This is a genomic window from Scandinavium sp. NPDC088450 (genome assembly GCF_044900545.1).
Lineage (GTDB): Bacteria > Pseudomonadota > Gammaproteobacteria > Enterobacterales > Enterobacteriaceae > Scandinavium.
The window spans coordinates 1-115,343 of record NZ_JBJDNI010000014.1; the positions used below are offsets into that span (position 1 = coordinate 1).

A 115,343-nucleotide genomic window follows, 5' to 3' on the forward strand; every position below is an offset into this window, starting at 1 on the left:
GGCACAAGTGGCGTACGGCGTCCTGAAATCAGGACGCCCGTTCGATGCCACGTTGCACACAGAAAATGCTTGCGTGGCATAACAGTATCTACAAAACGCGCGATTCCTGCATTCTGGGGTAGGCCGGGTTAGCGAAGCGCCACCCGGCAATAAAACCTACTTCGCCAGTTGCGCCATCTTCCACACCGCAGCCACATTGCGAGCGGTGAGCTTCAGATTTTCATGCGCACCTTCCAGCGCCTGCGGCAGGGTCACAATCCCCGGTAGAATCGCGAACGCAGCATCAAGCCCGTGTTCGTACACCACCTGATGATCGTCTTTTAATCCACCCGCCAGCGCAATCACAGGCTTGTTGTGACGCTTCGCTACGGTTGCCACGCCAATCGGCGTTTTACCGCAGATACTCTGGCTGTCGAGCCGCCCTTCTCCGGTTACCACCAGCGTGGCATCTTTAACGTGCTCATCCAGCTTCAGCGCTTCCACCACGATCTCCACGCCGGGTTTGAGCTGCGCATTGAGCAACCCAACCAGTGCCGCGCCCATTCCTCCGGCTGCGCCTGCGCCCGCCACTTCTCGCACGTCTCGCCCGGTGGTTTTCGCCATCAGCTGGCCCCAGTTGTTGAGGATAGCGTCGAGTTGCCTGACCATCTCTGGTGTCGCCCCTTTCTGCGGGCCGAAAACGGCTGACGCGCCATTTGGGCCGCACAGTGGATTGTTCACATCACAAGCCACCGTGAGCGAAACCTCCGCCAGCCGTGGATGCAGGCCGCTTAACTCAATATGAGCAAGCTTTTCTAATGCGCCACCACTGTGAGCAAGCGCGTGACCTTCAGCATCAACCAACGCCGCACCCAGCGCCTGCATCATGCCTGCGCCACCGTCATTGGTTGCGCTGCCGCCGATCCCCAAAATGATGCGCTCGACGCCAGATTCCAGCGCCGCGACAATCAATTCTCCGGTGCCGAAACTGGTCGTATTCAGCGGGTTACGCAGTTCAGGGGCGACATAATGCAACCCGGACGCGGCAGCCATCTCAATGATTGCCGTTTGTCCATCACCCATCAGGCCCCAGCGAGCACTTACTTTCTCGCCCAGCGGCCCTGTCACCTCGGTAAACTGATAACGGCCTTCGGTCGCTTCGACCATTGATTCCACGGTACCTTCGCCGCCATCGGCCATCGGCACGGTGACATAGTCCGCATCCGGATAAATCTGTCGAAACCCAGCTTCAATGGCGCGAGCAACATTCAGGGCCGAGAGGCTTTCTTTGAAAGAATCAGGTGCAATTACAATTTTCATCATCGTTATCCTGCGAATCCGAACACGCCAAACATCAGTGTAGACATGACGGCAATGGTCAAACCGACCAGCGTCTCATAAGGCATCAGCTTCAGACGCTCACGGATCTGCATGTTGACGCTGCCGCCTGTGGCGTGGAAGAAGCTGCCGTGTGGTAAGTGATCGAGCACGGTTGCGCCCGCGTGGATCATCGCTGCGCCCGCTAACGCTGAAACGCCGAGTTCAACCAGGGTTGGCGCGAAGACGCTGGATGCCACTGCGGTGCCCGCAGTTGTTGAGGCGGTCGCCATCGACATGATGGCACCCGAAACCGGTGCCAGCACCCAGGCAGGCAAGCCGGAAGCCGTCAGGCCGTGGATCAGCACATCTTTCAGTTCGGAGTTGGCAATAATGCCAGCCAGCGTTCCTGTCCCCAAAAGCATGATGGCAACAGGTGCCATACGCGTCAGGCCAGCCACCATGTACTGGTTAGCGTGGCGTGCGCGGCCCATCAGCATCAGACCGATCAGGCCGCCGACAGGGAGAGCAATCAGAGGGTCAATGTTGATACCGGCAATCGGACGCAGAGAAAGCAGCACAATGGCGACCAGCGGGGCGCTGACCGACACCAGAAAACCCGGTTGATCGGCATGCGCGCCCTGAACCACAACTTCTTCCTGCGTCACCATGGTGCCTTTGCGGCTCAGTTTTTTCGCAAGGAAATAAGCCATCGCCAGGCCAAACAGCCCCGGGATCACGCCCGCCATCATGATTGAGGTCAGCGGCACGTGGAAAGCATCAGCCGCCGCAATCGCATTCGGATTAGGCGACATCACGTTCCCCGCCTTACCGCCACCAATCATCGCCAGCAAGATCGCCGTTTTCGACAACCCGGCACGGTGAGCAATCGAAAGCGCAATCGGTGCCACGGTGATCACCGCTACGTCGACAAACACCCCCACCGCAGTCAGGCAAAGTGTGGCAATCGCCAGCGCCAACAAAGCGCGAGTTTCACCGACTTTTTTAACCACCGTTCCCGCGATCGTATTCGCGGCCCCGGACTCAATCAGCACGCCTGCCAGCACACCCGCAGCCAGAATACGCAGTACGGCATTGGTTATCCCTTGTGCGCCCGTCACCATCAGCTTCACGGTTTCAACCACATCCGCGCCGCCAACCAGCCCGCCAATTAATGCCCCTGCCATCATGCCGTAGGCAGGAGAAACCTTTCTTAAAATCAGTAAGATGGCCACCACCAATGCGGCGATAGCTCCCAGAGTAGAGATGGACGTCATTTTTTAGCGCCTCCTTTGTAAGGTACCGGCGCAGTATGAGGAAAGGCGTGCAGAATGGAGTTAGTGCTTTTAACGAAGTTTTGCTAATTGAGTGGGGGTTAAATTGTGGGAACCTACAATTTCGGTTTGCAGCTGCATGCCAATGAACAACCAAAGAATACTCTTTAAGTCATTGATTTTAATTTGCAGGATCTCTTCGCAGCGCTGAAGACGATAGCGAAGAGTATTGACGTGGATATGCAGGTGCTTCGCGGTTTGAGTAAGCTCACAGTTCTGCTCAAACCATGCACGCAAGGTGGTTTGCAACACGCCTTTGCTGTCATTTTCCAACAGCTTCGCCCACAACCGCGACAACTCCTGCGCCTGCCAGCTCTCGGAAATTTCCCCCAGCAACGCAGGTAAAGCGTAGTCATGATAGAAGACATACTGATTTTTGAACTTCTGCCTTTTCACCATCGCCTGCGTCGCCTTCGCCGTTTGCCAGGAACGGTGCCAGCCTCTCGCGCCAGGGAAATGGCCACCGACCACGATGCGGCTGAATCCTGAAGTACTTGCCCAGGATTTAAACGTCTGCAGCTCGCGCATTTCCTGCTGCAAATCCCAGTTTTCCCCTTTCAGGGCAATCGGCTTGATGATGATAAGTTCGTTGAAATCGCTGAAGGTCACCAGATGGTCGCGCGCGCTGTTTTCGAAATAATCCAGCAGGTTGCGCAGCGCTTCGCGGTCGGGCTGACGTAGCTCGATAATCGCCACGACGCGCGGTAATTCGGGGTCAACGCCCAGATAAGAAACCATATCGTGCAGCGCATCTGCGGGCGGTTCCCGCATGATGAGCTGGTTGATGAGATCTTCGCGGTAGCGTTTATCCCACTGCTTTTGCTCAATCAGCGCCATGTGCTCGATGACCAGCTCTGAGGCCATTTTCACCAGCTCGGCATAAGCCCGAACCTCTTCCGGCTCGCCGGTAATGCCCAGCACGCCAAGCAGTTGCCCGTGAAAGGAAATGGGCAGGTTGATGCCCGGTTTTACGCCCTTCAGCCGGTTTGCCGTAGCGGTATCAATTTCGACCACACGGTTATCTTTCAGCGCCAGAATCGCCCCTTCATGGCGCTGCTGCAGACGAGAAGGTTCGCCAGAGGCGATGATAATTCCCTCTTCGTTCATCACGTTGACCGACCACGGGATGATTTTCATCGCCCGCTGGACAATCTGCCGGGCGGTGGCTTCCTTCAGGTACTGCTTTTTCACGCTTCCTCTACCGCCGGGCTGTCCGGCCAGGCGTGAACCACAGCCTTAATGAGCGTTGCCAGCGGAATGGCAAAGAACACGCCCCAGAATCCCCACAGGCCGCCGAAGATAACCACCGACAGGATAATCACCAACGGATGCAGGTTCACCGCTTCCGAGAACAGCACCGGCACCAGCAGGTTGCCATCCAGCCCCTGAATAATCAGGTACACCGCAAACAGGCTCCAGAACTCAGTGCCGAGGCCAAACTGGAACAACGCCACAAAGACCATTGGAATGGTCACCACGAAGGCACCGATATAAGGGATCAGCACCGACAGCCCCACCAGCACGGCGAGCAACAGGGAATAGTTCAGACCGAACAGCAGGAAGCCAATCCAGGTGGCGACCCCCACCACAATCATCTCCAGCACTTTACCGCGGATGTAGTTAGTGATTTGCTGGTTCATTTCTTTCCAGACCTGGCCTGCCAGACCCCGGTTACGCGGCAACACGCGGCGCACAGCGTTCAGCATCTGCTCTTTGTCTTTCACCAGGAAGAACACCATCAGCGGGACTAAGACCAGATAGACCGCGAGAGTCAGCAGCCCGACCAGCGAGGCGAGAGAATATTTCACCACTGAATCGCCCAGGGTCAGCATTCGACTGCGCATGTTTTCAGCCATCGCATCAATAATGCCCGCATCCATTAAAGCAGGATAACGACGCGGCAATGTGGCGGCAAAATCAGAGAGTTTATTGAGCATGCCTGGCATGTCGCGAATCAGATTGATCCCCTGTTGCCACGCCACTGGCATTACCACAAACGCCATCAGCAGCAAAATGCCGACGAAGACGACAAGCACAATCGACGTGGCCCAGCGCCGGGAGCAGCCAATGCGCTCAAGGCGAACCGTTGGCCACTCAAGCAGATAAGCGAGCACAATTGCCACCAGCAACGGGGCGAGCAGGCCGCTAAAGAAGAAGAGGATGCCGAACCCGGCAAGCAGAATGACCAGCAGTGCAATCGCCTCCGGGTCGCTGAAGCGACGACGATACCACTGCATTAACATTTCGAGCATAAAACACCGTATCCCTGAATAGTGGGCAAAAGGCCCTCGGGAAGTGTATCGAAATGTCACAAAAAAGACTCCGTTTTTTGTCCCTCAGCGCACCAGACACTAAAAGTGATATAAGGGCGTTTTCAAGCGAACAACTGGGCGCTACACTGCGTGAGCCGCCGACATGGAACGTTATGCCTCGTTGTCGGTCAAACTCGCATACCCTACACACAGGACCGAGCTATGTTCAGGCAGTTAAAGAAAACGCTGGTTGCGACACTTATCGCGTCGTTGACGCTGAGCCAGGCTTTGCCCGCTTTTGCGGATACCGCAGACTCGCTGCCAGATATGGGCACCACTGCCGGAAGCACGCTCTCTATCGGGCAGGAACTGCAGATGGGCGATTTCTATGTTCGCCAACTGCGCGGCAGTGCGCCACTGGTCAACGATCCGCTGTTGGTCCAGTACATTAACGGTCTGGGGATGCGCCTTGTCGCGCACGCCAACTCCGTGCGCACACCGTTTCACTTCTTTTTAATCAACAACGATGAGCTCAACGCCTTCGCCTTCTTCGGCGGCAACGTGGTGCTGCACTCTGCGCTGTTCCGTTATGCCGACACCGAAAGCCAGCTGGCTTCGGTTATGGCGCACGAAATCTCCCACGTGACTCAACGCCACCTGGCGCGTGCGATGGAAGATCAGAAGCGTAATGCGCCGCTGACGTGGGTGGGTGCCCTCGGTTCCATTCTACTGGCGATGGCGAGCCCACAAGCCGGTATGGCCGCGCTCACCGGTACGCTGGCAGGTACGCAACAAGGGCTTATCAGCTTTACGCGTCAGAACGAAGAAGAAGCTGACCGCATCGGGATTCAGGTTTTGCAGCGTTCCGGCTTTGATCCTCAAGCCATGCCGCAGTTTATGGATAAGCTGTTGGATCAGTCGCGCTACTCTTCGCGTCCGCCAGAAATGCTGCTGACACACCCCTTACCGGAAAGCCGTCTGGCCGATGCGCGTAACCGTGCAAACCAGATGCGTCCGGTGGTTGTGCAATCCTCTGAAGATTTCTACATGGCCAAAGCGCGTATTCTGGGCATGTACAACAATGGTCAGAATCAGCTTGGTACTGACCTGCTGGACAGCTGGTCGAAAGGCAACATCCGTGAACAGCACGCCGCACAGTACGGTCGCGCGCTGCTGGCGATGCAGAAAGATAATTTTGCCGAAGCCACTAAACAGCTTCAGCCGCTGCTCACCGCCAATCCGCAAAACGCCTGGTATCTCGATCTGGCAACCGACATTTCACTGGGGCAGAAAAAGAACGACGAAGCCGTTAACCGTCTGAAAGGTGCCGCAGAATTACGAACCAATCCGGTGTTGCAGCTCAACCTGGCTAACGCCCTGCTTGAGTCAGGTAAACCCGCGGAAGCCGCAACGCTGCTGAACCGCTATACGTTTACCTATAAAGATGACACCAACGGCTGGGATTTGCTGGCTCAGGCCGAAGGGCAACTGGGCAACCGGGATCAGGAATTAGCCGCCCGTGCTGAAAATATGGCGCTGGTTGGCCGACTCGATCAGGCCATTTCTCTGCTCAGTAGCGCCAGTTCACAGGTGAAACTCGGCAGCCTGCAACAGGCCCGCTATGACGCGCGAATCGACCAGTTCCGCCAGTTGCAGGAAACCTTTAAACCGTATACCAAGATGTAAGGATACCCGATGAGTAATGCCGTCACGATTTATCACAACCCACGCTGTTCCAAGAGCCGCGAAACGTTAGCGCTGCTGAAGGAGAAAGGCGTTGAGCCGGAAGTCGTGCTTTATCTGGACACGCCGCCGGATGCAGCAACCGTGAAAAATCTGCTGAAGATGCTCGGCATGAAAAGCGCTCGTGAACTGATGCGCCAGAAAGAAGAGGTGTACAAAGAGCTGAATCTGGCCGACAGCGCCCTGAGCGAAGCCGACCTGATCAAAGCGATGATCGCCAATCCTAAACTGATTGAACGCCCAATCGTCATTAAAAACGGCCAGGCACGCATCGGCCGCCCGCCAGAGTCCGTGCTGGATATCCTCTAATCCTGATGCCGCAGCGCTTCCAGAAAAGCCTGCGGCGTTAGCTCCCCAAGTTTCTTTTGCGCCTTTCCCGTATTCCACAACTCGCACAAACGCTGAACCAACGCATCCGGTTCGCTTGCTGCCGGAATCAAGGTATTCAAAGATTCGCTGAATGTAATGGTGGATAATTCGCCAGCAGGAATGTCACGCCGAACTAGCCCAGAGCGTTCTGCCTGCAGCCATTTTACCTTTTCAGTCTCAATACATTGAATAGCAGCCGGACAGCGTTCCAGTACTTCACTCAGCCAGTTTTGCACCAACGCCAGAGAGATCCCCGAATACACCCGCGCCTGACACCAGCCGCTGACCGGCTCACGCGCCCAAAGCAAATGGTGATCGCCGCCGTCATCCATCGTCATCGACAGCAGTCGGTAATGCACGGTTAAGGTATTCGGCTGCGCACCTGCCTTCAGGGCTTTCTTGCCCTGCACGGCCGCTTTCTGCCGCTGATGCGCCGGAGCCAAATAACGGTTCAGCGTGGCACGAGAGACAGGAATCCCCAGCCCCTCGTTCACCATGATCAGTAATTCATCAAGCGGTGCATTCAGGGTGTCACGCAGGGCGTTAATCAACATCACCTGTTCTGATCTCATCGCTTTGTGTACCACGTGAGGCGTGGTATGCCGATCATCTATCTGCTGCCGATTGCGCCAGCGCCGGACTGTGGTGACGGAAATGCCCAACTCTTTCGCCAGTTCCCGGTCGCTTTTATCGGACTGTTGCAGGTAACGACGCACTCGCGGCGTGGTGGTCGCGTTAGCATGCAGCTTAATTTCCATCGTCTGTCCCCAGGGTGAATTCAGAACTAATCATGTGAGACTTATGTTACTCACGCACTGGCAATGTGACCGGATTCACCTTTCACCTCTGCGCTTTCACTGATAATCCGCAGTCATAACACACAACCGTCCAGCCAGTCTCGTGCGGAGCTCACAATGAACAATGTTCTGGGATTTTTAGAAGCGAAATTGATGCCTCTGGCCGCCAAAGCCGCCCAGCAGCGTCACCTGGGTGCCATTCGCGGTGCCTATGTCTCTTTCATGCCGTTTATTATTGTCGGTTCGATCCTGCTGGTGATTTCATCGTTCCCGAATCAGGGCTACCAGCAGTTCATGTCTCACACCTTTGGTGACAGCTGGAGCAGCATCGTTGAGATCCCTTTCAATGCGGTGTTCTCGACCATGTCGCTGTTTGTCAGCTTCCTTGTGGCTTATCGCCTGGCGGAACACTACAAAGAAGACCGCATCTCCTGCGGCATTCTGGCGCTGGTGAGTTTCCTGATCCTGACCCCGTTTATCAAAGTGGCGGAAAACGGCGGGATCACCGTGATGCCGGTCGAGTGGATTGGCAGTAAAGGCTTGTTCGTGGCGATGATTGGTTCGCTGCTGTGGACTGAGCTGTTCTGCTGGCTGAAGCGCAAAAAACTGGTCATCAAAATGCCCGATGGCGTGCCGCCTGCGGTACAGGAATCTTTTGCTGCATTGATTCCGGCACTGGTGGTGATGATTCTGGTGCTGGTTATCCGCATCGGCTTTGAAAACACCCATTACAACACCATCCACCAGTTCATTTATGAAGTGGTCGCCACGCCGGTGCGTCATTATGGCACCTCCTATTTTGGCGCGCTGATGACGGTATTCAGCATCACCATTCTGTGGTCTGTCGGCATTAACTCCGGCTCGATGATCAACGGCATCATTCGCCCGCTGTGGATGGAAAACCAGACCGACAACATCGCCGCCATTCAGGCCGGAGTAACGCCTCCGCACATCATTACCGAGCAGTTCTTCGACATGATCTGGATGGGCGGCGCGGGTGCGACACTGTCGCTGGTTATCGCGATGCTGATTTTCGCCCGCAGTAAGAACATGCGTGAAGTGGCGCGGCTTGGTGCCGGGGCCTCCATCTTCAATATCAACGAACCGGTGCTGTTTGGCCTGCCGGTGATCATGAACCCGATAATGCTTATTCCTTTCAATCTCGTGCCGCTGGTGCTGGTCACCGTGCAGTATGTGGCGATGAAAATCGGGGCTGTCGCGGTCACCACCGGCGTGTTTATTCCGTGGACGCTGCCGCCGGTGCTGAGCGGGTTTATCGTCACCGGCCATCTGTCCGGCAGTGTGATGCAAATCATCAACCTGCTGATTGGCGCGATGCTGTACCTACCATTTATGCGCATTGTCGATAAGCAGTACCGTGCCGCAGAAGTCGTTACCGAAAGTGAAGCCAGCGTACTGGCAAAACAGGAGTCATAAAGATGTGGGGAATTATTGCAACCTGGCGTATGGCGCTGGAAGGGGTCACTGAATCCGCGTCTGCGCTTGCCGCAGGGAATGCTGCGTCGGCCGCCGTGGTCGATGCCGTTGCTGCCGTAGAAGATTTTCCGTATTACAAATCCGTCGGCTTTGGCGGCCTGCCCACTGAAAACGGCGAAGTAGAGCTGGATGCTGCGTTTATGGATGGCGACACGCTGGCCTTTGGCGCGGTGGGCAACCTTATTGATATCGCTAATCCGGTGCGTGTGGCGCATGCGCTCAGCCGTCAGCGCTATAACTCTTTACTGGTCGGCCAGGGCGCACGCGAATGGGCGCTGGAGCAAGGGTTCAGCCATAAAGAGATGTTGACCGAGCGCGCCATGCAGCACTATCGCAAACGCTGCCGGGAAACACTCGACAAAGGGCTCAGCCCGTACGACGGCCACGACACCGTCGGCATTATCGGCCTCGATAAACAAGGCTCGATGAGCGTTGCGACCTCCACCAGCGGCCTGTTCATGAAGAAACGCGGGCGCATCGGCGATTCACCGATTATGGGTTCCGGCTTTTATTGCGACAGCGAAATCGGGGCCGCCACCGCAACCGGCGTGGGTGAAGACCTGATGAAAGGCTGCACCAGCTACGAAATCGTACGCCGCATGGCGGGCGGCATGACGCCACAGCAAGCGGCAGATTCCGTGGTCTTCGAACTGGAAGATAAGCTGATGTCACGCTTTGGCCGTGCGGGCGATTTGTCGGTGGTGTGCATGAATCGCCAGGGCGAATTTGGTGCCTCGACCAACATTAAAACGTTCTCCTTTGTGGTCGCCACGGAAAAACAGCCGTTAACTGTTTTCCGCGCTGAACGCCATAAAGAAAAAACTCACTACCAGCCGGTGGACGAGGAATGGATGCAGGCTTACGCCGAACGTATTCGCGCCCCGATTGAGGAGTAACCCATGGAATATCGTTTAATCACACGCTCTGCAGAGGTGACGCCGCGTAGTCATTTGATTAGCCACGCGGGCAGCCCGCTGTTGACGGAATTTGATATCCCGGCGCTGGCAGACATGATTGCGCATGCGAACGCGGGTCACGTTGCGGATAGCCGTTTTGCCTGCGCGCCCTTTGCCAGAATCACACTGATTCCAGACTCAGCGTGGCAGGATGCACTGACTGACAGCTTGCTGACGCATCTGCGTCCACTGTTTAAATCGCCCGCCAGTGAAGAAGTGATCCTTGATTGCACTTCGTTGACGGAGGATAGCATTCGGGATCCTGCCCTGCGCTGGTTCTTCAATCTCGATCATAACCTCGACGACCTGGGGCTGCGGAAACGCGATTCACAGCAGCTGCGGGTTAAAAAGCTCAGCGGGTTCTGCCTGCCAGGGCAACAATCAGTGATGAGCGAGGCATTTCGTCAGCAGCATGCCATCGCGAAGGGAATGCTTGCCGCTCGTCGTCTGGCGGACATTCCTTCAGAAACCTGCACGCCACAGTTTGTGGTGGAAGAAGCACAGCGCCTGTGTGCTCACTACCCGGCACTGAGCTGCGAAGTCCTGGACGAAAAGGCCATTGTCGAACAAGGGCTTGGGCTACTGCACGCAGTCGGCAAAGGTGCTTCTCGCCCCCCTCGCCTGCTCGCCATTCACTACAATGGCGCGGAAACTGGCCCCGTTCGCAGCTATGTTGGCAAAGGCATTACCTTTGACACCGGCGGCCTGTGGCTAAAAGAAGGCGCAGGCATGTACACCATGAAATACGACATGTGCGGCGCGGCGAATGTGCTGGGGTTGATGCTGAGCATTGCAGAGCTGAAGCTGCCCGTTCGCGTCATGGGCGTGCTGGCACTGGCAGAAAACGCCATCGGCCCGGACGCGATGCAGCCTGGCAGTGTGGCCCGCGCCTGTAATGGCCTGACGGTAGAAATCAACAATACCGATGCAGAAGGCCGACTGGTACTGGCGGACGCCATCGCCTGGGCCAGCCAACGCCACCCGCAGACCCAATACATTATCGACATGGCGACGCTCACGGGTGCTGTTGTAAAAGCACTGGGCTATGAGCTGAGCGGGCTGATGACACAAGATGAAGCGCTACGCTGTGCGTTAACGCAGGCAGGAGAAAAGAGTGGAGATGAAGTGTGGTCGCTGCCGCTGGATAAACGGCTGAAAAAGCAGACCGAAAGCACGATCGCGGATCTCTGTAATACGCCGACCAATAACGCCGCGATCAGCGCTTCAGCCGCCTGGCTGCTGCACCACTTCTGTCCGCCAGACATTCCGTGGGCACACCTGGATGTCAGCGGGACAGCGTTGTGGCGTGAAGGCGGCAGAAGTGTGGCTTCAGGGAGACCGATTCCTTTGCTGATGCAGCATTTGCTGGATGATCTTCAGTAACTGAGATAACCCCTCTCCCCGGCCCTCTCCCGCGGGGAGAGGGAGAAGAACAAAGCCCGCAAATAACAGTCCCCTCTCCCCGCAAGAGAGGGAGAAGAACAAAGACCGCACATAACAGTCCTCTCTCCCCACAAGCGAGGGAGAAGAACAAAGCCCACAAATAACAGTCCCCTCTTCCCGCAAGAGAGGGAGAAGAACAAAGCCCGCACATAACAGTCCCCTCTCCCTGTGGGAGAGGGTTAGGGAGAGGGGCCAGCGCTAGAGCTTAAGGATCTCTTTCACAAAAGGAATGGTCAGCTTGCGCTGTGCAGTAATGGAAGCCCGATCTAACTGATCCAGCGTCATAAAGAGGGTTCGCGTTTCGCGGTCGAGACGCTTCATCAGGAAGCGGCAGACGTCTTCCGGCATCTCAAAACCACGCATTTTGGCCCGCAGCTGTAATGCCTGCAGTTTGTCTTCGTCAGACAGCGGTTGCAGCTTGTAGATTTGCCCCCAGTCAAGGCGCGAAGCCAGATCCGGCAAGCCCAAATTCAACTGACGTGGTGGACGATCGCCGGTTATCAGCAGACGCGTTTTACCGGATTCCAGAATGCGATTGTAGAGATTGAAAATCGCCATTTCCCACGGTTCGTCACCCGCCACACATTCGATATTGTCGATACACACCAGCGCCAGATGTTCCATGCCATCAAGCACTTCCGGCACAAACCAGGTGCGTTTATCTAACGGCACATACCCGACCGCATCGCCACGCTGTGAGAGTTCTGCACAGGCTGCGTGCAGCAAATGGCTGCGGCCCGCGCCTTCACGCGACCAGACATAAACGTATCCGCTGTGATCCTGGCGTAGCATGGTTTGCACGGCAGCAAGTAAAGAGGCGTTATCACCCGGCCAGAAACTCGCGAAGGTTTCGTCATCGGGCAAATAGAGTGGCAGAGAGAGCTGAGCCGGAGCGTTCAGAGTGACCTCAACATGGGACTGCAAAAAATCGCCATGAGTGTAACACAAAAGGCGTGAGGGAGAGAACCGGGCGGATCGCCCGGCGCAGATCGGTAGCGGCCCTATCCTTATCTCAATACAAAAAATAGCGCCATATAAAAAACCAGGAAAATCAATTTATTGATTTTCGGCCGCTTACCACAAAGAAGGAAAAACCACGCTTTTTCCTTCTTTGTCCCCAATAATTACCGGGCGGATCGTCCGCCCGGTTAAAGGATCAATGTGACGGTGTGTCGCTGTCTGCGGCATCCAGCACCACTTCTTCCGGACGCAGGACGCTGATCAGTTTGAAGATCAGGCTCAGGGCAATGCCGACGATCGTCGCCAGCGCCATGCCTTTCAGTTCAGCCGCTCCGATGTGCACCTTCGCACCGCTCACACCGATGATCAGAATGACCGACGTCAGGATCAGGTTTTGCGCTTTGCTGTAGTCCACTTTGGACTCGATCAGTACGCGAATACCGGAAGCGCCGATCACGCCGTACAGCAGCAGGGAAACACCGCCCATGACAGGAACCGGGATGATTTGAATCGCTGCCGCCAGTTTACCGACACAGGAAAGCAGGATCGCAATGATGGCCGCGCCGCCGATAACCCAGGTGCTGTACACGCGAGTAATCGCCATCACGCCAATGTTTTCGCCGTAAGTGGTGTTTGGCGTGGAACCAAAGAATCCGGAAATCACAGTCGACAAACCATTAGCGAACATCGAACGGTGCAAACCAGGGTCTTTAATTAAGTCTTTTTTGACGATGTTCGCAGTCACGACGAGGTGACCTACGTGTTCTGCGATAACCACCAGTGCCGCAGGCAGAATAGTGAAGATGGCAAACCACTCAAAACGCGGGGTGTAGAAGGTTGGCAGCGCGAACCAGTGCGCCTGTGAAATCGCGGTGGTGTCGACCATGCCGAGGGCAAACGACAAGCCGTAACCCACCAGCACGCCAATCAGAATCGGGATAATCGCCATAAAGCCGCGGAACAGCACGGAACCGAAAACGGTCACGCCTAAAGTCACCATCGACACGAGAATAACTTTGCTGTCGACGCTCTGCCCATCAGCAGGCAACAGACCCGCCATGTTAGCTGCCACGCCCGCCAGCTCCAGACCGATAACCGCGACAATCGCGCCCATCGCTGCAGGCGGGAACATCACATCCAGCCAGCCGGTACCGGCTTTCTTCACGATAAACGACACCAGGCAGAACAGGACGCCGCACATGATGAAGCCACCGAGCGCCACTTCATAGCCCAGCGGCAGAAGCAGCAGCACCGGGGAGATAAACGCAAAGCTGGAGCCGAGATACGCCGGAATTTTGCCTTTGCATATGAACAGATACAGCAACGTGCCAATGCCGTTAAACAGCAGGACCGTTGCCGGGTTAATATGAAAAAGCACAGGCACCAGCACGGTTGCGCCAAACATGGCGAACAGATGCTGCAAACTAAGCGGGATGGTCTGCAAAAGCGGTGGTCTTTCACTTACCCCGATAGCACGGCGCGTCATAGGTCTTTCCTCTTATTATGGGTTTATGGGTGTTGTGTTTTAGTCAAAAAAAAGCCGACTCTCAAAGTCGGCTCTTTTTAATGAATCACTTATTTAGTACCAAAAATCTTATCGCCAGCATCGCCGAGGCCCGGAATGATGTATCCGTGCTCGTTGAGGCCCTGATCAATGGATGCGGTGTAGAGTTCGACATCCGGGTGCGCTTTTTCCAGCGCGGCGATACCTTCCGGAGCAGCAACCAGAACCAGCACCTTAATGCTGGAGCAGCCCGCGTTTTTCAGCAGGTCGATGGTGGCAATCATAGAGCCACCGGTTGCCAGCATTGGGTCAACCACCAGCGCCATACGCTCGTCGATGTTAGACACCAGTTTCTGGAAATACGGCACTGGCTCAAGCGTTTCTTCATTACGGTAGATACCCACCACAGAAATACGCGCGCTCGGTACGTGCTCAAGCACGCCTTCCATCATGCCCAGACCCGCACGCAGGATTGGCACAACGGTGATTTTCTTGCCCTTAATCTGCTCAACCTGCACCGGGCCATTCCAGCCTTCGATGGTGACAGTTTCCGTTTCCAGGTCGGAAGTGGCTTCATAAGTCAGTAAGCTGCCGACTTCTGAGGCGAGTTCACGGAAGCGTTTGGTACTGATATCGTGCTCGCGCATCAGGCCCAGCTTGTGTTTGACGAGTGGGTGTTTCACTTCCACAATCTTCATTCTCTTTCTCCTCTGAGGGGCAGCCACAAAAAAAATCGCGGGATTATACCGCTTTTTCTTCGAAGCGCCATACCTGTTAGATCAAGCCCGGCGATTAACACAATGTTACTTATTATAAAATAAGGACAAAAATAAACCCCGCTGGAGGTAAAAAAGCAAAAATCCTCTATTAAGAGGATTTTTTAGTGTTTGCCCCCCTCGCCCTGTGGGAGAGGGGCCGGGGGAGAGGGCATCAGGCAGCTCAGGTCGGCTCAGGCGAAACCGGAACCCAATTACAGCGACTCGCCGTTGCTACCGATTACCTTCTTATACCAGTCGAAAGATTTCTTGCGACTACGCTCAAGTGTGCCGTTGCCTTCGTTATCTTTATCGACATAGATAAAGCCGTAGCGTTTTTTCATCTCGCCGGTTCCGGCAGACACCAGATCGATGCAGCCCCAAGGGGTGTAGCCCATCAGATCTACGCCATCTTCCACCACCGCTTTTTTCATTTCCGCGATGTGGGCAGAGAGATAGTCAATACGGTACTGGTCGTTAACGCTGCCGTCGGCTTCGCGTACGTCGATGGCACCAAACCCGTTCTCCACAATAAACAGCGGCAGCTGGTAGTGATCCCAGAACCAGTTCAGGGAATAGCGCAGCCCCACCGGATCAATCTGCCAGCCCCAGTCGGATTTTTTCACATACGGGTTCGAGACCAGCGCTTTGGTTTCGTCGTAATCCAGCTGCGGGTTGTCTTCGGTCGCTTTGGTGGCAAACGACATGTAATAGCTGAAACCGATGTAATCCACGCAGCCTTGTTTCAGTGCCGCTTTGTCTTCTTCGGTGATATCAAACTGGAAGCCACGACGCTGGAAGTAGTTCAGCAGATGCTGCGGGTATTTGCCGCGCACGTGCACATCGGTGAACCAGTAACGTTTATGCATGGCGTTCATCGCCATCATCATGTCGTCCGGCGCACAGGTCAGCGGGTAAATTGGGCACATGGCAATCATGCAACCGACCTGCAGCGATGGGTTAATCTCGCGGGCGATTTTCACCGCCAGGGCGCTGGCGACCAGCTCGTAGTGCGCCGCCTGATACATGATCGGCTCACGATCTTCACCCGGCTCATATTTAATGCCAGAGTTGGTGAACGGCGCGAAATCTTCGTGGTAGTTCGCCTGATTGTTGATCTCGTTGAAGGTCATCCAGTACTTCACTTTGTGCTGATAGCGTTCGAACGCCACTTTCGCGAAGCGCACAAAGAAGTCGATAGTTTTACGGTTACGCCAGCCGCCGTATTCCTTCACCAGATAATAAGGCATCTCAAAGTGAGACAGCGTGATAACCGGTTCGATACCGTATTTCAGGCACTCATCAAACAGGTCATCGTAAAATTTCAGGCCCGCTTCATTCGGCTCCAGCTCGTCGCCTTTCGGGAACAGACGCGTCCACGCAAGAGAAGTACGGAAGCACTTGAAGCCCATTTCGGCGAACAGCTTGATGTCATCTTTATAGCGATGATAGAAATCAATCGCTTCGTGGTTCGGGTAGTTTTTCCCTGGCAGCACGCCGTCGGTAATTTCACGCGGTACGCCGTGCGCGCCAGCGGTCATCACATCGGCCACGCTTGGGCCTTTACCGCCCTCTTTCCAGCCGCCTTCTAATTGATGCGCCGCAACGGCTCCGCCCCACAGAAAATCGTGTTTAAATCCGGACATAACAACTCCCTCTTTAACGTTCAGACTGCTGATTAAAATGGTAAACCGCGCCGAGTAAACCGGCGTCGTTGCCGTGGCTGACGGTATCGATGTAGTCATCAATGCCAAACCACGCGAGATGCTGTTTCAGTTGTGCCAAAAACCCTGGGCGCTCTGTAATGCCGCCGCCAAGCAAAATGGTTTGCGGATCGAACAGATTCACCAGGTTATACAGACCCGCGCCAATGCCATTGAAGAAATCCTCCACCAGCCGCTGGCAGGTCGCATCACCTGCGTCATAAGCATCGAAAATCTCTTCGCCGCTGACGTCATCCAGCGGTTTGCCCGTGTGTTGGCTATAACGACGACGCAGTACGCGCAGCGTGCAGGTGGCATTCATGGTGTAGTGGGTGGGGTGGCGTGTTCCGGGGCGTTCGGTGAACATGTAGCCAAATTCGCCGCCGCGAAACCTCGCGCCGCGCACCAGCTGGTTATTGCAGAAAATTGCCCCGCCGATGCCGGTGCCGATAGTCAGCACCAGAAAGTCGCTCATCTCGGAGGCTTTGCCGCGCCAGCGCTCTGCTAGCAGCACGCAGTTGGCGTCGTTTTCAATGGCTACCGGAAGAGAAGTGCGTTCTTCAAGCCAGGCTTTGATGGCAAAGTTATCGAACTTGCGGATGGCCCCGCCCATTTCGATAAAGCCGGTATGAGGATTCACATAGCCAGGCGCGCTGATGGCAATGCCTTCGCATTCAGGATGGGATGTTATCCAGCTCATGATGTGTTGCAGAATTTGATCGCCGTCGCTGTCGGTGATCGTCGCTTTTTCCTTGGCGAGGATCTCGCCTTGCTGGGTGACTATCCCCATTTTCAACGCCGTTCCACCTATATCAAATGCGGCAATGTGCATTTGTTCCACTCCTCCTGAGGGCCATTTCAGAAACCGGTTTCAGTGGGATATTGTGTGCTCTGGCACGAACCTGCAAGCATTAAACTGTACCCGGTTTCATTTTCGTGAACAGGGTCAAATTTGCCTGTCGAAGCGGCTGAAACGTGCAAAAACTCGCCAATAAAAGATATCCACCGCCCAGGCTCGCAAACGTTTGCTTAGGCTGTTAGAATGGCGCCGATTTTATTTGCTAACGCCATCGCGTGGAGACTTTGCAGTGACCGACAAAACCTCTCTCAGCTATAAAGATGCCGGTGTTGATATCGACGCAGGTAATGCTCTGGTTGACCGAATCAAAGGTGTGGTGAAGAAAACCCGCCGCCCGGAAGTGATGGGTGGCCTGGGTGGCTTCGGCGCACTGTGCGCGCTGCCGCAAAAATATCGTGAGCCGGTGCTGGTTTCCGGTACCGATGGCGTTGGCACCAAACTGCGTCTGGCGATGGATCTGAAACGTCACGACACCATCGGCATCGACCTGGTGGCGATGTGTGTCAACGATCTGGTGGTTCAGGGCGCTGAGCCTCTGTTCTTCCTCGATTACTACGCCACGGGCAAGCTGGACGTTGACACGGCTTCCAGCGTGATCACCGGGATCGCCGAAGGTTGCCTGCAATCGGGCTGCGCACTGGTCGGTGGCGAAACGGCTGAAATGCCAGGGATGTATCACGGCGAAGATTACGACGTGGCAGGTTTCTGCGTGGGCGTGGTTGAGAAGTCCGAAATCATTGACGGCAGCAAAGTGGCAGACGGCGATGTGCTGATTGCGCTGGGCTCCAGTGGTCCGCACTCCAACGGCTACTCGCTGGTACGCAAAATCATTGAAGTGAGCGGCTGCAATCCGGAAACCGAAGAGCTGGACGGCAAGTCACTGGCCGACCATCTGCTGGCGCCGACTCGCATTTATGTGAAAAACATTCTTGAGCTTATCGCCAACGTTGACGTTCACGCGATTGCGCACCTGACCGGCGGCGGCTTCTGGGAAAATATCCCGCGCGTACTGCCGGACAACACTCAGGCCGTTATCGACGAAGCCTCCTGGCAGTGGCCGTCTGTGTTCAACTGGCTGCAAAAAGCCGGCAACGTCAGCCAGCATGAAATGTACCGCACCTTTAACTGCGGCGTGGGCATGGTCATCGCCCTGCCAGCGTCTGAAGCTGACAAAGCCGTGGCGCTGATGACGGAGAAAGGTGAAAACGCGTGGAAAATCGGGTATATCAAAGCATCCGATTCTGAACAGCGTGTGGTCATCGAGTAATGAAAAATATTGTGGTGCTGATTTCTGGCAACGGAAGCAATTTGCAGGCGATTATCGATGCCTGCAAGCAGAAGAAAATCAACGGCACCCTGCGGGCAGTGTTCAGCAATAAGGCCGATGCGTTCGGCCTTGAACGCGCGCGTGAAGCTGAGATCCCGGCACACGCGCTGGCTGCCAGCCAGTTTCCGAGCCGTGAAGCGTTTGATCGTGAACTGATGCAAGAGATCGACGCTTACGCGCCGGATGTCGTAGTACTGGCGGGCTATATGCGCATCCTGAGCCCTGAGTTCGTGGCGCATTATCAGGGGCGTTTGCTGAATATCCACCCTTCCCTGCTGCCAAAATATCCAGGCCTCAATACGCATCGCCAGGTGCTGGACAACGGCGATGAAGAGCATGGCACTTCTGTGCATTTCGTCACCGATGAACTGGACGGCGGGCCGGTGATTTTACAAGCCAAAGTCCCGGTGTTTGAAGGCGATTCTGAAGAAGAAATCACCGATCGCGTTCAGCATCAGGAACACGCCATTTACCCTTTAGTGGTGAGCTGGTTTGTCGATGGGCGTCTGGAAATGAAAGGCAATACCGCCTGGCTGGATGGCGTTCAGTTGCCTGAGCAGGGTTACGCTTCCGAAGAATGATCCGATTGTCGGGTGGCGCTACGCTTACCCGACCTACCAAACCGTAGGCATGTGCAAGCGCAGCGCCGCCAGGCATTTGAACGCCTCAACGCCTTAATATCCCCCAGAAAAAATTAACTGTCATACTTTGCTGGCACAATTGGACATATCAGGGCAAAGCTCGCCATAATGTGAAGGCTGTCCGCGTCAATCAACCGGAGTGTAAGTAGTAATGGGTCAGGATAAGCTTTACATCGAAAAAGAACTCAGTTGGTTATCTTTTAACGAGCGTGTTCTCCAGGAAGCGGCGGATAAAAGCAACCCGTTGATAGAGCGCATGCGGTTTTTGGGCATTTATTCGAATAACCTCGATGAGTTCTACAAGGTGCGTTTTGCTGAACTGAAACGCCGCATCATCATTAACGAAGAACAAGGCATTACCGCCCATTCCCGGCATTTGCTCGGTAAAATTCAGGCCCGCGTGCTGAAAGCCGACCAGGAATTCGACAGCCTCTATAACGAGCTGCTGCTTGAAATGGCGCGTAACCAAATCTTCCTGATTAATGAACGCCAGCTTTCAGTGAATCAGCAAAGCTGGTTACGTCACTACTTCAAACACTACCTGCGCCAGCACATCACCCCTATTCTGATTAACCGCGAAACCGATCTGGTGTCGTTCCTGAAGGATGATTACACCTATCTGGCGGTGGAAATTATTCGCGGCGATGAAATTAGCTACGCGCTGCTCGAAATCCCGTCTGATAAGGTTCCGCGTTTCGTCAATCTGCCGCCGGAAACCCCGCGCCGCCGCAAGCCGATGATCCTGCTGGACAACATTCTGCGCTATTGCCTGGACGACATCTTCAAAGGCTTCTTTGATTACGACGCGCTGAATGCCTACTCGATGAAAATGACCCGTGACGCCGAATATGACCTGGTGCACGAGATGGAATCGAGCCTGATGGAGCTGATGTCCTCCAGCCTGAAACAGCGTCTGACGGCAGAACCGGTGCGCTTTGTGTACCAGCGTGATATGCCAGATGCGATGGTCGAGATGCTGCGCAAGAAATTCGCCATCACCCGTTATGATTCCATCGTGCCGGGCGGTCGGTATCACAACTTTAAAGATTTCATTGGCTTCCCAAACGTTGGCAAAGCCAATCTGGTCAACAAGCCACTGCCGCGTTTGCGCCATATCTGGTTTGATAAATTCCGCAACGGCTTTGACGCCATTCGCGAACGCGACGTGCTGCTCTACTATCCGTATCACACCTTTGAGCACGTGCTGGAACTGCTGCGTCAGGCGTCATTCGACCCGAGCGTACTGGCCATCAAAATCAATATTTACCGCGTGGCGAAAGACTCACGCATTATTGATTCGATGATCCACGCCGCGCACAACGGCAAGAAAGTGACGGTGGTCGTGGAATTGCAGGCTCGCTTCGATGAAGAAGCCAACATCCATTGGGCGAAACGCCTGACGGAAGCGGGTGTGCACGTGATCTTCTCTGCGCCAGGCCTGAAAATTCACGCCAAGCTGTTCCTGATCTCCCGTAAAGAAGGCGACAATGTGGTGCGTTACGCCCATATCGGCACCGGGAACTTCAACGAAAAAACAGCCCGAATTTATACCGACTACTCGCTGCTGACCGCCGATGCACGCATCACCAACGAAGTGCGTCGGGTGTTTAACTTCATTGAAAACCCGTATCGCCCGGTCAACTTCGACTATCTGATGGTGTCGCCGCAAAACTCCCGTCGTCTACTGTACGACATGATCGACAAAGAAATTGCAAATGCACAAAACGGTCAGCCATCCGGTATTACACTTAAGCTGAACAACCTGGTGGATAAAGGGTTGGTCGACCGACTGTATGCGGCGTCCAGTTCTGGCGTTCCGGTGAATCTGCTGGTCCGCGGCATGTGTTCGCTTATCCCACAGCTGGAAGGGATCAGCGATAATATTAACGTGATCAGCATCGTTGACCGTTACCTTGAGCACGACCGGATCTATATTTTTGAAGACGGTGGGAATAAAAAAGTGTGGCTCTCCTCAGCCGACTGGATGACGCGAAACATCGATTACCGTATCGAAGTCGCCACGCCGCTGCTGGACCCACGCCTGAAACAACACGTTCTGGATATTATCGACATTCTGTTTAGCGATACGGTGAAAGCCCGATTTATCGACAAAGAACTGAGTAATCGTTACGTGCCCCGCGGCAATCGCCGCAAAGTTCGGTCACAGCTGGCGATTTACGACTATATCAAATCATTCGAGCAACCCGATTAATCTATGCCCATCAAAACCAAAACAACAAGACCGCAGGAGATTGCTGCGGTCGACCTGGGATCGAACAGTTTTCACATGGTCATCGCGCGCGTGGTGGATGGCGCGTTGCAAATCATTGGCCGTCTGAAACAGCGCGTCCATCTGGCCGATGGCCTGGATGCCAACAACATGCTGAGTGAAGAGGCGATGGAGCGCGGGCTGAATTGCCTGTCGCTGTTTGCCGAACGCCTGCAAGGGTTTTCGCCTGCCAACGTGGTTATCGTCGGTACCCATACGCTGCGTCAGGCACTGAATGCGCCGGAGTTTCTCAAGCGGGCGGAAAAAGTCATCCCCTACCCGATTGAAATTATTTCCGGCAATGAAGAAGCACGCCTGATTTTTATGGGTGTGGAACACACGCAGCCGGAAAAAGGCCGCAAGCTGGTTATCGATATTGGCGGCGGCTCGACTGAACTGGTTATCGGTGAAGACTTTACGCCACAGTTGGTAGAAAGCCGTCGAATGGGCTGCGTCAGCTTCGCGCAGATGTTCTTCCCAGGTGGCGTTATCAGCAAAGAGAACTTCCAGCGTGCGCGTCTGGCCGCTGTGCAAAAACTGGAAACCCTGTCCTGGCAATATCGTATTCAGGGCTGGAACGTGGCGATGGGCGCGTCGGGTACCATTAAAGCCGTCCATGAAGTGCTGGTCGAAATGGGCGAGAAAGACGGGCTCATCACGCCGGAGCGCCTGGAAAAAGTGGTGGAAGAAGCGCTGAAATGTAAAAACTTCTCGTCGCTAAGCCTGCCGGGTTTATCGGAAGACCGTCAGGCCGTCTTTATGCCGGGCCTTGCCATCCTTTGCGGGGTGTTCGATTCACTGGCAATTAAGGAACTGCGCCTTTCAGATGGGGCGTTGCGTGAAGGCGTGCTGTATGAAATGGAAGGCCGCTTCCGCCATGACGATATTCGCAGCCGTACCGCAGAAAGTCTTGCCAGTCAGTATCACATTGACCGTGAGCAGGCTCGCCGCGTGCTGGACACCACCAATCACATTTATGAGCAGTGGCTGGAGCAGAATCCTAAACAGGCACATCCGCAGCTTGCGGCGCTGTTAAAGTGGTCTGCGATGCTGCATGAAGTGGGGTTGAACATTAATCACAGCGGGATGCATCGTCATTCGGCCTACATCCTGCAAAACAGTGATTTGCCCGGTTTTAATCAGGAACAACAAACCCTGATTGCCACGCTGGTTCGCTACCATCGCAAAGGGGTAAAGCTCGACGATTTGCCGCGCTTTACGCTGTTTAAGAAGAAGCAGTTCCTGCCGATGATCCAACTGCTGCGCCTCGGCGTGCTGTTGAATAATCAGCGCCAGGCAACCACCACACCGCCGACGTTAAAACTCACGACGGAAGCCAATCACTGGACGCTCTGCTTCCCGCACGACTGGTTTACCCAGAACGCGCTGGTGCTGCTCGATTTGGAAAAAGAGCAGCAATACTGGCAGGGCGTGACTGGCTGGATGCTGAAAATTACGGAAGAAGAATCACCAGATATCGCGGCCTGACGCCGGTTTATCTTTCTGTTCGGCAACCAGATTCGCTAACGGTTCTGGTTTGCCGATACAGAAGCCCTGCAGGTAATCAATCCCCAGTCCTAACGCCGCTTCCCGAATCTCTTCCGTTTCAACATACTCCGCGACAACCTGCATGTTCTTCATTCTTGCCAGATGGCAAATCGAAGAGACAATCTGGTAATCGAGGCTGCTTGAAAGCAGGTTCATGATAAAGCTGCCGTCAATTTTGAGGATATCCGCGCTCACTTTTTTCAGGCGCGCATAGCTGGCATACCCCGTACCAAAATCGTCGATGGCAATTCTGCAGCCCAGCGCCCGTAGCTGTTCCATGTTCTGACTGGCTTGCTCAGGATGGCTCAGTGACTGGCTCTCAGTTATTTCAAAAATAACCTGCCAGCCCTGGATATTGTACCGTTTGAGGTGTTCCTCCACGGTTTTGGGGAACCGCGAGCCACAGGCCGATGAAGGCGAGATGTTAATCGACAATCTTAAGCCCGGCAGGGCATTGCGATGCTGGTCCATAAAGCGCAACGTATTGTCGAGCACCCATAAATCAATTCGCGATGAAAGACCGAACTCATGCGCGACGGGCAGGAAGTCGTCCGGCGCGATAAGCTGGCCGTCTTCGCCTTCCAGGCGCAACAGAACCTCATGATAGCTATCGCCACGAATCCCAACGATGGGCTGCGCCATCAGCTGGAATTTACCGTGTTCCAGCGCCAGCTGCAGATGATTCATCATCATTACTTTGTCTCTAAGACGCTGCTGCAGATGCATGGCATTTCGGTGCTGCAAACTTTCCGGCGAACCGGTGACTAACGATAAATTAGCAATCGTACTGAGTTCGCCAAGCAACATCGGCAACTGCATTACCGGGCTGCGAACGTGGCAGTAACTGACTCCGACGTTCGGTTGCAGCGGCATTCCGTCCCAGACAAAGCGGAATTTTTTGATGCGTTCATCGATCGCCTGAATACGTGACTCATGCCCTTCGGTATTCAGACGGATAACCAAATCATGCCCGGAAAGCTGGTACACACTTTCACCCGGCAGCAGTTCAGGCTCCAGCCATTTACCCAGATTTTGTTTGTACTGAATGCGCACCATCATGCCGTAGTGGCGACCCAGCACTTCAAGTTCAGGAACGCGTAAGAAGCACAGCACCGACCATGGCGTGGCAGCCAGTTTGCGGCTCAGCGCCCACAGATTCGGCATCTGCACGACAGGATCGATATACGCCATGCGCCTTACCCGGGCGTGGATATTGCGTTGCTGCGTGGCCAGCATTGCCATGTAAACCACAATAAACGAGAACACCAGATAGCTGGAGGAGGTGATCGCCAGCTGATTGCTGTAGCTCGGGTAAATCGGCATGTAGCGATAATAGAAGTGAATGCTCACAATCAGAACTATCGTCCAGACCAGGGACATCAACCGGTAGCCAAAACGCATTGAGCCCCACAGCATGACCGGCAGCAGCAGCGACAGCGTGTAGTTAGTCGTAAAAATCGACGCGGCATTGGCGTTGGGGATCAGCAACAGGCCCATGATGATCATCAGCAGCACCGACCACACCACCATTTCGGTCATCGTAACTTTACGGTCGATTTGCAAACGAAGCTGCGAGACAAAAGCGCGAAGATGCTTTGGATTGCGAATGATGCGGATAATCAAATAACACATCGGCACGCCGGTCAGGCAACCCACCAGCATTGACTGGTAGTTGATCAAACTGTGCAGGGTTAAAGGCCCGGTACTCGCCGTGGAGATCCTTGCGGGTAATATCCCAAAGAAAACGGAGAAGAGCAGGATGAGCTGAAAAATGCTTGCCGGAAAAAACACCTGCCAAAACAGCCGCTGCAACATCAGACGATCGGTGCCGTAGGAAATGTGGTTGCGCCGTGGAGCGAACACGCGATAGCCGCCCCAGCTCAGGATAATGGGGATTAAGAAATGACAGATGATGCCGAGTTTTTCAGGCGCGCTCATACCGTGGCCGATGATCAGCCAAATGCCTAACACAATCCCAGGGAGCGCTTCCCAGCCAAAAAACAGCATAAAGCTGAGCAGCAGGGCTAATGGCAGGTAATAAAGCGCGACAATGCCGCCGTCAATGCGGGTGAAGGTGTTCGCGCAGCGGGCAAGAGGCAACAGAAGCGTGGGCAGAAACAGGGGAAGCCCCCACCACTTATCCCGATTCTTTTTATAATATTCAGTTAACTGCATATTTGCTCAACAGAAACCCCAACTCCTGATGGGCAGATTCAGACAGGCATCCCACCTGACATAAGTTCACCGCGATGACTTTACTGCGCGGAGCTGGACAGGGGATTGTAATGAGCATTGGGGCTTAATATTTGACTTAGATCAATAAAACCGGTTTCAGTTTTGATTAAAGAGATTCAAGTTTGGCCTTCTGCGGTGATGAAGCCACCGACAGTCAATTTGAACATATTTTATTCAATTGTTAATTGACCCTGCCGTCCTGCTGTGCCTTAATGGGCTCATCGCCCGATATCAGGTATGCTAAAAGGACCCCTTAAGTGAGCCAGGCTACGCCAATGCGCAAACGAAACCAGTTCAACACTCGTATGACGCGGATTATTATTCTTATCAGCTTCCTCTTTTTCGCAGGCCGCTTTATCTACTCGTCTATCGGCGCGTGGTACCATCACCAGGACAAACAAGCCGCACAACAATCCAGCCAGGTGACTGAAACACCCGTTCGCGACGAGCAAGACTGACCACAATTGGGTACAGATAGCCTCCTGACGGCCATGTAGCCGTAGCAAGATCATTCCGAAAACACTTTCCTGTCTTCCTGTATTGGCCGCAGCATTTGCATCCTTTGGAAAAACCAAGCACGATAAAGATGCCTACTTAACGACCAGCCATACAGGGAGATGTATGAAAAAAGTGCTCAATACTTTTCTGCCGCTGTACACCACTACCCTGTTGATGCTGCTCGGCTCAGGCCTGCTGACGACCTATATCTCTTTACGTCTTGCGCATGAAGAAGTCAGCGGTACCTTAATCGGGGCTATCACCGCAGCGAACTATCTGGGTTTAGTCATCGGCGGAAAAGTCGGCCACAACCTCATTGCCCGCGTCGGGCATATTCGCGCTTATGTGGCCTGTGCAGGGATCATCACCGCCTCGGTGGTCGGGCACGGACTCAGCGAGTTTATCCCTCTATGGATTTTTCTGCGATTAATCATCGGCCTGTGCATGATGTGTCAGTACATGGTGCTGGAAAGCTGGCTTAACGACCAGGCTGAGTCATCACAGCGCGGTGCCATTTTCGGCCTTTATATGGTCGCGACTTATTTAGGTCTGTGCGGAGGCCAGGTCATCCTGATCATGGCCGCCGGTATGGGTCCAGCCATGCTGCTGATTGTGGCTCTGTGCTTCGCGTTATGTCTCGTCCCCATTGCACTCACTACCCGAACCACCGCACACCCGATGTCCCCTGCCCCGATGGAACTCGGCTACTTCTTCAAAGCCATTCCTAAGCTGCTGGCCGCCACGCTGGTGATGGGAATGGCAGCAGGCTCTTTCTATGGCCTTGCTCCGGTGTTTGCCATTTCGCAGGGCTTGAGCACGCAGCAAATCGGGCTGTTCATGGGAGTCACGATTTTCGCCGGGATGGTGTCTCAGTTCCCATTGAGCTGGTTATCCGACAGATATGACCGCCAACACCTGCTGTTTTATACCGCCCTGCTGTTTGCCGCCGCTTCACTGCCGCTTTCGCTGTTTCCGCATCTGGGCTATTACTGGGTGCTGGGCATGGCTTTTCTTTCCAGCATGGCGATGTTCTCCCTTTATCCGTTGGGCGTGGCCATTGCCAACGATCGCGTCGCCCCAGAACGTCGAGTGTCGCTGACAGCCTGTCTGCTGATGGCCTTCGGTGTGGGCGCATGTATCGGGCCCCTGATCACCGGCGCAATCATGCAGCCGTTTGGCGGGAATGTGCTGTATCTGTGCTTTACCCTTTGCGGCGTGATTATCGGCAGCATCAGTTGGATCAGAAAACGCCAGCCAGAAATCATCGTCGATGCCCCAATGCCTCACGTGGTGATGCCAGACAGTCTGACTTCTTCACCGCTTGCCGTCGCCCTTAATCCTGGAATAGACGAAGAGGTGATTCAGGAAGTAATGGCAGAGACTCCCGCTGAGGATGAGAAGGTTGAAGAACCGGTCAGCTAGTCGTCACCACTCAGACAAAAAAAACCTCTGACAAGCAGAGGTTTTGATTTTGTAGGCCGGGTAAGCGTCAGCGCCACCCGGCATGTCTCATGCGGAAATCATTCCCACTCAATCGTCGCTGGCGGCTTACCGCTGATGTCGTACACCACGCGGGAAATGCCGTTCACTTCGTTGATGATGCGGTTGGACACGCGGCCGAGGAAATCGTACGGCAGATGCGCCCAGTGTGCAGTCATGAAGTCGATGGTTTCAACGGCACGCAGGGAAACAACCCAGTCGTATTTACGGCCATCGCCCATCACGCCTACGGAACGCACTGGCAGGAACACGGTGAACGCCTGGCTCACTTTGTTGTACAGATCAGCTTTGTGCAGTTCTTCGATGAAGATAGCGTCCGCACGGCGCAGCAGGTCGCAGTACTCTTTCTTCACTTCGCCCAGCACACGCACACCGAGGCCTGGGCCCGGGAACGGGTGACGGTACAGCATGTCGTACGGCAGGCCCAGTTCCAGACCAATTTTACGCACTTCATCTTTGAACAGCTCACGCAGCGGTTCAACCAGACCCATCTTCATCTCTTTCGGCAGGCCGCCCACGTTGTGGTGAGATTTGATGACGTGTGCTTTACCGGTCGCGGAAGCGGCAGATTCGATAACGTCAGGATAAATAGTCCCCTGCGCCAGCCACTTCACGTCTTCCAGCTTCAGTGCTTCTTCGTCGAACACTTCGACGAACACTCGGCCGATGATTTTACGTTTCGCTTCCGGGTCATTCTCGCCCGCCAGCGCGTCGAGGAAGCGTTTTTCGCCTTCGACGTGAACGATGTTCAGACCAAAGTGGTCACCGAACATGTCCATAACTTGCTGCGCTTCATTCAGACGCAGCAGGCCGTTATCCACGAATACGCAGGTCAGGTTTTTACCGATAGCGCGGTGCAGCAGCATGGCGGTCACGGAAGAATCCACGCCACCAGAGAGGCCGAGGATCACTTTATCGTCGCCCACTTGCTGACGAATACGCTCAACCGCATCGTCGATAATCTTGGCTGGCGTCCACAGTGCTTCGCACTGGCAGATATCAATGACGAAGCGCTCAAGCATGCGCAGCCCCTGACGGGTGTGGGTCACTTCCGGGTGGAACTGCACGCCGTAGAAGCGTTTTTCTTCATTCGCCATGATCGCGAACGGGCAGCTCTCGGTGCTGGCAACGGTGACGAAATCAGCCGGGATAACCGTCACTTTATCGCCGTGGCTCATCCACACGTCCAGCAGCGCTTTTCCGTCTGCGGTCAGGGAATCTTCGATGCCGCGAACCAGGGCGCTGTCAGTCTGCACTTCAACCTGAGCGTAGCCGAATTCACGTTCGTTTGAACCTTCAACGTGGCCACCTAACTGCATAGCCATGGTCTGCATGCCGTAGCAAACGCCAAACACGGGCACGCCAGCCTGGAACACATATTCCGGGGCGCGCGGGCTGCCTGCTTCAGTGGTGCTTTCCGGGCCGCCGGAGAGGATGATGCCGCTCGGATTGAACTCACGAATCTGTGCTTCGGTAACGTCCCAGGCCCACAGCTCGCAGTAAACACCGAGTTCACGCACACGGCGCGCAACCAGTTGGGTGTACTGAGAACCAAAATCGAGGATAAGAATGCGATGCTTATGAATATTGTCGGTCATTGACGGTAATTCCAGGGCAAGTGAAACAAAATCAAAGCGCCCGGCATTAAGCCGGGCGCGGAAATAATCAAGAACCCATGCGGTAGTTCGGGGACTCTTTGGTGATCGTCACGTCGTGTACGTGGCTTTCCTGAATGCCCGCGCCGCTGATGCGGACGAACTCAGCCTGCGTGCGCAGCGCGTCGATAGTACCACAGCCGGTCAGGCCCATGCAGGAGCGCAAGCCGCCCATCTGCTGGTGAATGATCTCTTTCAGGCGACCTTTGTACGCCACGCGACCTTCGATACCTTCCGGAACCAGTTTGTCGGCAGCGTTATCGCTCTGGAAGTAACGGTCAGAAGAACCTTTGGACATCGCGCCCAGGGAACCCATACCGCGGTAAGATTTGTAAGAACGGCCCTGGTAAAGTTCGATTTCACCCGGGGATTCTTCAGTACCCGCCAGCATGGAGCCCACCATCACCGCTGCTGCACCTGCTGCGATAGCTTTAGCGATATCACCGGAGAAACGGATACCACCATCGGCGATAACAGGAATGCCTGTGCCTTCCAGCGCTTCAACTGCGTCAGAAACGGCGGTGATCTGAGGAACACCCACGCCAGTGACGATACGAGTCGTACAGATAGAACCAGGGCCGATACCGACTTTCACTGCACTTACGCCAGCGTCTGCCAGGGCACGCGCACCAGCACCCGTCGCTACGTTACCCCCGATGATTTGCAGGTTCGGGTATTTAGCACGGGTTTCACGAATACGTTGCAGAACACCTTCAGAATGACCGTGAGAGGAGTCGATCAGCAGAACGTCAACGCCTGCGGCAACCAGCGCATCCACGCGCTCTTCGTTACCAGCACCAGCGCCAACAGCCGCGCCCACACGCAGACGACCCTGCTCATCTTTACAAGCGTTAGGTTTACGCTCTGCTTTCTGGAAATCTTTTACGGTGATCATGCCGATCAGATGGAAGCTGTCATCCACCACCAGCGCTTTTTCGACACGCTTTTCATGCATTTTCGCAAACACGACTTCACGCGCTTCGCCTTCGCGTACGGTCACCAGACGCTCTTTCGGCGTCATGTAGACGGTAACGGGCTGGTTCAGATCAGTCACGAAACGCACGTCGCGGCCAGTAATGATGCCCACCAGTTCGTTGTTTTCTGTTACCACCGGGTAGCCTGCGAAACCATTGCGAGCGGTCAGCTCTTTCATTTCAGCCAGGGTTGTGGTTGGCAGAACGGTTTGCGGGTCGGTTACCACGCCAGACTCATATTTCTTCACGCGGCTAACTTCTTCTGCCTGACGCTCAATAGACATGTTTTTGTGAATAAAGCCGATGCCGCCTTCCTGCGCCAGGGCAATGGCCAGGCGTGCTTCAGTCACGGTATCCATGGCTGCGGAGAGCATAGGAATATTCAGACGAATAGATTTAGTCAGTTGAGTGCTGAGATCAGCGGTATTCGGCAGAACAGTGGAATGAGCGGGAACGAGGAGGACGTCGTCAAACGTCAGTGCTTCTTTGGCGATACGTAGCATGGGCAATATCTCTACCTGGGTGGTTAATAAATATTGCCGTGGCATTATACAGAGCGTAATCGGTTGCATCCACACTTTTTTGCAATTAATCCTTGCGATTACCTCTGAGCAGGTTACTATCGACTGAATAACCTGCTGATTTAGAATTTGATCTCGCTCACATGTTACCCTCTCAATCCCCCGCAATTTATACCGTCAGCCGCCTGAATCAGACGGTGCGACTGCTGCTTGAGCAGGAAATGGGCCAGGTGTGGATCAGCGGCGAAATCTCCAACTTTTCTCAGCCCTCCTCCGGTCACTGGTATTTCACCCTGAAAGACGATAACGCTCAGGTGCGCTGTGCAATGTTCCGCAACAGCAATCGCCGGGTCACGTTTCGTCCTCAGCACGGCCAGCAAGTTCTGGTTCGCGCCAATATCACGCTGTATGAACCCCGAGGTGATTATCAAATCATCGTCGAGAGCATGCAGCCTGCCGGGGAAGGTTTACTTCAGCAAAAATACGAGCAGCTGAAAACGCAGCTCTCCGCGGAAGGTCTATTCGATCAGCAATTTAAGCAACCACTTCCCTCACCTGCGCATTGCGTAGGCGTTATCACTTCGAAAACCGGTGCGGCGCTGCACGATGTTTTGCATGTCCTTAAACGCCGTGATCCGTCGCTCCCCGTGGTGATTTACCCAACGGCTGTTCAGGGTGAAGATGCGCCTGCACAAATCGTTCGAGCCATCGAACTGGCGAATCTGCGCGAAGAATGTGATGTGCTGATCGTTGGGCGCGGCGGCGGTTCGCTGGAAGATTTATGGAGCTTTAACGACGAACGCGTAGCCCGGGCGATTTTCGCCAGCCGCATTCCGGTTGTGAGCGCTGTCGGCCATGAAACAGACGTCACTATCGCAGATTTCGTGGCAGATTTGCGTGCTCCCACACCTTCTGCGGCGGCTGAAATTGTCAGCCGTAATCAGCTGGAGCTGTTACGTCAGGTGCAGTCAGCCCAACAGCGGCTGGAAATGGCGATGGACTACTTCCTTGCTAACCGTAACCGTCGTTTCAGCTTGTTGCATCATCGTCTGCAACAACAGCACCCGCAGCTTCGGCTGGCGCGTCAGCAAACCGTGCTCGACAGACTGCGCCAGCGCATGAACGTTGCGCTCGACAGCCAGTTGAAAAAGGCAACCTTACGCCAGCAGCGCGTGACACAACGTCTTAATCAACAGAATCCTCAGCCACGTATTCATCGTGCGCAGACGCGCATTCAGCAACTGGAATACCGTTTGTCGCAGACGATTCGAGCCCAACTCAGCAGCACACGTGAACGTTTTGGCAATGCCGTGACGCATCTGGAAGCCGTGAGCCCGCTCTCGACGCTGGCTCGTGGCTACAGCGTAACCACCGCCGCGGATGGCAAGCTGGTCAAACAGGCGAAACAGTTGAAGGCGGGAGAAACGCTGACCACGCGTCTGGCAGATGGCGTGGTGGAAAGCGAAGTTACCAAAATTACCCCAGTGAAAAAAACTCGCACCCGTAAAGTTTAACCACTTTGCCGGGCGGCACTGCGTTTGCCCGGCCTACAAAACCCCGCAGGCCGGAACAGTGGCAACTGTTATTGAGCGGCCAACACAAACTCCACGCGTTTTTTCGAAATCAGTCCGTGTCCGTTCTGGCAGAAATAATCTACCGCTCCGCAGGCTTTTAGCACTTCCAGCGGCTTATGGCAGTCCGGACACAACGCGGTCAGCGTGAAATCCTGTGAGCACTTCGCGCAATGCGCTTTATCGCCCTGCTGTTCCAGCGGGCCATGACAAACCGGGCAAGTCAGTTCCATCGTTAACTCCAAAGTCAGGCTGATATCATCGGGCTATTTTATCACAGCCCTCAATGCGGGCCGCGCAGTTGCTGCTGCAATTGCAGTAAAGCGGTCACTTCCGCGATACGACGCTGTGTGAACTGGCTTATCTGCTGCGGCGCACGACGAAACAGGCTGTTCTCACCCAAAATCATGCGTTGCAGACAGCGTTCATAAACCGGGCCGTTCAATGTCCAGCGCTGTACAGTTTCGCCCTTAATCACTTCCAGTACTTCCCCGCTGGCGCTGCGGTCCTGACTCAACACCGTGCCATCTCGCAGAGACACACGAATGCCTTTTTGGCCACCAGACGGTCCGGCGTATTTATTCAGCCAGATATCAAAAGGCACGCCGCTGATTTCACCTTGCAGATGCGCGCGCCCTTCCGCAGTGGTGAAGTCGCCCTGATCAATCGGCTTGCCCAGCCTGTCACTGGCCTCCGTCAGAGTAAGCACTAACTGATTGTTCGCGCCTGCCGCCGCAAGCGTTTCATGCATCATCGCCAGCACGTGGGTACCGATATCGACAATCACACCGTCCGGGTGACGCAGCGTGCGGGTATCCGGTTCGCCGGTGGCAAAATTCAGCGCTATCGGCTCGCCTTGCTCGTTAAAACCGCTTGGCTCCTGCAGGAAACCTTCGATTTTCACGACATCGGCAAGAGAGGTGATCAATGGCCCTGTCGCGGAAGCACCTGCTTCTGGCTGCCAGTCATTTTCAAGCTTGCCGTGAATCAGTTGTGTAACGCCGTCTCGCGCCATCCAGTGATCCAACGCCAGTACACGGTCTCGATTTTCGGGCAGCGTCAGTAACGCCTGAAGTTGCTCAAGCTGCGCAAGGCTCGCGGCAACGGGTTTCTCTACCACTATGCGGGGAATATCTGATTGAAGCGCCTGCTCAAGCACGGGCAAGTGCCAGAGTGAGGAGGTGGTGATAAACAACGTATCAAGAGGCTCGGCAAGAAGTGCGGCGAGAGAGGCGCAGCGGTTTACGCCGCGGGGTTGCCGTTCAGGTTGAATATCAAACCCTGAACAGCGTAAGGAAGCATCAAAGAGGCGGTGTAATGCGGGTAAATACGCTGTCTCCAGGACAGCACCAAGACCAATAAATCCTACGTGCATCTTTCACCTCGTTCATTGGATTACCGGGGGCCTATCCTACCCCCGGCAAGACCAAATGACACTCAGGCGTTGGTTACCGATTTTTGCTCAGGCTTGGTCTGAACGTTTTCCAGCATCCGGCGAACCGGAACGATGAGGATAATCAGCACCGCAGCACAAATCAGCAGGGCGATTGAGCAGCGAGCAAAGAGATCAGGCAGCATATCCAGCTGATCCGCTTTCACGTGACCGCCAATCAGGCCAGCTGCGAGGTTGCCCAACGCGCTTGCGCAGAACCAAAGCCCCATCATCTGACCGCGCATTCTTTCCGGTGCCAGCAGCGTCATGGTTGCCAGACCAATCGGGCTCAGACACAGCTCACCCAGCGTCAGCATCAGGATACTGCCGACCAGCCACAGTGGAGAGACGCCCGCGCCACCGTTGCTCAGCACGTCCTTTGCAGCAAGCATCATCAGGCCAAAGCCCGCGGCCGCAAACAAAATGCCGATGACAAACTTAGTAATACTGCTCAGGCGGACGTTTTTACGTGCCAGCATCGGCCAGGCCCAGCTGAATACAGGCGCCAGCAGGATAATAAACAGGGCGTTGATGGACTGGAACCAGACCGCCGGGATTTCAAAATCACCGATCATACGGTTAGTGTAATCGTTGGCGAACAGGTTAAAAGAGGTCGGCTTTTGTTCGAACGCAGACCAGAAGAAGGCAGCAGAAACCAGCAGAATAAAGCAGACCAGCAATCTGGCGCGCTCTTTTCGGGTCAGGCCAGCAAACGCAAACAGATAAATAAAGTACAGCGCGACCGACGCCGCAATCACGTAGACCAGCGTGCTGGCAACGGCGACAGGATTAATGACAATCACGCCCATAGAAATCAGCGCGACAATAATCGCCACACCCACGGCTAAAGCCAGTAACCAGCCGCCCACACCGTTTTTCTTCGCAACCGGACTGTTCCAGGTGGAATCCAGGCCCACTTCACTGTCGTAGCGTTTCATCGCCGGGACCGCAAAGACGCGGAAAATAACCAGTGCCACCAACATACCAATACCGCCGATACCAAAGCCCCAGTGCCAGCCGTGGGTTTTAATCAACCAGCCGGAAATCAACGGCGCGATGAACGACCCCATGTTGATACCCATGTAGAACAGCGAGAAACCACCGTCACGGCGTGCATCGCCCTTTTTATACAGGGTGCCCACCATGACCGAGATACAGGTCTTGAACAGGCCAGAGCCGAGCACAATAAACATCAGGCCGATGAAGAACAGGCTGTCGCCCATCATGGCGGACAGAGCAATCGACAGGTGACCCAGCGCAATCAGGATGGAACCGTACCAGACCGCTTTTTGTTGCCCCAACCAGTTGTCGGCTAACCAACCACCGGGCAAGGCAGCCAGATACATGCTGCCAGCGAAAATGCCGACGATAGCTGAAGCGTTCTCACGCGCCAGCCCCATGCCGCCGTCATAGACGGTCGCCGCCATAAACAGGATCAGTAAAGGACGAATGCCATAGAACGAGAACCGCTCCCACATTTCCGTGAAGAACAGTGAGCCAAGTGGATAAGGATGACCGAAGAACGTTCGGCTTTCGTTTTTACTACCAGAGGAATACATAAACTCTCCCAACTAAGGATGTTGTCGCGTTTGCAAGCACCGATTTGCCCGTCAGCCAGTTATTTATCCGGCCATTCGTTGACAATCGGCGAAGTATTATTTAACCATTTGATAACCTGGCGCCAGCTTTATCTGGTGAGCGGCCAGGGACTTTAAGATGAAAATTCGACGTTTGTCTATTTTCTTAGATTTTATGTTGGCACAAAAGGGATAGTGATTGACATTATCAGGACTAATACAAACCGCAATAATGTGTGAGGAAGGCGAATGAAAAAGCCCGCAAGAATGCGGGCTTTGACAGAACGCGGCAAATCGCGAGGGTGCGTTATTTGCCTTTTTTGATGTGCTTAATCAGACGCTTACGTTTACGCATCTGGTTTGGTGTCAGCGTGTTGCGCTTGTTGGCAAACGGGTTCTCGCCTTCCTTGAACTGAATGCGGATAGGCGTGCCCATCACGTCCAGTGATTTACGGAAGTAGTTCATCAGATAGCGTTTGTAGGAGTCCGGCAGGTCTTTCACCTGGTTGCCGTGAATCACCACAATCGGCGGGTTGTAACCGCCAGCATGCGCGTACTTCAGCTTCACGCGACGGCCACGGACCAGCGGTGGCTGGTGATCGTCTGCGGCCATGTTCATGATGCGGGTCAGCATCGCGGTGCTCTGACGTTTGGTTGAGCTGTCGTAAGCTTCGCGAACGGATTCAAACAGGTTACCTACGCCACTGCCGTGCAATGCGGAGATAAAGTGCACACGCGCAAAGTCGATAAAGCCCAGACGGAAGTCGAGGGTCTCTTTGACCTGCTCACGCACTTCGTTGCTCAGGCCATCCCATTTGTTGACCACGATGACCAGTGAGCGCCCACTATTGAGGATAAAGCCCAGCAGCGAGAGATCCTGATCGGAAATGCCTTCGCGAGCATCGATAACCAGCATCACTACGTTGGCGTCTTCAATCGCCTGCAGCGTTTTGATAACGGAGAATTTCTCAACGGTATCCGTAATTTTACCGCGCTTACGCACCCCGGCGGTGTCGATCAGAACGTATTCACGTTCATCGCGTTCCATCGGAATGTAGATACTGTCGCGAGTGGTACCCGGCATGTCGTAAACAACGACGCGGTCTTCACCGAGAATACGGTTAGTTAGCGTTGACTTACCGACGTTAGGACGGCCAACGATAGCCAGTTTGATGGGCAGGCTGCGCGGGTCGAAATCGTCTTCCGGCTCTTCCGCTTCTTCGCCATTCTGCTCGGCTTCGAACTGCGCCCAGTATTCAGCGTCTTCGTCCACTTCTTCCGCTGGCGCAATTTCTTCCATAAACGGCAGCAAGGCTTCTTCAATCAGGCTGGTGACACCACGGCCGTGTGAAGCGGCGATCGGGTGGATATTGCCTAAGCCGAGACACCAGAAATCGGCCATCGCCTGATCCGGGTCGATACCGTCCGTTTTGTTTGCCACCAGGAAAGTTGGCTTTTCACGGGAGCGCAGGTGTTTGGCAATCGCCACGTCTGCAGGCATCAGGCCAGCGCGGGCATCAACCATAAACAGCACGACGTCCGCTTCTTCAATCGCCAGCAGGGACTGTTCCGCCATGCGGGTTTCCACACCTTCTTCGGTGCCGTCGATACCGCCGGTATCGATACAGATAAACTCGCGGCCTTCCACTTCAGCACGACCGTACTTACGGTCACGAGTCAGACCCGGGAAATCCGCGACCAGCGCATCTCGAGTACGCGTCAGGCGGTTGAACAGCGTGGATTTTCCAACGTTAGGGCGCCCGACAAGCGCGACCACAGGTACCATGATAAATGCCTCATTAATTCTAAAAACAGTAAAACGGCCCCTGCTTCAAACAGGAGCCGTCTTGCAATGCAAACCGCAAAAAGACTTAGCGCGTAATAGCGTACAGCGTGCCGTCTTTCGCCTGGATAACCAGTTGACCGTCAGCCTGTACGGGCTCGGTCAGGAAACCAGAGCTGTCTACTTTTTGCTGAGCGACAAAGTGTCCGTCCTGCGGGTCCAGCCAGTGCATGTAGCCTTCGCTATCACCGACGACCAGACTTCCATTATACAACACCGGAGCGGTCAGCAGGCGGTGCAACAGATCGCTTTGTGTCCACAGCGTTACGCCACCGTCAGTGCTGAGTGCCAGCACGCGGTCATTCTGATCGACCAGATAGATACGGTTGCCATCAACGACAAAATCGTTCACCGAACCCAGCTCACGTTTCCACATGATCTGGCCGCTGCGCAGATCCAGCGCCGTCAGGTTACCGTTGTAAGCCAGTGCATAAACAACGCCATCTACGATAACCGGCGTGGTGTCGACATCGCTAAGACGATCGATTTCGGTTGGGCCAGTGGCCTGAGAAATACGTTGCTGCCAAATCAGCTGACCTTGCTGCATCAGCACGGCGTTAACGCGACCGTTATCACCGCCGACAATCGCCGCACCAAAGGCTGTTGCCGGTGCAGATTCGCCGCGCAGAGAGAGCGCAGGCATATCGAGGTTAACCGTCCACTTAATCGCACCGTCGCTTTCATTCAGCGCCTGCAACTGACCGTTGCTGGTGTGAATCAGCACCATGCCATCGCTGACAACCGGGCGAGACAGTGCTTCACCGGCAACGCGAGTTTGCCAGGCAACGCTACCGTCGCTGCTGTTCAGGGCATAAACCTGAGCTTTTTCAGAGCCGATATAGACGTGGCCGCCGGCAACAGTCACACCGCCAGAAAGCAGCGCAGGTGCACGAGAGAACCAGCCATCTTTTTCAGCCAGGTTCACAGACCAGACTTCTTTCCCGTCATTGGCGTTAACCGCCTTCACGGTACCGTTACGGTCTGCCGCGTAGACGTTGCCATCGGCAATCGCCGGATGCAGGTTAGAGTAGTAATCACCAATACCGCTACCTACGGATGTGCTCCAGGAAGTAGACGGCGTAAACTGGTTTTCAACCGTTGGCAGCGGGGACATTTTGACCACGTCTTCTTCGCCGCTAAACAGTGAACAACCGCTCAATAACGTAACAGACAGCAGTCCTGGCAAAAGTAATTTACGCAATTGCATCGAGTCCCTCTCAGATGGACAAATTATTCATTTTCATGCGCATCATTTCGCTGAGCGCAGGTGAAGCATTACTTTTCACGCCAGCTTCCCAGGCGGCGCGAGCCCCCTGCTTGTCGCCTTTGCTTAACAGAATTTCACCGCGTAAATCCGCGACAATGGCAGCCCAACCTTCCCCTTTAATCCCTTCGAGGGTTTTTAAGGCGGCATCAGGCTGTTTCATCTGCAACTGCACACGGGCCAGGCGCATGTTGATAACGGATTTCAGGTTATCGTCAGACGCAGCGGCTAAGCCAAGCTGCAACTGTTTTTCTGCCTTGTCCAACTGGTTAGCATCAACAAACTGCTGTGCCAGTTCGAGTCCGGCAAATGCACCGTAGGTGTTCTTCTCGCTCGCTGCGAATTTTTCCGCAGCAGCAAAGGTTTCTGGCTTGTTCGCCTTCACCGCTGCCACGGCAGTTTCATAAGCCTGTGAAGACTCGCGGGAGGTATTTTCCTGATGCGAGTTCCAGTAGCGCCAGCCAACCAGCGCCCCAATACCCAGAATCACGCCTACCGCCAGCGCTTTGCCATTCTCAGCAAAGAAATTCTTAATGGCGTCGACCTGTTCGTTTTCGTTACTGTAGACTTCCACGCAGTTCTTCTCCTGAATAATTTTCCCGGGCGATTAACCCAGCAATGTGCGCAAATGCGCGGCAACGCTGTCCTGCGTTACAGTCGTCTGCTCACCAGAGCGCAAATCTTTCACCACCACATTGCGGTCTGCCACTTCAGATTCGCCCAGTACCAGTGCGACGCGAGCGCCCCATTTATCTGCACGAGCAAACTGCTTCTTGAAGTTACCACCACCATGGTTGGTCATCAGCTTGATGCCAGGCAGCTCATCACGTACCGCTTCCGCCAGACGCAATGCGGCTGACTGAGTATCGGCCCCAGAGGCTACCAGGTATATATCGACAACAGGTTCGGCTTTAAATTCCGGATTAACCGCCTGAACCAGCAAAACTAATCGCTCAAGACCCATCGCAAAGCCAACAGCCGGCGTTGCACGCCCGCCTAATTGCTCAACCAGACCGTCATAACGACCACCGGCACAGACAGTGCCCTGAGAGCCGAGGCTGCTGGTGACCCACTCAAACACAGTGCGGTTGTAGTAGTCGAGGCCACGTACCAGACGCTGATTCACGGTGTAGGCAATGCCTGCCGCATCCAGCAAGGCACAAAGACCTGCAAAGTGTTCGCGAGATTCTTCGTCCAGATAATCGCCAAGCGCTGGCGCGTTATCCAACAGCGCCTGCACGTCCGGGTTCTTGGAATCCAGCACACGCAGCGGGTTGGTATACATACGACGTTGACAGTCTTCATCGAGCTTGTCTTTGAACTGCTCAAGATAAGCGACCAGCGCATCACGATAGTTCGCACGCGCTTCCAGAGAACCGATGGAGTTCAGTTCCAGGCTAACATGCTCAGAAATGCCCAGCGCACGCCACCAGCGGGCCGTCAGCATAATCAGCTCGGCGTCAATGTCCGGGCCTTGCAGGCCAAACACTTCACAACCCAACTGATGGAATTGGCGGTAACGCCCTTTCTGCGGACGTTCGTGGCGGAACATCGGACCGATGTACCACAGACGCTGTTCCTGATTGTACAGAAGACCATGTTCGATGCCGGCGCGTACACAGCCCGCAGTGCCTTCAGGACGCAGGGTCAGGCTGTCGCCATTGCGGTCCTCAAAGGTGTACATCTCTTTTTCAACCACGTCGGTGACTTCACCGATAGCGCGTTTGAATAACGGGGTCTGCTCTACAATCGGCAAACGGATTTCGCTGTAACCGTAGCTGCCGAGCACCTGTTTCAGCGTGCCTTCAATGCGCTGCCAAAGAGCGGTATCGCCCGGCAGGTAATCGTTCATGCCGCGAATGGCTTGAATGTTTTTTGCCACGTTTTTTCTCTTTATAGATACAAAAATGAACCCTGACGCCGGTGCGCCTGCGGGTTCAATCATACACGGGAAGCGTACTGCTTCCCAAGTCGTAATGACGGACAATGCAGGTAAAAGTGTTGTTTTTCCTGCTTTGTGAGTGTCAGTTGAAAATCAATGCGTTGATTTTCTTTGTTTTGATTTCAGGGCTGGCGCGGATTCGGTGAAGAAATGAACGCCGCCCTTCATCTGGATGCTATTTTGCGTCGACCTGCTGCACGTCAATGCGACGAGCTTCGTCGAGGATGCTGGCTTTGGCACGAATACGGGCTTCAAGCTGGCTAATCATATCGTCGTTATCCAGACGATCTTTTCGCACGCCATCTTCGTACAGGCCGCTTTTCTTATTACCGCCGGTCACGCCAAGTGTGGACACCAGTGCTTCGCCCGGGCCATTCACGACACAACCGATAATGGACACATCCATTGGCGTGATAATGTCTTCCAGGCGCTGCTCCAGCGCGTTAACCGTACCGATCACATCAAATTCCTGACGTGAACAAGTTGGGCAAGCAATGAAGTTGATCCCGCGGGCACGAATGCGCAGTGACTTGAGAATGTCGAAACCGACTTTGATCTCTTCGAGAGGATCGGCAGCCAGCGAGATACGCAGCGTATCGCCGATCCCTTCTGACAGCAGTAACCCCAAACCGATCGCAGATTTCACCGCGCCAGCACGAGCCCCACCCGCTTCGGTGATCCCCAGGTGCAAAGGCTGATCGATTTGTTTCGCCAGCAGGCGGTAAGATTCCACAGCGAGGAACACATCAGACGCTTTCACACTGACTTTGAACTGATCGAAGTTCAGACGATCCAGATGATCCACGTGACGCATGGCAGATTCGAGCAGCGCCTGAGGCGTTGGCTCGCCATACTTTTCTTGCAGATCTTTTTCGAGCGATCCGGCGTTCACACCGATGCGGATAGGAATATTTTTGTCACGTGCACAGTCGACAACCATGCGAATACGTTCTTCGTTGCCGATATTGCCCGGGTTGATACGTAAACAGTCAACGCCGTATTCAGCCACTTTCAACGCAATGCGATAGTCAAAGTGGATATCAGCCACCAGCGGAACATTCACCTGCTGCTTGATGAGCTTGAAGGCTTCCGCCGCGTCCATCGTTGGAACGGAAACACGAACGATATCAGCACCGACACGTTCAAGCGCTTTGATCTGGTTGACCGTGGCTTCCACATCGGTGGTACGCGTGTTGGTCATGGACTGTACGGCGATAGGAGCCCCATCGCCAACAGGCACGTTCCCAACGTAAATGCGTGTTGATTTTCTACGTTGAATTGGGGCCTGGTTATGCATGAAAAATCTCCCGCGGTGCGCGTTTGTTACTGAGCCTGAGCCGGCGATTGTTCGGCATTAAGGGTCAAACGTGCAACCTGGTTTGTTCTGATAAAGCGGCTCAGATCAACCGGCTTACCCTGGAACTGGATCTGGACCGCTGAAGGTGCGCCAATTTTGAGTTTGTACGGTGCCTGACCAGCTAAATTGAGCGTACCGTCTTTACGTTGCAAACCGCTGAACAGCTTTTTGCCTGTCGAGTCGGTCACTTCCAACCAGCAGTCAGCGTTGAAATTCATCACCAGCGCGTTCGCGTCAGCCGTTGGCGTTACGCCAGCCTGATCGGTCGGCAGCGGAGCTGCAGGGTTAGCGGCTGGAGCAGGGGTATTAGCCGTTGCCGTGTTGTCGACGTTTGCCTGTGAAGGCGAAACAACGGCATTGTTTTGCGCGTCAGGCGTAGTCGCTGGAGCCGCTGCGTTGTTCTGTGCTGTTGCAGCAGGCGCTGCGGTTTCTGGTGCAGCCGGCTGAGTATTATCAGCCGTCGCATCGGGAGCCTGAGTTTGCGCACCGCTGGTATCCAGCGGCACATTTTGGCCGCTGTTGTTGTCGTTCGCATTCAGCTCAGCGCTGGATTGATCGGCCATGGTGGTGATTTCTTCCTGCTGCGCCTTGTGGTTCTGCCACCACCACGCGCCTGTCAGGCCAATCACCACAAACAGCACCAGCCAGGTGAAGCTCATTAACCAGCCGTCACGTTTTTTGCGACGTTTACCCAGAGACATACTCTGCCCCATGGTCACTTTTGCTGCGCGCGCTGGCATCTCTTTTGCCATCATCGGCAAAAGTTCTTCTTCAGGAATATGGACAAGACGGGCGTAGGAACGGATATAGCCTCGCAGGAACGTTGAAGCGAGCTCGGCGGGGGCCTTGTCGTCTTCAATGTCACGCACGGTGGAAACCTTCAGGCATAAGCGTTCGGCAACCGCTTGCTGGCTGAGTCCGAGTTGTTCACGGGCATTACGCAGACGCGTACCCGTAGTTTGTGCTGCTTGTTGATCTTGAGTGGCTTCAGTATTCATTCGCTACAGCTGCTGGTACGTAAATTTAAGGTTCTGGTGCGAGGTGAACCTGCACCGCGAAACATCTGATTGCCCGTCATCAGACAGGCAGTATAAAACGTATGGCTAACCTGTTGTTGCCCCGCTACATACTGCCTCAATCCTGGCAGAAACGCACCGTAATTATTAACCGGATCAGTGCGTTTCGGTTATTCCTTAAACATTTTAGTCCCTGCGCACAAAAACGTGCGTCAGAGACTGTTTATCAGACCGCCTTAACGTCGATCGGTTCACCCTGCATGCGTTTGCGCAGCGTACGCTTGGTACGATCGATAACATCGCCAGCCAGCTGACCACATGCAGCATCGATATCATCACCACGCGTTTTACGCACGATAGTGGTGAAACCATAACCCATCAACACTTTGGAGAAACGGTCGATACGGCTGTTAGAACTGCGACCATATGGCGCCCCTGGGAACGGGTTCCATGGAATCAGGTTTATCTTGCAAGGCGTGTCTTTCAGCAGTTCAGCCAACTGATGCGCGTGCTCGGTGCCATCGTTGACGTGATCAAGCATGACGTACTCAATGGTGACACGGCCCTGATTGGCGTTTGATTTTTCCAGATAACGGCGAACCGCGGCGAGGAACGTTTCGATGTTGTACTTCTTGTTAATCGGTACAATTTCGTCACGAATTTCATCGTTTGGTGCGTGCAGGGAAATCGCCAGCGCGACGTCAATCATGTCACCCAGTTTATCCAGCGCAGGAACCACGCCTGAAGTAGAAAGGGTTACGCGGCGTTTGGACAGACCAAAACCGAAATCATCAAGCATGATTTCCATCGCTGGTACAACGTTGGTCAGGTTGAGCAGCGGCTCACCCATGCCCATCATCACCACGTTGGTAATGGGACGCACACCCGTTTTCTTCTGTGCGCCGATAATTTTCGCGGCACGCCAGACCTGGCCGATAATTTCTGAAACGCGCAGGTTGCGGTTAAAGCCCTGCTGCGCCGTGGAGCAGAATTTACACTCCAGCGCACACCCCACCTGGGAAGAAACGCACAGCGTGGCGCGATCGTCTTCCGGGATGTACACGGTTTCAACGCGCTGATCGCCTACGGCAATCGCCCATTTGATGGTGCCGTCAGAAGAACGCTGCTCTTCCACCACTTCCGGAGCGCGGATTTCAGCCAGTTCTTTGAGTTTGGTGCGCAGGACTTTGTTGATGTCAGTCATCTCATCAAAGTCGTCACAGCAGTAGTGATACAACCACTTCATCACCTGATCGGCGCGGAAAGGCTTCTCGCCTAAGTTCTGGAAAAACTCACGCATCTGCTGACGGTTTAAATCCAGCAGGTTAATTTTTCCGTTTTTTTCAGGAATGGCAGGCGTGACGACTTCAGTGGTGTTAACTAAATCAGACATAATGTTTTCCGGCCTCGTTGTTACACGTTATGGCCCCTGGAGGGTTGAAAAAGAAACGCCCCGGTGAGCGGTTTGCTCGTCCGGGGGCGTTACATTGTACAAATTTTGGCGCACGGATGCCACGTTTGCACACGACATCAGTGAAATAAAGTGTAATACCCGATTAACGGGTGCGAGCGCACACTTCGCCTTCACCGAAGAAGTAGGCGATTTCACGTTTTGCAGACTCAACGGAGTCAGAACCGTGGGTGCCGTTCTCGGTGAAGCTGTCAGCGTAGTCTGCACGCAGGGTGCCAGCCAGCGCGTTCGCTGGGTTGGTTGCGCCCATCAGGTCACGGTGACGCTGCACAGCATTTTCGCTTTCCAGCACGGACACCACGATTGGGCCAGAAGTCATGAACTCAACCAGACCGTCGAAGAATGGCTTACCGTCATGTTCAGCGTAGAAGCCACGAGCCTGCTCAACGGTCAGGTGCAGCATTTTGGTACCGACAATCTTGAACCCTGCTGCTTCAAAGCGCGCAAAGATGTTGCCAATAACGTTTTTTGCCACCGCGTTCGGCTTAATGATGGAAAAAGTACGTTCAATAGCCATGATAACCTCTAAATATTGTGTTGTTGTGCATACGGACGTATGACCTGGCGCGCATTATAATGAGCAATAATCCTGCTGCCTATGGCTTAAGGTAACATTTTTTTAAAATAAGACGACTTTGAGCAACACTCACAGCCAAGACGCAAGAATCCTCTTATTGCAGGCTGAAACTCGCCGTCGCCGTTTGTCCCGCCTCGTCCATTATCACCAACTGATACTCCCCGGCATGGTCAAGCACCAACGTGGACGTATTCCCTGCCGATTCCAGTGGTTCACCGTTGAGATACCACCAGCGCCGCCCTTCTCCCCCGCTCGTTTGCAGTGCCAGTGAAGCTTGCTTTGCCCCCGGAAGACGCTTGACTACCATGCCATCACGCACACCCGACAGCGTCAGGGGGATCAAATCCTGCTGATGCAAGGGCGGGCAGGTTTTAGATGCCACAGGTAAACGCGCCGCACGACGTTCGCCCACAGGCAGCCACGGTTCCAGCGGGAGCGGCCAGACATCCAGGTTCTGTTGCTGCGCGCCCGGGCAGTCCGCCGCCACGCGTTCGCCTTGCTGATTCAGCCAGACGGGAAAACGAATCCCTCGCAAACCTTCCTGCCCCGGCAACAGCAACGTCGGCGGCTGGCTGTTGTCCAGTAACCAGGTGGATAACCGGCGACGGCAGTTGGTGTCTCCGGCATCAAGCGATTGCCCACCCGGCCAGCAAACAGTGCCAGCACTCACCGAAGCCGGACGAGGATCGACGGGCAGGCCATTTTTGACTGAAGCACTGCGTGAGAGCAGCATATTGCTGACCTGGTTCAGCAGCGGCACGGCGCTGATAAAACCGAATTGCCCGACAACAGGCGTTCCGTCCGGGCGGCCCGTCCAGATACCAATCACATAGCGAGCATTGATCCCCATCGCCCACGCGTCGCGATAGCCGTAGCTGGTGCCCGTTTTCCAGGCCAAAGGAACGACCGACGGCAGAGAGCCATCCGGTAGCGGCTGATCTTCCCCGGCCAAAATGCGACGGATGATCCACGCTGATCCCGGTGAAAGCAGCGGGCGTTCGATCAGCGGATCGCCCTCTAACATGCGCAACCGTCCGGCCTGCCCATGACGGGCGAAGGCGCTATAGGCGGCGGTGATATCAGCCAGCCTTGCCCCTGCTCCGCCCAGGATCAGCGAAAGATTTGGCTCCGCGCCGTTAGGTAAGATGAGAGGCAGGCCAGCGTTTCGTAAACGGGCGGCAAATTGCTTTGGCCCATAAGCCTCCAGCACTTGTACCGCAGGAAGATTCAGCGAGCGCACCAGCGCATCGCTCATACTGACAGGCCCGTGAAAACCACTGTCAAAATTACCCGGTCGGTAATCACTGAAGCGCCTCGGCACATCCTGAAGCAAAGAGGCCGGATGAATAAGCCCGTTATCCATTGCCAGACCGTAGATAAACGGTTTCAGGACCGATCCCGGCGAACGAATGGCGCTCACCATATCAACATGCCCGAAGCGGCTGTCGTCATTGATATCGACCGCTCCTACCCAGCCTCGCACTTTCATGTTGGTATGATCGACCACAATCATCGCCAGCGAGCTGCGTGGCGGCAAACGTGATTTCCAGTTCAGCGCCAGTTCTTCCAGCTGACGCTGCAATGAGGCATCCAGAGTGGTGACGACTTTCTCATTTCGGCTGCTGGCAAGCACCCGTCGGGAAAAAAGCGGCGCCAGTTGGGGCATTTGCCGTGGGAACAGCCAGACAGGTTCCTGCCGAGCCTCTTTCACCACCTGCGCGGACCACACTTTTTGCGTGAGCATCCGTTGCAGAACTTTGTCACGCGCCGCCTGAGCCCGTTCAGGCCAGCGATCAGGGCGCAAACGACTGGGTGCCTGAGGAAGCACTGCGAGCAACGCAGCCTCAGAGTAACTCAACTGTTGCGGAGGTTTTCCAAGATAAGCCCAGCTTGCGGCGCCAATACCCTGAAGCGTGCCGCCAAAAGGCGCACGATTAAGGTACAGCGTCAGGATCTGCCGTTTATCAAGATGCCACTCAAGCTGGAAGGCACGCCAGAGCTGGCGGATTTTGCCCCCCAGCGTTCGTGAATGAGGATCGAGCAGACGCGCGACCTGCATCGTGAGTGTGCTGCCACCGGAGATAACCCGGCCTGCACGAAGATCCTGCCATGCAGCTCGCAGCACCGAGAAAGGATTCACGCCGGGATGATCCCAGAACCAGCGATCTTCATACTGGATCAACGCCTGTAAATAACGTGGCGAGACATCCTCGATCGTGACTGGATAGCGCCAGATCCCTTCCGCATCAGCGAAGCGCCACAGCGGCGTACCGTCTTCTGCCACCACCACTCGCGCGGGTGCGACTTCTTTCAACGGTAACGGCCAGATCCTGTCTGCCAGCCAGACGGCCAGACACAGTGAAATGAAAAATCCCGCCAGCCACAGCCAACGGGATTTTTTGAGCAGGGTTAATCGCATCTTACGGAACGATGATCAGCGGCCCGTCTGCTGTTCCGGTTGCCCGCCATTGTGGAACGTACATCGATTCCACCTGCGACACAGGAACATCATACGTGCCCGGCGTAACGGCACGCGCAAGATACACCAACGTGACAGGCTGCCCCTCATTCACCGCCACCGCCGCGACAAACCGATCGTCACGGAATTCGATATGCTGGATATCCGCCTGCTGCATTTGGTTCAGCAAGTTCTGCACTTCCGCCCCGTTGTCCTGCAGGCTGGCGCTGCTGTTCGCCAGATTCTGGTTTTCCAGCTCCAGCCCGGCAGGCAGCAGATCAACCACCAGCGCATCCGGCACATTCTGGTTGGCTTTAATTTGCAGATGCACCAACACCAGATCGCCGCTACGCAGGGAAGAGAGCGACTTCAGTTGCCCGTCTGTCCCCAGGAACTGACGTTCAATCTGCAGCACATTGCTGGAAGGCTGTGGGGCATATTCCGGGTAGCCGCTGCTGTCCAGACGCAGCCACAGTGGCTGAGTGCCGGTGTTCTTCACATTCAGCGAAGTCAGCTGATCGGCGGTCAGATTACGCGACAGCGCTTTATCACCACTCAGGGCTTCCGGCTGCAGCGACGTTTGTGCCTGCCAGTTGCCAGGCAAGTCCTGCAAGCCTTTCGCCGCCAGGAACAACGCGTTCATTTCCTGAGTCGACAACCAGCGCTCGCCGAACGCCTGCTGAGACAGGGTGTTGAGCAACGTGTTCTGTGCCTCTGGCAGCAGCTTGTTCTCTTCCAGCAGGCTCAGCATCAGCGCATTGTCGCGCAGCACGCTGCCGTAATCCGCCATCCAGCGAGTGTTATCCTGTCTTGGGGTTTTCAACCCTTGCTGGATAGCCAGCTCGCCGCGTGGCGCATCGCCCATCGCTTTCAACGCCAGACCCAGTTGCACTAACGGCAAGCCTGCTTTGGCCTGAGCATTACGCTCCCAGATTTCGCGCAGTGCACCTAATGGCGCTTTTTGCTGACGAGCCAGCACCAGTGCCGCGTAGGACTGCACCGCGAAGCGGCTTGCCTGCGAATCATCGGTATAGCGAATGGTCATCAGGCCCGGTTCCTGCAGATAACGCAGCAGACGGTTATTACCTTTGGTAAGGGCATCTGCTGGGACGCTGTAGCCTTGTTCGCTGGCGCGAGTGAGGAAATCCATCACATACGCCGTCAGCCAGTACTCTTCCGCGCCTTCCTTATCCCACAACGCAAAACCGCCGTCGTCACGCTGCATTTGCAGCAGGCGAGAGATACCGATATCGACCGCCGCACGACGCTTATCATCGCTGTCTCCGGCAATGCCCAGCGCTTTGAGCTGCTCTGCATTGGTATAAAGCTGCGGGAAGAGGCCACTGGTCGTTTGTTCCAGACAACCGTAAGGATAAGCTTTCAGTTCGCGGATATAGCGACCCAGATTCAGTGGCGGCTTGCCGCTGAACAGCAGTTGCCCTTCCAGCGTGGCCGGGGAGAATCCTTCAACATGCGCGGTTGGCGCTGTCCAGCTTTCACCGGGTTGCAGGGCAATCCCGGTATTCACCGTTTGCGCCGGGAAGGCAGGACGCACACCAATTTTCCACTCTTTCTGCAATGGCGCGAAGGTTTCACCCGGCAGCGTCAGGCCGGTAACGGTCGCCTGAACGGCACCTTCACCAAAACCATCACCCGCACTGACAGGAATAAACAGCGTCATGCGAGCGCCAGGCTCAAGCTTCATCAGCTGCGGCTGAGCACCCTGCAGTTGCAATAACCCGCTGGTCGTCAACTGGACATTCAGCGTCTGCGGTTGGTCCGTCAGGTTAGTGACATCCAGCGTCAGACGGCTGTTGTCGCCACTCGCCATAAAGCGTGGCGTGTTGAGTTCTGCAATCACTGGCGCGGCAACAACTACTTTACTGTCGCTGCTGCCGAAATCCTCTGCGGTCCAGGCTTGAGCCATCACGCGTAGTTCGCCGTTGAAATCACCAATCGGCAGCGTAACGGTGCCTTCGCCTTTGTCATCCAGCGTGACAGGCTGAGCCTGCTGGGCAACAATCGTCACGTGATTGACCGGCGGTTTGCCGCCACGTTTCAGTTCATCACCATCACCACCAAATTTCAGGCTGGCAAGACGGCCCTGACCTTCAATCACCTGGCCGTAAATATCATAGATATCCGCGCCATAGCGTTTCTGCCCAAAGAAGGCATTCCACGGATCGGGCGTTGCATAGTCCGTAATATTCAGCACACCGCTGTCCACCGCGGAGACCAGTACGTTCACCTGTTTTGGCAAAGTACCGTCTTTCACGCTGGCTTTGATTTTCACCGTTAATGGCTGATTCGGACGCATCTTCTGCGGCGTATCGAGCGCCACATTCAGACGGCGATTTTCATCCCCAAGCGGCAGATGCAGCAAGCCAACAGCGCGTTTCGGCGTGGCGGATTTTGATTTATCGCCAGGGCGAATCACCAGCGTGCTGAGATAGAGGTCGTGGCGGTTCCACTTCTGATCGACCGGAATCGACAGATCCATGCCTTGTTCAGGCACGTCAATTTCCTGCCACCACAGCGGGCCTTCACTGGATTCCACCATCGCATAGCCTTTCCCTGCGGCAGGTGCCGAGATATGCAGCTTAATGGTGTCACCTGCGGTGTAGGCTGGTTTGTCGAGTTTCATGGTCACACGATCAGGACGCGCCGCACCGGTGCCATCGCTGTTATCCTGCCAGCTATAGCCCGCCCAGAAGCGAACGCTGCTGACGGTTTCATCGGGCGCTTTTACTTCCAGGCGGTATGAGCCCCACTCTACCGGGAAGCTGACTTTGCCCGTTTCATCGGCTTTCAAATCCAGGGTTTGCTCGCCTTCAACCAGATCCTTTTGATCGTACTGTGACTGCCAGCCTTCGCTGTCAGACCAGTTCCACGAGTAATCACGGCGTTCGCGTATCAGGCGAACCTGCAAACCTGATACGGCTTTTTTCTCGCCCTGAGCGTTGGCGTAAACAATGTCGAAAGCCGCATTGCTGTCTTCATCGACAATGGGCTGATTGGTGGTGCTGTCAGTGCGATAGTCATACACCGCTTTGCTGGCAAATTCAGGGCGAATCCCCGCCAACGCTTCAGCAGGCCAGATCGCCTGTTCAGCACGACGCGTCACAGGACGACCGCCGGATTCCAGAAGGCTTGCCTGCAAGATAACCTGCAAAGGCGAGTGCGTTTCCTGCCACTGGCTTTCAGTCGAGACTTCACCGCGCCCTTTATCATCCAGCTTCATCTGCACTTCATCGAGCGTGCGGGACAGGTTTTCTTCGGCGATATCACCAAACTGGTAGCCAGGAAGCGCAGCAACAGCTTCACGTAGCGGGCGCAGGAAAAGTTTGCCCTGCAAGGCATTGCCGTTCGCTGGTGCGCCATACAGGTAATAGCCCGTCACGCCGAACTTCACTTCGTCCGACGAGTCGATAGGCGCTTTTTCTGGTGTCAGATTTAAGGCCATGCGCTCCGGCATGAAATCTTCTACGTGGAAATCCCACTCACGTTTCTGGTTATCACCGGCACTGGCGCGGACATGCCACATGCCTGTCGCCGCGCTGGCATCCAGTTTCCAGTTGAACTGATACAGGCCATTCACCGCTTTGCTCATCACGGTGCGAACCACCTGCCCGTCAGGCTGAACCACTTCCAGCTTCACGGGTTGATCCGCCAGCGGTTTGCCATCGCTGTCGCGCAGCAGCCCGTTAACAATCACCGTTTCGCCTGGGCGATAGAGATCGCGCGGGCCAAACATAAAGAACTGCTTGCTGTACCCCGGCGCACCGGCGATATCAAACTCCGACAGATCCAGCGCCGGGAGCTTCAAATCCAGCAGTGTGGTTTGCCCGTCTTTGCGTGCCAGCAGCAACGCCGCTTCCTTGTCAGTTTGCAGGGTGACATGGCCTTTACCATCGCTGTTGGCCTGAGCCAGCGTCTGGCCTTTGTCATTCAGCAACTGTACATCGATGCCGCTTTGCGCCGCGCCGTTTTCCAGACTCTGGGTGAAGATATCGAGCCGATTATGGTAACGGTGTGCGGACACGCCAATGTCGCTGAGGGTAAACAGCGTGGCGGCATTGCTATAGGTGTAATGCCCGGCCTGATTCATCACCGCGACGTACACCCCCGTCTGTTGCAACGGCTTGATGTCGCTTAAGGGCAGCAGGAGTTTTTCGCGGGTATTGCGTTCAGGATTCAGGTCAAAACGGCCGGTGTACACCAGATCGGCCATTTTCAGCAGCTCATCGGATTCCCAGTTACTGAGCGAGCTGCGGTATTCCCACTGGCTGACAAAAGCGGCCAGTGATTCAGGTTTGATACGGAAGAAGTTAACGTCGACGTTATTGACGTTGAGCGCCATCACTGGCAGCCCGGCCACTACTTTGCCCGGCAGCAACGAGCCACGGCTGGCGAAACCGACGCTTGGCGCGATATCACGCGTCTCGATGGCTTTTTCGTAAGTCTTGTCAAAGCTGGCTTTATTCACCGCCACCAGATCAGGATCAACGGTCAGCACCAGATTGCGCTTCGGCTCAAGGTGGCGCATGCGCAGTTCTTTGAGATTCGGGGCCAGTTCCCAGGCACCATCCACCTTGCCGCTTTTCTTATCGACAAGATGCACCCGGCTGGAAAAATCCTGTCCCGGGTCGAGAGGAATGGAGAAAGTCAGAACCAGCGTCGCGGCACCGTCAAGCTGCACTTCAGAGGCATCAATCAAGGTCAGTGCTTTGCCCTGACTTTGCGCGGCGAGCTTTTCGAGCGCGGCGGCATCGGGCTTAGCGGAAGACACCTTAGGCTGCGAGTCCGACGTTGGTGCAGCAGGTTTTGCGGCCTGCGGCGCGTCTTTATCATCACAACCACTTAGCGACACGGCGGTAAGCAACGCGAGCGACAGCGCAGCGATTCGATACGGTTTCATCCATTAACCTCTGGCCCGAAAGCCTCAAATTTTCGTCAACACAGTATTATGCGGAATTAACACTTTTACCAACAGCATAAAAATTCTGATAAATGCAGTATTAGGGAAAATCACGGATCCTTTCGCCCACCGCCTCGCCGCCTGCTGATAGTCAGATCACAGCGCAGAAGGTTACCTGTTACCTTCCGCGTCATTTGTTTTTAAAACAATCAGATAAATAGATTTACCTGCCTCACGCCTGCTAACGTTATCCCTCAGACGCACCCTGAGTGCGCGGTTCACCTAAGAGAGAACGTGATGAAACGAGCCGTGAACGCCCTACAAAACTTCGGAAAGTCATTATACGGACCGGTGCTTATCTTACCGATTGTCGGTCTGTTTATCGCCCTCGGGAACGTGCTGGGTAACGGCAGTCTCGCCGGGTATCTGCCCTTTCTGGCGAACCCACTGGTGCAAAACCTTGGCCAGTTGATCGCCAAATCTGCCGTTTCGGTGCTGGTGAATCTGGCATTAGTGTTTGCGGTTGGCATCCCGATTGGGCTGGCGGCACGCGATAAGGGCTACGCGGCGCTGATTGGGCTGGTGACTTTTGTGGTGTTTATCAATGCCATGAATGTCACCCTACAGCTTCAGGGGCAACTCGCCCCGGTCGAGCAGATGAAAGCCGCTGGACAAAGTATGGTGCTGGGCGTGCAGGTGCTGGAGATGGGCGTCTTCGCTGGGATCCTGACGGGCGCGCTGTCCGGCTATCTGTACAACAAATATTCCGGCGTACAGTTTAACGGGGCGATGGCCGTCTATTCCGGGCACTGCTTTGTTGCCATCGTAATGCTGCCGGTTGCCATGCTGCTTGGCGTGCTCATGAGCGAGCTGTGGCCCTTTGCTCAACGCGGTATTAGCGCCGTGGCGCTGGGCATCAAAGGCTCCGGAGCGGCAGGCGTGCTGGTTTATGGTTTCCTTGAGCGCATTCTGGTGCCCACCGGCCTGCATCATCTGGTTTATACACCGTTCCTTTATACCGAGTTGGGCGGCACGAAGGAGGTTTGCGGCTCGCTGTATCAGGGTGCACGCAATATCTATTTCGCTGAGATTGCCTGCCCACAGGTGAAACAACTGAGCAGCACTGTGGTGTGGGATGCCCGCGGGATCAGCAAAATGTTTGGCCTGCCCGCCGCAGCGCTGGCGATGTACGTCACGGCCAAACCCGAGCGCAAGGCCGCAGCCAAAGCGATCCTCATTCCTGCGGCACTGACGTCGCTACTGGTGGGTGTCACCGAGCCCATCGAGTTTTCCTTCCTGTTTGTCGCCCCGCTGCTGTTCGTGGTGCATGCAGTGCTGACCGGCATCGGCATGATGCTGTTCTCTCTGTTCGGCGTACATGCCATCGGCGCGAACGGCATCATCGATTTCATCCTCTATAACCTGCCGCTGGGCACCACGAAATCTAACTGGCCGCTGTATATCGTGGTCGGTGTCATCATGTTCGCCCTCTACTTTGTTTTGTTCCGTTTCCTGATCCTGCGCTTCGACATGAAAACGCCGGGCCGCGAGGATGACGCCCAGCAAACCCGGCTCTACAGCAAACAGGACTATCAGGCCAAAGGCGGCCAGGACGGGGTGGGTGTAAGCATCATCAAAGGCCTCGGCGGCCGCGAAAATATTGAAGTGGTGGACAACTGCTACACCCGCCTGCGCGTCACGGTGAAAGATGTCGCCCTGATTGACGAACCGGGACTGAAGGCGACGGGTGCGAAAGGCATTATCAAGCAAGGCAACAACGTTCAGGTGGTCTACGGGCTGCACGTCAAAAAAATGCGAGAAGCCGTTGAGACGTTTCTCTGAAGGAGCAAAACATGGTTAATCCTCCCTTTATTCTGTCTATTGCCGGGGGCGGCAGCACCTATACCCCAGGGATTGTCAAAAGCCTGATGGTACAGCTGGAAGCCTTCCCGCTGGCGGAAATTCGGCTGTATGACATTGATGCCGCGCGCCAGGATACGATTGCGCCGGTGGTTGAAAAGGTCATTCGCGATCACAGCCAGACGGTAAAATTTACCGTCACCAGCGACCCGGAAGTGGCGTTTAGCGGGGCACATTTTGTTTTCGCCCAGATGCGCGTCGGCCAGTATAAAATGCGCGAGCAGGATGAGAAGATCCCACTGCGTCACGGCGTTGTCGGGCAGGAAACATGTGGTCCGGGTGGGCTGGCGTATGGGCTGCGGACTATTCTCCCGATGGTGGAGCTTATCGATTTGGTCAGCCGCTATGCCGATGAAAAAGCGTGGATCGTCAACTACTCCAACCCGGCGGCCATCGTGGCTGAAGGCGTTCGCCGTCTGCGTCCAAACGCCCGGGTCCTCAACATTTGCGATATGCCAGTGGCGGCAATGCGCAACATGGGGGCTGTCCTTGGCGTCGATCGTCACCGTCTGGAGGTGGACTATTTTGGGCTGAACCACTTCGGCTGGTTTACCCGGGTGCTGGTCGATGGCGAGGATAAACTGCCGGAACTGCGTCGCCACATCGCCCGCTTCGGCTTGCTGACCGAAGACGCGGCCAAAACTGATCCGCAGCATTCCGATCCGTCGTGGGTGAAAACCTGGCGCAACATCAAACCCATTATGGATAACTTCCCGGACTATTTGCCCAATCCGTACCTGCAATATTACCTGATGCCCAACCAGATTGTGGCACAGCAAAACCCGGACTATACCCGCGCCAACGAAGTGATGAACGGACGCGAGAAAAAACTGTTTGCCGCCGCGCAAGAGTACAAGAGAACCGGCATTCTGTCTGATGCCTTTCACGTCGGCGTCCACGGGGAGTTTATTGTCGATGTGGCCCGTTCACTGGCCTTCAACCTGCGCCAGCGCCATCTGGTGATGGTGGAAAACCGCGGGGCGATTACCAACCTGCCCTACGATGCCGTGGTGGAAGTCCCCGCCTATATCACTTCTGAAGGGCCGGAGCCGGTGCGTATCGGTCAGGTACCCCTGTTCCACCAGACGTTGCTGCAACAGCAGCTCGCCTCTGAGCAACTGCTGGTTGAGGCTACCCTTGAAGGGAGCTATGAAAAAGCGTTGCAGGCTTTTACCCTCAACCGCACCGTGCCGACGATGGAGCATGCCAAAGCCATCCTCGATGAGATGATTGCCGCCAATCATGACTACTGGCCGGAGCTGCAAAAAGCCTGGCAGGATGGCGAAGCGGTGAAAAAATAAGGGGTTGCTCGCGAGTTGAACGTGGTTTGCTTGTCGGTATCGGAGAAAACACCGACAATCCATGACAGGAAAAGAAAAATGGAGGCACCCCATGTCCACCTCATATTTTGTTGCAGCCGACTGGCTGATTGAACACCGTAACGACCCGCAAATCCAGGTCATCGACGCGCGAATGGCTCCGGCAGGCCAGGAACACCTGCGTGATATGACCGCCGAATACCGCGCCGGACACCTGCCTGGAGCGGTCTTTTTTGATATCGAAGCCCTGTCCGACCACACTACCCCGCTGCCGCACATGCTGCCACGCCCGGAGGCCTTTGCGGTCGCGATGCGGGAACTGGGCATCAGTCGCGATAAGCACCTGGTCATCTACGACGAAGGCAACCTTTTTTCCGCCCCGCGCGCGTGGTGGATGCTAAAAAACTTCGGCGTTGAACAGGTCTCGATTCTCGCGGGTGGCCTGGCAGGCTGGAAACGCGATGAGCTGCCACTTCAGCAGGGCGATGTCTCTCTGCCGGAAGGGGATTTTGAGGCCACCTTCGATGCCAGCGTGGTGAAACGACTGACCGACGTGCTGCTGGCCAGCCACGAAAAAACGGCCCAAATCGTCGATGCTCGTCCAGCCCCGCGCTTTAACGGCCAGGCGGATGAACCGCGTCCCGGCCTGAAGCGCGGGCACATTCCCGGCGCGTTAAATGTACCGTGGGGTGATTTGGTCTTTGAGGGCGAGCTGAAAACCACCGATGAGCTGCAGGCCATTTTTGAGCGTCAGGGCGTGGACCTCAACCAGCCGATCATCGCCAGTTGCGGCTCTGGCGTGACGGCGTGCGTGGTTATCCTGGCGCTGGCGACGCTGGGCGTCACTGGCGTAACCCTGTACGACGGAGCCTGGAGCGAATGGGGCGCAAGGGAAGATTTACCGATTGACCCAGCGCAATAATGGATAACCGTCTGGCAACGCTGTTAACGCGCGGGGATTCCCTGACCCGCGCGGAATATCGCGTATTAGCTCACCTCACCCAGCATCCTTTGCTGGTCGGCAACATCACGGTGCGCGAGCTGGCGCAGACGACGTTCGTCTCCACCGCCACCATTATGCGCCTGTGTCAGAAGCTAGGATTCAGCGGCTTTAGCGAATTTATCTGGCACTGCAAACAGCTGCTTGCCGACACTCCGCACATTGCCTCCAGGGCCGAAAGTCGGCCGCAGCTGCCAGCGCTTTTTAATCAGTTTATCGCCAATTATCAGCAGACGTTTCAGTGGGCGACACCAGAGAAGCGTCAGCAGTTTTCGGCCTTATTACGCCAGAATGAGAGCTTTTTTCTGTACGGCGCCGGGTTCTCCTATCTGTTCGCCGAATACCTGACCAAGAAATTGCAGGTGCTGGGAAAAACGGCCTTTATTTCAGGGCCGGGCGACAGCCGTAATATTTTTCTCAGCAACGCCGCCCGTTATCAGGTCTTTATCGCGGTTTCGCGCAGCGGTGAAACGGAACAGGTGCTCGATAAAGCAAGGATTGCCGGAAACATCGGCATGACGGTGGTGGCCTTCACCCGCGCCTCGGCTAACACCCTGGCGGGGATGGCGGATCTTCATTTTGCTTTGTATGACGAAGCGGTACATTACGCCGCCGAAGCCGCGGGCGTCACGTCGTTTGAGTCGAATCTGGTACTGCTGATGGATTTGTTACTGCTGGAAGCTACGGGGTGAGACAAAATAAACAGTAAAGCCTTCTCCAGGAGAAGGCTTTTAATGTGAACGCCCTCTCCACGAGGGTGAGGGCATCAGGCCGCACTCAAATAATCCGGTTCTGCTTAAAATCGCGCAGGAAGCTGCCCCAGCGGCGTTCATAGAACGGGGTGATGTGCGCCAGCATAAAGTGGCTGATGCCCTTTTCGCCCTCAACAACCTGACAAATATCAATCGGCTCGTCGCCCGGCAACGTATCGGTCGCCACGCTGCCTGTCGTCTGAATAATCGCCTCGATATCGCCGTCTGCTTCAATCCCAATTAGCAGGTTTGGCTGCTCGTCGGCGCTCTCTTTGATGGAGCACAGAAAAGCGCGTTTGACCGTTTTCAGGGATTTGAACAGCGTGGTCAGCGAATCCACCATTTGCGCAGGCGGTTCCGCCACTTCAGACAGCAGCAATGAAGCGCCGCCCTCCAGCACCGTTTGCGTGCTGAGCGGGTTGCCTTCTTCACCAATCAGATGGCTGATTTCACGCGGAGTGAACTCTTTCCCGGTCGGCAGTTTGGCATTCAGAAACAGCGCTTCGCCAAGCGCCATTTCAAACAACGTGCGCACCGGCATAACCACAAATGCCTGTTCGACATCTACAGCTTGCTGCATCGCTTCCAGCGAAGAGAAGAAAGGGATAACCGTGGTGCCGTCATCTTTCTCCCAGTGCTGCAAATCCAGCGCGCTGTCTTCAACAACCTGCTCGCCTTCCGCCGCCGTGCCTGGTACCCAAACGGTGGCTTCAAGCAGTGCGCGGAAGAAAGCCGGACGGTGCGCGGGTTCAGTCGCCGCCTGTTCCAGTAAAGTTTCGAGTTCGTTTTTTTGTTCGGACATAGTGGTTCCAGAATTCATGCCATCCCCTCTCCCCGGCCCTCTCCCAAAAGGAGAGGGAGAACACCAGACAGTCCCCTCTCCCTTTGGGAGAGGGTTAGGGAGAGGGGCAAATATTATTCAGCGGTCAACAGATTGGCAATGGTACGCACACCCAGACCGGTCGCACCAGCCGCCCACTGCTCAACGGCAGATTTGCGGTAGGTTGCAGAGCAGTCGATGTGCAGCCAGCCTTCGTGATAGTTCTCAACGAAGTGCGACAGGAAACCTGCGGCGGTGCTGGCACCAGCCGGGTAAGCGGCGCTGGCGGTGTTGTTGAGTTCAGCAAAGTTAGACGGCAGCTGGTTGCGATGGAACTCCGCCAGCGGCAGACGCCAGAACGGCTCGTTTTCTGCCGCCGCGCTCGCCATCAGGCGGGCAGCCAGTTTGTCGTCGAAGCTGAACAGCGCGTGGTAATCATTACCCAGCGCTGTTTTCGCCGCACCGGTCAGCGTGGCTGCATCGATAATCAGCTCTGGTTTCTGCGCACAGGCGTCAATCAGGCCATCGGCCAGTACCAGACGGCCTTCAGCGTCGGTGTTCATTACTTCAACGTTCTTGCCGTTGCGATAACGGATGATGTCGCCCAGCTTGAAGGCATTGCCGCTAACCATGTTGTCTGCACAGCACAGGTACAGCTTCACGCGCTTGTTCAGACCGCGAGTGATAGCGAAAGCCAGTGCGCCAGTCACCAGCGCCGCGCCCCCCATGTCGGACTTCATGGAATCCATGAACGCGCTCTGCTTGATGCTGTAACCGCCGGAATCGAAGGTGATCCCTTTGCCCACGAGGCACGCGTACACCGGTGCGTTTTCATCGCCCGTTGGGTTGTAATCCAGCGCCAGCAGCACAGGAGGACGTTCAGAACCACGGCCAACCGTGTGGATGCCCATGTAGTTTTGCTCGCGCAGGTCTTCGCCTTTGGTGATGCGATAATGCACATTGTCGCAACCAAAGCGGCACAGCAAATCAACGGCACGCGCGGCAAGCTGCTCAGGGCCCAGTTCTTCTGCCGGAGCATTGATGGTGTCGCGAACCCAGTCGATGATCGCCAGGCGGTTTTTCAGTTCGTCGTCCTGGTTTGCCCACTCGACGTTACGGGTGCCTTTCGGCCCTTTGTAGCCAGCCCAAAACGCCCAGCTACGGTCTGTGTCCCAGCCTTCGCCGGTCAGGGAGACATTCTTGATGCCCATGCCGTCGATTTTACGGGCTGCGCGCTGGATCAGGCCCAGATCGTCTTTGCCGTTCAGATGCAGGGTAATGCCGTCGTTGTTAATGCTGTAGCTGGCTTTCTCACCCCAGCGCGCGTCGGCTGGCTGAGTGGAGAGCGTAATCTTCATCGCTTCGGTCATTGTCTTTATCCTTATTGAGCAAACGGGCCGCCTGAGGCAGCCCGTTTCGCGAAAATCATTCTGCTTCGTCTAACCAGACTAACAGAATCGCCTCGAGAATTTTTTCATTGGATGCGTTTGGATCATCCTCAAAATCTTCCAGCTCGCAAATCCACTGATGCATATCTGTGAAGCGAACCGTTTTTGGATCGGTGTCCGGATAGGCATCGTACAATGCTTCGCCGATTTCACGGCTGTCAGTCCATTTCAGGGCCATATTAGTGCTCACGTGCGTGGTTGATGGTGTAACGCGGCATCTCGACCACCAGGTCTTCATCGGTGACTCGAGCCTGGCAGCTTAAGCGGCTTTCCGGCTCCAGACCCCAGGCTTTGTCGAGCATGTCATCTTCGTCTTCGGTGCTTTCAGGCAGCGAGTCAAACCCTTCACGCACGATACAGTGACAGGTGGTGCAGGCGCAGGATTTCTCACAGGCGTGCTCAATCTCAATGCCGTTGCGCAGCGCAACGTCAAGGATGGTTTCACCGCGTTCAGCTTCCAGAACTGCGCCATCCGGACAGAGATCCTGATGAGGCAAAAAAACAATCTTTGGCATATTAAACCTCGTCCACGGACTGGCCTTTCAACGCTTTACGGACCGACTGGTCCATGCGGCGAGCGGCAAATTCCTGGGTTTGTGTGTCGATATTTTTAATGGCTTCTTTAATGGCTTCGGCATCACTGCCCTCGGCCGCGGTCTGCAGAGCGACCACGCCGTCATCAATCGCCTGACGCTCTTGCGCGCTCAGCAGAGCGGCATCCGCGGCCAGGGCGCTGTTCAGGCTTTCCAGCACGCGCGCGGCTTCTACTTTCTGTTCTGCCAGCATGCGCGCCTGCACGTCCTGTTCGGCGTAACTCATCGAGTCTGTAATCATCGACGCGATTTCGTTGTCGCTCAGGCCGTAAGACGGTTTCACCTGGATGGACGCTTCCACACCGGTGGATTTCTCCATCGCGGTAACGCTCAGCAGGCCGTCAGCATCCACCTGGAAGGTAACGCGAATGTGTGCCCCGCCCGCAGGCAGCGCCGGAATACCGCGCAGCGCGAAACGCGCCAGTGAACGGCAATCCTGAACCAGCTCGCGCTCGCCTTGCATCACGTGGATGGACATCGCGGTCTGGCCGTCTTTGAAGGTGGTGAACTCCTGCGCACGCGCCACCGGAATGGTGGTATTACGTGGGATGACTTTCTCCACCAGGCCGCCCATGGTTTCAAGACCAAGCGACAGCGGGATCACGTCCAGCAGCAGCATTTCACTGTCTGGCTTGTTGCCGACCAGAATGTCTGCCTGAATGGCCGCACCGATAGCGACCACTTTATCTGGATCGATGGAAGTCAGCGGCGTGCGGCCAAAGAACTCGCCTACTCGCTCACGCACCAGTGGCACACGAGTGGAGCCGCCAACCATCACCACGTCTTTCACTTCTTCGGCTTCGACGCCAGCGTCTTTGAGCGCGCGACGGCAAGCCAGCAGCGTGCGTTTTACCAGCGCCGCAATCAGCTCGTTGAACTGTTCGCGAGTAATCTCGCCCTGCCAGCCAGCGACGTTAACGCTGACACGGTCAGCATCGCTAAGCGCAATTTTGGCCGCAATCGCCGCGTCCAACAGCTCGCGCTGCAGGCGGTTGTCGGAACGATCCGCAATGCCTGCCTGCTCACGAATGAAATCCGCCAGCAGATGGTCGAAGTCGTCACCGCCCAGTGCAGAATCGCCACCGGTTGCCAGCACTTCAAACACTCCACGGCTGAGGCGCAGAATCGAAATATCAAAGGTGCCGCCGCCAAGATCGTACACGGCAATCACGCCTTCCTGCCCGGAATCCAGGCCGTAGGCTATCGCTGCCGCCGTCGGTTCGTTGAGCAGACGTAAGACGTGCAGGCCCGCCAGACGCGCGGCGTCTTTGGTGCCCTGACGCTGTGCATCATCAAAGTACGCCGGAACGGTGATCACCACGCCGTCCAGAGAGCCTTCAAGGGCTTCTGTTGCACGGGCTGCCAGCGCTTTGAGGATATCGGCGGAGATACGAATAGGGTTCAGTACACCGCTTGCGGTAGCCAGCATCGGCAAGCCGTTTTCACTGGCCTGTAGCTGATAAGGCAGATGCGGGTAACGTGCCTGGACATCGGCAAGGGAACGGCCCATCAGGCGTTTGACTGAGCTGATGGTATTCACAGGATCAAGTGCGGCGTTGGCGCGCGCATCAAAGCCCACGTCATACCCTTGTGCCTGATAGTGCACAACGGAAGGCAGAAGATGACGCCCCTGATGGTCAGCCAGCGTTTCTGCCTGGCCGCTACGCACGGTCGCCACCAGTGAGTTGGTGGTGCCTAAGTCAATGCCCGCCGCCAGTCGACGCTGGTGCGGCGCAGCACTCATCCCAGGCTCGCTAATTTGTAATAAGGCCATGTTGAGCTTCCAGAATCAAAAATCGAGCAGCTTTTCTTCGAGTTGTTCTGCTGAGCTGCGCAGTTTATCGAGAAAACGCAGTTTACGCACGGTATCTGCCGCCGCGTCCCACGTTTCATTATCGAGTTCCGCTACCATCTGCTGATGGCGCGTATCGAACATGCCTTTCACGCGTTTCATGAAAGCTTCAAGCTTGTCGCTGTCTTTGGCGCGGTCAATCTCATCCAGCTCTTCACGCAGCTCAAGCTGTTCCATCAAAAAGGCCGTGTCGCGCACTGTGTGCTGTTCACTCGCCAAATCGAAACCCTGCAGGGAAAGCAGATATTCCGCGCGAGCCAGCGGATTACGCAGCGTCTGCCAGGCCTGATTAATGGTCGCAGACTGCTGAACCGCAGCAAGCTGATCGGCAGAGGAGTGGCTGGCAAATTTGTCCGGATGGAACTGGCGCTGAAGATCCTGAAAGCGCGTCGCAAGCTGCTGGCTATCGAGGTGATAAGAAGCAGGCAGACCGAAGAGAGTGAAGTAATCCATAGCTATCTCTGAAAAAGCAAACCCCACAGGCAGCCAGGCTACCGTGGGGTTATCTTACGCGTGTTTAAACGTGGAAGCTTTCGCCACAACCACACTCGTCTTTCACGTTCGGGTTGGTGAATTTAAACCCTTCGTTCAGGCCTTCTTTGACGAAGTCCAGTTCGGTGCCGTTGAGGAATTGCAGGCTTTTGCCATCGACCACTACCTTCACGCCTTTGTCTTCAAACACGGTATCTTCCGCGTTCGGTGCATCGACAAATTCCAGCACGTAGGCCATACCAGAGCAACCGGAAGTCCGCACGCCCAGGCGCAGACCGAAGCCTTTGCCACGGTTGGCCAGGAAGGAGCTTACTCGCGCGGCAGCGCTGTCGCTAAGGGTAATCGACATAACAACCTCAATTATTTTGCTTCACGTTTGCTTTTGTAATCCGCAATGGCGGCTTTGATCGCGTCTTCTGCCAGAATGGAGCAGTGGATTTTCACCGGCGGCAGTTCGAGTTCTTCTGCAATATCGGTGTTTTTAATCGCCTGAGCTTCGTCCAGGGATTTGCCTTTCACCCACTCGGTCACGAGAGAGCTGGAGGCAATCGCAGAACCGCAGCCATAGGTCTTGAAGCGCGCGTCTTCAATGATACCTTCATTGTTGACTTTGATCTGCAACTTCATCACATCGCCGCACGCTGGTGCACCGACCATGCCGCTGCCGACGCTGTCGTCGCTGTTGTCAAAAGACCCGACGTTGCGCGGATTCTCGTAATGATCGATAACTTTTTCGCTGTAAGCCATGATGAATTCTCCTTATTGGGTACCGATTAGTGATGCGACCATTCGATGGTGTTCAGATCCACGCCCTGCTTGAACATTTCCCACAGCGGAGAAAGGTCACGCAGACGACCGATGGATTTCTGGACCAGAGCGATGGTGTAGTCGATCTCTTCTTCGGTAGTAAAACGACCTAAAGAGAAACGGATGGAGCTGTGTGCCAGCTCGTCAGTCATGCCCAGTGCGCGCAGCACGTAGGATGGCTCAAGGCTTGCAGACGTACAGGCAGAACCGGAAGAAACGGCCAGGTCTTTCAGCGCCATGATCAGCGACTCGCCTTCAACGTAGTTAAAGCTGACGTTGAGGATGTTCGGTGCGCCCTGCTCGAGATCGCCGTTCAGATACACTTCTTCCATATCTTTCACGCCTTCCCACAGACGGTTACGCAGCTTGCGCAGGCGTGCCATCTCGGTGTCCATCTCTTCTTTGGCGATGCGGTAAGCTTCGCCCATGCCCACGATCTGGTGGACAGGCAGTGTGCCGGAACGCATGCCGCGCTCGTGACCGCCGCCGTGCATCTGTGCTTCGATACGAATACGCGGTTTACGACGCACGTACAGCGCACCGATGCCTTTCGGGCCATAGATTTTGTGGCCAGAGAAGGACATCAGGTCCACTTTCAGCTGGCTCAGGTCGATAGGCAGTTTGCCCACGCTCTGGGTCGCATCAACGTGATAGATGATGCCGCGCGCACGGCACAGTTCGCCGATAGTCGCGATATCCTGCACCACGCCGATTTCATTGTTCACGTGCATGATGGACACGAGGATGGTGTCGTCACGCATCGCCGCTTCGAGCTCTTTCAGGTCGATGATGCCGTTGCTCTGAGGGGCGAGGTAAGTCACTTCAAACCCTTCACGCTCCAGCTGACGACAGGTGTCGAGAACCGCTTTGTGCTCGGTTTTGCAGGTGATGATGTGCTTGCCTTTTTTCTGATAGAAGTTGGCCGCACCTTTGATTGCCAGGTTGTCAGACTCAGTCGCACCAGAGGTAAAGACGATTTCACGCGGGTCAGCGCCTACCAGCTCAGCAATCTGATTACGGGCGATATCCACCGCCTCTTCAGCATGCCAGCCAAAACGGTGTGAACGGGAAGCTGGGTTACCAAAGTTTCCGTCCAGGGTCAGACACTGCATCATTTTCTCGGCAACACGCGGGTCCACCGGCGTGGTTGCGGAGTAGTCGAGATAGATCGGTAATTTCATTGCTCTATAAACTCCGTACATCGCTTCAATGCAAGGAACCAGGCAACCGGCTGGATGTACGACCGTGTTGACGGGGAGCCGTTAGCCCCCCGGCCTGATTCTGAAATCTTTTTAGTTTTGCCCTAAATAGTTCGTGTTGCAGCAAGGCGGCAAACTTGAGAATCCCCAGGAGCTTACATCAAGTAAGTGACTGGGGCGAACAAGTGCGGCCAACGCAGCTGCAGCGCGAAATATAACGGGCAAATTACGCGCGTAATTTGACGTCGATTGCGTCTTGTGCGCGGGTATTGCGATGAGATTCTTGTGTGTGCTGACGGTCAGACACGTCCAGCACTTCCTGGTTATTCACCAGCTCACCCAGGGTGATGTTATTCAGGAAACCAGTGAGACGGTCGCTCAGATCGCGCCACAGTGCGTGGGTCAGGCATTTATCGCCGCCCTGGCAGCCACCTTTACCCTGGCAACGGGTAGCGTCGACGGATTCGTCTACTGCGCTGATCACTTCGCCAACCGCGATGCTACCGGCTTCTTTGCCCAGCAGGTAACCACCGCCAGGACCACGAACGCTGGAAACCAGGCCATTTTTACGCAGGCGAGAGAACAACTGTTCCAGGTAGGAAAGTGAAATTCCCTGACGTTCAGAAATATCAGCCAACGGAACCGGGCCCGCTTCGGAGTTGAGCGCAACGTCCAGCATCGCGGTCACGGCATAACGCCCTTTAGATGTCAGTCTCATGTCTTACTTAACCTCAAACTCGCCCCTGCCCGGGGTTGTTATTAAAATGTGTGAATTGCATAGCAGGGCCAAGTCTGACATTCCCGACTAAAATGGTCAACTATTTACTTGACTGTTTTAGTCAGGTATTTAACGTTCCGTGCCGTTTTATTGCCGGATGGCGCTACGCTTATCCGGCCTACAGAATCGCGGTCACGTAGGCCCGTGCAAGCGCAGCGCCGCCGGGCACCTCACAAGAATTACTTCTCTTTCTTTAACTGATCAATCGACGCGAGCATGCCACGCAGGATGTTCAGCTCCTGGCTTTCCGGGCGTGCGCGGGTGAACATGCGACGCAGTTTGCTCATCACCTGACCAGGATGGTTTTCACGAATAAAACCGGTCATCAGCAGCGTCTGCTCGAGGTGGCCGTAGAAACGTTCCAGGTCATCCACCAGCGGGTACGGTGTCTCTTCTTGTTCGACTTTCTCGCCTTTCTCTTCTGCCGCCAGCCACGCCATGCGCACTTCGTAGGCGATAACCTGTACCGCCATTGCGAGGTTCAGCGAGCTGTATTCCGGGTTCGCGGCAATTGCCACGTGATAGTGACACTTCTGCAATTCGTCGTTGGTCAGGCCCACACGTTCGCGGCCAAACACCAGTGCGACGGGCGCATGTGCACCTTCACTCACGCTTTTCAGCCCACATTCGCGCGGGTCGAGCATCGGCCATGGCAGCGTACGGGAACGGGCGCTGGTGCCGACAACAAGGCTGCAACCGGCCAGCGCTTCGTCGAGGGTATCGACAATGTGCGCATTGCCAATCACATCGCTGGCACCGGCGGCCAGAGCGATGGCCTGAGAGTCAGGTTTCACCAGCGGGTTCACCAGCCACAGATTCGTTAAGCCCATGGTTTTCATGGCACGAGCGACAGAACCCATGTTGCCAGTGTGGGACGTTTCTACCAGTACGATTCGGATATTTTGCAGCATTGTCTTTCTTCGGCTAAAGATTATTCGCCGCATATTATCATAAAGCGAAGACAGAATCCGAATTCGCTGCTATGATATGCGCCGTTTTTCCCGTTCTTTAACATCCAGTGAGAGTGACCGATGCAACATCCTATGTTGACCATCGCCGTGCGCGCAGCGCGCAAGGCGGGTAATGTTATTGCCAAGCACTACGAGATGCCAGATTCCGTAGAAACCAGCCAGAAAGGCAGCAATGATTTCGTGACGAACGTCGATAAAGCCGCAGAAGCGATCATTATCGAAACGATTCGTAAATCTTACCCGCAGCACACCATCATCACCGAAGAAAGCGGTGAGCATGTCGGCGAAGATCAGGATGTTCAATGGGTTATCGATCCACTGGATGGCACCACCAACTTCGTTAAACACCTTCCACACTTCGCTGTTTCCATCGCCGTACGCATCAAAGGCCGTACTGAAGTGGCTGTGGTTTACGATCCAATGCGTAACGAATTGTTCACCTCTACCCGTGGTCAGGGCGCACAGCTGAACGGTTACCGTCTGCGCGGCAGCACTGCTCGCGACCTCGACGGTACCATTCTGGCGACCGGTTTCCCGTTCAAAGCCAAACAGCACGCACCAGCGTACATGAACATCCTCGGCAAACTCTTCACCGAATGCGCGGACTTCCGTCGCACCGGTTCTGCCGCACTGGATCTGTGCTACGTTGCCGCTGGCCGCGTTGACGGTTACTTCGAACTGGGCCTGAAGCCGTGGGATTTTGCAGCAGGTGAGTTGATTGCGCGTGAAGCAGGCGCCCTGGTATGCGATTTCACTGGCGGTCACAACTTCCTGACCACTGGTAACATCGTTGCGGGTAACCCACGCGTCGTGAAATCGATGCTGGCTAGCATGCGTGACGAGCTGAGCGAAGCGCTGAAGCGTTAATCTCGTTGTATTGCCCGGTGGCGCGATGCTTACCGGGCCTACAAAGCCTTGTGTAGGCCGGATAAGGCTTCAGCCGCCATCCGGCACATTGTCTAAAAAGATCGTAACCCCCGTCCCACCGGTACCGCACTCATCCACATCACCACCGCTGCGGCGATTAAAATCGCTCCGCCTGCCAACGCTAATGTTGTCCAGCCTACCTGTCTCCACAGCACTGGCGCCTTATTTTTACTCAGCCTGACCGCCAACTGGCGAAAGCTGTGCACCAGCAAAGCTAGCGATGAAATCGTTATCGACGTGCCTGCCGCCATTGCCAGCGCCGAAACCACGCCCCAACTGAACACGCCGATCACTTTACTGAACAGCAGCACCATGATCGCTCCCGAACAGGGCCTCATGCCCATTGAGAGAATAATCATCAACCTTGCGCGCCAGTCGTTACCACTTTCAAGCTGCTGAGGATCGGGCAAATGTTGATGCCCACAGCCACAATTCGCGTCATGAACATGGTGCGGTACAAAAGATTTGAAGGTCGGTTTACGCAGCAACTGCCGCAATTTTTTCAGCGCACGCCAACACAGCAAGACGCCCAGAACACCCACCAGCGCATAGCTGCCCTTCTCCAGCCAGAAGCTGCTCAAATGGAGCTGGCGTGCGGGAAGCGCTAACAGCGTGAGCACCACCACTACCAATCCTATCGCCACCAGGCCTTGCAACAGCGAAGCCGCAAGCGTCAGCCCGATGCTTGATTTCAGTTTTGAAGGGTGCGTGGCAAGCCAGGTGGTGATGACGATTTTGCCGTGTCCCGGCCCGAGTGCGTGAAGCACGCCATAGATAAAGCTAAACGCCAGAAGCGACCCGCCTGCTTTGGCCGGGTTCTCTGCTACGGCCTGTAATAAGCCGCTCATCTGCTGATTAACATCCCGCTGCCAGACAATGCTTTTCATCATCACCTGCGGCCATGCGCTCCACAGCCAGATGCCACCGACAACCGCCAGCAGCAAAAAAACAGCCAGTGGCCACAGTTGTACCCAACTGCGGGAACGCGTCGAGGAGGGAAAAATTACGGACATGTGAGCGTCACCTGTTGGGCAAACTGTTTGCCTAAATCCATGCTTTCGGGCGGCGCGTCAGCCTTATCGAGCGACAGCGCATAAGCGGTCAAATCTTCACTGGGTTTGGGCGTATGCACGCTAAGTTTACAGCCCGTTGGCAGATTCGCAGGCGGCGTGACATCTGCATCTTTGTCGTAATGCATATCAACAAAATAAGTCGGGTCAAAGGTAGCAAACTGGTAGTTCTGCCCGGCAAGCGACTGCGGTTGTGCCAGTGGCAACGTGAACGTCAGCACTGCTTTATGCCCTTCGCGAGCGAGGCCATAGGCAGTGGGGAGATTATCGAATTTCACCTTCTGCTTTCCGTGCCAGAATTCGGTGAAGTAATGCTGCCCGAGCACGTTGGCCATCACTTCCGCCGCCAGCTTTTTCCAGACCTCATCGCCCGGTTTGGCCTTCCCCGCATCATAAAGCAGATCCGCGGAAGTGATTTCGTCCATCGTCCAGCGCATCTCAATGGCGGTTAACTTCCCGTCTTTCGCCACCAGTTGGCTTTGCATCGTAATAAAACTGTGTGGATGCGCCAGCGCCTGCCACGATAAAAGCGCGCTAAACGCCAAAACTGTGCCCTGTTTCACTCTTGTCATCGCAAACTCCGTGAAAAATTCTGTGACCGACTCCCGCAATCCTTGCGCAAAGGCATCCCGGCTGGCTTTCACATGCCTGGCCTTTAACTATTCTTATCAAAAACCCTTACTGGAACCTGACAGATGATGACCGTGCTTGAACCGCCATCTGTGCTTTCCAGTCCACAGCGCCGCTGCCAGATAATGTTGATGCTCTATCTGCCAGGGCAGTCCGTGACGCCGGAAGCGATTAGCCGGGTTAACCGTGTTGATGACACGGTGGCTCGCGACGATATCGCCGAAATTCGTCATGTTATCCAGCGCTATCATCGACTGAACATCGTGACGCTTGCAGACGGCAGCTACCGGATTGAAGGCACCACACTTGACCAACGCTTATGCCTGATTCACTGGCTGCGTCGCGCGCTGCGGTTATGCCCCGGTTTTATCAGCGGGCAGTTTACCCCATTGCTAAAAACCCAGCTTAAACAATCCGGCATTTCGCGCATTCTGTATGACGATACCAACCTGCGGGCGCTGGTCAATCGCTGCGGGCAGAACTTACAGCGGCAATTCGACAGCCGTGATGCGGCGTTTCTGGGGCTGTATCTGCAATATTGCCTGCTGATACAACAGCCGCAACAGGCTCCTGAATTTAATGACGGCCAGCGAAAATGGGCGCAGGCCAGCGCGGAGTATCAGGTCGCGGCGGAAATTGCTCGCCACTGGCAGCGGCGTACGTTGAAAGAAGCCCATCCGGATGAACATCTGTTTCTGGCTTTGCTGTTTATGATGCTGAAAGTGCCTGATCCGAAACGTGATCATCACACTCAGGAAGTGCGGCTGTATCGCAGCATCAACCAGCTAATCGACCACTTCCAGCAACTTTCCGATCACCGATTCACGGACCGCCGCGGTCTGCGCGATCAGCTCTATATCCATCTGGCCCAGGCGATTAATCGCAGTCTGTATGGCGTAAGCATTGATAACAGCCTGCCGGAAGAAGTGCAGCGACTTTACCCACGGCTGATGCGCACCACTCAGCAGGCGTTGATCCCCTTTGAAGACCATTACGGCGTGCGTTTTTCTGATGAAGAGATGGGGCTGATTGCGGTTATTTTTGGCGCGTGGCTGATGCAGGAGAGCGATCTCCAGGAAAAACAGGTGCTGTTGCTGACAGGCGATAACCCGCAACTGGAACAGGAACTTGAGCAACAGCTGCGTGAACTGACGCTGCTGCCGCTCAATATCAAATATCAGACGCTGCACGCCTTCCAGCAGGAAGGTGCGCCGAAAGGCATCGCGCTGGTCGTTACGCCTTACACCATCGCCCTGCCGCTGTTTTCTCCGCCACTGATCCATGCCGGCGAGCCGCTCAATGAGCGGCAGCGGCGGCATATCAGTCAGATGCTGGAAGGATCAGGTTGAGGCGTGATTTTCGGGCGCACAAACATGGCAGGGATTGCCAGCAAAGCCATGACCCAGAACACGCCCTGATGTAAGTGCTGATAGAGGAAGCCCGCAAAGACAGTCATGATGGCGATACTGCCGCCCATCGCTACCGCAGAATAAACGGCCTGCAGGCGAATCACTTCGCTGCCCTGACGCGCAGCGATGTAACGCATGGCCGCCAGGTGACAAACGGTGAAAGTCCCGCAGTGAAGGATTTGCGCCACAATCAACCACGGCAACTCCGTGGTCCAGCCCATAATGCCCCAACGCGCCAGCCCGCAAAACGCTGAAAGCAACAGCAAATCACGAGCGCCGAAGCGACGGAATACTTTCTTGCTCACCGCGAAGATGATCACTTCGGCAACCACGCCCAGCGACCAGAGATAGCCGACAGCCGATGCAGAGTAACCGGCCTCTTGCCAGTAAATCGCACTGAAGCCGTAATAAGCAGCGTGCGCGCCTTGCAGTAAACACACGCAAGCCAGGAAGCGCCAGCTCTGTGTGACGAGCGATTTCCACGCAGGCCAACCGGCGGATTCCTGCTGACGCGATGCCCCTTGCGGCATGATAGATGGCGTAATCATCATCCCGATCAGCATCGAAGCAATGCCAATACTGAGCAGCGCGAGGATCGCGTGATAGTCAAACAGACTGACCAGTTTGCCCGTCAGCGCCGAGCCAATCACAAACGCGACAGAGCCCCACAAACGTACGCGCCCGTAATCCATGGTTATCTGTTTTTGCCAGGTGTTGGCCAGCGCATCGGTTAACGGCACCAGCGGAGAGAAAAACAGGTTGAAGCCCACCATCATCGCCATCAGCCAGGCCACGTTGGTCCCCGCCCAGAAGGCAAGAATAAACAGCAGCGTTAAGAGCGCAAGAATACGAACGGCAGTGATTAGACGTGACGGATCGGTAACGCGTGGCGCAATCAGCAAGCTCCCCAGAAAACGAGCCACCAGCCCTGCGCCAAGCAGCACGCCGATGGTTTCAGGCGTGAGCCCTGTGCCCGCGAGCCAGACGCTCCAGAAAGGTAAGAAGATGCCGTAGCTAAAAAAGTAGGTGAAGTAACTGAGCGCCAGCCAGCGCGTGGAATGCAAGACCATGATTCCCTCCTAAATGGTGGCGTTAGTCTGGCGACAAACGCCCCGGCTGGCAAGTCACTTTAACAACCTAATAACATCATTCGACAAATGCGCTTTCAGGCGCGATGTTCCTTCGCCGCCGAAGAGGCAGTCTGATGGCGTGCAGCCAGTTGTTCCTCCAGCGCTTCCAGTGTAATTCCTTTGGTTTCCGGCACATTACGCTGAATATAAATCCAGCCCAGCGCACAGATGATGCCATACAGCGAGAAGCTGCCTGCCGCGCCCAATCCGGCATTCAGCAACGGGAAGGTGTAAGTCAACACGAAGCAGGCAATCCATAACGCCAGCGTGCCTAACGACATCGCCAGACCACGAACGCGATTCGGGAAAATCTCTGCCAGCAGCACCCAGGTCACTGGAGCCAGCGTCAGCGCATAAATGGCAATCGCCGCCAGCACTAACAGCAGCACCGGCCAGCCCATGATGCCCAGCGCATACGCCCCAGCAATCAGCGCATAAATCACGGTCAGTCCGCTTGCACCGAGCAGCATCAGCTTGCGACGACCAATCTTATCGACCAGCGGCAAGGCGGCGAGCGTGAAAATGAGATTGATAATGCCGGTGGCGACAATCGATTTCAGCGTGCCGTTAATATCAAACCCGGCGGAGGCAAAAATCTCCTGCGCGTAGTTGAAGATAACGTTGATACCGCACCACTGCTGGAAGACCGCGAGCACCATGCCGATAATCACCACCGGGCGTACCTGCGGTTGCAGGAGCGTGGCAAACGAGACGCGATGCGTGTCTTTCGCCAGCGTGTGAGCGATGTCATTCAGGGTTTGTGTGGCGTAGGAAGAAGAACCGATCTTTTCCAGAGTCTTGCGTGCCTGATCCTCGTTCCCGGCTTTCATTAACCAGCGCGGGGATTCCGGCACCACAAACAGCAGCAGTAAAAACGCCAGCGCAGGCACCAGTTCGGCACCAAACATCCAGCGCCAGCCCGTTTGCCCGTTCCAGCTGTCAACAATCGCCTGCTGCGTCGCCCCCGCGGCGACCGGTTCTGCAATCAGCAAATTAATCAACTGTGCCGCTAAGACGCCAATCACAATCGTTAACTGGTTAACCGCCACGAAACGACCCCGTTTTTCTGCCGGGCTAACTTCGGCGATGTACATCGGACTGAGCGCGGAGGCGAGCCCGATCCCCACGCCGCCCACGATGCGATAGACAATGAACATGTCGAAGCTACTGGCCATCGCGGTGCCCCACGCCGAGGCGGTGAATAATATCGCCGAGGCGATAAGCGGCAGACGACGGCCAAACTTATCGGCACACCAGCCGGACACCAGCGCACCCGCGACACATCCCGCCAGCGCGGAGCTCATCGCCCAGCCGGACTGTGCCGGGTCGGTAATAGTGAAGTAGGCCTCGTAGAAGGGCTTTGCGCCGCCGATAACCACCCAGTCGTAGCCAAACAATAAACCGCCACAGGCGGCGACCAGGCAGATGGTCCAGACGTACCCCATTTTTAATTCTGATTGCGTATGACTCATGGACTCAGTTCCTTTGTCAGTCGGGCTTCGTGGCTCGTTACCGGCTTAAAAAATGAGTCTAATGAGAAGATTAGGCGCAAAAAGATGCGCCCGGCACGCATTAAACTTAAGGCGCTTCACTGAACGTGACACCCTGCCCACGCAGGGTGTCGACAGGGTCAGGAGAGCGATGCCACATGCAGCGTCATCGACATCGTCGTCGAGCCGCCTGGCGCCAGCAGCGTCAACTCGCCAGCACCAGGGCGATGGTGATCGTCGGGCGCGTGGCTCATCGGTTCAAAACAGAAGAACTCGAACTGATAACCCGCATCAAAAGCAGGATCGGAAACAAACAGGAAGTAGCACGGCGCAGGAGGGTCGGTTTCCATCGTCAGCTGATAGCCCGCCTGTGGCTGGAAAATATGCGCCACGCCATCCCAGTGAGCAAAACCATTGTTCAGCCAGCGACGCGGCAGCGGTGAAGGCTGGCTGAAATCCAGTTCCGGTGGCAGGCGTTCGCTGAACTCACCTGCCAGCCATTGCTCACGCTCCAGCCAGTATCCCTGCGCTTTGGCCTGAATCAAAGTCTCGGGCGTGAGCGGGAAGAAAGGATGCCAGCCCAGACCAAAGGGCAGCGTCTCTTCGCCTTCATTAGTGACAAAAAGCGTCACCGTCAGCGTGTCTGCCTGTAAGTGGAAAGCCTGCCGCGCCAGATAACGATAAACGCCGTGGTGATGCTGATACACCAGCGTCAGGGTGTCGGCGCTCTGCGTTTCACATTGCCATTCACCGAGCCAGCCGTCGCCGTGAAGATAATGCGGATCCCAGTCAACATTGGCTACAAACTGGTACGTTTTTCCCTGCCATTCAAAGCGATTGCCGCTGACTCGGTTGCCAAAAGGCACCAGAGGAAAACAGGCGGAATCCGTCGCAACGCCGTTGTTTTTTCCTTCCCGTAGCAACGGCATATCCTGCCGCCACAAGCCCTCAATCACCCCGCCTGTTGAGGAAACCGCCAGACGGAGATCGCCTTTTTGTAAGCTGTAGAGCGCCATGTCCTGCCTCCTTATTCAGGGAAATTAATCACCACTTTCCCGCACTTGCCGCTGGCCATCAGCGCATACGCCTCACCGGCCTGTTCCAGGGAGAAACGGTGGGTGATGGCGTTGCGCGGCCAGAGTTTCCAGTCGGTCAGGTCATGCGCGCATTTTTCCATGTGGAACAGGCTGGTGACCCAAGAACCGATGATCCGCCGCTGGTGATGCATCAGGTCGGCGCTGACTTCAAACTCAACTTTGCCCGTTTCACCGATATACACCACTCGTCCCCAGTCTGCCGTGGATTGCAGTGCCAGCAGACGCCCTGCTGCATTTCCTGAGCAATCCAGCGCCACATCCGCGCCGCCACGGGTGATCTCTGCGATAATTTCCGGCAGATTTGCCGTGGTCGCCAGATAGCCGTTGTCCATTACGCCGAGCTGTTTCGCCATCGCCAGACGCTCCGGCAGCATATCGACGCCGATAACCCGCTTCGCCCCACGCCCACGCGCCAGCATCATCGCCATCATCCCCACCGGGCCAAGGCCAACCACCAGCACGTTGTCGCTGCCCGAAACTTCACCACGCAAAATGCCTTCATAGGCCGTGCCCACGCCGCAACTGATAAACGCGCCATCCTCATAACTCAACGCTTCCGGCAGCATGATCAGGTCTTTTTCTTCCGCCAGCAGATACTCCGCATGGCCGCCATCACGCTGCCAGCCGTATGCTGCCTTGCCTTTGCCAGTACAAGAAATAGGAAAACCGCGACGGCAGTTGGCACAGAAACCGCAGCCGGAAATGTGATACACCAGCACCCGGTCGCCTTCTTTAAAATGACGGCATCCCTCTCCGGTGGCGACAATCTGCCCGCAGGGTTCATGCCCATTGATGAATCCCTGATACAACGGTTTGTCCGGAGCCGCCGCCGTCGCACGGTGCTGGTGATAGATGTAGTGCACGTCACTGCCGCAAATCCCGGAGGATTTCATTTTGAGCAGCACCTGATTAATGCCAGGCGTCGGCACGGGCACTTCCCGCAGGTCGACCGTTGAATTCCCGGGTAAATAGGCAGCCAGCATCTTGTTCATAGTTCCCTCATCGCTCTTAATTGAAAATTCCGGCCTGCCGCAGGTGCGCCAGGCTCATCGTTCTTCAGCGCTTGGCTTTTTGGCTGCGCTGGGTCAGCAGGATGTTGGCCAGCACGGCGGCCACAATGATCACGCCGCGTACCACCTGCTGGAAAAAGGAGTTGATGCCCAACAGCACCAGGCCATTGCCGATAAGCGTGATAACCAGTACGCCAAGCAGCGTGCCAAACAGTGAACCACGGCCACCGGAGAGCGCGGTGCCCCCGACCACCACAGCAGCAATCACGTCAAACTCAAGTCCGTTGGCAGCGCCCGCATTTCCTGAGCCAAGGCGTGCGGCGAGTAAGATCCCGGTAATGGCCGCCAGCAATCCGGAAAGCGTAAAGATCAGAATGCGCACCCGGCGGACGTTGATGCCGCAGAGCTGAGCCGCCGTCGCATTACCGCCGACCGCAAACACCGAGCGCCCAAAAGCTGTTTTTCGGCTGATAAACACGAACGCCACAAACAGGATCATCATGACGATGGCGGAGACCGGCAGGCCGAGAAACTGACCGCCGAACCAGTCCAGCACGTCGTTTTCATCAATGGGCACCGGCAACGCGTTGGTCATAAACAGCCCCATGCCGCGCAGAGCGCTCCACAATCCGAGCGTGGCAACAAAGCTCGGCACGTTAAAGACACCACGCAGGACACCGGCGAGTGTGCCCATCAGCGCGCCAAGCAGCAGCACCAGCAGGCAGGCAACGCTCAGCGGCACCTGGTATTGCAGTAAAAACGCCAGACACACCGACACGAACGCCACCATAGGTCCGACGCTGACGTCGATTTCCCCGGCGATGATAATCAGCGTCATCGCCCACGCCGCAATGCCGATAGTGGCGGCATCACGCAGGATGTTCATCTGGTTATTCAATGAGATAAAGCCGGGCGCATTCAGGGAGAACACCAGATAAAGCAGAGCAATAACCACCAGCAGGCCGATTTCGTTGATGTGGCGGCTGACGATACTTTTGAGCGAGACACCTTTGCCTTGCGTCAGCAGGATTGGCGATGCAGACATGTTCAGTTTCCTCGTGATGAGCCCATCAGTGGACGGACAAAATGGCGGACATCAGCGCATCCACACTGACGGGTGAACGAAATTCCTCGGTAAACGTGCCGTGCTGAAGCAGCAAAATGCGATCGCACACCAGCGGCAGCTCTTCCACTTCACTGGAGATAAAGACCACGCTTTTTCCCTCGGCGGCCAGTTCACGCACAATGCGGTAAATTTGCTGCTTGGCTTCAATGTCGACGCCGCGAGTAGGCTCATCCAGCAGCAGGATTTGGCTGGCGGCATACACCCAACGGCCAATCACCACTTTTTGCTGATTGCCACCGGACAGCGTGCCAATCGGCGTCGCGCTGCTGGCGGCTTTCACGGTCATCCTTTGCATCACTTGTTCCGTGAGACGACGGATAACCGGCCATTGCAGAACACCGCGAACACTGACTTTGCCTTGATGAGTGATAACGGTGTTTTCATCGACCCCGAGCCAGGGAATGATCCCCGCTTCCTTGCGATTTTCCGGGGTGTAACCGATGCCCCGGCGCAGCATGTCCTGATAATCAGGCCGTTTGATGCTTTCGCCGTTGACGACTAACTCGCCAATCTCTGCCTCCTCCAGCCCAAGCAACGCTTTCAGCAATTCGCTGCGCCCCGCGCCAAGCAGCCCGGCAATTCCCAGCACTTCACCTCGATGCAGAGTGAAACTTATGTTGTTCAGTTTTGGAGCCTGACGCAGCTCGCGCACTTCCAGCACAGTGTCTTGTTGGCTGTTAAGCGAGACAATCGGGTCGCTTTCAATGTGATCGCGCCCGAGCATCAGCGACACAATTTCGCGGGTAGACGTGCTTACAAGGTCAACATCCCCTGCCACTCGCCCGTCGCGCATGATGGTGGCGCAGGAAGCAATTCGGCGGATTTCCTCCATGCGGTGGCTGACATACACCACCGCCACGCCCAGCGCGGACATCTTTTTGACGGCATGGATAACCAGCTCCACTTCCGCACTGGCGAGCGAGCTGGTCGGCTCATCAAGGATCACCACTTTCGGCTGGCCTTTCATCACCCGCGCTATCTCCACCAACTGCTTCTGTGCCGGGCTCAGTGAGGAAACCAGTTGCAGCGGATCAACCTCTACGCCCAGCGCCAACAGGCTTTGGCTGGCCTCGTCTTTCATCTGCTGATAGTCAATCATGCCGTTGCGCTGCGGCCAGTGCCCGAGACACAAGTTCTCTGCCACCGTCAGACCTTCCACCAGGCTGAGCTCCTGATAAACCGCGCGGATGCCTAATTCGGCGGCTCGACGGGTTAACGTGGCTTCGTCCCCCTCAAGCCGTATTTCACCCAGCCAAATCTCGCCGCTGTCGGGCTTTTCGCTGCCGGTCAGTAAACGAATCAACGTGGATTTCCCCGCGCCGTTCTTCCCGAGTAGCGCGCGTACTTCCCCTTTTTTCAGCGTGAAGCTGACATCCTCCAGCGCTACCACGCCGGGATAGCGCTTGTTGCCGCCGATAACCTTCGCAACAGGCAGCGAGATGCATTGCGTTGCCGTCATCTTGATCCCCTCAGTTCACTCACGGCAGACCGTCAACGTGGGTCGCCAGCCACTGCTTGCCGTCTTCGGTGGTGCTGTACAGGTCAATCGGCACCTGAATCACTTTCTCTTTTGGCGGGTTTTTATTGATGACATTCAGGGTCTGGGCAAACACCGCGTCGCCCATTTTCTTGCCGGAAATATCCACCACTGCCTTCAAAACCTGATTGCTCGCCAACTCCTGCGCGATTTCCGTGGTCATGTCGGAGCCGAACACCGCGATTTTTCCGACCTGATTCTGGTTACGCACAGCCTTCACCGCACCCAACGTTGCCCCACCGGATTCCCCCATGATGGCGTTCAACCCTTGAGTCGAAATGATCAGCTTTTCACCGACCGAAATGGCTTTGTCGAGGACCGTGCCTTCCTGATTTGCCACGATGTGTGCGCCCGGCACCCGCGCTTTCAGGGCTTCCTCAAACCCTTTGCGGCGCTGAACGCAAACTTCGAAAGCTTCACAGTTGATAACCGCAATCTTTGGCTCGCTGATGTGGCTGGCAAGGAAGTAGTCCGCCGCCGCGTTACCGAGCTTTTTGCCAAACTCCAGCGGATCGCCCACCAGATAAGCAGCGACATATTTATCCACGCCTTTGGCGTTAATGCAGGTGTTGTAGCAAATCACCGGAATACCGGCTTCACTGGCGCGGCGCACGGTACGGCTGCTGCCGTTTTCGGACACCGCGGAAAGGATAATCGCGTCGACGTTACGCGCGACCAGGGTATCGACGAAGGTGCTTTCCTTGGAGATATCCCCCTGGGCGTTGGTTTCGATTAATTCAGCCTGCACCGCAGACGCTTTCGCCGCGTCCTGCACGCCCTGACGGACGCCCGCGTAGTAGCCCTGGGTATCCAGATAAATCGCGCCGACGGTTATCTGTTTCTGCGCTGAGAAAGCAGAAAATGCACTGATAAACAGCGAAACGACGAAGAGCGAGAGCAAAGATGTTCTGATATTTCCGCACATTAAGTGCCTCCTTGTAGGGTTAAGGCATTTTTGTTATTGACGGCAAAGCGTCCTCAGATATGCCCTTGCACACCTGCAGACAAACGAATACAGACATCGAAAACTGAGCGGCAGAGAACGCCGCTCACTGACGGGAAAACTCAGGACTTCACCCACTGCTGAACAGCAGGCATCACTTCACGGAACAGCGCCGCTTTCGGCCAGGCAGGATTGAGTGTTGAAAGCGCACGGCTGGCATTTTCCCAGGCCTCGATATCTCCCAGCCCGGCGGCTGCCAGCGCCTCCACCATCAGGCATTTCTCCCGGTGTTGTTGTTGCATATCGGCATACAGCGACAGCAGGTCTGGCTGAGAAACGGCAAAGAAATCGGCCTCAATGCTGCTTTTCGCCATGTGCTGCGCCCACTGTTTCATCTCGCTGAAAAGCTGTTCAGACGCCTGCTTTTCACCCAGCATTTTCAACGCCAGCCCCTGCCAGAACAGATAATCGACCGGCTGATCGTTGTAGTAACTGTGGATATTGATAGTGCGATCGCCGGTTGCCGCCATCCGCAAACAACGCTTTGCCTCGGCTTCATCGCCAGACGCTTGCGCACAGACGGCAAGGAAAAACCAGATGTCGTTATCGGTCTGCCCAGGCAAGCGGCCTTCGCTCAGATTTTCTGGGTAGTGCAATGCGGCACGGAGCAACGTCTGCGCAGACTGCGGCTGTTTTTGCTGAATACACTGCCAGGCGCGCAGCAGCTGATTGAGAATGAACTGGCCGGTAATCTTCCCTTCCCCACCTTCCCAGGGGTGGAATTTACGCGTCGCCAGAATATCCGCGGCTTTTGCAGTTTCCCCAGTCTGATGCCACAGATTCAGCAACTCTGCGGTCATGTCGTCACGCTGAAGCGCGCAAGGCTGATGTTGTTCCAGGCGAGCCAACCGTTGTTCAGGTGCGATACCCATCAGCTTGTCCAGCAAATCACGTTCAAACAACAGGCGAGGATCGTGTGGAGCCAATGCACAGGCGGTATCGAGGTAACGCACAGCCTTCTGAGGATCGTGAAGTTTGTTCCAGGCGTGAATGGCCAAACCGCGCCAGGCATCTGCAAACTCAGGTTCCATTTCCACACAGCGCTGCCAAAGCTCGGTGGCTTTGTCGTAGCTGCCTTTGTGGTAGTGGAAACAGGCCAGCAGATGACGGGCAAACCAGCACTCTTCGAGGTTTTCCAGCGCAGCCACTTCGGTGAGAGTATTGGGGAAACGGACAAACTGCGGGAAGGCCGCACGCGCCTGTTCGATGAGCGTGGCTCTCTCTTGCGGCTGCTTCAGGCTGGCCTGCAAATAGAGCGCCAGCGTCTGCTGACATTGCAGGGCATCCAGCATTTGTGCAGCAAGCGCTGGCATTCCCCAGCTCAGCAGTTGACCGGCGGTGAGCAGCGCGTTGATATCGCGACCACGGCACATTCCGCGCCACTGGGAAAGACGGGCTTCGCTGCGTTCATCAAACCAGCCAAGCCACCAAAGCGTCGGGTTCAGCGGATAGTCTCGAAGTAATTTTTCGCGTTGTTCACGGGACTCACGCTGTTTGCCACTTTGCAGCAACAGCAGGTTTTGCAGGCATAAAACGTCCTGATTGGTCGGGCAAGCGAGCAGGCTCTGCTGGCAAAAATCCAGACCAGCCTCATTTTCGCCGCGGCGTGCTGCGAGACGCGCCAGGCCATAATATCCGCCCGCTTTACTGTTGCCACTCCACACCGCACGCCAGAAATCTTCTTCCGCTTCGTGCCATTTGTCCTGCCGCTCATAAGCGCTGGCGCGGATCAGACTCGCCTGACCACATTGAGGATTTTTATTGAGCCGATGAGCGCGTTTCAACGCCTGGGTGGCATAGTCGACCGTTCGGGCGAAATCCGCCCGGTTGTACTCCAGCATCGCCAGCGCCAGGTTGCAGCGATAATCAAGCGGGTCGAGCGCCACGCCGCGCAGGTAGTAATCGAACGGCGAACGGCTGGCATGGTGATACTGCTCCAGATGCTGACCGATAAACCAGGCTTCGTCCGCACTGGCAATCTCTTCAGCAACCAAAGGTGCGGTAGCCACTTCCGGCAATGGCACGGCGGTCGGCTGGTGTTCCTGATAGCGCAACACACATTTGCCCTGCGCATTAATCAGTTCGATCGTCAGTCTTTCGGCAGCAGTTTGTTGCAACACGCCTTGAATCGCTGAAGCAGGTGTCAGAGAAATGGCTTCATCAAGCAGCGCATCCTGCCGCCCTTCTTCACGGACAAGCAGCCGATGCCCTGTTAAAGGCGCAATTGCATACAGGCCCCATTCGATACCCTCGTGGCTGCGCTGAAGTTTAAGAACCGCGTCGCGCGAAGCGTTCTGCACCATGCCAAGCGAATGATAAGGCAGGAAATACTGCTCAAAGCGCTTCTCTTCATACGCATCAAGCCAGGTAAAATCAGGCTGGTTATCGGCAAAAATACCGGTCATCAGCTCAATATATGGGCCGTTTTCGTCGGTGAGACTTTTGTCCCACGCCTGACCAAACTCGCTGTAGCCCCAGCTCCACTGTTTTTTGCCGGGCGCGATATGGTGATTGGCGACGTGCAGCAACCCGCCGTCTTCGTCATGACACCACGCGCCGACAAAATCGTATTCTGATTTTTCCGCCATATAAGACGTGGGGACTGGCACGTTTTTGTAGCGCGAGATGTCCACGCCTGCCGAATAGTCGACTTTGTAGTAAGTGCCGGTGGCAATCGGGAAGGAGGAGACGGCGCGCTTGCCGTGATCAAACACCGCAGTCACGTCCGGTGGGAAAACGCTCTGATGCCCTTCACCGCCTTTCACCGCCGGGTTCGCCCACCACAAAAAATGACGCGGAGTGGCGTTACCGTTGTAAACGCGACTGCCGATTTCCAGCGCTGCGCGATCGGGCCTCAGTGTAAATCCTGTCATCACCTGCAAGCCGTGCATCGGCTCCGTTTCACCCACCCAAACCGTTTGCGAGCCATCGTCATGCGACTCAATGCTGAAATCGACCGGCATAAACGTGGTGGGGCGGTGATGCTGCGGCCAGTTAAATTCGATGCCTCCGGAGATCCACGGCCCGAGCAAGCCCACCAGCGCAGGTTTGATAACCTCGTTGTGATAGACAAAATCACGCTGTTTGACCTTGTCCCACGCCCGGTGCACGCGCCCGCCCAGCTCTGGCAGGATCAGCACCTTAATGTAGTCGTTTTCCAGCCATACGCCCTGCCACTGCTTTAGCGTTTTCTGTTCGCTGAGCGTGTCGGTCACGCCGTAGGGATACACCGCGCCGGACGAACCCTGATAAACGCGATTTTCGAGGAACATAGGATGAACATCCTGCGGCCCGGTTTCATAAGTCGGGATGCTGAGGTTTTCTTGCCACGCTTTGACTGATTCCATATCGCCCTCAATATTAACAAGACACACTAAACAAAAAGATTGGTGGCAGTTTAATGAACAATCTGGCACTGTTTTCGCGCAATAATCACGCATTACAGTAAACGGGATTTAGTGATATGAAGGCTTGCATCAACAATCAGCAAATCCGGCATCACAACAAATGTGTGCTGCTGGAGCTGTTGTACCGTGTCAAACGGGCGAACAAGTCGACGCTGGCTCGGCTGGCGCAGATTTCCATTCCGGCGGTGAGCAACATTCTGGAAGAACTTGCCAAAGAGCAGCGGGTGCTGAATGTTGAGGAAGATAAACCGTCACGCGGTCACAGCGGTGGCGTGTGGCTGATTGCCCCGGAAGGCGACTGGACGCTGTGCCTGAATATCACCCCGACCAGTATCGAATGCCAGCTGGCGAATGCCTGCCTGAGTCCAAAAGGCGATTTCGAACGCGTGGCAATAGACGCCCCTTCCCCGCAAGCTTTGCTGGCCGAAATAGAAAAATGTTGGCACCGCTACCGCAAGCTCTGGCCAAATCGCACCATCAATCTGGCGCTGGCTATTCACGGCCAGGTTGACCCGGTGACTGGCGTGTCGCAAACCATGCCACAAGCTCCGTGGAAAGCGCCTATCGAGGTGAAATATCTGCTGGAAGAAAAGCTCGGTGTGCGGGTTTTGGTGGACAACGACTGCGTAATGCTGGCGCTGGCGGAGAAGTGGCAAAACACTGCCCGTGGGCGAGACTTTTGCGTTATCAACGTGGATTACGGGATTGGTTCTTCGTTTGTCATTAACGATCAGGTGTATCGCGGCAGTCTGTATGGCAGTGGGCAAATCGGCCATACCATCATCGACCCTGACGGAATGGCCTGTGACTGCGGGCGTTACGGCTGCCTGGAAACCGTAGCCTCGCTGTCAGCGTTGAAAAAGCAGTCTCGCATCTGGCTAAAAACGTCGCCGCAACCGACACAGCAAGATCCTGAAACGCTCAAATCTCACCAGCTAGTCAGCGCCTGGCGCGAAGGCGATGAGCGTGTCGTGCGCTGGGTAGAAGAGTCGGCTAATGCCATTGGTCTGAGCCTGTACAACTTCCTGAATATCTTAAATATTAACCAGATTTGGTTTTATGGTCGCAGTTGCGAATTTGGTGAGCAGTGGCTGGCGGCTATCAAAGAGCGCATCGGCTTTAACCCGTTTGATCATAATGACGGTTTGAAGCGAAACGAGACGGAGATAAGTTTCGGGCAACTGACCCGCGCTCAGCAGGTCATGGGGATTGGTTATTTATATGTCGAAGCCGCGCTGGCCAACGAGGGCTGAGCAAATGGCGAGACGGGAGATTGTGTATTAACGTTATGTTATCTTCCTCACACAATGGACTTGCTATGAACGCCATCCGCTATTTTGACTTTGGTTCCTCACGCTCGCTGCTACTGCTGATTGCCCGAATTGCTCTCGTGGTGCTATTCATCATTTTTGGTTACCCCAAACTGCTCGGTTTCCAGGGCACGGTGCAGTACATGGCATCGAGCGGTGCGCCCGTACCGATGCTGTCGGCCATTATCGCCATCATTATGGAAGTGCCTGCCGCCATCCTTATCGTGCTGGGTTTCTTTACTCGTCCGCTGGCGGTGATTTTCATCTTTTACACCCTGGGAACGGCGGTGATTGGGCATCATTATTGGGACATGAGCGGGGATGCGGTGGTGCCGAACATGATTAACTTCTATAAGAACATCAGTATCGCGGGTGGTTTTTTACTGCTGGCGATCGCCGGGCCGGGGTCGCTTTCTTTGGATCGGCGCTGAGAGTGCCCGGTGGCGGCTACGCCTTACCGGGCCTACAAAAGCAGCCTAAGGTACGGGTAGGCCTGATAAGGCGCAGCCGCCATCAGGCAATAAAAAAGGCCGCATTCGCGGCCTTTTTTATGGGCAAAACGGGATTATGCGTAAACCGGGAAGCGGGCGCAGATATCCAGCACTTTACCTTTAACACTCTCAATGATGGCTTCATCATTGATGTTGTCCAGCACATCACACATCCAGCCAGCCAGCTCTTTCACTTCAGCTTCTTTGAAGCCGCGGCGAGTCACAGCCGGGGAACCGATACGGATACCGGAAGTCACAAACGGGCTCTTTGGATCGTTTGGTACGCTGTTTTTGTTAACAGTGATGTTGGCACGGCCCAGCGCAGCGTCAGCTTCTTTACCGGTCAGGTTTTTGTCGACCAGATCCAGCAGGAACAGGTGGTTCTCAGTTCCACCAGACACCACTTTGTAACCACGGTTCAGGAACACTTCCACCATCGCTTTGGCGTTTTTCGCGACTTGCTGCTGGTAGGTTTTGAACTCTGGCTCCATCGCTTCTTTCAGCGCCACTGCTTTCGCCGCGATAACGTGCATTAGTGGGCCGCCCTGCGCGCTTGGGAAGACAGCGGAGTTCAGCTTTTTGTACAGCTCTTCGCTGCCGTCTTTCGCCAGGATCAGGCCACCGCGTGGACCCGCCAGCGTTTTGTGGGTGGTGGTGGTCACAACGTGAGCGTGTGGAACCGGGTTCGGATAAACGCCTGCGGCAATCAGACCCGCAACGTGCGCCATATCAACAAACAGGTAAGCGCCGATGCTGTCAGCGATTTCACGCATTTTGGCCCAGTCAACTACGCCGGAGTAAGCAGAGAAGCCGCCGATAATCATCTTCGGTTTGTGCTCTTGTGCCTGCTTAGCCATATCTTGGTAGTCAATTTTACCGGACTCATCGATACCGTAAGGGATGATGTTGTACAGCTTGCCGGAGAAGTTAACCGGAGAACCGTGAGTCAGGTGGCCGCCCTGCGCCAGGTTCATACCGAGCACGGTATCGCCCGGCTGCAGCAGCGCGGTGTAGACCGCAAAGTTCGCCTGAGAACCAGAGTGTGGCTGCACGTTGGCGTAATCTGCGCCAAACAGCTCTTTTGCACGGTCGATAGCCAGTTGCTCAACGATATCAACGTATTCGCAGCCGCCGTAATAGCGCTTGCCCGGATACCCTTCAGCGTATTTGTTGGTCAGCTGAGAACCCTGAGCCTGCATCACGCGCGGGCTGGTGTAGTTTTCGGAGGCGATCAGTTCGATGTGCTCTTCCTGACGTACTTTTTCCTGCTCCATAGCCTGCCACAGTTCGGCATCATAATCGGCAATGTTCATTTCACGCTTTAACATCCGCATCTCCTGACTCAGCTAACAGTAGTTTTTACCGCTTAAAAGGGGGGCCCTTTTGGGCAACGGCGAACAGTATAACTGATAAGTTCTGTGATAACAGGTCTTGACAAAGGATTTTACGCAAACGATTACTTCGCCGTCACACAAGGGTTTGAGCAATAAAGGTAACGCCCGGACAAACGGATTTCTTTTCAGGTTTGTGATGCAGGATTTTCACCTTGCGAAGAACCCTTTACATCTCAGGGTCATTTTTATAACATGCATTCAAAATGCATCATTAAAAACCTTCAAAAGGATATTGCTATGCTCGACGCCCAAACCATCGCCACCGTCAAAGCCACGATCCCCCTGCTGGTCGAGACTGGACCGAAACTGACCGCCCATTTCTACGACCGTATGTTTGCCCATAATCCGGAGCTCAAAGAGATCTTCAATATGAGCAACCAACGTAACGGCGACCAGCGCGAAGCGCTCTTCAACGCCATTGCCGCTTATGCCAGCAACATTGAGAATCTGGCGGCGCTGCTGCCTGCGGTGGAGAAAATTGCTCAGAAACATACCAGTTTTCAGATTAAACCCGAGCAGTACGCCATTGTTGGCGGTCACCTGTTAGCGACGCTGGATGAGATGTTCAGCCCGGGTCAGGAAGTACTGGACGCGTGGGGCAAAGCGTACGGCGTGCTGGCAGACGTGTTTATCAAACGCGAAGACGAAATCTACCAACAGAGCGCGGCGAAAAATGGCGGCTGGGAAGGCACACGCCCGTTCCGCATCGTCAGCAAACAGCCACAAAGCGCGCTTATCACCAGTTTTGAATTTGAAGCCGCAGATGGCGGCGCGGTGGCTGACTATCAGCCAGGACAATATCTCGGCGTGTGGCTGAAGCCTGAAGGCTTCGCGCATCAGGAAATTCGCCAGTATTCCCTGACTCGCCAGCACGATGGCAAGCGCTATCGTATTGCCGTGAAACGTGAAAATGGCGGGCAGGTCTCCGAGTGGCTGCACGATGTCGCGAAGGTGGGCGATGTTGTCCATCTGGCTGCACCAGCAGGCGACTTCTTTATGCAGATTGATCCTGCGACACCGGTAACCCTGATTTCGGCTGGTGTCGGCCAGACCCCGATGCTGTCCATGCTGCACGCACTGGCAGCGCAGAAACACACGGCTCAGGTTAACTGGTTCCATGCCGCTGAAAATGGCAAAGTCCACGCTTTTGCTGAAGAAGTGAAAACCCTGGGCGCGAGCCTGCCGCATTTTGCTTCTCATGTCTGGTTTAATGCCCCAGAAAGTGGGGATGTATTTGACAGCAAAGGACTGATGGACTTACGGGCTCACGAAGGCGCATTCAGCAGCCCGGCGATGCAGTTCTATCTCTGCGGCCCGGTCGGATTTATGCAGTTTGCCGCGAAACAGTTAGTGGAGCTGGGCGTGAGCACAGACAACATCCATTACGAATGTTTTGGCCCGCATAAAGTGCTGTGATGTGATGTGAAAAACGAGCCCGGCGGCGCGATGCTTGCCGGGCCATTGGGGAAGAGATGCTCAGATTGCCGCGTCGTCTTCTTCACCGGTACGAATACGAATCACGCGTGCCACGTCGAAGACAAAGATTTTGCCATCGCCAATCTTGCCGGTCTGCGCGGTGCGGATAATGGTGTCCACACAGGTGTCGACGATATCGTCCGTCACCACGATTTCAATTTTCACCTTCGGCAGAAAATCGACCATGTATTCCGCGCCGCGATACAGCTCGGTATGACCTTTCTGACGACCAAAGCCTTTCACTTCCGTTACCGTCATCCCGGTGATGCCAACTTCCGCCAGCGCTTCGCGCACATCATCGAGTTTGAAGGGTTTAATAATCGCATCAATCTTTTTCATGGTTTCCTGTCTTATCCGCGTAACCGGTTGCTTACCCTATCATAACGTTGGTGTGTTTGCCGGGCTACTCTTTAAAATCGTTGGCGTCCAGTTCGTGACGGGACAGCAATTTGTAAAACTCAGTACGGTTGCGCCCCGCCATTCGTGCAGCGTGCGTCACATTGCCTTTGGTGATTTGCAGCAGTTTACGCAGGTAGTTCAGTTCGAACTGATTACGAGCTTCAACGAACGTGGGCAGCGCGGTGTTCTCGCCTTCCAGCGCCTGCTCTACCAGCGCATCACCAATCACCGGAGAAGACGTCAGCGCCACGCACTGCTCAATGACGTTCACCAACTGGCGCACGTTGCCCGGCCAGTTAGCGGTCATCAGACGCTTCATGGCGTCGGTGGAAAAGGCGCGTACAAACGGCTTGTGTCGGTCTGCCGACTGACGCAGCAAATGATTCGCCAGCAGCGGGATATCTTCCGTACGCTCAGCCAGAGAAGGGATCTTCAGGCTGACGACGTTAAGGCGGTAATACAAGTCTTCGCGAAACTCACCGCGCGCCATGGCTTTCGGCAAGTCGCGATGCGTCGCGGACAGGATGCGCACGTTGATATCAATATCGCGGTTGCTGCCCAGCGGGCGAATTTTACGTTCCTGAAGCACACGCAGCAGTTTTACCTGCAACGGCTGCGGCATGTCGCCAATTTCATCCAGAAACAGCGTGCCGCCTTCGGCTGCCTGAAACAGCCCTTCTCGGTTGCTGACCGCGCCGGTAAATGCGCCGCGAGCGTGACCAAACAGCTCAGATTCCAGCAGTTGCTCTGGCAACGCGCCGCAGTTAATGGCGATAAACGGGTATTTGCTGCGTGGGCTGGCGTTGTGAATGGCCTGAGCGAAAATTTCTTTCCCGGTGCCGCTCTGCCCGTTAATCAATACGCTGACGTCCGATTGGGCCACCATGCGTGCCTGCTCAAGCAGACGTAACATCACCGGGCTGCGGGTGACGATAGACTCACGCCATTGGTCGTCTGTCGCCGCAGCGGTGTGCACCAGCGCGTCATCTATCGCTTTGTAGAGTGCGTCTTTATCGACGGGCTTGGTCAGGAAACTGAACACGCCCTGCTGTGTGGCAGCCACAGCATCCGGGATTGAGCCATGCGCGGTCAGGATGATAACCGGCATGCCTGGCTGAACCTTCTGGATTTCAGCAAACAGCTGAAGCCCGTCCATTTCATCCATCCGTAAATCACTTATCACCAGATCGATTTTTTCCCGCGCCAACACGCGCAGCCCTTCCTGCCCACTTTCGGCCGTCTGCACGGAAAAACCTTCGCTGGTCAGGCGCATGCCCAGCAGCTTCAGCAGGCCGGGATCGTCATCGACCAGTAAAAGGCGAGCGGGCTTACGTCCTGTCATGGCTTATCCTCTCCAGTGGCGGGCGCATCTTTGGTGGCCGGAGCGGTATCGCCCGGATGGGTGCCATCTGGCACTAAGCTGCTGCCTGAAGGTTTGCGGCTGGAAAGTTGGCGCTCGATATCAGTCAGATTTTCCAGCTTGCGGGTGGTTAAATCGAGCTGGCTGCGCAAATGCTGTTGCTGCTGACGCAGCGTGTCCATTTCGCCATCAGCGCTCTGCTGGAGCTTACTGTAGCGAGAGCGCTCGTCGGAAAGCTGCAATTGCAACGCCTGACCGTCACGCCAGACCTGATACAACGGGCGCACCTGAGAAGGAATTTGTGGGCTGAAGCTGTCGAGGCGACTGACGGTCTCGCGACGCTCCAGCGGCGTAATTTTCGCACTGCCTAACAAAATGCCGCGACGAAACGCATCCTGCCAGCTGTCGTTGGTGTGCAATTTAGCCTCGGTACGCGCCATTTCAGGCGACAGCCGCTCGGCACAATCCATGCCGCGCAGCCAGTAAAGTGGGTTCTTTTCCGTCGTTTCGCCGTGCAGGAACCAGACATCGGCACAATCGGTTGAGAGAAAATCGGCAACCTGCTGTTGTGGCAGTTTTTCTTCGTCGCTGGTCGCGTTGGCGTGTTGTGCAAACGGCGAGTTGCATCCGGCCAGTAACAGACATGACGCTCCGGCCACGAGCGTGAAAATAATGGGGGACATATTCACCAGACATTGCTTCATTTTATGGGTTTATCCGTGTCTGAAAGAGAGAGTTCGATGCAGAAGCACACATTTCCCGGCTGATTGTCGGCCAGTCGCAGGTCGCCCCGCATTCGCCGCACACAATCCCGGGCAATACTCAGCCCCAGACCACTTCCCTTCACAGCCCCTTTACGTTGATGGCTGCCCTGATAAAAAGGCTCAAAAATGAGGGTTTTTTCCGCATCCGGGATCGGCGTCCCGCTGTTGGCCACCTCAAGGAAAACGCTGTTTCCCTGTTGGTGGCTGCGCAGATAAATGTTACCGGATTCAGCCCCATAGTGCACCGCATTGGAATAGAGATTATCCAGCGCGCTCATCAGCAGCATCGGCTCCGCCCAACAATAGCGAGCCTCCAGCTCCACGCTGGTATGCATCATTTTAGCTCTTGCCGGCAAACTGTGGGCAGAGACCACCATTTCTACCAGGGGTGCCAGCTCCGTTTTTTCCATTTCCAGTGGGGTATCGGCCAGTTTTCTGTTGTAATCAAGCAGTTGCTCAATCAGTTTTTGCAGGTTCCGGCTGCTGTCATCGAGAATAGACACCACTTCTTTTTGCTCTGCCGTGAGCGGCCCCACGACCTGGTCAGCCAGCAATTCAGTGCCTTCGCGCATACTGGCGAGCGGCGTTTTCAATTCATGTGAAAGATGGCGTAAAAACTGGTGACGCTGCGATTCAAGCCAGGACAGGCGCTCACTCAACCACACGATACGCTGGCCAACAGACCGTAATTCACGCGGGCCTTTAAACAGAGCCGTACTGCCGAGCGTTTTCCCTTCCCCCAGACGGTTAATCATTTTTTCAATGCCCTTCACCGGGCCGATGATCATGCGGGTGAAAAGCAGCATCATGGTCAGGCTAACGAGGAATAATACCAGCGCCTGCCAGCCGAAAAATTGTCCCCGCTCCGCAATTTCTTGCTGAAGTTGCTGCCCACGAGAGAACACCACCGCACGCGTGGCTTGCACCATTTCAGTATTCGCGGTGGCGAAAGCTTCAAGCTGTGCCGCGGCATCGTTATCAGGCCCGCTGTTTTTACAGCGCAGTTCGCTGAGACTGTTCAGCCCCTGACGCAAGGCTTGATAGAGTTTATCGTCGGGTAACACGCCCGCATGCGCATCCAGCATGCTGCTGTAGCGCTTGCGCTGCCCTTCATAGACTTTGGCGAGGGTGGCGTCATCCAGAACGCAGTACTGGCGATAGCTGCGTTCCATTTCCAGCGCAGCGTTGGTCATGGCTTCGCTGCGGCGCGCATCAATCAGTGTGGTTCGGTTGGTCATCGCGGCCTGATCGCTGAGCGCATTCAGGCTTTGCCAGGCCTGCCACGCCAGCACTAAAAGCGGCAGCAGGATCAACAGGAAGGAGAGCATCACCAACTGGCGTAGCGAACGAGGGAAAAGAGACCAGCGTTTCAATGAGTTCGTCCCTAAGAATAAGCGTTCTGGCAGGGTAACTGAGGACAGGGTACAGATACAACAACGCCGGGTAAGAACCCGGCGTTATAGAGAATAAGGCGGTGCCTAACTCGACGTTTCGCCCGATGGTTGATATAGCTACGCTGATATCAGAAGTTGGACGGCAGGCACCTGTTTGTGCGTCATTCGAGGTTTATGTAGCGCTTCCCGAAGGGGCTGACATAAGAAGGTGAATGAGCCACTGGTTATTATTATGCAGCATCTGTGCCACATTTCAAAACAGTTCGTTAACACACTAATATTACTGAGCATTTCACTATTTATTAGGCTGCTTAGGGTTGAGCGTTTTTTGCTCATGCTGTCGCTAAAAAGAGACACAACCTAACACTAAAAATAAAAGCAATAATATTCAATGAATTAAGTGTCTCTAATCAGCGACATCTGAAATGTACCCTGTCGCTATTTTCAGACACTTTTGTTTAATCGCCGGGTGGCGCTGCGCTAACCCGGCCTACGGGGTTTGTTGGCCCGGCAAGCGAAGTGCCGCCGGGCAGTACATCAACCTAACTGTTTACGCGCGTTGCGGAAAATGCGCATCCATGGGCTGTCTTCGCCCCAGTTTTCCGGGTGCCACGAGTTTGCCACGGTGCGGAACACGCGCTCCGGGTGCGGCATCATAATGGTCACGCGACCGCTTTCGCTGGTCACTGCCGTGATACCGTTCGGGGAACCGTTCGGGTTCGCCGGGTAGTTCTCCGTCACATTGCCGAAGTTATCGACGAAGCGCAGTGCCACCAGCCCTTTGCTTTCAAGCTGTGCCAGATGAGCCGCATCGCGAACTTCCACATGCCCTTCACCGTGAGACACGGCAATAGGCATCTGCGAACCCACCATTCCCTGCAACAGCAGTGACGGGCTCTGAGTGACTTCTACCAGACTGAAGCGAGCTTCAAAACGGTCTGAGTGGTTACGCACAAAGCGCGGCCACAGGCTGCTGCCCGGGATCAGTTCGCGCAGGTTGGACATCATCTGGCAGCCGTTACACACGCCCAGCGCCAGGGTTTGCGGACGATGGAAGAAGGTTTCGAACTCATCGCGCACGCGGTTGTTGAACAGAATGGACTTCGCCCAGCCTTCACCCGCACCCAGCACGTCACCGTAGGAGAAACCGCCACACGCCACCAGCGCCTGGAAATCTTCCAGACCGGTGCGGCCCGCCAGCAGGTCGCTCATGTGAACGTCGATAGCATCGAAGCCAGCGCGATGGAACGCAGCCGCCATTTCAACATGAGAGTTCACGCCCTGCTCACGCAGAACAGCCACCTTCGGACGTGCGCCTTTGGCAATATACGGCGCCGCCACATCTTCGTTGATGTCGAAGGAAAGCTTCACATTGAGGCCAGGATCGTTATCGTTACGCTTGGCTTCGTGCTCTTGATCTGCACACTCTGGGTTGTCACGCAGGCGTTGCATCTGCCAGGTTGTTTCCGCCCACCACATACGCAGCGTGGTGCGGCTTTCGCTGTAGACCGGATGGCCGTTCGCGGTGATCACGAAGCGATCGCCTTTCTCGGCCTGACCAAGGTAATGCACGCAGTCCGCCAGACCGTGGGAAGCGAAAATGCCTTCAACGAGCGCACGATCTTCGGCACGAACCTGAATCACACCGCCGAGTTCTTCGTTAAACAGCGCAGCCAGGCGATCGTCACCCAGCGCGGCGATATCTACATTCACGCCGCAGTGGCCGGTAAACGCCATTTCAGCCAGCGTGACCAGCAGACCGCCGTCTGAGCGGTCGTGCCAGGCCAGCAGTTTACGTTCTGCCACCAGCACCTGCATGGCATCCCAGAAGCCTTTCAGCTGTTCGACGCTGCGAACGTCCGCGGTTTTATCCCCTAACTGGCGATAAACCTGAGCCAGCGCCGTTGCGCCCAGTGCGTTATGGCCTTTGCCAAGATCGATAAGCAACAGCGCGTTGTCTTCAGTAGAGAGCTCTGGCGTCACGGTGCGACGCACATCTTCAACACGACCGAAAGCGGAAATGACCAGTGACAATGGCGACGTCATTTCACGCTGCTCACTGCCTTCCTGCCAACGGGTTTTCATCGACATGGAGTCTTTGCCGACCGGAATGGTCAGACCCAGTGCCGGGCACAATTCTTCGCCCACTGCTTTAACAGCAGCGTAGAGACCCGCGTCTTCACCCGGATGCCCGGCTGCGGCCATCCAGTTTGCCGACAGCTTGATGCGCTTCAGGTCGCCAATCTGGGTGCCTGCAATGTTGGTCAGCGCTTCACCCACGGCAAGACGAGCGGATGCCGCGAAATCGAGCAGAGCAACCGGAGCGCGCTCACCCATCGCCATCGCTTCGCCATAGTAGCTGTCGAGGCTGGCAGTGGTCACCGCGCAGTTAGCTACCGGAATCTGCCATGGGCCAACCATCTGATCGCGAGCCACCATGCCAGTGACGCTGCGGTCGCCAATGGTCACGAGGAACGTTTTTTCCGCTACGGTTGGCAGATGCAGAACACGATTCACCGCATCGGCAAGCGTGATGCCCTGGCGATCCAGTGCTTCACCGTTCGCGGACAGGGTTTCTACATCGCGAGTCATTTTCGGCGTTTTGCCAAGCAGAACGTCCAGCGGCAGGTCGATAGGCTGGTTGTCGAAATGCGTATCGTTGAGGCTCAGGTGCATCTCTTCGGTGGCTTCACCGATAACCGCATACGGCGCACGCTCACGACGGCACAGCTCGTCAAACAGCGGTAACTGTTCCGCAGCCACCGCCAGCACGTAACGTTCCTGTGATTCGTTACACCAGATTTCCAGCGGGCTCATGCCTGGCTCATCGCTGAGGATATCGCGCAGCTCGAATTTACCGCCGCGCCCGCCGTCGCTCACCAGCTCTGGCATGGCGTTAGACAGGCCACCCGCGCCCACATCGTGGATAAACAGAATCGGGTTCGCTTCACCCATCTGCCAGCAGCGATCGATCACTTCCTGACAGCGGCGCTCCATTTCCGGGTTATCACGCTGCACGGAAGCGAAATCGAGATCCGCATCAGACTGACCGGAAGCCATGGAAGACGCCGCTCCACCGCCCAGCCCAATGTTCATTGCCGGGCCACCGAGGACGATCAGCTTCGCTCCGACGTTGATCTCGCCTTTCTGCACGTGATCGGCGCGAATGTTGCCGATCCCGCCTGCCAGCATGATCGGCTTGTGGTACCCGCGCAGCTCTTCGCCGTTGTGGCTGTTGACCTTCTCTTCGTAAGTACGGAAGTAGCCGTTCAGCGCCGGGCGGCCAAATTCGTTGTTAAACGCCGCGCCGCCCAGCGGGCCGTCAGTCATGATGTCCAGCGCGGTGACAATACGATCCGGCTTGCCAAAATCTTCTTCCCACGGCTGCTCGAAGCCTGGAATACGCAGGTTCGAAACAGAGAACCCAACCAGACCCGCTTTTGGCTTCGCGCCACGCCCGGTTGCGCCTTCATCACGAATTTCGCCACCGGAACCGGTCGCCGCGCCCGGCCATGGGGAAATGGCGGTTGGGTGGTTGTGAGTTTCAACTTTCATCAGGATATGTGTCGGTTCCTGGTGGAAGTCATAGCGCAGACCGTCGCGATCCGCGTAGAAACGCCCGACGTCAGAGCCTTCCATCACTGCCGCGTTGTCTTTATAAGCAGACAGGACGTGATCCGGCGTGGTCTCGAAGGTGTTCTTGATCATCTTGAACAGCGACTTCGGCTGCTGTTCGCCATCGATGACCCAGTCGGCGTTAAAAATCTTGTGACGACAGTGCTCCGAGTTCGCCTGAGCGAACATGTAGAGCTCGATGTCGTTCGGGTTGCGGTTCAGTGTGTTGAACGCTTCGTGCAGATAGTCGATTTCATCTTCTGCCAGCGCCAGACCCAGACGCAGGTTAGCTTCGACCAGAGCCTGACGACCCTGCCCCAGCACATCGACGCTGGACACCGGCGCAGGCTGGTGATGAGCAAACAGATTTTCCGCGTCTTCCAGTGCCCCGAAGACGGTTTCCATCATCCTGTCGTGCAACTCAGCGGCCACGGTAGCCCACTGTGCTTCGCTCAGTGTTGAGGCTTCAACGTAATACGCTACACCGCGCTCAAGGCGAACAATCTGGGCCAGGCCGCAGTTGTGGGCGATGTCGGTTGCTTTTGAAGACCAGGGAGAAATGGTGCCAGGACGGGGGGTGACGAGCAGGAGTTTTCCGGCGGGAGTATGGCTGCTGAGGCTTGGACCATACTGCAGCAATCTTGCCAGGCGGGTGTGTTCCTCTTCTGAGAGCGGTGCGCTCAGTTCGGCAAAATGCACGTACTCGGCGTAAATATTGCTGACCGGAAGGTTGGCTGCCTGAAAGCGTGCCAGCAGTTTGGTAATACGAAATGCAGACAGTGCAGGCGAACCACGCAGAATTTCCATCATAAGTCTCTCGTCTTCTGGGTTTCAGTGTGCGCAATGGCGGAAAACGGGCGCCATTATAGAGCATCCTGGGCGGCGACGTAACCGTTTGCGTAGAAATAAAATGACCGCTCCGTTTTTATCACCAGGTGCGACAAAGACGACTAAGAGGTTGCCAACTGCCGCATTGTTACGCAAAATGCCGCTCATTCTGTAGTGCCCCTAAACTTTAACATGGTAACTATTGCCTGAGATTGCTCTCACCACAGAGAATTAACTAATTGAAAAAATTAAAGATTAATTATCTGTTTATCGGCATTGTCACCCTGCTACTGGCAGCGGCGCTTTGGCCTTCTGTTCCCTGGTTCAGTAAGCCAGAGAACCGCATCGCGGCCATTCAGGCTCGCGGTGAGCTGCGCGTCAGTACTATTGTTTCCCCTCTGACCTTCGCCAGCATCAAGGAGAAAGACTACGGTCTGGACTACGAGATGGCCCAGCAGTTTGCTGACTACCTCGGCGTTAAGCTTAAAGTCACCGTACGCCAGAACATCAGCCAGCTGTTTGACGATCTCGATAATGACGATGCCGATATGCTGGCCGCCGGGCTGGTGTACAACAGCGAGCGCGTGAAAAACTATCAGGCAGGTCCTGCCTACTATTCTGTTTCTCAGCAGTTGGTCTATCGCAAAGGCAATTTCCGCCCACGCACGTTGGCAGATATCACGGCTCAACAACTGACTATCGCCCCGGGTCACGTCGCCATTATCGACCTGCAAGAGCTGAAAGCGAAAAAGTACCCTGACCTCGGCTGGACAGTCGATGACAAACGCGGCAGCACGGAACTGATGAACGACGTGATTGACGGTAAGCTCGATTACACCATCGCCGATTCCGTTGCGATTAGCCTGTTCCAGCGCGTTCACCCGGAACTGGCCGTGGCGCTGGATATTACGGACGAACAACCCGTCACCTGGTTTAGCCTGAAAGATAGCGACAACACCCTGCCTGCGGCGATGCTCGACTTCTTCAATAACATTAATGAAGACGGCACGCTGGCGCGCCTGGAAGAAAAGTACCTCGGTCACGGCGATGATTTCGATTATTTCGATACGCGCACTTTCCTGCGTGCGGTCGATAACGTCCTGCCCGATGTTCAGCCGTTATTCCAGAAATACGCTCAGGAAATCGACTGGCGCCTGCTGGCGGCCATCGCCTGGCAGGAATCGCACTGGGACCCGCAGGCAACATCACCGACAGGTGTGCGCGGCATTATGATGCTGACCAAAAACACGGCGCAAAGTCTGGGGCTGACGGACAGAACCGATGCGGAGCAAAGCATTAGCGGCGGGATGCGTTATCTGCAAGACATGATGGAAAAAGTGCCGGACACGGTACCGAAAGATGAACGCATCTGGTTTGCGCTGGCGGCCTATAACATGGGTTACGCACATATGCTGGATGCGCGAGCGTTAACGGCCAAACAAAAAGGCAATCCGGACAGTTGGGCCGATGTGAAGCAACGTTTGCCGTTACTCAGCCAGAAGCCTTATTACAGCCGCCTGACGTACGGCTATGCACGCGGGCACGAGGCTTATGCTTATGTGGAAAACATTCGTAAGTATCAAATAAGCCTGGTGGGGTATCTGCTGGAGAAAGAGAAGAAAACGGCGCAGGCACTGGAGTTTGCACAGGACTACCCCGCCGTTCACCCTGATGAGCTGAATCACACCAGCCTCGGCCTGTTGCCCTTCATTTCATTACAACCAGACCAGCGCAATGGTCAGATTGAAGTGAAGCATAACAAAATGCTGGTTGAGCTCACCCACAACTAAGATGACGAAGCTGCACGTTTCAGGGCTTTTTTCTGCTCACGGCGCTGACGGAAGAAATCACTCAACATGGAAGAACACTGCTCTGCGAGCACACCTTCGGTGATTTCCACGCGGTGGTTCATGCCGGGATGATGCAGCACATCGATAAGCGACCCCGCAGCCCCCGTCTTCGCATCACGCGCCCCAAACACTAAGCGGCCAATACGGCTGTGAACCATCGCTCCGGCACACATCACGCAAGGTTCAAGCGTCACATAAAGCGTTGCGTCAATCAGGCGATAATTTTGCAGCACCAGGCCGCCCTGACGCAGGGCCATGATTTCAGCGTGAGCGGTCGGATCGTGACGGCCAATCGGCCGATTCCAGCCTTCGCCTATCACTTGATTGTTGTGTACCAGCACAGCGCCAACCGGCACTTCCCCTTCATCCCAGGCACGTTGAGCCAACGTCAGCGCATGGCGCATCCAGTCATCATGGGTAAATTCAGTGTCGGACAAGGCGGCTACTCCGTTTGAAAAGCGGCGCATTATACACAGCGCCAGGGGTTTGCACTATTCAAGTTGCTGCAACTTTCCTGTTGGCGTCACCCGCCATCTGTGCTCGCAGAAATAGAGCAGCGGGTTATCCTGATTGCTGTCGCTATAGCCACTGTATAAGCGCAGTGGTGTGCCGATTTTCTGTTCGAGTTGGGCGACTTTTTCATGCCCAAGACAGCGCAGCGTGAGCACCCAACCGCCGTAGCGACGTTCCATCAGGCTGGCAATCAGATTCACTCGTGGCAGCCAGGGCGTATCAAAATAAACCTGTTCAACCAGCGGCTTTGGTGAGCCGGTAATCAGCCAGACGTCGGCATCAGAACTGGTCAGATACCCGGTCAGCCGTTCGTGGACCACCGGAAAAGTCGTGACGTGCTCACGGAACCATCCTACAAATCTCGCCTGAAGCGCGTTAAGCCGTGCTTCACTGTGTCCAAAAGTCGCCCCCCACAACAACAGGCTCATCGGCCAGCGTGCAGCCCGCCCTTTGACCAGCAGCGCGATGCCCGCCACCGGCAGGACGATGAGCACCAGCAGTGCGTTTAACGGATTGTGGCGCAGCAGAAAACGAATAAAACTGCCGAACATGTCCTGCTGATGCAGGGTGCCATCAAGATCGAAAAAAACTACCCGACGCGGATTGCTGACCAAACCTCTCTCCTCAAAATGGTGAGCGTGTAAACGCCACGCCTGTCAGATAGCCTAACAGCCTGACCCTAACATTTCCAAAAACGAAAAGCCCTGCGCCTTTCACTCTGCTGCGGGAGAGCGTATCCTTTTGATTAGCATGATGAATCGGTTAACAATACGGCAACACGTGCTGAGTCAGTGCATGACGGTTAACCACAATCCCCTATACTCAAGACAAAATTCGCACAGGCGGCCACAAAAAGGCCTGCTGGAGAGCCAATGAACTGTTTGATTCGCATCCGTCAGCGTTACCCTGGGCTTGCGCAAAGCGATAAAAAGCTGGCTGATTTTATTCTGGCGCAGCCCAATGAAGCGCGTCACCTCAGCTCGCAGCAATTGGCCGCCCTCTCAGGCGTAAGCCAGTCGAGCGTGGTGAAATTCGCTCAGAAGATGGGTTTCAAAGGGTTTCCGGCGTTAAAACTGGCGTTGAGCGAAGCGCTGGCGAGTAATCCTAATCCTCATTCTGTGCCGGTACACAACCAGATCCGCGGCGACGACCCTTTGCGCCTGGTGGGCGAAAAGCTGATTAAGGATAACGTGGCGGCGATGCATGCTTCGCTGGACGTGAATACCGAGGACAAACTACTGGAAGCTGTTTCGCTGCTACGAAGCGCTCGTCGCATTCTGGTGACCGGCATTGGTGCCTCTGGCCTGGTGGCGCAGAACTTTAGCTGGAAGCTGATGAAGATAGGGTTTAACGCCGTTGCCGAACAGGATATGCATGCGCTGCTGGCGACGGTTCAGGCCATGACAACAGAGGATTTGCTGCTCGCTATTTCTTATTCCGGTGAACGCCGGGAAATTAACATGGCAGCGGACGAAACCCTGCGAGTGGGGGGAAAGATCATTGCTATCACCGGATTCTCTCCAAACGCGTTGCAGCAACGCGCCAGCCACTGCCTGTATACCATCGCCGAAGAACAGGCGACCCGAAGTGCAGCCATTTCGTCTACCAGCGCCCAGATGATGTTGACTGATTTACTGTTTATGGGATTGGTCCAGCAGGATTTGGAACATGCCCCGGAACGTATCCGTCACAGCGAAGCATTGGTGAAAAAACTGGTTTGAACAGGAAATGAGCGTATAATGCCCGCCCTGTTTGTGTTGTTTCTGAGAATTTCCTGATGGCGCTGTTAATCACCAAAAAATGCATCAATTGCGATATGTGCGAACCGGAGTGTCCGAACGAGGCCATTTCGATGGGCGACAGCATTTATGAGATTAACAGCGATCGCTGTACGGAGTGTATCGGCCATTACGAAACTCCGACCTGCCAGAAAGTGTGCCCGATCCCCAATACCATCATTAAGAACCCGACACATCTGGAAAGCGAAGAGCAACTGTGGGACAAATTTGTTCAGCTGCACCACGCGGACAAAATCTAACTTTCCATTATCACGGTTGCACAGGCGTAATGACGTTCATCAGCGAGCGTCACATGCATCTGCGTCACACCTAACTTTTCGGCAAGCTCTGCCGCCGCGCCCCAAAGCCGCAGCTTCGGTTTGCCCAATTCATCGTTGTAAACTTCAAACTGTTCAAACGCCAGGCCGTTACGAATACCCGTGCCCAGTGCCTTCGACGCCGCCTCTTTCACCGCAAAACGTTTAGCCAGAAAACGCACCGGCTGTTGATGCGTTTCCCAGGTTTTCCATTCGTTATCGCTGAGCACGCGCCGCGCAAGGCGATCGCCGCTACGGGCGATCACTGCCTCGATGCGGGCAATTTCCACGATATCGGTGCCAATGCCCACGATAGCCATTACTGACGCGCTTCCAGCATCAGACGTTTCATTTCTGCCACAGCCTCTTTCAACCCACTCATTACCGCGCGGCCGATAATGGCGTGGCCGATGTTGAGTTCATGCATTTCTGGCAGTGCTGCAATCGCCTTTACGTTGTGATAGGTCAGGCCGTGACCGGCGTTGACTTTCAGGCCGAGGCTTGCCGCGTATTTCGCCGCCTGAGCAATACGTTCCAGCTCTTTGGCCTGTTCAGCTTCAGTTTCTGCATCGGCATAGCAACCGGTGTGAATTTCGATATACGGCGCGCCCACATCAGCGGCAGCTTTGATCTGCTCGCGATCGGCGTCAATGAACAGTGAAACCAGAATTCCGGCATCAGCCAGACGCTTGCAAGCATCCCGCATTTTGTCGAGCTGACCGGCGACATCCAGCCCACCTTCGGTGGTCACTTCCTGACGTTTCTCTGGCACCAGGCAGCAGAAATGAGGTTTGGTATCACAGGCGATGGTCAGCATCTCTTCCGTGACCGCCATTTCCAGGTTCATGCGAGTATCGAGGGTCTGGCGCAGAATACGCACATCGCGATCAGTAATATGACGACGATCTTCACGCAGATGAACGGTTATCCCGTCTGCACCTGCCTGTTCAGCGATAAACGCCGCCTGAACCGGATCAGGATAGGCAGTACCGCGTGCATTGCGCAGAGTGGCGATGTGGTCAATGTTGACGCCTAACAGTAATTCAGCCATGACAATCCTCGTTATTGATTTTAGATCGTAGAATCCCCTCTCCCTGGCCCTCTCCCAAAGGGAGAGGGAACTTAACGGTGCTTCTGACGTCCCCCTCTCCCTCGGGGAGAGGGTTGGGGAGAGGGGAACTAAACTTATGTACGCTTCGGCACAAACTGCCGGAACAACTCCCGGCTCTTCAGCGGCTTACCGCCAAGATAGGGCTTGAGCGCCATGCGGGTGAAGCGCTTTGCCGCCCGTAGCGCATCGACATCCCGAAACTCACGGCTGGCGAGCGCTTTCAAATGGTGCCCGGTAAAAGTGTTGTTATCAATCACCACGCTTGCGATAAACCCTTTTTCCTCACGATAACGGTAGGTCATGGTGTCTTCGACCGGCTCGCCGCTGCCCGCACAGTGCAGAAAATCGACGCCGTAACCCAGATGTGCAAGCAGCGCCAGCTCAAAGCGGCGCAGCGCGGGCTCCGGTGTGCCCGTCACGCCTGCCAGCGCCTGGAGGCAGTGCAAATAATCGAAAAAGAGTTCAGAAAAACGGGTTTCGTTTTCCAGCACGCGAGAAAGGAGTTCGTTGACGTACAAGCCGCTGTAGAGCGCAATACCGCTTAACGGTAAAGCCAGCGAGACAGCTTCGGCACTGCGCAGCGTTTTGACGTCGCCACGGCCACCAAAACGGACCAGTAAGGGAGTAAAGGGCTGAAGCGCACCTTTGAGATTTGAACGTTTGGAACGTGCGCCTTTAGCCACAAGGCGCACGCGACCCGACTCTTCCGTGAAGACGTCCAGCATCAGGCTGGTTTCGCTCCAGGGACGACTATGCAGGACAAAAGCGCGCTGCCAGCCCTCCATCATACTCGTCGTCTTTCAGGCTGCAGGTGCGTTGGCTGCACCTGTTCACCCCAGTCACTTACTAAAGTAAGCTCCTGGGGATTCTCAGTCTTGCCGCCTTCCTGCAACCAGAAAGCCATAGAGTAGTTTACTTAGAGGTCGTCGACGTAACCGAGACTGCGCAGGGCGCGCTCGTCATCGGCCCAGCCGGATTTCACTTTCACCCACAGTTCCAGGTGAACCGGGGCTTCAAACATTTCCTGCATATCTTTACGAGCTTCGATACCGATGGTTTTGATTTTGGCACCTTTGTTGCCAATCACCATCTTCTTCTGCCCTTCGCGCTCAACCAGGATCAGACCGTTGATGTCATATCCGCCACGCTCGTTGGTCTGGAAACGTTCGATTTCAACGGTGACCGAGTACGGCAGTTCTGCGCCAAGGAAACGCATCAACTTTTCGCGAATGATCTCAGAGGCCATAAAGCGCTGAGAACGATCGGTGATGTAATCTTCCGGGAAGTGGTGTGTGGCTTCCGGCAGGTGCTTACGCACGATGCCTGCAAGCGTGTCCACGTTCAGGCCGGTTTCCGCAGAGATCGGCACGATATCCAGGAAGTTCATCTGGCTGCCGAGGAACTGCAGGTGCGGCAGCAGGTCCGCTTTTTCCTGCACGTTATCGACTTTGTTCACCGCCAGAATGACCGGCGCACGACCGCCACGGAGCTTGTTCAGCACCATTTCGTCGTCTGCGGTCCAGCGGGTGCCTTCCACTACGAAGATAACCAGTTCAACGTCGCCAATCGAGCTGCTCGCCGCTTTGTTCATCAGGCGGTTAATGGCGCGTTTTTCTTCCATGTGCAGACCTGGGGTATCCACGAAAATAGCCTGATAGGGCCCTTCAGTGTGAATACCCACAATGCGGTGACGCGTCGTCTGCGCTTTACGGGAAGTGATAGAAATCTTCTGACCAAGCAGGTTGTTCAGCAGGGTGGATTTGCCGACGTTGGGACGTCCAACGATGGCAATAAATCCGCAGTAACTCTTTTCGTCGCTCATTCCAGCTCCAGTTTTTTCAGCGCCTGTTCGGCGGCAGCCTGCTCCGCCTTGCGACGGCTGGAACCTGTGCCAACTACCGGTTCACTCAGGCCACTGACCTGGCAGTGGATAGTAAATTCCTGATCGTGGGCTTCGCCACGCACCTGCACCACCAGATAGGAAGGCAGCGGCAAATGACGACCCTGTAAATATTCCTGCAAACGCGTTTTCGGATCTTTTTGTTTATCGCCCGGGCTAATTTCATCCAGACGAGTTTGATACCAGCTTAAAATCAGCTTCTCGACGTTCTGAATATCGCTGTCGAGGAAAACACCGCCAATCAGTGCTTCAACGGTATCCGCGAGAATCGATTCACGACGAAAACCGCCACTTTTCAGCTCACCCGGCCCGAGACGCAGGCATTCGCCCAGTTCAAACTCGCGAGCGATTTCTGCCAGCGTGTTGCCGCGTACCAGCGTGGCACGCATACGGCTCATGTCACCTTCGTCAACGCGCGGAAAACGGTGATACAGCGCGTTGGCAATCACGTAACTTAAAATAGAGTCACCGAGAAATTCCAGGCGTTCATTATGCTTGCTGCTTGCACTGCGGTGAGTTAACGCCTGTTGCAACAGATCCTGATGTTGAAAAGTGTAGCCCAGCTTCCGTTGAAGCCGATTAATTACGATGGGGTTCATGCTTTACCAATAGATGAATGCGTCAATAATTCAGCACACGAAACCGACCTGATAACAGCCAACGCGGTTTCGTGTGCCGTGGATCCCTTGCGGGTACCAACCTAAAACTTCGGGGGGACATTCTATACGCAACGACGGGAGATGTCGTTAGCTGACGGGTATTTATCTGGGAAATAATTCGTGCCGCCATCATCAGGATGACAGCACGAAGCATAAAGGAGAATTAATGGATGCCGCCAATACGATTTAAACGTACGCCGGTCGGCCATTCACCTTCCTGTTTTTCAAAGCTCATCCAGATACCTACCGCTTTACCGACCAGATTCGCTTCCGGAACAAAGCCCCAGTAACGGCTGTCTGCGCTGTTATCACGGTTATCGCCCATCATAAAGTAATGGCCCGGTGGAACAATCCAGGTGGCGAGCTGCTGGCCCTGCTGATGGTAATACATACCCAGTTGGTCCTGCGCGATAGGCACAGTCAGAATGCGGTGAGTCACATCGCCCAGCGTCTCTTGACGTTCGGACAGGCGCACGCCGTTGTCTTTGCTCTCGCCTTTCGGCAATTGCCAGAAACCGCTGGTCGCTTCGCCGCCGTTACGACGGGCAAAGGTCTGCACAAAATCGCTCGCTTCCACGTTGGAATAAGTGACTGGCAATGCGTTGCCACAAGCCTGACCAGAACTGCAGTTTGGCTGAATGGTGACTTCTTTGGCGACTGGATCGTAAGTGACTTTATCACCCGGTAAACCGACAGTACGTTTGATGTAATCAAGACGCGGATCTTCCGGGTATTTGAACACCACAATGTCGCCGCGTTTTGGATGGCCGGTTTCAATTAAGGTCTTCTGATAAATCGGATCTTTAATTCCATAGGCGAATTTCTCGACCAGAATAAAATCGCCGATCAGCAGCGTTGGCATCATTGAACCTGATGGGATCTGGAATGGCTCATAAATAAAGGAGCGTACCACCAGCACAATAGCCAGCACCGGGAAAACAGACGCTCCCGTTTCCAGCCAGCCCGGTTTCGGGCCAACTTTCTTCAGGGTCTTTTTATCCAGCGTATCACCTGCCGCAACCTGAGCTGCGGCCTGACGTTCACGGCGTTTAGGTGCGAAAATAAATTTATCCAGGCACCATAAAATCCCTGTCACCAGGGTCGCGATGACCAGGATCAGGGCAAACATGTTCGCCATGCCAACTCCTTATTGTTATTTACCGTCTTTACCGACATGCAGAATGGCGAGGAAAGCTTCCTGCGGCAGCTCAACGTTGCCCACCTGCTTCATGCGTTTCTTACCATCTTTCTGTTTCTGCAGCAGCTTTTTCTTACGGCTGACGTCACCGCCGTAGCATTTCGCCAGAACGTTTTTACGTAACTGTTTCACCGTGGAACGGGCAATAATGTGGTTACCGATAGCCGCCTGAATCGCGATATCAAATTGCTGACGCGGGATCAGTTCTTTCATCTTCTCAACCAGCTCACGACCGCGATATGGCGCGTTGTCGTTGTGGGTGATCAGCGCCAGCGCATCAACACGATCGCCGTTGATCAGCACATCCACACGCACCATGTTGGAAGCCTGGAAACGTTTGAAGTTGTAATCCAGCGACGCATAGCCACGAGAGGTGGACTTCAGACGGTCAAAGAAGTCGAGCACCACTTCCGCCATTGGGATTTCGTAAGTCAGCGCCACCTGGTTACCGTGGTAAACCATGTTGGTCTGCACGCCACGTTTTTCGATACACAGCGTGATCACGTTACCGAGGAACTCCTGCGGCAGCAGCATGTGACACTCAGCGATTGGCTCACGCAGCTCATGAATATTGTTCAGCGGCGGAAGTTTGGACGGGCTGTCGACGTAGATAACTTCTTTCGACGTGGTTTCAACTTCATACACTACGGTCGGTGCCGTGGTAATCAGATCCAGATCGTATTCACGTTCCAGACGTTCCTGAATGATTTCCATGTGCAGCAAGCCGAGGAAGCCACAGCGGAAGCCGAAGCCCAGTGCCGTCGAACTTTCTGGCTCATAGAACAGGGAAGCATCGTTGAGGCTCAGTTTGCCCAGCGCATCACGGAAGTTTTCATAATCATCAGAGCTGACCGGGAACAGACCGGCATAAACCTGCGGCTTCACTTTTTTAAAGCCTGGCAGAGCTTTATCTGCAGGATTACGAGCCAGCGTCAGCGTATCGCCGACCGGTGCACCGAGGATGTCTTTGATGGCGCAAACCAGCCAGCCTACCTCGCCGCATTTCAGCTCGGTGCGATCAAGCTGTTTCGGGGTGAAGATGCCCAGACGGTCAGCGTTATACACCTGACCGGTGCTCATCACTTTAATCTTGTCGCCTTTGCGCATGGTGCCGTTTTTGATACGCACCAGAGATACAACGCCCAGATAGTTATCGAACCAGGAGTCGATGATCAGCGCCTGAAGCGGTGCTTCCGGGTCGCCTTCTGGCGGCGGAATATCACGAACCAGACGTTCTAACACATCCGGAACGCCCACGCCGGTTTTTGCCGAGCAGCGTACTGCATCGGTCGCGTCGATACCGACGATATCTTCAATCTCTTCGGCTACGCGCTCAGGGTCTGCAGCTGGCAGGTCAATTTTGTTCAGAACCGGCACAACTTCCAGATCCATTTCCATCGCGGTGTAGCAGTTTGCGAGGGTCTGTGCTTCTACGCCCTGCCCGGCATCCACCACCAGCAGCGCGCCTTCGCAAGCGGCCAGAGAGCGGGAAACTTCATAGGAGAAGTCAACGTGGCCAGGGGTATCGATAAAGTTAAGCTGGTAGGTTTCACCGTCAGTGGCTTTGTAATCCAGGGTCACGCTCTGAGCTTTGATGGTAATACCACGTTCGCGTTCCAGATCCATGGAATCAAGCACCTGAGCGGCCATTTCACGATCGGAGAGACCGCCGCAAATCTGGATAATACGGTCAGATAACGTCGACTTACCGTGGTCGATGTGAGCAATGATCGAAAAGTTACGTATATTCTTCATAGTTAGAGTTAGTTATGCCTTACGAATTCCTGGAGGCCGCGGGTCTGCGCCTGACGTTTGATCGTTCGAAAACGCCGCATTCTACACTACATCTCCGTCGCCAGGAAATGCTCTTCCGGCAAGCTTAGCGGTTAGTTAAGAGGAGATCCTGCAAGAGATGTAAATAAAGATAAAAGCCAGCGCGATTACTGGCTCAATTCAGAAGAGGTTGTGTCTACGCGCAGTAAATCTGGTGGCAGACCGACGTTTAAAATGACCGGTTGCCAGGCTTCTCGCGAAGCCAGTTTTGGCGACAAGCCGCGAGCCACCAAAAAGCCACCTACACCGCCGAGCACGCCGCCAGCAAAAGCGGCTACATCGCTGCCGAACAGCAACTGGAACAGGGCCGCGATGACGAACAGACCAAACAGCGGAGTCATGTACACCAGCATCGCTGAAGTCAAAAGACTGCCCTCGCTGATACCCAGCTCGACTTTCTGCCCAACCACCAGCGGCTGCTCACTCGGCACTACAATCGTGTGTTCTGTTTGCGGCCCAAGTTTGTTGAGAACCCGACTGCCGCAGCCGGCTCTTGATGAACAGCTGCTGCAAGACGATTTCACGTCACAGCTGACTTTCGCCTGTCCGTTGTGCCAGGACACCACGGTTGCCCATTCTTTGATCATTTCGCCGCCCTGAACTTCACGCTATCAGCAACGCGTTTCGCCGTCTGGGGAGGCAATTCGCCCACGATGGTTATCTCCGCGTTATCTCGCACTGACGTGCTGACCGTTCTACGGCCGGTACGAAGCATTTGCTCTGTGCTGGTCGCCGTTGCCGGGTTGATGTTCACAGAGAAACTAAAGAGGCCGTCGGAATAAAGGCGTGATTCAACGGGGGCATTGATGGTCGGCAAGTTACGGCGGCTGCCAGCCACTTCAACAAAACCTTGTGGCAACCAGCCTGGCGCCCAGTTGAAGTTGGCTTTGTCTCCCTGTGGAACAGATAACAGCGGTGGCAGGCTGGCGGTCGCCAGATTCTGCATATTGCTGCTTACCTGGTTGTTGACGTTAAACGCCACAACGCGGAACTGCTCCAGCGTTTCGCCATCACGGTCAAGTAAATCAACGCGCATTGGCAGCTTGGTTTCCGAATCAAGCCAGACAATATAGCTGTAACGCGTGCCATCACGTGCGACGACCCGAATGACCTCGCACAGCCTGTCAGCAATGCGCGTCCTTCCGACGGAAATAAAGTCGTAATACGGCGCAAGGCGTTTGAAATCGGTATAAACCAGTGATGGCAATGAATCGACGATGTAGTCGCCGTTCAGAGTGAAAGGATCGAGGCCTGGCTCGAAGTAGCTGATTTCGTTTCCACGCTGAACCACTTCACGGCGTGGACCGTCCAGCTGCAGCAGTTGCGCCAGGGCCTGATTATTCAGACGCGCATGACGATAGCGTAGCGACTCTACGCCCTGCTTATTGATGCTGACAAACGACAGCTCATAGTTGAGAGACTGGCTGGCCAGATTCATCTGCTGCAACAACGCCCCGGACGAGACATCAGCCGAGGCGTTGGCGGAGAAGAACAGGCTACCAGCCACAAGGGACATGGCACACCAAAGTTGCTTCATTACTGCGATTGCGTTCCTAACGTTTGATATCCTGGCACTTGTACAGCAGCTTGCTGGGTCTGTGCTTGTTCAAACTGAAGCTGTTCGGAATGCAGGCGGCGCTGCAATTCGTAGTCCTGCAACATCGCATTGATGCGACGACGTTGTTCCTGGACTTGCTGCTGCTGTTGACCACTGCCCGTGGCATTGGCATCAGCAGGAACTCCCAGGCTCACCGGGCTGGCTTTGCCCATCATCGGCAGTGTATTGAACACTGGCGTTTCAGGCTGCTGGGATGCATCAGATTGCCCGTTATAGTGCTGGACACCTACGATAACTGCAAGTGATACGCACGCGGCAACGCCCATCTGTGTCAGTGAACTTGCCCACGGACGCACCTTTTTCCAGAATGGCATGTTCTGCCACTGATGCGGAGCAGGCTGTGCTTCGGGAATGAGCGGCGTCGCCAGGCGAACAGGTTCATTCTCAATGGCGGCCATTACGCGGGCTGAAATATCAAAATTCAGGGTCTGTGCTGTCTCACCACGCATTGTGTCGCGGATAAGATGGTAGCTTTCCCATGTCTTTTGCATCTCAGTGGAGTGAGCCAGCTCGTTGAGCAGCTCTGAGTCCAGCGTTTCACCATCCATTAAGGCGGAAAGTTTTTCTTTCTGCATGCCTAAATACCTTTTCCAGTATTCCGCTATCGTCAACGCCTGATAAGCGGTTGAACTTTATTATCAATAGCTTCTCGTGCACGGAAAATGCGCGAGCGAACCGTACCCACCGGACAATCCATGATAGCGGCTATCTCTTCATAGCTCAGGCCATCCAGCTCCCGTAACGTGATTGCCATGCGTAAATCTTCCGGGAGCGACTCAATAGTACGGAACACTATTTGTCTCAGTTCTTCTGACAACATTAAGTTCTCAGGGTTCGAAATTTCTTTCAGCGCACCGCCACTTTCGTAGTTTTCTGCTTCTATTGCATCAACATCGCTTGATGGCGGACGTCTTCCCTGAGCAACCAGATAGTTTTTTGCTGTGTTCACAGCAATACGGTATAGCCAGGTATAGAAAGCACTATCTCCCCGGAAAGAATCCAGCGCTCGATAGGCCTTTATAAAAGACTCTTGTACCACGTCAGGCACATCGCCCGACGGGACGTAACGGGAAACCAGGCTCGCCACTTTATGCTGATAGCGCACTACCAGCAGGTTGAAGGCCTTCTGATCTCCCTTCTGGACCCGTTCGACAAGGACCTGATCCGTTAACTGCTCGCTCATCCGAGGTAATGTCTCCTCAAACCTAATTCCCATGCGTAATCAGAACGCCACTCCATACACTGCACTATGAGCAAGCACCAGCTTAGAGTGTGCCATTGCTGTAAAGTTCAGTTACGCCTTTGCTTTTTGTTGAAAGCGGATAGACAGTTCATTATCACTCATTATAAGTCTACCACTGCTCAATGAAGTGTCAGGCGCGTAATAAACGTCTGAAATCTCCCTGCAGAGTAACGTAACACAGCATAATTTTCATCATAAAATCTGACGCTAACGATCTGCTTCGCAAAACTTTTCCGCGATTTACAAAGCACATACCACACACGTCATGTTTAGTGGTTACAACCAAAGAGAAATAAAACGTGCTAAATCGCACAGTCTGGTGCTACTCTCAGTGAACCTTGTTTAGTAAATTAAACACACATCATGACGACGACACCCGATCTCTCCTGCGATGTTCTGATTGTCGGTAGCGGCGCTGCCGGTCTCTCCCTCGCCCTGCGCCTTGCAGAGCACAGCTCCGTTATCGTACTGAGTAAGGGGCCCATTTCAGAAGGGTCCACCTTTTATGCTCAGGGCGGCATTGCGGCCGTGTTTGACGAGACCGACAGCATTGAATCCCACGTTGAAGATACGCTGATTGCCGGTGCTGGACTATGCGATCGCCATGCGGTGTCATTCGTCGCCAGCAATGCCCGCCATTGCGTGCAGTGGCTTATCGACCAGGGCGTTCTGTTTGATACAGAAATTCAGGCCAATGGCGCGGAAAGTTATCATCTGACGCGAGAAGGCGGTCACAGCCATCGCCGCATTCTTCATGCTGCCGACGCCACAGGGAAAGAAGTTGAAACGACACTGGTCAGCAAAGCGCTGAATCACCCTAATATTCGGGTGCTGGAACGTAGCAATGCGGTGGACTTGATCGTGTCCGATAAAATCGGTTTGCCCGGGACACGCCGTGTCGTTGGCGCATGGATCTGGAACCGTAATAAAGAAGCCGTTGAAACCTGTGCGGCAAAATCCGTTGTGCTGGCAACAGGCGGCGCATCTAAGGTGTATCAGTACACCACCAACCCGGATATTTCCTCCGGCGACGGTATTGCGATGGCCTGGCGTGCGGGCTGTCGGGTAGCCAATCTCGAATTTAATCAGTTTCACCCTACTGCGCTTTACCATCCTCAGGCTCGCAATTTTCTGCTTACCGAAGCTTTACGCGGTGAAGGCGCGCATCTGAAACGCCCGGATGGTTCACGCTTTATGCCGGATTTCGACGCTCGCGAAGAACTTGCGCCTCGCGATATTGTGGCGCGCGCTATCGATCATGAAATGAAACGGCTTGGCGCTGACTGCATGTATCTGGACATCAGCCATAAGCCGGAAGCGTTTGTTCGCCAGCACTTCCCGATGATCTACGAAAAACTGCTCGGGCTGGGCATTGATTTAACCAAAGAACCTGTTCCGATTGTTCCCGCGGCGCATTACACCTGCGGCGGTGTGATGGTGGATGATTTTGGTCGTACGGACGTTGACGGGCTGTATGCCATTGGCGAAGTCAGTTATACCGGCCTGCACGGCGCTAACCGGATGGCATCAAACTCTCTGCTTGAATGCCTGGTGTACGGCTGGTCTGCGGCGGAAGATATTAAGAAGCGCATGCCCTATGCCCGGCAGAGCAACGAACTTCCTGCCTGGGATGAAAGCCGGGTGGAAAATCCCGACGAACTGGTGGTCATCCAGCATAACTGGCATGAGCTGAGACTCTTTATGTGGGATTACGTGGGGATTGTCAGAACAACGAAGCGCCTGGAACGCGCGCTGCGCCGTATTACTTTGCTGCAGCAGGAACTGGATGAGTACTACGCTCGTTTCCGCGTGTCCAACAACCTGCTGGAACTGCGTAACTTAGTGCAGGTTGCTGAATTGATTGTTCGTTGTGCAATGATGCGCAAAGAGAGCCGGGGCCTGCACTATACGCTTGATTATCCAGAGTTACTGGAAAACTCTGGCCCCTCAGTGCTCTCCCCGTTAGCTCACATAAACAGATAATACGCCTGGGTCAGCGCGGTATACCCCTCAGAGTATTGCTGCTCTGGCCCACGAATAATCAACCTGTCAGTGAAACATTCACCCGCACGCGGAGAGAATGCCAGCAGCACGCGGTGTGGGGGGCGTAAGTCTGTTTCCGCCACATCCGTGCGTAAACGCAAATGCCATCCCATCGACAGCGCCTGCTCGGTAAAGGCATTACCGATGCTTTCGGGCAGCACTACGCAGAAAAACCCTTCTTCAGTAATGGCCTCCGCCGCACAGCTCAACAATGTGCCATGATCAAGCGTGGTGGTGTACCGTGCCTGTTCCCGCTGCGGCGTCGCACACTCTACGCCCTGCTCATAATAAGGAGGGTTGCTGATAATCAGATCATAACGGCTATTCTCTTGTGTGAGCCACTGCTGCACGTCCGCCGTATGAATCTTGATACGATGCGCCCAAGGGGACTCCGCTATGTTTTCCGCCGCCTGCGCTGCTGCGTCAGCATCCAGTTCGACGGCGTCAATCGTCACCTGATCGTCAGTACGTTGTGCCAGCATCAGAGCCAGCAATCCGCTGCCAGCACCAATATCCAGCACCCGATTCACTCTGGCAATCGGTGCCCAGGCGCCCAGCAAAATGCCGTCCGTACCCACTTTCATTGCACAACGATCGTGAGCAACAAAAAACTGTTTGAAGGTAAATCCATTGCGGCGAAGCACGGAACCCGACTGACTCATCATCAACAACCTTTCCTGAAATTTCCCTTGGGGATGGGGTTATGCACAATACCCGAGAACAGATAGCCATACAAACAGATGAAGATTGCAGCCATAACGTCTATAATCAGCGCCCCACACAGAGGTAGATCATGACTGTAACGACTTTTTCCGAACTCGAACTCGACGAAAGCCTGCTGGACGCGCTCCAGGAGAAAGGCTTCACTCGCCCGACCGCCATTCAGGCTGCTGCCATTCCGCCTGCGCTCGAAGGCCGTGATGTACTCGGTTCTGCGCCAACAGGCACCGGTAAAACGGCGGCGTATCTGCTGCCAGCGTTGCAGCACCTGCTCGACTTCCCGCGCAAGAAATCTGGCCCACCCCGCATTCTGATCCTGACGCCAACGCGTGAACTGGCGATGCAGGTGGCCGATCACGCCCGCGAACTGGCGAAGAATACGCATCTCGATATCGCGACCATCACCGGCGGTGTGGCTTATATGAACCACGCCGAGGTGTTTAGCGAAAACCAGGACATCGTGGTCGCAACCACCGGGCGTCTGCTGCAGTACATCAAAGAAGAAAACTTTGACTGTCGCGCCGTCGAAACGCTGATTCTGGATGAAGCAGACCGCATGCTGGACATGGGCTTCGCGCAGGATATCGAAACCATCGCCGGTGAAACTCGCTGGCGCAAGCAGACAATGCTGTTCTCCGCGACGCTGGAAGGCGAAGCTATCAAGGATTTCTCCGAGCGCCTGCTGGAAGATCCGGTGGAAGTGTCTGCCACGCCGTCCACCCGCGAGCGCAAGAAAATCCACCAGTGGTATTACCGTGCCGATAACATTGAGCATAAAACTGCGCTGCTGATCCATCTGCTGCAGCAGGATGATGCTACCCGCTCCATCGTCTTCGTGCGTAAACGTGAGCGAGTGCATGAACTGGCGGGCTGGTTGCGCGATAAAGGCATCAACAACTGCTATCTCGAAGGCGAGATGGTCCAGGTGAAACGTAACGAAGCGATTAAACGTCTGACCGATGGACGCGTTAATGTGCTGGTTGCTACTGACGTTGCCGCGCGCGGGATCGACATTCCTGACGTTAGCCACGTGTTCAACTTCGATATGCCACGCAGCGGCGATACCTATCTGCACCGTATCGGCCGTACCGGTCGCGCGGGTCAAAAAGGCACGGCGATTTCATTGGTCGAAGCCCATGACCATCTGCTGCTGCACAAAATTGGCCGCTATATTGAAGAGCCGCTGAAAGCACGTGTGATAGACGAGCTGCGTCCAACCACTCGAGTGCCGAGTGAGAAAAACAAAGGCAAACCGTCGAAGAAGGCGATGGCTAAACGCGAAGAGAAGAAGAAGGCTGAGCAGGAAAAACCACGTGTGAAGAAACGTCACCGTGATGCCAAAAATATTGGCAAACGTCGTAAGCCTAGCGCTACGGCGACGGCAACAGAGCAGAAGCCAACTGAAGAGTAAAAAAAAAGCCGGGAAAATTTCCCGGCTTTTTTATTTCCCACCCCTGAGAAATTACAGACTTTCAGTGAAAGTACGGGCGATAACGTCGCGCTGCTGTTCTGGGGTCAGAGAGTTGAAACGTACGGCATAACCAGACACACGAATGGTCAGCTGCGGATATTTTTCCGGGTTTTCTACCGCATCCAGCAGAGTCTCACGACGCAGAACGTTAACGTTCAGGTGCTGACCGCCTTCAACGCGCACTTCCGGCTGTACGTCGACTGGCACTTCACGGTATTCGATGTCGCCCAGGTTATTGACTGCCACAACCTGATCTTCAGTGAAACCGCCTTTTGCTACCAGGCAGCGTGCTTCCCCTTTCTCGCTGTCCAGCAGCCAGAAAGAGTTCAGCAGGTCGTCGTTTGCCGCTTTGGTAATCTGGATACCTTTAATCATTGTATGCCTCCTGGGCTAAATTATTCATTTTCATCAGCCATACACTGGCCAATTGGTAAAACCATTGTTGCTTGAGTGTATATATATCAGTCGAACCCCCAGCAAACCTTGATTCAAATCAACAAAAACCACACATCAACTATGGTGACGCACTGAAACTATTGATCTAAATCAGTTTTAACCCGCCACCCAATACAAAAATCGTTGTGAAACCTCAATTTTTTTTGATGCTGCACGTCGCGGCGGAAACGCAAAATTTTACGCTGCAGAAAGAAGCCGTTAAGCTAGGGCCAAGCACATTCGCAGGAGAGCGAGATGACCACTTCCTTAACCTGGCACGACGTCCTGGCCAGCGAAAAAGAACAACCGTATTTTATGAATACGCTGGCGACGGTTGCCAATGAGCGCCAATCCGGGATGACAATTTATCCCCCGCAGAAAGATGTCTTCAACGCCTTTCGCTTTACAGAACTGAGCGACGTGAAGGTCGTTATCCTCGGGCAGGACCCTTATCACGGGCCTGGTCAGGCGCATGGTCTGGCCTTTTCCGTGCAGCCGGGCATCGGTATTCCGCCTTCACTGCTGAATATGTATAAAGAACTGGAGGGGACTCTTCCCGGCTTTAAGCGTCCAACCCACGGCTATCTGGAAAGTTGGGCTCGCCAGGGTGTGTTACTGCTCAATACGGTGCTCACCGTGCGAGCCGGGCAGGCACATTCCCATGCCAGTCTGGGCTGGGAAACCTTTACCGATAAGGTGATCGCGCTGATCAACGAACACTGCGAAGGCGTGGTGTTTTTGCTGTGGGGCTCTCATGCGCAAAAGAAAGGGGCGATTATCGACCGTCAACGCCATCATGTGTTAAAAGCGCCGCATCCTTCCCCCCTCTCTGCACATCGTGGCTTCTTTGGCTCTAACCACTTTGTTCAGGCCAATGAGTGGCTGGCCCAAAAAGGGGAAGCGCCCATTGACTGGATGCCGGTCTTACCGGCGGAAAGCGAATAAAAAAAATGCCAGCATCGCGCTGGCATTTTTTATTGATTAGCCGACTCAGGCTTTGTTCTGACGCCACCATTCGGCCAGCAGAACACCTGTCGCGACGGAGACGTTCAGGCTTTCAACATTCCCTGTACCGTTGATAGCGACGCTCAGATCCGCGCTGTCGAGTGCGGCATCAGACAGCCCATCGCGTTCCTGACCTAACACCAGCACCATTTTCTTCGGCAGCGTCGCTTTAAACAACGGAGTGCCTTCGTGGCTGGACGTGGTGACAATCGCATAGCCCGCTTTGCGGAACTGGTCCAGCGCATCAATGACGCTGTCGCCAGTGATAGGTTTCACGTGCTCTGCGCCACCTTCAGCAGTACGGATTGCTGCGCCAGATTCCAGCACGGCGGCATCCTGCACTAATACACCTTTCACGCCAAAGTGCGCGCAGCTACGCATAATAGCGCCGAGGTTATGCGGGTTGCCCACATCTTCCAGCGCCAGAACGCAATCTTCTTCACCTGCTTCGCTAACCCATTGCTGCACGCTGGTGCCGTTACGTTTCTTGATAAGGAAGCAAACGCCACCGTGGTGCTCAGTACCGGAAGCTTTTGCAAGCTCTGCTTCATCGACCACGTGATACGCTTTGCGGTTTGCCGCCATCCAGCGCAGGGCTTCTTTGAAGCGTGGAGTGACGCTCTGGATAAACCAGGCGCGTACGATGCAATCCGGGCGGCTCAGGAACAGGGCCTGACAGGCGTTCTCACCGTAGACACGAGTTTCTTCCGCACGCTGACGGCGAATAACTTCTGGATCAACGAAGCTTTTGCCGCTGATCCCGCCGTGA

General features: G+C 55.1%; 96 protein-coding genes and 1 pseudogene (1 of these 97 running past the window's edge). 27 read left to right on the forward strand and 70 right to left on the reverse strand.

The window, feature by feature from the left end; all coding sequences use genetic code 11:
- Positions 1-156: 156 nt before the first annotated feature.
- From ACI2I2_RS13710 to ACI2I2_RS13725, 4 genes are all read right to left on the reverse strand, one after another.
- Entirely contained in the window at positions 157-1,299 is a 1,143-nt protein-coding gene (locus ACI2I2_RS13710) for a glycerate kinase (RefSeq protein ID WP_404658489.1), read from the reverse strand.
- 5 nt (positions 1,300-1,304) lie between these two features.
- Positions 1,305-2,573 (reverse strand): GntP family permease, encoded by a 1,269-nt coding sequence (locus ACI2I2_RS13715; RefSeq protein ID WP_404658405.1) that lies wholly within the window; start codon positions 2,571-2,573, stop codon positions 1,305-1,307.
- Between the two features lie 69 nt (positions 2,574-2,642).
- Positions 2,643-3,767, reverse strand: a complete 1,125-nt coding sequence (locus ACI2I2_RS13720) for a sugar diacid recognition domain-containing protein (protein ID WP_404658490.1) — start codon at positions 3,765-3,767, stop codon at positions 2,643-2,645.
- Positions 3,768-3,817: 50 nt separating this feature from the next.
- The gene (locus ACI2I2_RS13725) at positions 3,818-4,882 is read right to left on the reverse strand and encodes an AI-2E family transporter (RefSeq protein WP_404658406.1); all 1,065 of its coding nucleotides are present in this window, start codon (positions 4,880-4,882) and stop codon (positions 3,818-3,820) included.
- Between the two features lie 222 nt (positions 4,883-5,104).
- Here ACI2I2_RS13725 and bepA point away from each other — a divergent pair, with 222 nt between their 5' ends.
- Together bepA and arsC are read left to right on the forward strand one after the other, a co-directional pair.
- Positions 5,105-6,568: a beta-barrel assembly-enhancing protease gene (gene bepA / locus ACI2I2_RS13730; RefSeq protein WP_404658407.1), complete on the forward strand. Its 1,464-nt coding sequence runs from the start codon at positions 5,105-5,107 to the stop codon at positions 6,566-6,568.
- A gap of 9 nt (positions 6,569-6,577) precedes the next feature.
- The gene (arsC, locus tag ACI2I2_RS13735) at positions 6,578-6,934 is read left to right on the forward strand and encodes an arsenate reductase (glutaredoxin) (RefSeq protein ID WP_404658408.1); all 357 of its coding nucleotides are present in this window, start codon (positions 6,578-6,580) and stop codon (positions 6,932-6,934) included.
- On the opposite strand, the gene ACI2I2_RS13740 is transcribed toward arsC, so the two are convergent.
- Positions 6,931-7,752: a helix-turn-helix domain-containing protein gene (locus ACI2I2_RS13740; RefSeq protein ID WP_404658409.1), complete on the reverse strand. Its 822-nt coding sequence runs from the start codon at positions 7,750-7,752 to the stop codon at positions 6,931-6,933. The genes arsC and ACI2I2_RS13740 overlap by 4 nt on opposite strands.
- Positions 7,753-7,908: 156 nt before the next feature.
- Here ACI2I2_RS13740 and celB point away from each other — a divergent pair, with 156 nt between their 5' ends.
- From celB to ACI2I2_RS13755, 3 genes are read left to right on the forward strand one after another with little or no spacing between them, the layout of a single operon-like run.
- Positions 7,909-9,228 (forward strand): PTS cellobiose transporter subunit IIC, encoded by a 1,320-nt coding sequence (celB, locus tag ACI2I2_RS13745; RefSeq protein WP_404658410.1) that lies wholly within the window; start codon positions 7,909-7,911, stop codon positions 9,226-9,228.
- A gap of 2 nt (positions 9,229-9,230) precedes the next feature.
- On the forward strand, positions 9,231-10,184 hold the full coding sequence (locus tag ACI2I2_RS13750) for a N(4)-(beta-N-acetylglucosaminyl)-L-asparaginase (protein WP_404658411.1): 954 nt from the start codon (positions 9,231-9,233) through the stop codon (positions 10,182-10,184).
- A gap of 3 nt (positions 10,185-10,187) precedes the next feature.
- Entirely contained in the window at positions 10,188-11,627 is a 1,440-nt protein-coding gene (locus ACI2I2_RS13755; RefSeq protein ID WP_404658412.1) for a leucyl aminopeptidase family protein, read from the forward strand.
- Between the two features lie 258 nt (positions 11,628-11,885).
- Here the strand turns inward: ACI2I2_RS13755 and ACI2I2_RS13760 are convergent, their stop codons facing one another.
- From ACI2I2_RS13760 to bglK, 5 genes are all read right to left on the reverse strand, one after another.
- Complete coding sequence (locus tag ACI2I2_RS13760) at positions 11,886-12,587, reverse strand: DnaA inactivator Hda (protein ID WP_330983075.1); 702 nt, start codon at positions 12,585-12,587, stop codon at positions 11,886-11,888.
- A 256-nt stretch (positions 12,588-12,843) separates the two neighbouring features.
- On the reverse strand, positions 12,844-14,133 hold the full coding sequence (gene uraA, locus ACI2I2_RS13765) for a uracil permease (protein ID WP_404658413.1): 1,290 nt from the start codon (positions 14,131-14,133) through the stop codon (positions 12,844-12,846).
- An 89-nt stretch (positions 14,134-14,222) separates the two neighbouring features.
- Entirely contained in the window at positions 14,223-14,849 is a 627-nt protein-coding gene (gene upp, locus ACI2I2_RS13770; RefSeq protein WP_110508987.1) for a uracil phosphoribosyltransferase, read from the reverse strand.
- A gap of 272 nt (positions 14,850-15,121) precedes the next feature.
- Positions 15,122-16,552, reverse strand: coding sequence for a 6-phospho-beta-glucosidase (locus ACI2I2_RS13775; RefSeq protein ID WP_404658414.1), 1,431 nt, complete (start codon positions 16,550-16,552; stop codon positions 15,122-15,124).
- Positions 16,553-16,565: 13 nt separating this feature from the next.
- A complete protein-coding gene (gene bglK / locus ACI2I2_RS13780; protein ID WP_404658415.1) occupies positions 16,566-17,441 on the reverse strand; it encodes a beta-glucoside kinase BglK in 876 nt (291 codons plus the stop codon).
- Positions 17,442-17,697: 256 nt separating this feature from the next.
- Here bglK and purM point away from each other — a divergent pair, with 256 nt between their 5' ends.
- The 4 genes from purM (at position 17,698) to ppx (ending at position 23,193) form a co-directional block, all read left to right on the forward strand.
- Complete coding sequence (gene purM / locus ACI2I2_RS13785; RefSeq protein ID WP_404658416.1) at positions 17,698-18,735, forward strand: phosphoribosylformylglycinamidine cyclo-ligase; 1,038 nt, start codon at positions 17,698-17,700, stop codon at positions 18,733-18,735.
- Positions 18,735-19,376, forward strand: coding sequence for a phosphoribosylglycinamide formyltransferase (gene purN, locus ACI2I2_RS13790; RefSeq protein ID WP_404658417.1), 642 nt, complete (start codon positions 18,735-18,737; stop codon positions 19,374-19,376). Before purM ends, purN begins: the two co-directional genes overlap by 1 nt.
- Before the next feature lie 211 nt (positions 19,377-19,587).
- Positions 19,588-21,648 (forward strand): polyphosphate kinase 1, encoded by a 2,061-nt coding sequence (gene ppk1 / locus ACI2I2_RS13795; protein WP_404658418.1) that lies wholly within the window; start codon positions 19,588-19,590, stop codon positions 21,646-21,648.
- 3 nt (positions 21,649-21,651) lie between these two features.
- On the forward strand, positions 21,652-23,193 hold the full coding sequence (gene ppx / locus ACI2I2_RS13800; RefSeq protein ID WP_404658419.1) for an exopolyphosphatase: 1,542 nt from the start codon (positions 21,652-21,654) through the stop codon (positions 23,191-23,193).
- On the opposite strand, the gene ACI2I2_RS13805 is transcribed toward ppx, so the two are convergent.
- Positions 23,173-25,428 carry an EAL domain-containing protein gene (locus tag ACI2I2_RS13805; RefSeq protein ID WP_404658420.1) on the reverse strand — a complete coding sequence of 752 codons (2,256 nt, stop codon included), beginning with the start codon at positions 25,426-25,428 and terminating at the stop codon, positions 23,173-23,175. The two genes, ppx and ACI2I2_RS13805, sit on opposite strands and share 21 nt — an antisense overlap.
- Before the next feature lie 317 nt (positions 25,429-25,745).
- Between ACI2I2_RS13805 and ACI2I2_RS13810 the strand changes: the two genes are divergently transcribed.
- Together ACI2I2_RS13810 and ACI2I2_RS13815 are read left to right on the forward strand one after the other, a co-directional pair.
- Positions 25,746-25,946 carry a YfgG family protein gene (locus ACI2I2_RS13810; protein ID WP_404658421.1) on the forward strand — a complete coding sequence of 67 codons (201 nt, stop codon included), beginning with the start codon at positions 25,746-25,748 and terminating at the stop codon, positions 25,944-25,946.
- A 163-nt stretch (positions 25,947-26,109) separates the two neighbouring features.
- On the forward strand, positions 26,110-27,408 hold the full coding sequence (locus ACI2I2_RS13815; protein ID WP_404658422.1) for an MFS transporter: 1,299 nt from the start codon (positions 26,110-26,112) through the stop codon (positions 27,406-27,408).
- A 98-nt stretch (positions 27,409-27,506) separates the two neighbouring features.
- Here the strand turns inward: ACI2I2_RS13815 and guaA are convergent, their stop codons facing one another.
- Complete coding sequence (gene guaA / locus ACI2I2_RS13820) at positions 27,507-29,084, reverse strand: glutamine-hydrolyzing GMP synthase (protein ID WP_404658423.1); 1,578 nt, start codon at positions 29,082-29,084, stop codon at positions 27,507-27,509.
- Between the two features lie 67 nt (positions 29,085-29,151).
- Positions 29,152-30,618 (reverse strand): IMP dehydrogenase, encoded by a 1,467-nt coding sequence (gene guaB / locus ACI2I2_RS13825; RefSeq protein ID WP_404658424.1) that lies wholly within the window; start codon positions 30,616-30,618, stop codon positions 29,152-29,154.
- Positions 30,619-30,779: 161 nt separating this feature from the next.
- Here guaB and xseA point away from each other — a divergent pair, with 161 nt between their 5' ends.
- Positions 30,780-32,150, forward strand: a complete 1,371-nt coding sequence (gene xseA, locus ACI2I2_RS13830; RefSeq protein WP_404658425.1) for an exodeoxyribonuclease VII large subunit — start codon at positions 30,780-30,782, stop codon at positions 32,148-32,150.
- Between the two features lie 68 nt (positions 32,151-32,218).
- On the opposite strand, the gene ACI2I2_RS13835 is transcribed toward xseA, so the two are convergent.
- The 13 genes from ACI2I2_RS13835 to ACI2I2_RS13895 all read right to left on the reverse strand — a co-directional run bounded on the left by ACI2I2_RS13835 (position 32,219) and on the right by ACI2I2_RS13895 (position 52,062).
- Positions 32,219-32,440: a zinc ribbon domain-containing protein gene (locus tag ACI2I2_RS13835; RefSeq protein ID WP_404658426.1), complete on the reverse strand. Its 222-nt coding sequence runs from the start codon at positions 32,438-32,440 to the stop codon at positions 32,219-32,221.
- A gap of 50 nt (positions 32,441-32,490) precedes the next feature.
- The gene (locus ACI2I2_RS13840; RefSeq protein WP_404658427.1) at positions 32,491-33,582 is read right to left on the reverse strand and encodes a Gfo/Idh/MocA family oxidoreductase; all 1,092 of its coding nucleotides are present in this window, start codon (positions 33,580-33,582) and stop codon (positions 32,491-32,493) included.
- Positions 33,583-33,644: 62 nt separating this feature from the next.
- Positions 33,645-35,198, reverse strand: coding sequence for a peptide MFS transporter (locus ACI2I2_RS13845; RefSeq protein WP_404658428.1), 1,554 nt, complete (start codon positions 35,196-35,198; stop codon positions 33,645-33,647).
- Positions 35,199-35,523: 325 nt separating this feature from the next.
- Positions 35,524-37,002, reverse strand: a complete 1,479-nt coding sequence (gene der / locus ACI2I2_RS13850; protein ID WP_404658429.1) for a ribosome biogenesis GTPase Der — start codon at positions 37,000-37,002, stop codon at positions 35,524-35,526.
- A gap of 85 nt (positions 37,003-37,087) precedes the next feature.
- Positions 37,088-38,266 carry an outer membrane protein assembly factor BamB gene (bamB, locus tag ACI2I2_RS13855; RefSeq protein ID WP_404658430.1) on the reverse strand — a complete coding sequence of 393 codons (1,179 nt, stop codon included), beginning with the start codon at positions 38,264-38,266 and terminating at the stop codon, positions 37,088-37,090.
- A gap of 10 nt (positions 38,267-38,276) precedes the next feature.
- Positions 38,277-38,897 (reverse strand): YfgM family protein, encoded by a 621-nt coding sequence (locus ACI2I2_RS13860; RefSeq protein ID WP_404658431.1) that lies wholly within the window; start codon positions 38,895-38,897, stop codon positions 38,277-38,279.
- A 33-nt stretch (positions 38,898-38,930) separates the two neighbouring features.
- Positions 38,931-40,205 (reverse strand): histidine--tRNA ligase, encoded by a 1,275-nt coding sequence (hisS, locus tag ACI2I2_RS13865; RefSeq protein WP_404658432.1) that lies wholly within the window; start codon positions 40,203-40,205, stop codon positions 38,931-38,933.
- Positions 40,206-40,440: 235 nt separating this feature from the next.
- Positions 40,441-41,562 carry a flavodoxin-dependent (E)-4-hydroxy-3-methylbut-2-enyl-diphosphate synthase gene (ispG, locus tag ACI2I2_RS13870; RefSeq protein WP_404658433.1) on the reverse strand — a complete coding sequence of 374 codons (1,122 nt, stop codon included), beginning with the start codon at positions 41,560-41,562 and terminating at the stop codon, positions 40,441-40,443.
- A gap of 26 nt (positions 41,563-41,588) precedes the next feature.
- Complete coding sequence (rodZ, locus tag ACI2I2_RS13875) at positions 41,589-42,620, reverse strand: cytoskeleton protein RodZ (protein WP_404658434.1); 1,032 nt, start codon at positions 42,618-42,620, stop codon at positions 41,589-41,591.
- 244 nt (positions 42,621-42,864) lie between these two features.
- Positions 42,865-44,031, reverse strand: a complete 1,167-nt coding sequence (locus ACI2I2_RS13880) for a bifunctional tRNA (adenosine(37)-C2)-methyltransferase TrmG/ribosomal RNA large subunit methyltransferase RlmN (RefSeq protein ID WP_404658435.1) — start codon at positions 44,029-44,031, stop codon at positions 42,865-42,867.
- A gap of 163 nt (positions 44,032-44,194) precedes the next feature.
- Entirely contained in the window at positions 44,195-44,626 is a 432-nt protein-coding gene (ndk, locus tag ACI2I2_RS13885) for a nucleoside-diphosphate kinase (RefSeq protein ID WP_404658436.1), read from the reverse strand.
- 154 nt (positions 44,627-44,780) lie between these two features.
- Positions 44,781-47,105 carry a peptidoglycan glycosyltransferase PbpC gene (gene pbpC, locus ACI2I2_RS13890; RefSeq protein ID WP_404658437.1) on the reverse strand — a complete coding sequence of 775 codons (2,325 nt, stop codon included), beginning with the start codon at positions 47,103-47,105 and terminating at the stop codon, positions 44,781-44,783.
- A 1-nt stretch (position 47,106) separates the two neighbouring features.
- A complete protein-coding gene (locus tag ACI2I2_RS13895) occupies positions 47,107-52,062 on the reverse strand; it encodes an alpha-2-macroglobulin family protein (protein ID WP_404658438.1) in 4,956 nt (1,651 codons plus the stop codon).
- 297 nt (positions 52,063-52,359) lie between these two features.
- Here ACI2I2_RS13895 and ACI2I2_RS13900 point away from each other — a divergent pair, with 297 nt between their 5' ends.
- From ACI2I2_RS13900 to ACI2I2_RS13915, 4 genes are all read left to right on the forward strand, one after another.
- The gene (locus ACI2I2_RS13900; RefSeq protein ID WP_404658439.1) at positions 52,360-53,904 is read left to right on the forward strand and encodes a PTS transporter subunit EIIC; all 1,545 of its coding nucleotides are present in this window, start codon (positions 52,360-52,362) and stop codon (positions 53,902-53,904) included.
- An 11-nt stretch (positions 53,905-53,915) separates the two neighbouring features.
- The gene (locus ACI2I2_RS13905) at positions 53,916-55,283 is read left to right on the forward strand and encodes a 6-phospho-alpha-glucosidase (RefSeq protein ID WP_404658440.1); all 1,368 of its coding nucleotides are present in this window, start codon (positions 53,916-53,918) and stop codon (positions 55,281-55,283) included.
- Positions 55,284-55,374: 91 nt separating this feature from the next.
- Complete coding sequence (sseA, locus tag ACI2I2_RS13910; RefSeq protein ID WP_404658441.1) at positions 55,375-56,223, forward strand: 3-mercaptopyruvate sulfurtransferase; 849 nt, start codon at positions 55,375-55,377, stop codon at positions 56,221-56,223.
- Positions 56,223-56,993, forward strand: coding sequence for a MurR/RpiR family transcriptional regulator (locus ACI2I2_RS13915; protein WP_404658442.1), 771 nt, complete (start codon positions 56,223-56,225; stop codon positions 56,991-56,993). Before sseA ends, ACI2I2_RS13915 begins: the two co-directional genes overlap by 1 nt.
- Before the next feature lie 85 nt (positions 56,994-57,078).
- On the opposite strand, the gene sseB is transcribed toward ACI2I2_RS13915, so the two are convergent.
- The 11 genes from sseB to trmJ form a co-directional block, all read right to left on the reverse strand.
- Positions 57,079-57,855, reverse strand: a complete 777-nt coding sequence (sseB, locus tag ACI2I2_RS13920; RefSeq protein WP_404658443.1) for an enhanced serine sensitivity protein SseB — start codon at positions 57,853-57,855, stop codon at positions 57,079-57,081.
- A gap of 113 nt (positions 57,856-57,968) precedes the next feature.
- Positions 57,969-59,243 carry an aminopeptidase PepB gene (gene pepB / locus ACI2I2_RS13925; RefSeq protein ID WP_404658444.1) on the reverse strand — a complete coding sequence of 425 codons (1,275 nt, stop codon included), beginning with the start codon at positions 59,241-59,243 and terminating at the stop codon, positions 57,969-57,971.
- 55 nt (positions 59,244-59,298) lie between these two features.
- On the reverse strand, positions 59,299-59,499 hold the full coding sequence (gene iscX, locus ACI2I2_RS13930) for a Fe-S cluster assembly protein IscX (protein WP_404658445.1): 201 nt from the start codon (positions 59,497-59,499) through the stop codon (positions 59,299-59,301).
- A 1-nt stretch (position 59,500) separates the two neighbouring features.
- Entirely contained in the window at positions 59,501-59,836 is a 336-nt protein-coding gene (gene fdx, locus ACI2I2_RS13935) for an ISC system 2Fe-2S type ferredoxin (RefSeq protein WP_404658446.1), read from the reverse strand.
- A gap of 1 nt (position 59,837) precedes the next feature.
- A complete protein-coding gene (hscA, locus tag ACI2I2_RS13940) occupies positions 59,838-61,688 on the reverse strand; it encodes a Fe-S protein assembly chaperone HscA (RefSeq protein ID WP_404658447.1) in 1,851 nt (616 codons plus the stop codon).
- A gap of 15 nt (positions 61,689-61,703) precedes the next feature.
- The gene (gene hscB, locus ACI2I2_RS13945; RefSeq protein WP_404658448.1) at positions 61,704-62,219 is read right to left on the reverse strand and encodes a co-chaperone HscB; all 516 of its coding nucleotides are present in this window, start codon (positions 62,217-62,219) and stop codon (positions 61,704-61,706) included.
- Between the two features lie 64 nt (positions 62,220-62,283).
- Positions 62,284-62,607 carry an iron-sulfur cluster assembly protein IscA gene (gene iscA, locus ACI2I2_RS13950; protein ID WP_330983049.1) on the reverse strand — a complete coding sequence of 108 codons (324 nt, stop codon included), beginning with the start codon at positions 62,605-62,607 and terminating at the stop codon, positions 62,284-62,286.
- A gap of 11 nt (positions 62,608-62,618) precedes the next feature.
- The gene (iscU, locus tag ACI2I2_RS13955; protein WP_015703172.1) at positions 62,619-63,005 is read right to left on the reverse strand and encodes a Fe-S cluster assembly scaffold IscU; all 387 of its coding nucleotides are present in this window, start codon (positions 63,003-63,005) and stop codon (positions 62,619-62,621) included.
- A 26-nt stretch (positions 63,006-63,031) separates the two neighbouring features.
- Positions 63,032-64,246, reverse strand: a complete 1,215-nt coding sequence (locus ACI2I2_RS13960) for an IscS subfamily cysteine desulfurase (protein ID WP_330983050.1) — start codon at positions 64,244-64,246, stop codon at positions 63,032-63,034.
- Positions 64,247-64,490: 244 nt separating this feature from the next.
- Entirely contained in the window at positions 64,491-64,982 is a 492-nt protein-coding gene (iscR, locus tag ACI2I2_RS13965) for a Fe-S cluster assembly transcriptional regulator IscR (RefSeq protein ID WP_404658449.1), read from the reverse strand.
- A 239-nt stretch (positions 64,983-65,221) separates the two neighbouring features.
- Positions 65,222-65,953, reverse strand: a complete 732-nt coding sequence (gene trmJ / locus ACI2I2_RS13970; RefSeq protein WP_404658450.1) for a tRNA (cytosine(32)/uridine(32)-2'-O)-methyltransferase TrmJ — start codon at positions 65,951-65,953, stop codon at positions 65,222-65,224.
- Positions 65,954-66,073: 120 nt separating this feature from the next.
- On the opposite strand from trmJ, the gene suhB reads away from it, so the two are divergent.
- Positions 66,074-66,880, forward strand: coding sequence for an inositol-1-monophosphatase (suhB, locus tag ACI2I2_RS13975; RefSeq protein ID WP_404658451.1), 807 nt, complete (start codon positions 66,074-66,076; stop codon positions 66,878-66,880).
- A 92-nt stretch (positions 66,881-66,972) separates the two neighbouring features.
- Here the strand turns inward: suhB and ACI2I2_RS13980 are convergent, their stop codons facing one another.
- Complete coding sequence (locus ACI2I2_RS13980; protein ID WP_404658452.1) at positions 66,973-67,953, reverse strand: nickel/cobalt transporter; 981 nt, start codon at positions 67,951-67,953, stop codon at positions 66,973-66,975.
- The gene (locus tag ACI2I2_RS13985; RefSeq protein WP_404658453.1) at positions 67,944-68,582 is read right to left on the reverse strand and encodes a DUF1007 family protein; all 639 of its coding nucleotides are present in this window, start codon (positions 68,580-68,582) and stop codon (positions 67,944-67,946) included. Before ACI2I2_RS13985 ends, ACI2I2_RS13980 begins: the two co-directional genes overlap by 10 nt.
- Before the next feature lie 123 nt (positions 68,583-68,705).
- Between ACI2I2_RS13985 and csiE the strand changes: the two genes are divergently transcribed.
- A complete protein-coding gene (csiE, locus tag ACI2I2_RS13990) occupies positions 68,706-69,989 on the forward strand; it encodes a stationary phase inducible protein CsiE (protein WP_404658454.1) in 1,284 nt (427 codons plus the stop codon).
- On the opposite strand, the gene ACI2I2_RS13995 is transcribed toward csiE, so the two are convergent.
- The 8 genes from ACI2I2_RS13995 to ACI2I2_RS14030 all read right to left on the reverse strand — a co-directional run bounded on the left by ACI2I2_RS13995 (position 69,965) and on the right by ACI2I2_RS14030 (position 81,789).
- Positions 69,965-71,119 carry a 3-phenylpropionate MFS transporter gene (locus ACI2I2_RS13995; RefSeq protein WP_404658455.1) on the reverse strand — a complete coding sequence of 385 codons (1,155 nt, stop codon included), beginning with the start codon at positions 71,117-71,119 and terminating at the stop codon, positions 69,965-69,967. The two genes, csiE and ACI2I2_RS13995, sit on opposite strands and share 25 nt — an antisense overlap.
- Positions 71,120-71,214: 95 nt before the next feature.
- A complete protein-coding gene (locus ACI2I2_RS14000; protein WP_404658456.1) occupies positions 71,215-72,651 on the reverse strand; it encodes a sugar porter family MFS transporter in 1,437 nt (478 codons plus the stop codon).
- Between the two features lie 158 nt (positions 72,652-72,809).
- Complete coding sequence (locus ACI2I2_RS14005) at positions 72,810-73,685, reverse strand: aldose 1-epimerase (protein WP_404658457.1); 876 nt, start codon at positions 73,683-73,685, stop codon at positions 72,810-72,812.
- 11 nt (positions 73,686-73,696) lie between these two features.
- A complete protein-coding gene (locus tag ACI2I2_RS14010) occupies positions 73,697-74,758 on the reverse strand; it encodes a zinc-binding dehydrogenase (RefSeq protein ID WP_404658458.1) in 1,062 nt (353 codons plus the stop codon).
- Positions 74,759-74,822: 64 nt separating this feature from the next.
- Positions 74,823-75,821, reverse strand: coding sequence for an ABC transporter permease (locus ACI2I2_RS14015; protein WP_404658459.1), 999 nt, complete (start codon positions 75,819-75,821; stop codon positions 74,823-74,825).
- Positions 75,822-75,846: 25 nt separating this feature from the next.
- Positions 75,847-77,361 carry a sugar ABC transporter ATP-binding protein gene (locus tag ACI2I2_RS14020; protein ID WP_404658460.1) on the reverse strand — a complete coding sequence of 505 codons (1,515 nt, stop codon included), beginning with the start codon at positions 77,359-77,361 and terminating at the stop codon, positions 75,847-75,849.
- A 19-nt stretch (positions 77,362-77,380) separates the two neighbouring features.
- Positions 77,381-78,364 carry a substrate-binding domain-containing protein gene (locus ACI2I2_RS14025; RefSeq protein ID WP_404658461.1) on the reverse strand — a complete coding sequence of 328 codons (984 nt, stop codon included), beginning with the start codon at positions 78,362-78,364 and terminating at the stop codon, positions 77,381-77,383.
- A gap of 140 nt (positions 78,365-78,504) precedes the next feature.
- On the reverse strand, positions 78,505-81,789 hold the full coding sequence (locus ACI2I2_RS14030) for a DUF5107 domain-containing protein (protein WP_404658462.1): 3,285 nt from the start codon (positions 81,787-81,789) through the stop codon (positions 78,505-78,507).
- Between the two features lie 116 nt (positions 81,790-81,905).
- On the opposite strand from ACI2I2_RS14030, the gene ACI2I2_RS14035 reads away from it, so the two are divergent.
- Together ACI2I2_RS14035 and ACI2I2_RS14040 are read left to right on the forward strand one after the other, a co-directional pair.
- Complete coding sequence (locus ACI2I2_RS14035) at positions 81,906-83,102, forward strand: ROK family protein (RefSeq protein ID WP_404658463.1); 1,197 nt, start codon at positions 81,906-81,908, stop codon at positions 83,100-83,102.
- Positions 83,103-83,167: 65 nt separating this feature from the next.
- Positions 83,168-83,590, forward strand: coding sequence for a DoxX family protein (locus ACI2I2_RS14040; RefSeq protein ID WP_404658464.1), 423 nt, complete (start codon positions 83,168-83,170; stop codon positions 83,588-83,590).
- 134 nt (positions 83,591-83,724) lie between these two features.
- On the opposite strand, the gene glyA is transcribed toward ACI2I2_RS14040, so the two are convergent.
- Positions 83,725-84,978 carry a serine hydroxymethyltransferase gene (gene glyA / locus ACI2I2_RS14045; protein ID WP_404658465.1) on the reverse strand — a complete coding sequence of 418 codons (1,254 nt, stop codon included), beginning with the start codon at positions 84,976-84,978 and terminating at the stop codon, positions 83,725-83,727.
- Between the two features lie 303 nt (positions 84,979-85,281).
- Between glyA and hmpA the strand changes: the two genes are divergently transcribed.
- Positions 85,282-86,460 carry an NO-inducible flavohemoprotein gene (gene hmpA, locus ACI2I2_RS14050; RefSeq protein ID WP_404658466.1) on the forward strand — a complete coding sequence of 393 codons (1,179 nt, stop codon included), beginning with the start codon at positions 85,282-85,284 and terminating at the stop codon, positions 86,458-86,460.
- A 60-nt stretch (positions 86,461-86,520) separates the two neighbouring features.
- Here the strand turns inward: hmpA and glnB are convergent, their stop codons facing one another.
- The 5 genes from glnB to purL form a co-directional block, all read right to left on the reverse strand.
- Positions 86,521-86,859 carry a nitrogen regulatory protein P-II gene (gene glnB / locus ACI2I2_RS14055; RefSeq protein WP_002914032.1) on the reverse strand — a complete coding sequence of 113 codons (339 nt, stop codon included), beginning with the start codon at positions 86,857-86,859 and terminating at the stop codon, positions 86,521-86,523.
- Between the two features lie 64 nt (positions 86,860-86,923).
- The gene (gene glrR, locus ACI2I2_RS14060) at positions 86,924-88,261 is read right to left on the reverse strand and encodes a two-component system response regulator QseF/GlrR (RefSeq protein WP_404658467.1); all 1,338 of its coding nucleotides are present in this window, start codon (positions 88,259-88,261) and stop codon (positions 86,924-86,926) included.
- Positions 88,258-88,983, reverse strand: a complete 726-nt coding sequence (gene qseG / locus ACI2I2_RS14065; RefSeq protein ID WP_404658468.1) for a two-component system QseEF-associated lipoprotein QseG — start codon at positions 88,981-88,983, stop codon at positions 88,258-88,260. The genes glrR and qseG overlap by 4 nt, the downstream gene beginning before the upstream one ends.
- Positions 88,980-90,416: a two component system sensor histidine kinase QseE/GlrK gene (qseE, locus tag ACI2I2_RS14070; RefSeq protein ID WP_404658469.1), complete on the reverse strand. Its 1,437-nt coding sequence runs from the start codon at positions 90,414-90,416 to the stop codon at positions 88,980-88,982. The genes qseG and qseE overlap by 4 nt, the downstream gene beginning before the upstream one ends.
- A 558-nt stretch (positions 90,417-90,974) precedes the next feature.
- Positions 90,975-94,862 (reverse strand): phosphoribosylformylglycinamidine synthase, encoded by a 3,888-nt coding sequence (gene purL, locus ACI2I2_RS14075; protein ID WP_404658470.1) that lies wholly within the window; start codon positions 94,860-94,862, stop codon positions 90,975-90,977.
- Positions 94,863-95,086: 224 nt separating this feature from the next.
- Between purL and mltF the strand changes: the two are divergent.
- A pseudogene (mltF, locus tag ACI2I2_RS14080) lies at positions 95,087-96,560 on the forward strand (membrane-bound lytic murein transglycosylase MltF); the annotation flags it as partial.
- Between the two features lie 106 nt (positions 96,561-96,666).
- On the opposite strand, the gene tadA reads toward mltF, so the two are convergent.
- Together tadA and yfhb are read right to left on the reverse strand one after the other, a co-directional pair.
- Positions 96,667-97,197: a tRNA adenosine(34) deaminase TadA gene (gene tadA / locus ACI2I2_RS14085; protein ID WP_404658471.1), complete on the reverse strand. Its 531-nt coding sequence runs from the start codon at positions 97,195-97,197 to the stop codon at positions 96,667-96,669.
- Positions 97,198-97,221: 24 nt separating this feature from the next.
- Positions 97,222-97,857, reverse strand: coding sequence for a phosphatidylglycerophosphatase C (gene yfhb / locus ACI2I2_RS14090; RefSeq protein ID WP_404658472.1), 636 nt, complete (start codon positions 97,855-97,857; stop codon positions 97,222-97,224).
- A gap of 258 nt (positions 97,858-98,115) precedes the next feature.
- Here yfhb and ACI2I2_RS14095 point away from each other — a divergent pair, with 258 nt between their 5' ends.
- Together ACI2I2_RS14095 and ACI2I2_RS14100 are read left to right on the forward strand one after the other, a co-directional pair.
- Complete coding sequence (locus tag ACI2I2_RS14095; RefSeq protein ID WP_404658473.1) at positions 98,116-98,964, forward strand: MurR/RpiR family transcriptional regulator; 849 nt, start codon at positions 98,116-98,118, stop codon at positions 98,962-98,964.
- A 56-nt stretch (positions 98,965-99,020) separates the two neighbouring features.
- Positions 99,021-99,281 (forward strand): YfhL family 4Fe-4S dicluster ferredoxin, encoded by a 261-nt coding sequence (locus ACI2I2_RS14100; RefSeq protein ID WP_404658474.1) that lies wholly within the window; start codon positions 99,021-99,023, stop codon positions 99,279-99,281.
- Here ACI2I2_RS14100 and acpS read toward each other — a convergent pair.
- The 12 genes from acpS to rseD form a co-directional block, all read right to left on the reverse strand.
- Complete coding sequence (acpS, locus tag ACI2I2_RS14105) at positions 99,278-99,658, reverse strand: holo-ACP synthase (RefSeq protein ID WP_404658475.1); 381 nt, start codon at positions 99,656-99,658, stop codon at positions 99,278-99,280. The two genes, ACI2I2_RS14100 and acpS, sit on opposite strands and share 4 nt — an antisense overlap.
- The gene (gene pdxJ, locus ACI2I2_RS14110; protein ID WP_404658476.1) at positions 99,658-100,389 is read right to left on the reverse strand and encodes a pyridoxine 5'-phosphate synthase; all 732 of its coding nucleotides are present in this window, start codon (positions 100,387-100,389) and stop codon (positions 99,658-99,660) included. Before pdxJ ends, acpS begins: the two co-directional genes overlap by 1 nt.
- A gap of 134 nt (positions 100,390-100,523) precedes the next feature.
- Entirely contained in the window at positions 100,524-101,234 is a 711-nt protein-coding gene (gene recO / locus ACI2I2_RS14115) for a DNA repair protein RecO (RefSeq protein ID WP_330985886.1), read from the reverse strand.
- Between the two features lie 131 nt (positions 101,235-101,365).
- The gene (gene era / locus ACI2I2_RS14120) at positions 101,366-102,271 is read right to left on the reverse strand and encodes a GTPase Era (protein WP_330985870.1); all 906 of its coding nucleotides are present in this window, start codon (positions 102,269-102,271) and stop codon (positions 101,366-101,368) included.
- Positions 102,268-102,948: a ribonuclease III gene (gene rnc, locus ACI2I2_RS14125; protein WP_097163305.1), complete on the reverse strand. Its 681-nt coding sequence runs from the start codon at positions 102,946-102,948 to the stop codon at positions 102,268-102,270. Before rnc ends, era begins: the two co-directional genes overlap by 4 nt.
- 223 nt (positions 102,949-103,171) lie before the next feature.
- Positions 103,172-104,146 (reverse strand): signal peptidase I, encoded by a 975-nt coding sequence (gene lepB / locus ACI2I2_RS14130; protein ID WP_404658477.1) that lies wholly within the window; start codon positions 104,144-104,146, stop codon positions 103,172-103,174.
- Between the two features lie 15 nt (positions 104,147-104,161).
- Positions 104,162-105,961: a translation elongation factor 4 gene (gene lepA, locus ACI2I2_RS14135; protein WP_330985872.1), complete on the reverse strand. Its 1,800-nt coding sequence runs from the start codon at positions 105,959-105,961 to the stop codon at positions 104,162-104,164.
- 185 nt (positions 105,962-106,146) lie between these two features.
- The gene (gene rseC, locus ACI2I2_RS14140; RefSeq protein ID WP_404658478.1) at positions 106,147-106,626 is read right to left on the reverse strand and encodes a SoxR-reducing system protein RseC; all 480 of its coding nucleotides are present in this window, start codon (positions 106,624-106,626) and stop codon (positions 106,147-106,149) included.
- Positions 106,623-107,576 carry a sigma-E factor regulatory protein RseB gene (rseB, locus tag ACI2I2_RS14145; RefSeq protein WP_330985874.1) on the reverse strand — a complete coding sequence of 318 codons (954 nt, stop codon included), beginning with the start codon at positions 107,574-107,576 and terminating at the stop codon, positions 106,623-106,625. The genes rseC and rseB overlap by 4 nt, the downstream gene beginning before the upstream one ends.
- Entirely contained in the window at positions 107,576-108,232 is a 657-nt protein-coding gene (gene rseA, locus ACI2I2_RS14150) for an anti-sigma-E factor RseA (RefSeq protein WP_404658479.1), read from the reverse strand. The genes rseB and rseA overlap by 1 nt, the downstream gene beginning before the upstream one ends.
- A 32-nt stretch (positions 108,233-108,264) precedes the next feature.
- A complete protein-coding gene (gene rpoE / locus ACI2I2_RS14155) occupies positions 108,265-108,840 on the reverse strand; it encodes an RNA polymerase sigma factor RpoE (RefSeq protein ID WP_038157215.1) in 576 nt (191 codons plus the stop codon).
- Positions 108,837-108,896: a rpoE leader peptide RseD gene (gene rseD, locus ACI2I2_RS14160; protein WP_330985887.1), complete on the reverse strand. Its 60-nt coding sequence runs from the start codon at positions 108,894-108,896 to the stop codon at positions 108,837-108,839. The genes rpoE and rseD overlap by 4 nt, the downstream gene beginning before the upstream one ends.
- A 367-nt stretch (positions 108,897-109,263) precedes the next feature.
- On the opposite strand from rseD, the gene nadB reads away from it, so the two are divergent.
- Positions 109,264-110,883, forward strand: coding sequence for an L-aspartate oxidase (nadB, locus tag ACI2I2_RS14165; RefSeq protein WP_404658480.1), 1,620 nt, complete (start codon positions 109,264-109,266; stop codon positions 110,881-110,883).
- Here nadB and trmN read toward each other — a convergent pair.
- Positions 110,868-111,605, reverse strand: a complete 738-nt coding sequence (gene trmN, locus ACI2I2_RS14170; RefSeq protein WP_404658491.1) for a tRNA(1)(Val) (adenine(37)-N(6))-methyltransferase TrmN — start codon at positions 111,603-111,605, stop codon at positions 110,868-110,870. The genes nadB and trmN overlap by 16 nt on opposite strands.
- A 131-nt stretch (positions 111,606-111,736) precedes the next feature.
- Between trmN and srmB the strand changes: the two genes are divergently transcribed.
- A complete protein-coding gene (gene srmB / locus ACI2I2_RS14175; protein WP_404658481.1) occupies positions 111,737-113,074 on the forward strand; it encodes an ATP-dependent RNA helicase SrmB in 1,338 nt (445 codons plus the stop codon).
- A gap of 51 nt (positions 113,075-113,125) precedes the next feature.
- Here the strand turns inward: srmB and grcA are convergent, their stop codons facing one another.
- Positions 113,126-113,509 (reverse strand): autonomous glycyl radical cofactor GrcA, encoded by a 384-nt coding sequence (grcA, locus tag ACI2I2_RS14180; protein WP_404658482.1) that lies wholly within the window; start codon positions 113,507-113,509, stop codon positions 113,126-113,128.
- A gap of 315 nt (positions 113,510-113,824) precedes the next feature.
- Between grcA and ung the strand changes: the two genes are divergently transcribed.
- A complete protein-coding gene (gene ung / locus ACI2I2_RS14185; protein ID WP_404658483.1) occupies positions 113,825-114,514 on the forward strand; it encodes a uracil-DNA glycosylase in 690 nt (229 codons plus the stop codon).
- Between the two features lie 45 nt (positions 114,515-114,559).
- Here ung and ACI2I2_RS14190 read toward each other — a convergent pair whose 3' ends face one another.
- A protein-coding gene (locus tag ACI2I2_RS14190) for a tRNA/rRNA methyltransferase (RefSeq protein WP_330985880.1) crosses the window boundary here: on the reverse strand, positions 114,560-115,343 show its 3' portion. The gene runs 305 nt beyond the window's last position; 784 of the gene's 1,089 nt are visible here — the last part of the coding sequence; its start codon lies beyond the right edge, outside the window — the gene reads right to left on this strand; it ends in the stop codon at positions 114,560-114,562.

Coding starts and splice junctions, on each gene's coding strand:
- ACI2I2_RS13710 (WP_404658489.1), bottom strand. CDS start 1,299: ATGAAAATTGTAATTGCACCTGATTCTTTCAAAGAAAGCCTCTCGGCC.
- ACI2I2_RS13715 (WP_404658405.1), bottom strand. CDS start 2,573: ATGACGTCCATCTCTACTCTGGGAGCTATCGCCGCATTGGTGGTGGCC.
- ACI2I2_RS13720 (WP_404658490.1), bottom strand. CDS start 3,767: ATGAAAATCATCCCGTGGTCGGTCAACGTGATGAACGAAGAGGGAATT.
- ACI2I2_RS13725 (WP_404658406.1), bottom strand. CDS start 4,882: ATGCTCGAAATGTTAATGCAGTGGTATCGTCGTCGCTTCAGCGACCCG.
- bepA (WP_404658407.1), top strand. CDS start 5,105: ATGTTCAGGCAGTTAAAGAAAACGCTGGTTGCGACACTTATCGCGTCG.
- arsC (WP_404658408.1), top strand. CDS start 6,578: ATGAGTAATGCCGTCACGATTTATCACAACCCACGCTGTTCCAAGAGC.
- ACI2I2_RS13740 (WP_404658409.1), bottom strand. CDS start 7,752: ATGGAAATTAAGCTGCATGCTAACGCGACCACCACGCCGCGAGTGCGT.
- celB (WP_404658410.1), top strand. CDS start 7,909: ATGAACAATGTTCTGGGATTTTTAGAAGCGAAATTGATGCCTCTGGCC.
- ACI2I2_RS13750 (WP_404658411.1), top strand. CDS start 9,231: ATGTGGGGAATTATTGCAACCTGGCGTATGGCGCTGGAAGGGGTCACT.
- ACI2I2_RS13755 (WP_404658412.1), top strand. CDS start 10,188: ATGGAATATCGTTTAATCACACGCTCTGCAGAGGTGACGCCGCGTAGT.
- uraA (WP_404658413.1), bottom strand. CDS start 14,133: ATGACGCGCCGTGCTATCGGGGTAAGTGAAAGACCACCGCTTTTGCAG.
- upp (WP_110508987.1), bottom strand. CDS start 14,849: ATGAAGATTGTGGAAGTGAAACACCCACTCGTCAAACACAAGCTGGGC.
- ACI2I2_RS13775 (WP_404658414.1), bottom strand. CDS start 16,552: ATGTCCGGATTTAAACACGATTTTCTGTGGGGCGGAGCCGTTGCGGCG.
- bglK (WP_404658415.1), bottom strand. CDS start 17,441: ATGCACATTGCCGCATTTGATATAGGTGGAACGGCGTTGAAAATGGGG.
- purN (WP_404658417.1), top strand. CDS start 18,735: ATGAAAAATATTGTGGTGCTGATTTCTGGCAACGGAAGCAATTTGCAG.
- ppk1 (WP_404658418.1), top strand. CDS start 19,588: ATGGGTCAGGATAAGCTTTACATCGAAAAAGAACTCAGTTGGTTATCT.
- ppx (WP_404658419.1), top strand. CDS start 21,652: ATGCCCATCAAAACCAAAACAACAAGACCGCAGGAGATTGCTGCGGTC.
- ACI2I2_RS13805 (WP_404658420.1), bottom strand. CDS start 25,428: ATGCAGTTAACTGAATATTATAAAAAGAATCGGGATAAGTGGTGGGGG.
- ACI2I2_RS13815 (WP_404658422.1), top strand. CDS start 26,110: ATGAAAAAAGTGCTCAATACTTTTCTGCCGCTGTACACCACTACCCTG.
- guaA (WP_404658423.1), bottom strand. CDS start 29,084: ATGACCGACAATATTCATAAGCATCGCATTCTTATCCTCGATTTTGGT.
- guaB (WP_404658424.1), bottom strand. CDS start 30,618: ATGCTACGTATCGCCAAAGAAGCACTGACGTTTGACGACGTCCTCCTC.
- xseA (WP_404658425.1), top strand. CDS start 30,780: ATGTTACCCTCTCAATCCCCCGCAATTTATACCGTCAGCCGCCTGAAT.
- ACI2I2_RS13835 (WP_404658426.1), bottom strand. CDS start 32,440: ATGGAACTGACTTGCCCGGTTTGTCATGGCCCGCTGGAACAGCAGGGC.
- ACI2I2_RS13840 (WP_404658427.1), bottom strand. CDS start 33,582: ATGCACGTAGGATTTATTGGTCTTGGTGCTGTCCTGGAGACAGCGTAT.
- ACI2I2_RS13845 (WP_404658428.1), bottom strand. CDS start 35,198: ATGTATTCCTCTGGTAGTAAAAACGAAAGCCGAACGTTCTTCGGTCAT.
- der (WP_404658429.1), bottom strand. CDS start 37,002: ATGGTACCTGTGGTCGCGCTTGTCGGGCGCCCTAACGTTGGAAAATCC.
- bamB (WP_404658430.1), bottom strand. CDS start 38,266: ATGCAATTGCGTAAATTACTTTTGCCAGGACTGCTGTCTGTTACGTTA.
- ispG (WP_404658433.1), bottom strand. CDS start 41,562: ATGCATAACCAGGCCCCAATTCAACGTAGAAAATCAACACGCATTTAC.
- rodZ (WP_404658434.1), bottom strand. CDS start 42,620: ATGAATACTGAAGCCACTCAAGATCAACAAGCAGCACAAACTACGGGT.
- ACI2I2_RS13880 (WP_404658435.1), bottom strand. CDS start 44,031: ATGTCTGATTTAGTTAACACCACTGAAGTCGTCACGCCTGCCATTCCT.
- ndk (WP_404658436.1), bottom strand. CDS start 44,626: ATGGCTATTGAACGTACTTTTTCCATCATTAAGCCGAACGCGGTGGCA.
- pbpC (WP_404658437.1), bottom strand. CDS start 47,105: ATGCGATTAACCCTGCTCAAAAAATCCCGTTGGCTGTGGCTGGCGGGA.
- ACI2I2_RS13895 (WP_404658438.1), bottom strand. CDS start 52,062: ATGAAACCGTATCGAATCGCTGCGCTGTCGCTCGCGTTGCTTACCGCC.
- ACI2I2_RS13900 (WP_404658439.1), top strand. CDS start 52,360: ATGAAACGAGCCGTGAACGCCCTACAAAACTTCGGAAAGTCATTATAC.
- ACI2I2_RS13905 (WP_404658440.1), top strand. CDS start 53,916: ATGGTTAATCCTCCCTTTATTCTGTCTATTGCCGGGGGCGGCAGCACC.
- sseA (WP_404658441.1), top strand. CDS start 55,375: ATGTCCACCTCATATTTTGTTGCAGCCGACTGGCTGATTGAACACCGT.
- ACI2I2_RS13915 (WP_404658442.1), top strand. CDS start 56,223: ATGGATAACCGTCTGGCAACGCTGTTAACGCGCGGGGATTCCCTGACC.
- sseB (WP_404658443.1), bottom strand. CDS start 57,855: ATGTCCGAACAAAAAAACGAACTCGAAACTTTACTGGAACAGGCGGCG.
- pepB (WP_404658444.1), bottom strand. CDS start 59,243: ATGACCGAAGCGATGAAGATTACGCTCTCCACTCAGCCAGCCGACGCG.
- iscX (WP_404658445.1), bottom strand. CDS start 59,499: ATGGCCCTGAAATGGACTGACAGCCGTGAAATCGGCGAAGCATTGTAC.
- fdx (WP_404658446.1), bottom strand. CDS start 59,836: ATGCCAAAGATTGTTTTTTTGCCTCATCAGGATCTCTGTCCGGATGGC.
- hscA (WP_404658447.1), bottom strand. CDS start 61,688: ATGGCCTTATTACAAATTAGCGAGCCTGGGATGAGTGCTGCGCCGCAC.
- hscB (WP_404658448.1), bottom strand. CDS start 62,219: ATGGATTACTTCACTCTCTTCGGTCTGCCTGCTTCTTATCACCTCGAT.
- iscA (WP_330983049.1), bottom strand. CDS start 62,607: ATGTCGATTACCCTTAGCGACAGCGCTGCCGCGCGAGTAAGCTCCTTC.
- iscU (WP_015703172.1), bottom strand. CDS start 63,005: ATGGCTTACAGCGAAAAAGTTATCGATCATTACGAGAATCCGCGCAAC.
- ACI2I2_RS13960 (WP_330983050.1), bottom strand. CDS start 64,246: ATGAAATTACCGATCTATCTCGACTACTCCGCAACCACGCCGGTGGAC.
- iscR (WP_404658449.1), bottom strand. CDS start 64,982: ATGAGACTGACATCTAAAGGGCGTTATGCCGTGACCGCGATGCTGGAC.
- trmJ (WP_404658450.1), bottom strand. CDS start 65,953: ATGCTGCAAAATATCCGAATCGTACTGGTAGAAACGTCCCACACTGGC.
- suhB (WP_404658451.1), top strand. CDS start 66,074: ATGCAACATCCTATGTTGACCATCGCCGTGCGCGCAGCGCGCAAGGCG.
- ACI2I2_RS13980 (WP_404658452.1), bottom strand. CDS start 67,953: ATGTCCGTAATTTTTCCCTCCTCGACGCGTTCCCGCAGTTGGGTACAA.
- ACI2I2_RS13985 (WP_404658453.1), bottom strand. CDS start 68,582: ATGACAAGAGTGAAACAGGGCACAGTTTTGGCGTTTAGCGCGCTTTTA.
- csiE (WP_404658454.1), top strand. CDS start 68,706: ATGATGACCGTGCTTGAACCGCCATCTGTGCTTTCCAGTCCACAGCGC.
- ACI2I2_RS13995 (WP_404658455.1), bottom strand. CDS start 71,119: ATGGTCTTGCATTCCACGCGCTGGCTGGCGCTCAGTTACTTCACCTAC.
- ACI2I2_RS14000 (WP_404658456.1), bottom strand. CDS start 72,651: ATGAGTCATACGCAATCAGAATTAAAAATGGGGTACGTCTGGACCATC.
- ACI2I2_RS14005 (WP_404658457.1), bottom strand. CDS start 73,685: ATGGCGCTCTACAGCTTACAAAAAGGCGATCTCCGTCTGGCGGTTTCC.
- ACI2I2_RS14010 (WP_404658458.1), bottom strand. CDS start 74,758: ATGAACAAGATGCTGGCTGCCTATTTACCCGGGAATTCAACGGTCGAC.
- ACI2I2_RS14015 (WP_404658459.1), bottom strand. CDS start 75,821: ATGTCTGCATCGCCAATCCTGCTGACGCAAGGCAAAGGTGTCTCGCTC.
- ACI2I2_RS14020 (WP_404658460.1), bottom strand. CDS start 77,361: ATGACGGCAACGCAATGCATCTCGCTGCCTGTTGCGAAGGTTATCGGC.
- ACI2I2_RS14025 (WP_404658461.1), bottom strand. CDS start 78,364: ATGTGCGGAAATATCAGAACATCTTTGCTCTCGCTCTTCGTCGTTTCG.
- ACI2I2_RS14030 (WP_404658462.1), bottom strand. CDS start 81,789: ATGGAATCAGTCAAAGCGTGGCAAGAAAACCTCAGCATCCCGACTTAT.
- ACI2I2_RS14035 (WP_404658463.1), top strand. CDS start 81,906: ATGAAGGCTTGCATCAACAATCAGCAAATCCGGCATCACAACAAATGT.
- ACI2I2_RS14040 (WP_404658464.1), top strand. CDS start 83,168: ATGAACGCCATCCGCTATTTTGACTTTGGTTCCTCACGCTCGCTGCTA.
- glyA (WP_404658465.1), bottom strand. CDS start 84,978: ATGTTAAAGCGTGAAATGAACATTGCCGATTATGATGCCGAACTGTGG.
- hmpA (WP_404658466.1), top strand. CDS start 85,282: ATGCTCGACGCCCAAACCATCGCCACCGTCAAAGCCACGATCCCCCTG.
- glnB (WP_002914032.1), bottom strand. CDS start 86,859: ATGAAAAAGATTGATGCGATTATTAAACCCTTCAAACTCGATGATGTG.
- glrR (WP_404658467.1), bottom strand. CDS start 88,261: ATGACAGGACGTAAGCCCGCTCGCCTTTTACTGGTCGATGACGATCCC.
- qseG (WP_404658468.1), bottom strand. CDS start 88,983: ATGAAGCAATGTCTGGTGAATATGTCCCCCATTATTTTCACGCTCGTG.
- purL (WP_404658470.1), bottom strand. CDS start 94,862: ATGATGGAAATTCTGCGTGGTTCGCCTGCACTGTCTGCATTTCGTATT.
- tadA (WP_404658471.1), bottom strand. CDS start 97,197: ATGCGCCGCTTTTCAAACGGAGTAGCCGCCTTGTCCGACACTGAATTT.
- ACI2I2_RS14095 (WP_404658473.1), top strand. CDS start 98,116: ATGAACTGTTTGATTCGCATCCGTCAGCGTTACCCTGGGCTTGCGCAA.
- ACI2I2_RS14100 (WP_404658474.1), top strand. CDS start 99,021: ATGGCGCTGTTAATCACCAAAAAATGCATCAATTGCGATATGTGCGAA.
- acpS (WP_404658475.1), bottom strand. CDS start 99,658: ATGGCTATCGTGGGCATTGGCACCGATATCGTGGAAATTGCCCGCATC.
- pdxJ (WP_404658476.1), bottom strand. CDS start 100,389: ATGGCTGAATTACTGTTAGGCGTCAACATTGACCACATCGCCACTCTG.
- recO (WP_330985886.1), bottom strand. CDS start 101,234: ATGGAGGGCTGGCAGCGCGCTTTTGTCCTGCATAGTCGTCCCTGGAGC.
- era (WP_330985870.1), bottom strand. CDS start 102,271: ATGAGCGACGAAAAGAGTTACTGCGGATTTATTGCCATCGTTGGACGT.
- rnc (WP_097163305.1), bottom strand. CDS start 102,948: ATGAACCCCATCGTAATTAATCGGCTTCAACGGAAGCTGGGCTACACT.
- lepB (WP_404658477.1), bottom strand. CDS start 104,146: ATGGCGAACATGTTTGCCCTGATCCTGGTCATCGCGACCCTGGTGACA.
- lepA (WP_330985872.1), bottom strand. CDS start 105,961: ATGAAGAATATACGTAACTTTTCGATCATTGCTCACATCGACCACGGT.
- rseC (WP_404658478.1), bottom strand. CDS start 106,626: ATGATCAAAGAATGGGCAACCGTGGTGTCCTGGCACAACGGACAGGCG.
- rseB (WP_330985874.1), bottom strand. CDS start 107,576: ATGAAGCAACTTTGGTGTGCCATGTCCCTTGTGGCTGGTAGCCTGTTC.
- rseA (WP_404658479.1), bottom strand. CDS start 108,232: ATGCAGAAAGAAAAACTTTCCGCCTTAATGGATGGTGAAACGCTGGAC.
- rpoE (WP_038157215.1), bottom strand. CDS start 108,840: ATGAGCGAGCAGTTAACGGATCAGGTCCTTGTCGAACGGGTCCAGAAG.
- nadB (WP_404658480.1), top strand. CDS start 109,264: ATGACGACGACACCCGATCTCTCCTGCGATGTTCTGATTGTCGGTAGC.
- trmN (WP_404658491.1), bottom strand. CDS start 111,605: ATGAGTCAGTCGGGTTCCGTGCTTCGCCGCAATGGATTTACCTTCAAA.
- srmB (WP_404658481.1), top strand. CDS start 111,737: ATGACTGTAACGACTTTTTCCGAACTCGAACTCGACGAAAGCCTGCTG.
- grcA (WP_404658482.1), bottom strand. CDS start 113,509: ATGATTAAAGGTATCCAGATTACCAAAGCGGCAAACGACGACCTGCTG.
- ung (WP_404658483.1), top strand. CDS start 113,825: ATGACCACTTCCTTAACCTGGCACGACGTCCTGGCCAGCGAAAAAGAA.